Below are 115343 nucleotides of genomic sequence, written 5' to 3'. Positions count from 1 at the left end.
AACCCGTGCGGTTTGGTGCAAGTCTGCCGTTAACGCGAGTGGCGCGGTGATCCCCATGGTGATAGCGATAAACACCGCAATCATCTCTAATCGGCCATTTTCGCGTTTATTTTGCCAATGCAAATAACAAGCATACAACACAGCGCAAGAAGCGATTCCGATAAAGAAGAAGTATTGCACTGCCCACGGTAGCCAGAAAAATTCTTGTGGCTGAGCCATAATTTCAGAAATATATGTCACTTGACCGTCCATCAGAACACCTCCTGCCATAATGCGGGTTGCCCTTTGCCTTGTAGCGGCTCTACAAATGCATTATCCAAACCGATATAGAAAACTTGTGGTAATGTGCCACTTTCGGGTTTGAGCACTTTAATTTCCGCTTCATATTCAGTCAGCATTTTACGAATGGTGCTGTTCGGGTCTTTTAAGTCACCAATAATACGCGCACCGCCCACACAAGATTCAACGCATGCAGGTAATAAACCCACATCTAAACGATGTGCACAGAAAGTGCATTTATCTGCAGTTTGTGTGGAATGATTAATAAAGCGGGCATCATACGGGCAAGCCTGTACACAATAAGCACAGCCGACGCAACGTTCATTATCAACCACAACAATGCCGTCTTCCCGTTGGAAAGTGGCTTGAACAGGGCATACAGGAACACAAGGAGGTGAATCACAGTGGTTACATAAACGTGGCAGAAGTACGTTGGTAAAGCCTTCCTCACCTTTAACCGCCACTTGATATTGGTTAACGGTAGTTCTAAATTGGCCTTGTGGTGTTTGATTTTCAACCGAGCAACTTACAGTGCAAGATTGGCAGCCAATACAACGACGTAAGTCAATTAACATCCCATAACGTTTTTCAGGATTGCCTTCATGACGCGTTGGAGATAAGTTTAGGCCAGCCTCCGAGATTGGAATTAACGACGCACCCGCCGTCACTGCCCCAATTTGTTGTAGAAATTTTCGTTTACTCAGATCCATAATTGGCTCCAGTATTGACATTGCTAATGCGAAAATAAAAGTTATTAATCAATATGTTATTTGTTTTACAAGCATTATTGACAATCGATTCAGTCCAGTTAAGATAACCGCAGAAATTCTTATTTCTCTTTAAAACTGGTGTGTTATCTTGGTAAAGCTTGTAGTGCCATTGTAGGAAGAGAGGAGCCAGCGCCCTATTGTGGTTTACCACATACCCGAAGCTAAATTGATCTAACGCAACGAATAACCCAAATATGTTAAAAAAATCGCCTATATTGTTGTATCACATACTATTAACCATGTTTTTAACATGGTCATTCCCTGCGATTTCTGCGCAATGGACAATCGGCGTTTTGGCTTTGCGTGGCCCCAGTTCCACACAATCTCACTGGCAACCTTTAGTCGATACGTTAAATGATTCAATTCCAGGAGAACGCTTCACTCTCCAACCCTTAAATCTCGATGAAATGCGCGAAGCCATTTCCAACCAAAAAATTGATTTTTTACTGACCAACCCTGCACAATTTATTCAGCTCGATAGCCGCTATCACCTGCGGTGGCTGCTTTCTTTGCGTTCTGATGTCGAACCTAATAGCACCACCCGTAACGTGATTGGCAGCCTAATATTGGTGCGCAATAACAGTGATATTACTGAGCCTCAAAATTTGATTGGTAAAAAAGTGGGGGCAATTTCCCCTAATGCATTTGGTGGGTACCTATTAGGTTATAAAGTGCTGCGGGATTTAGGCTATGACGCTGAGAAAGATTTCCAGATGCAATTTTTAGGCTTCCCCGCAGATGCTTTGTTGTATGCGTTGCGTGATAACTCGCTGTCAGCCGCAATTGTGCCTGTGTGCTTACTGGAAAATATGCACAGCGAAGGGCTGATTGATAAAACCCAATTTCGGCCGCTTATTCAACATCCGAGTTCTCTGTCTTGCCTAACCAGCACAGAACTTTATCCCAATTGGTCATTTGCGGCCCTAAGCGAAGTACCAGATAACCTTGTCGACAAGGTCACTAAAACCTTACTTTCAACAGACAAAAGCACCATGCGCTGGGGAGCCCCCGCCTCCGTTACCCAAGTGGAAACCCTTTTACGGGATGTGAACCAACATCCACAGCAGCGGCAAATTTGGCAAGATATTGTCAGTTGGACAATTCAAAACCAAATTACCCTTGGCTTTGTTGCCCTATTTTTTGTCCTTCTTGGAGTGAACCACGTATGGATTGCATTTTTAGTTCGCCGCCGAAGTCGTCAATTAGAAGTGGCGCATAACCGACTGCGCCAGCAAGAGGCTGATTTACAAAAAGCTCAACGGTTGAATATTTTAGGGGAAATGGCTTCAGGATTTGCTCATGAACTCAATCAACCGTTATCGGCTATTCGGCATTATGCACAAGGATGTATTTTGCGGCTGAATAAAGAGTCGGAAAAGCATCCTTTAATTAATGCCTTAACAAAGATTGACGACCAAGCCCAACGTGGTGCGGATATCATCCGCAATTTACGTCTTTGGGCGGGCAAGCCAGGGCAAGACCCAGCACTAATTTTAAGTCAACAATCCGTTAAACAAGCCATTAACCATATTTGGCAACTTTTACGCGTTGACCAACATTACCCTAACGCTAAATTATTACTACCAGACACCCAAGACGTGTCGTTGGTACTACCAGAGACACTATTAGAGCAATTATTGTCCAACTTAGTCAGCAACAGCCTGCAAGCAGGAGCCAATATATTACACTTTGGTTTTCATTTTGCCCAAAACCGTTTTTTACTGGTCTTGCAAGATGACGCAGGGGGTATGCCTTTAGACCAACTTGAACAGGGGATAACCCCATTCGCAACCACCAAAAAAGAAGGCTTAGGGCTTGGCTTAGTGATTTGCCAACGTTTGATTCAAAGTCAAGGTGGGGATATCCGTATTGAAAATAACCTGAGTGATGATGGATTAAACGGCTTGCGAGTCACATTAATTTTTAATTATCCCGATAATTTGCACCACTAAGCACAGTATGCCACGCAATTGATAACATTCAGATTAATTATATGTGACAATGGCTTTATTGAGCTGACTAGCATCTATTTTAATAGTCACCCTCTACACGACGAGGTATGTATTTATGCCAGTTATCCATCTAGTGGATGATGACACCGATGTGACCGACGCCTGCCAGTTTTTACTTGAAACGCTGGGCTACACTGTTACCGTCTGGAATGATAGTGAACAATTTATTCAACATGCTGCCCTTCACCAAGAAGGGGTGGTTTTGCTTGATATGCGTATGCCAAAGTTAGATGGTCGGCAAGTCCACCAATATCTGCGCGATCAACACAGTACATTAGCTGTGATTTTTCTATCTGGGCATGGGGATATCCCGATGGCTGTTGAGCAAGTCAAACTTGGTGCCGTGGATTTCCTACAAAAACCGATTGATAGCCAACAACTGGCAAAAATACTTGAGCAAGCTCAACGGAAAACCACGCAATCCACCGAAAATTATCTAATTAAACAACGCTATGAAATGTTAACACCCCGTGAAAAAGAAATCTGTCGCTATGTGCTCCAAGGTTTAATTAACCGTGAAATTGCTGAAGCTACCTGTGTTTCAGTACGTACTGTTGAAGTACATCGTTCTCGCGTGATGGAAAAAATGGCGGTGAGAAACATCGCTGAATTAATGAGTACCATGCAGTCAGTGAACTTATTAAAAGAATAATTTGATATAATTAAATTCAATGAAGCCTAATTAATAAAAATTAACCATTACAGACTAAAAGCAATCGGATACTAATGATACCAACGCCTACTTTTCAAAAACACCTACTTCATCCTCGCTATTGGTTAACGTGGTTAGGTGTTACCGTACTTTATCTTCTTATTTTACTGCCTTACCCTGTTATTTATTGGATGGGGACTCGCCTAGGGTTATTATCCAAACGCTTTCTAAAAAAACGCGTACAAATTGCCGATCGTAATCTGCAACTGTGTTTTCCAGAGATGAGTATGCAAGATAGGCAACACTATATTGATAAAAATTTCGAATCTGTCGGTATGGGGTTATTTGAAACAGGTATGGCATGGTTTTGGCCTGATTGGCGCATTAAACGTTGGGTTAAGGTCGAAGGCCGTGAAAATATGTTATCTGCCCAAGAGACTGGCCGCGGGATTATCGTGCTTGGCGTACATTTTCTCACCTTAGAAATCGGCGGGCGTGCTTTTGGTATGCTAAACCCAGGTATTGGGGTATACCGTGCTAATGATAATAAACTGATTGACTGGCTACAAACCCGTGGGCGTTTACGTTCAAATAAATACATGCTCGACCGTAAAGATGTCAAAGGAATGGTACGTGCTCTGAAGGACGGGGAAATTCTCTGGTATGCCCCTGATCACGATTATGGCCCACGCAATAGTACCTTCGCACCATTGTTTGCAGTTGAAAAGGCAGCAACCACTAATGGCTCACAAATATTACTTCGCTTAGCCGATCCGCTGGTTGTCCCTTTTGTCCCACGACGTTTACCCAATGGCAAAGGATATGAGCTTCTCATTCAACCTGCAGTGGATAATTTCCCTGTAGAAGACAATGTAGCAACCGCAACGATGATGAACCAAGTCATCGAAAAAGAGATTTTACGTGCGCCCGAACAATATATGTGGCTACATCGCCGTTTTAAAACGCGCCCAGAAGGGGAACCTTCGTTATATGGGGAGTTGGATAAAATCCATCATTAGTGTTTAGCTGTAACTTAAAGAACTGAACAAAGCAAAGCGAGTATTCTAAGAGTAATCTTCTTAAAGTTCATGTTTCTAAGACTATTTTTCCCTAAATAGTCAGTGCTACAGCTAGGCGGCAAATGAAGATATCCTGAGGAGCATACACCAGTATGTGACTCGGGTAGCGAAATGAAGCCAACAACGCTGTAGCGCTGAATATGACAGGAAAAAAACATATTCCTGCTCCATTTTCCCTAAATAGTCAGTGCTACAGCTAGGCGGCAAATGAAGATATTCCGAGGAGCATACACCAGTATGTGACTCGGGTAGCGAAATGAAGCCAACAACGCTGTAGTGCTGAATATGACGGGAAATATGACAGGAAAAACAGAGTATTGGAAAAGAAACTTATACGTCGTCTGGTTCGGCTGCTTCTTAACAGGCGCCGCCTTTAGCTTGATCATGCCTTTTCTTCCCCTTTATATTGAAGAGCTCGGTGTCAAAGACCACGCTTCGTTGAATTTATGGACTGGCGCCGTTTTCAGTATTACTTTTCTGTTTTCCGCCATTGCTGCACCTTTCTGGGGGCGGCTATCTGACCGTAAAGGCCGTAAATTAATGCTGCTGCGCTCTGCGCTTGGCATGGCGATTGTGATGGTATTAATTGGCTTTGCACAAAATATCTGGCAATTATTGGCGCTCAGAGCCTTGCTCGGCCTGCTTGGTGGCTTTGTGCCCAATGCCAATGCGCTAATCGCCACACAAATTCCAGTGAAAAAAAGTGGCTGGGCAATGGGTGTTTTGGCCACAGGGGCTGTGAGTGGTGCGCTCATTGGCCCATTAATTGGTGGGTTCCTTGCTGACCAGTATGGTTTACGCCCCGTCTTTTTTATCACAGCAACCGTTCTATTTATCTGTTTTTTCGTCACCCTTTTTTATGTTCGCGAACGTTTCACCCCTGTTTCGCGCAAAGATGCCTTAACCAGTAAACAGGTTTTTGCCTCCCTACGGAATAAAAACTTGGTCATCAGCCTATTTTTCACCACCATGATTATTCAGGCTGCAATGGGTTCCATTAACCCTGTCATTACCCTTTATGTTCGAGAACTGTCAGACTCCCTTGAAAACCTAGCATTTGTTAGTGGAGTGATTGCATCTATTCCTGGCGTCGCCGCGTTAATCAGCGCTCCAATGCTAGGTAAATTAAGTGATCGAATTGGCCCTGAAAAAGTCCTATTGGCCGTTTTAGGTACCTCAATTTTTGTGCTATTCCCGATGGGGCTTGTCAGTAGCTATTGGGAGTTAGGTTTCCTACGTTTTTTATTAGGGGCACTTAATGCCGCCTTACTGCCAGCGGTTCAGACGCTAATTATTTATAATATTTCTCACCAAGTGACTGGCCGTATTTTCAGCTATAACCAAGCTTTGCGGGATGTGGGTAATGTGACGGGGCCGCTGATGGGGTCGTTTGTTGCAGCAACCTATGGTTTCAGAGCCGTCTTTTTCTTCACAGCTGCTTTAGTCCTTTTTAATCTTATCTATTCTTGGCTCATTATTCGACGCCAATCAGATGGCCTACGCGCCTCACCAACTGAGCAATAATTAGCCAGATAGTTTTTAACCAAAAACCTGATGTTTTATAAGCTTTATTGTTTTCTTAACGAAAAAATAATACTTTACATGATCAACTAACTGTTTAATAACAACTTAATCGATTCAAAATTCTTTCTTTTATTGTCAATAAAAATCCTGTATCTTCCCCTACCTTATCGTGAAAAATGAGAGTTATATCGACTTTTCACCTTAAAACCTCGTCTTTTACAATAAATTCATTCTGTTTATAGGCGATTCTATAATAATGTATGTTAAAAATATGTTTCCGAACTGAAAGTTAACATATCAAATAATAATCGACACTCAGGCGCTCGGCCTGGTGTTTTATATCATGCACAACCTCTCAAGAGATGATTTATGGGAGTTCACAGATGAATAATTCTGCGACTAAAACAAAAACTTTTTTCGGGCATCCATACCCGCTGAGTTCACTTTTCCTTACCGAAATGTGGGAAAGGTTCTCTTTCTACGGCGTTCGCCCGTTACTTATTCTGTTTATGAGTGCGGCACTCTTACAAGGCGGCATGGAGCTGCCAATTGAACAAGCTTCAGCTATCGTTGGTATCTTTGCGGGTGGTGTTTACATCACTTCGTTACCAGGCGGCTGGTTAGCTGATAACTGGTTAGGCCAACGCAGAGCGGTTTGGTATGGCTCATTGATCATTGCATTTGGTCACTTATCCATCGCAATGTCTGCATTCTTAACGAATACCTTCTTCTTTGTTGGTCTATTGCTGATCGTACTCGGAACGGGGCTGTTTAAAACCTGTATCACCGTGATGGTAGGTACCCTGTATAAGAAAGAAGATACGCGCCGTGATGGCGGTTTCTCCCTGTTTTATATGGGCATCAATATGGGGTCATTTATTGCACCATTAATCATTGGCCCATTGCATGAAAAATACGGTTGGCATTTAGGCTTTGGTCTCGGTGGTTTAGGGATGTTGGTGGCGCTGTTAATCTTCCGCTTCTATGCTATTCCGCAAATGCGTCGTTATGACAAAGAAGTCGGCTTAGATTCCACCTGGAACCGCCCGACAGTTCAACGTAAAAATGTTGGTAAATGGGTCACTTTTGCGATGGCATTGCTCGCGATATTGGTTATCTTAATCGATAACGGCACAATCCCATTCAACGCATCAATAATTGCGAGAAACTCTGCTTACGTGATTTCAACCTGTGTGGGCATCTACTTCCTGTTTATGTTCTTCTTTGCAGGTTTAAATAGCAGTGAACGCGCACGTTTATTGGCCTGTTTGATTTTACTGATTGCAGCCGCGTTCTTCTGGTCAGCCTTCGAGCAAAAACCGACGTCATTTAACATTTTCGCTCGTGACTATACCGATCGCCAAATGGGGAGCTTTGAAATCCCAACCATTTGGTTCCAATCCATTAATGCTCTGTTCATTATTTTGTTAGCGCCCGTATTTAGCTGGTTCTGGCCATCCCTTGCTAAACGCAATATGAACCCAAGCAGTATGACGAAATTTGTTATCGGTATTTTATTTGCCGCTGGCGGTTTCGCTATCATGATGGTTGCAGCAAACCAAGTATTAGCAACACAAAGTGGCGTTTCACCGTTCTGGTTAGTGGGTAGTATCTTATTACTGACTTTAGGTGAACTGTGCCTAAGCCCAATTGGTTTAGCAACAATGACCTTGTTAGCGCCACAAAAAATGCGTGGTCAGGTTATGGGATTGTGGTTCTGTGCCAGCGCATTAGGTAACTTAGCGGCAGGTATTATGGGCGGTAACATCCGTAAAGACCAACTTGATTCCATGCCTGAATTGTTCTCCCACGTATCTATCGCGTTGGTTATCTGTGCCGTCGTATTGGCCGCACTGATTATTCCAGTCAGAAAGATGCTTAAAAATGCGGATAAAAACGAAGCCAAAGCGTAGTTATCTTCATTAACTTGAACTGCTCAATGACATACCGTTGTTGGGCAGTTTTCTTTTCTCCCCGTCAATGACTTAGCTTATTATTTTTTTCTAATCAGATTATACTCACGGTCTTATCTACCATAAGCCGGAATGTTAAGTATGTCCCTTTCTCTACCTGTCTACTATGTTGATGCCTTTACAGATACCTTATTTCAAGGGAATCCCGCGGCCATTGTACTACTGAATGATTGGCTACCTGATCATATGCTCATTGCCATTGCCGCAGAAATTAATTTATCGGAAACGGCCTTTTTAGTCGGTCAGCATATCCGCTGGTTTACCCCAAAAATGGAAGTTGCCTTATGTGGTCATGCAACCTTAGCCACGGCTTATGTCCTTAACCATGTCTTACAACAACACGCTCAGCCAATCGTCTTTAAATCGCTTTCGGGAGAATTAGTGGTGACCTGCAGTGAACAAGGTATCACTCTTGATTTCCCTATTCTTGATTCAGTTCTCAGTTCGCCAATACAATTCCCTGAACTTGCTGATATTTTAGGCGTTGAAATTACTGAGCTTTGGCTCGCCAAAGACCGCTATCTGTGTTTTCTTTCAAATAGACAGCAAATCGAAAACTGCCTACCAGACATGCAACGCCTTGCACAACTTCCTCTACCTGGGTTAACAATTACAGCACAAAGTACTGAGGACGACTGTGACTTCGTATCACGCTATTTTGCCCCCGCTAAAGGAGTCAATGAAGACCCTGTCACTGGCACTTCACACTGTGCCATTGCCCCAATTTGGGCAGAACGATTACAAAAAACAGTCTTAGTCGGAAAACAACTCTCGAAAAGAGGCGGAATGATCCACTGCGAGGTCAATAACGGCAGAGTTAAGCTAACAGGAAATGCAGCCTTATTCCTAACAGGTAAAATTCAAATTAATCAATAAACTACAAAATCTAAATTCAAGAGCTCATACTTCAACCAATATCCACATTCTTCATAATGACTTTAAGTGATGTTCGGTATGTGATGAGTATGACTCTTCCCTCCCTTTTGTGTTCCTTATCTCAGATTAGACAATAATTTTTTTAACATTTAATTAAAAATTTTAAATCAACGTTAAATTAGTTTACAATCATAATTATAATTAAAAATATAATTGCAATTATAAGTATTACTTATTAACGCTTTGATTAACTGTTAAAAACTCATTCTATATAAGGAACTCTATAAATGGCTATTACTAGAAGAAAATTTCTTATTGGTGGCGCGGTTGTCACTGTAGCCGCTGGTGCTGGAATTTTAACGCCAATGCTAACGCGTGAAGGTCGCTTTGTACCTGGCAAGCCAAGACATGGCTTCGTTGCAGGGACAGAAGGTGCGCTGCCACAACAAGCTGACGTCGTTGTTATTGGTGCTGGAATTCTAGGGATTATGACTGCTATCGAATTGGTCGGTCGAGGCTTAGATGTTGTCATCGTTGAAAAAGGCAATATCGCGGGTGAGCAATCATCCCGTTTCTACGGCCAAGTTATCACCTATAAAATGCCAGAAGAAACCTTCTTACTTCACCATCTCGGTAAACACCGCTGGAGAGAGATGAATGCCAAAGTCGGTGCTGACACCAGCTACCGTACCCAAGGCCGTGTTGAAGTCCCTCTTGACGAAGAAGACTTAGTCAACGTGAGAGAGTGGATTGATACCACCAGCAAAAATGTCGGTTCTGACATCCCATTCAAAACCCGCATTATTGAAGGTGCAGAGTTAGATCAGCGCCTAAAAGGTGCGCAATCTAAATGGAGCATCGCTGGATTTGAAGAAGATTCAGGCAGTTTAGATGCTGAAATTGCGACCTTCGTGATGGCAGAGCACGCCAAAAAACTGGGCATCAAAATTTACACTAACTGCGCAGCAAGAGGGTTAGAAACTCAAGGTGGCGCAATTTCAGATGTCGTTACGGAAAAAGGGGCGATTAAAACCTCTCGCGTCGTCGTAGCTGGCGGTGTTTGGTCACGCTTATTTATGCAAAATTTAGGGGTAGACGTCCCAACTCTGCCAGCTTATCAATCCCAACAGTTAATTTCTGGTTCACCAACGGCACCAGGTGGTAACGTCGCATTACCAGGTAATATTTTCTTCCGTGAACAAGCTGATGGCACCTATGCAACTTCTCCACGTGTTATCGTCGCGCCAGTGGTGAAAGATTCCTTCGTTTACGGCTATAAATATATCCCATTATTATCAATGCCTGATTTCCCAGTGCACATTTCGTTAAATGAGCAACTGATTAACTCATTCACAGAGCCAACTAGCTGGAAACTGAATGAAGTTTCACCGTTTGAAAAACACAGAAATATGACAGCGTTACCAGACCTGCCAGAACTGAATGCATCATTTGAGAAACTAAAAACCGAATTCCCTGCGTTTAAAGACTCAAAACTGATTGATCAATGGAGCGGAGCAATGGCCATCGCACCAGATGAACACCCAATTATTTCCCAAGTCAATGAATACCCTGGTCTGGTTATCAATACCGCAACAGGTTGGGGTATGACAGAAAGCCCAGTTTCGTCTGAATTAACTGCCGACTTATTGTTAGGCAAAGAACCTGCACTGAATGTAAAACCATTTAGCCTGTACAGATTCAGCTAGTTTATTCGCGTCATCGCGATCACAAAAACCCTCCAACTTGGAGGGTTTTTTATTGCCTAATATTCCTCAATCCCTTAACATTCTCGACTTAAATCAAATGGAGTGATTATGAACAAATTATTATTAGGAATGATGATTTCGTTAGTGAGTTTCGGCGTAATGGCGGAGAAAAACTACACCCTAGAGCAAGTTGAAAATATGATTGCTTCGGGGAAAAAACCTCAAACTGCAATGCCTACTTTAGATGGCTCGATAGCAAAAGAGGATTTTGCAACCTGTAAATCTGGCTTACAAGAGTGGTTAGATGGCGTTGAAAATTACCCGATTACCATCGAAAAAGACGTTGATGGTAAAGATTTTTCCGCCACTATTTGGGCAGAATCTAAAGCCTTTTTGGTCTCTTGCGTAAAAAGTGGTGATAACGCAAAAGCTATTCGGATGAGTGCTGAATATTTAGATAACTAACTGGCTTATTTTATTCGTTTTCATTCACACCCTATCGGTGTGGATGAATACATTTTTATCATCACGATAGCAAAATGTGCTCTATTTCAAAAACCTTTCAGACTGGATCGATTCACTTCTCATTTATTGCTGTAATTATTTGTGATGAGTATTACACTTAGCCTTAACATTATTAATACACTAAGTAACAACTGTAAGGCCCAACCATGAGTTCCATCGTTGATGATGTCATCGCACAAAAAATCGAACAATCCATTTCCCGCGTTTCTAAAGTTGTATTTCCGACCACAACTAACCACCATAGCACCTTATTTGGCGGTACCGCTTTAGCATGGATGGATGAAGTCTCTTTTATCACGGCAACCCGCTTTAGCCGAAAACGTTTAGTCACTGTTTCCACAGAAAAGATCAATTTTACCCATCCCATTCCATCAGGCACAATTGTTGAATTAGTCGGAAAAGTCATTCGAGTCGGTAGAACCAGCTTAACGGTGAATGTATCCATCTTCTTGGAAGATATGTATTCTGAAGGCCGTGAAGAAGTTATCCATGGTCAGTTTAACTTTGTGGCCATTGATGACAATGGAAAACCAACACCTTTATTTGGTGAATAAAATTTAAAATAACTGAAATAATCACCTTTTTGGTGTAAATAAAGTGTGAACCTATTTTTATTCACACTTTATTTATCTCTCCAGCCTTTTCTTCTCTGAATTTTTCATTATTTCTATTTTTACTTCGTTAACCCAAAACATTAAATAAGACTATTTTTAGTTTAGATTATGAGATTTTTTGGCATAATTCACCAAAAAAGATTTTCAACAAAAAATTAATTTTCATACGCCATCTATAAAACGTCTATTAATATATAATTACTATACTTATAAACACTTAGAAACCCTTAGTTAAAAAATAAAAAAAATATTAATATCTTGTTACAACAGTCATATAGCGTCATATTCTAACATCAAAAAAAACACTCCTATAAGATGTAATCACGAATAGATATTGTAATTTACCTATTATGGACGTAGAGTATTTCAACACGCTAATTACCCTAAAAGGGTGTAACGCCTGACAAGAATATTTATTATTTAAACGCGATATCAGCACTATGGCATTACATATATGCTTGAAGTCGTTAGATGAGTTCAATAATTAATGTGCAAAAATACATTTTATTGCCTATAAATAATAGTAATAAACATCGATGACATAAGAAATAAAACCATGCTTAGAATTCTTTCACTTATTTTTATCTTTATTTTATCCATTAATCTCAGTGTTGCAGCCGTTCCTAAAGAAACCATCAAACGTATTGAGCAAGAAGCCCAAAAAGGCGATGTTAAAGCACAAGTGATGCTTGGAATTGGTTACTATCTGGGTAATGAACTGAAGCAAGACTATGGTAAAGCCAAAAAATGGCTGACGATGGCGTCAAATAAAGGTAACTCTGATGCTCAGCTATTTTTAGGCGATATGTACCTAAATGGTAATGGCGTAGAACAAAACCTTGAAACTGCGATGGAGTTATTCGAAAAATCAGCAAATAAAGGAAATGTCGAGGCTCAAAACTATATGGGGCAATTTTATTATCAAGGTATTGGTGTAAAACAAAACTATATTACCGCATTTGAGTGGTTTCAAAAATCTGCTGAGAAAAAATTCCCTCCCGCGCAATATCAGCTCGGAAAGATGCTTGAGAATGGTGAAGGTACCGAAATTAATGATAAATTAGCGGCAGATTACCTAGCACAAGCCTGTAAAGCTGGCATTAAAGAAGCTTGCCCTAAAAAATAATCTAGCCCCTTTCCGCTAGATTAAAACTCTCCTATTTTGACGAACATTACCATCATCGGTCATGTTCGTTTTTATTTTTTCTTTGCTAAAAATCTGATTGCGACTACTGGCTCACACCCCATCAACAACCAATCAGTTACTATTCTAGTATGAATAATCAATATCAAAATGTATAAGAATGTTCTAAACTTATAATATAAAAGAAAAAAGGAGAATTTATGTACAATACAATTTTAGTTCCGATCGATGTAACCGAAGATGCTCTGACCAATATGTTAGTTCCTCATGTCAATTCGCTGCAAAAATTGAACAATGCTAATGTTCATTTTCTTGCGGTCACGGCTCCAATTTCTAATTATCTACGCTATGGTGGCACCATTTTACCAGGCGATTTCCCAAATGATGAAAAACAAGCTGAGATTATTCTTGCTGAGTTACAAGAGAAAATTAAATTGTTCTCAATTCCTGCAGATAAAGTACATGCCAAAGCGAGTGTGGGTTCGGTTAAAGATGAAATTTTAGCCACTGCCGAAGATATTAATGCTGACATTATCTTACTGGGCTCACGTCGCCCGAGTATGACAACCTATTTATTAGGCTCAAATGCAGCATCCGTCGTACGTTACGCAAAAACAAGCGTATTGGTTGTTAGATAAGCCTTACTATCTAAAATTTTCAGTGATTTTATCTTGCATTACTAGTAATACGTTTAAGCTCAATGAATGTTACAAAAACATATAAAACCATACACTTTATAAGACTATTTCATAATTAATTGCGGTAAATTATAAACTCATAAACATTTTCGTGATTTTCACGCCCTGCTTTTATAGCAGGGTTTTTTTCGTCTTTTTGTCGGCTTTTTTCAGCCTAAATCGTTTAAACGGTACGCCATCAAAATCAACCAAGCCATCTTCAACAAATCCATAGCGCAATAATGCCGCTAACTTAAGTCTTGTTAAAGGTAAATGAATGGTTAGGGAATCAATATTCAGGGAACTAAAAGCTTCTTGGATCATTTGTACCGCAATTCGTTTGCCTTCCCCCCAAAATGCTGGATGCAAAACAAGAGCTAAATCTGCATCACCGTTTTCATTTTGCGGCCCACCCCACCCCGCAAACTGTCCATCGATAACAAATGCCCAAATGCCATAACCATACTGGCTCCAATGCTGCTCTTTTCCCTCCACCCAATGTCGACAAAATGCCTCATCAAACTGAGTATCGCCCAGCGGCATGTGCTTCAATACTAATGGGTGCGTATTTAGTGCAATAATGTCAGCGGTTGGAATTTGGGGTAGTCGTAAAAACTGAATAGGCATATTCGTCACTCGATAAAATAAGATGGCTGAATTGTAAGCAGCTAAACATAAATTTCAACATAAAAAAGCCCATTTAACATTACTGTTAATGGGCCTTAACGAGGAAGATTAAACGTTTATTGTTCCAACGCTTTTGCCATCACCTTTTGGAAATCTTCCCATGAACAATAGCCATTTTTATCAATCGGGCAATCTTTTAGCTCTAAAGTCACATGTTTTGGGGGGGTCTCAAGGGATAAATAGGCATTGTCCCTAAGTTGATCTGCAGTTTGATAAACATATTCGACTTTCATAAAGTCTTTTTTCGTTTGTTTGTCTGTCCAACGCTGGAAAACCAATTTACCGCCAATTGGCGTATGCTCGTACTGCTGTGCTAACTGATACGGTTTAAAATCCATCGCTGACATCAATGAAGCAATGTTAGAATCGTGACCCACTAAAAATATAAATTTGGCCGTTTCCCCTTTATCTACAGATACAAAGCCTTTATCAATATAATTAAGGATTGGATGAGCCACATTTTTGGCAATAATTTTTGGCGTAAATAAGGTTTCTTGATACGCATTTTTTAGCGTATTGAGTTTTTTCCATTTTTCAGGGGTATCCACGAGCCCCCAGGCGACTTGATCTGCGGGAAAACCTTCATAATATTGTAGGTCGATAGCATCCACTGCAGAATTCGCAATTTTCAATGGGCCGCTAACGCCAGGCTCTTTATCAGCTTCGATAATAAAGCTATTTTTTTGGCTATCTAGATTACACAATTTATCCGTTTTACATTTTTGAGAATCTTTAATATTTAACACTGTATCGAGTTCTTCGTAACCCGCTTTTAGTGATAAACCTTTTAGATAATCATCCATTGCCGCAAGGGCTTTTTGTTTAAACTCAGGAGAACCATTGGTAATAATCGGGTTAAATACAGGGTCCATCTTACCAATTTCAGGCTGATGGTGAATATTCACTTTACAGCCAGGAAATGCCCCTGCAGCAAAAAACTGTGCTGTTGCTATCGTTCTTTGTAAGCTATTGGTATACAGATATATATCTTCGTTACTGGTTGGGCATAATTCATCAGCGAGTAACTTATTTTGGTCAATCCACTCTCTAAAATAATGCCCCATATACACTTCAAGCGCCCCACCTTGTGTGGTGAGATAACCGCTTTTTGCATCCCAGTCTGGCCATTTTTTATCAGTCACTTCCGTGAGAATGCCCGTATTAACTATTGGTGTTCGTAAATTGTGGCGGCTAAGGACTAAAACTTGGTCTAAAACCATATCTGCTTGATTGTCGGTACTTGCCATGGTTGGTGCAATCGGTGCAAATAAGGCCGCAGATAAACATAGCGTTAACACTTTGTATTTCATTAAGATACCCCTACCAATATGGAAAAGTGAAAAGACGTTAAACCGCCCCAATAATCTAAACTTATCTCATAATGACAAAGCTGACTTTTTTTTCTGAGATTAATATCTCAAAACTAGCCTTAACTAAAATTAAAATCAGACATTGACATTACAAGTCTGCGATTTAAGATTGCAGCATTATTTTAGGGAGACAAGATAATGATAGTCCAAGCTGCCACGCGTGCACATGATGATGAAATAATTCGAATTTGGGAGGCTTCTGTTAGAGCCACTCACGATTTTTTACCTGAAGAAAAAATCAATGAACTCAAAGTAGCAATTAAACAGCTATATTTGCCAAACTTAGCCGTATTTGTCGCCTTTGATGATACAGGTAAAATGGTGGGCTTTCTCGGTTACGCTGAAAATCGCCTTGAAATGTTATTTATCTCGCCAGAAAACCGCGGGCAAGGAACAGGGAAGAAGCTCTTGCAATACGCCATTGAAAAATGGGGTATCACAGAGCTTGATGTGAATGAACAAAATCCACAAGCTGTTGGATTTTATGAACACATGGGGTTTGTACAGTATGACCGTTCAGAGTTAGATGGTGAAGGAAACCCTTTTCCACTCTTACATATGCGTTTAAAAGTAAGCAAATAGCTCATCTTATTAGTAATATTTTTGTTTACGATCAGAGGTTACCCGCTTATTTAAGGGTGATATTGAAAACTAATAACTACAAAATATGATTAGCTATTTTTTAATCCGTTAATAATAAGCTGCATCCCATCCATAAAACGCTCATCATAGTTATTCACAAATAACATGTCTTTGGCTTCCCATGTGTAAGGAAACTGTTCCCGATACAATAGATTAAATTCAGCTCCTTTATTAAGCAAATCACAATCCGCTGAAAAATTTGCGGCTTGCTGTTCAATACAACAACCAAGAACAAAATAAAAGACAGTCATTGTAGTTCTCGCGGCATTCTTTGCAGAAAGCCCTGATTGTACGAATATTTTAATTAATGCATTATTGATACGTAATACATTCTCAGAAACAACATAGGTTCCAGCAAAAACTCGTGCTCCATCTCTATGCTGTAATAATGCATTTCTCAATTGAGATGTGACTTCAATCAGGTTAGTTGACCAATCATCTTTATATTGAAAATCGACAGCAACTGTAGCAACAATATGATCAGCCATACCTTCGACTAAGACCTGCTTATTATTAAAATGCCAATATAATGAAGCCGCTTTGATATTGAGCGCATCAGCAAGTTTACGCATCGTTAACCCTTCAATACCTTCCCTTTCTAGCAGATTCAATGCAGTTTCTAGTACCTGTAATCGTGTAATTTTTGGTGTTCTCATAAAAAAAATCTCATTTAGTCCTTTATTACCTAACAATGTTAGTCTAACATACTTTACCAACCTAACACTGTTAGTTTATCAATATTTCCAATTTAGGCAAAGTGCTCAACGTGATAATTGAGTCGTATTGAGGTTAATAAAATGACGACAAATGAATCTAAGACTTTCTCACAAAAAGCTATCTCGTTAACGCCGTGGATTAGCATTTTATGTATCGGTATTTTAATTCTATTTACCACCCTAAATTGGGATCGGTGGTTAGGCTCTAAACGCTACCAAGAATCGAATAATGCCTACATCAAATCGGACTCTGCCATATTAAAATCGCGTATGACGGGTTATGTATCTCGCATTTTAGTAGATGATTATCAATTCGTTCACCGGGGCGATGTTATCGCTGAAATTAATAATCAAGAAGACCTTTTTAAGCAGCAAATAGCAAAAGCTAATTATCAAAAAGCGGAACAACAGTTACGCAATTTAGCGAGTGAAATTAAAGAGCAAGACCTCACTATTGATATGTTATTTCACCGCTATCAAGCTGCAAAAATTGAAGTTGAACAAATGAAGCGCAGTCCATTATTACGTAAAGCGTTAATTAATAGCGGTGCAATTACCCAACAAAATTACTTAGATGCAAATTCAGATCTGCAACGCTTAATTAAGTTAGAACTCGCGGCAAAAGCACAATGGGAGCAAGCTAAACAATCACGAGAAATATTAAATCAACAAGAAAAAATTCGTAGTGCGGAACGAGATATAACCTTAGCCAATCTAAAGCAGGCAGAAACCCAAATATCTTACGCGACAATCACTGCACCATTTGATGGCCAACTTAATAAGATAAAATTGAACATTGGTAGTTTTGTGACATCAGGTACTGAGATTGTCACTGTCACGCCCAATAAACAGCCTTATATCATCGCGAATTTAAAAGAAACACAGCTAAGGAATGTTTATTCTGGGCAAACCGTATCCATTACCGTCGATGCATATCCAGATACGATATTCCAAGGCGTCGTACGTGATATTGGTGCGCAAAGTAGCGGTGAATCAGCCTTAATCCCTGCGGATAATAGTAGTGGTAATTTCACTAAGGTATTACAACGTATTCCTGTTTATATTAGCTTTTTATCTGAACAAAATGATATCGGTCGATTACGCCCTGGTATGTCCGTTGTGGTGAACATTGATACACAAAGTCTCTCCCCAGAAGGTAAGTAAAATGTTTTTGAAATTATTCCAAGGGGCGAAAGAAACAAAACCGCTATTTGCGGTGATATCAGTTTTTCTTGGCGCAATATTGTCAACGCTCTTTATTCGCATGTTTTCTCTTTCATTAGCAGATATACGGGGTGTATTTGCTCTCGATAAGCTCGAAGGTACCTGGATAAACGTTTCATTAAATGCAGCCCAATTAATTAGTATGACATTAACACCTTGGTTTATGGTTATTTTAGGTGCAGAACGGCTCCTCATGTCGACCAGTGCTATTTTGTTGGGTTTATTTTTAACTTTCCCTCCTTTTAGTGGTGTGTATGGATTTGAAGCCTTATTAACCACACATTTTATTATTGGCCTGTGTTTAGGGGTTTATTTACCCATGACTATTTCTCTAGCCTTAAGAAATTTACAACCCAATGTTTGGCTAATTGTTATGGCGGCTTATAGTTTAAGAGTTTCTTTAGGTATGGATGCTGGTGTTGGTATATCGGGAACACTTATCGACACGATTAACTGGCAATGGTTATATTGGGGATGCGCTACTTTTACGTTATTAATATTTGTTTTTGCGTGGAAAGGAATGCCATTAAGTGAAGTTAATCATGCGCTTTTAATCCAAACAGACTGGGGAGGCATGGCACTTAAAAGTCTAAGCTTGGTTTTACTTTATGTTTCCGTCGTTCAAGGCGAAATATTGGGCTGGGAAGACTCTGGTTTTATTATTTCCTGTCTGATTGGCAGTATTATTTTATTGAGTATTTTTCTTCTTAGAGCAGTAGTTTTTGACCAATCTTTTGCTCCCCCCAATTGGTTAGCAAACCGAAATTTGTGTCTTTGTTTTACAATTTCCTGTTTGTATGGTTTTTTAATGCTTACAAACTCGCTATTTATCCCCTCATTTTTATCTTCTATTGGTGGTTTAAAGCCGCAACAAATTGGTGAAGTGACTAATATTGCTTTTATTGCCTATCTACTATTTAGCCCAATTGCCGTATGGCTTGCTAAATACATTGACGCTAGGCTATTAATGACAATAGGTGTCGCGTTAATAGGATATGGATGTATTTTAGGTATGCAAGTTGATTACCAATGGCGTATCGACGAGTTTATTCCTTTAATGATTATTCAATCAATTGGAGAATGCTTAGTTTTAATTGGTTTAATTTCTTCATTTGTTGTGAATATGCAGCCTAAATTTGCATTGCATCTGGGCGCTTATATTTCAATTGCAAGAGTTCTGATGCCTGCACTTTCTGGTGCTTTAATGAGCACCTATTTGCGAGTGTGTTTTGATGAAAACTTTGAAGTCAAAAGAGCGGCTATCCAAACTGGAGAACAAAAATTACTTCCAGAGGAATCAAGCCTAACGCTCTTCTCGTTAATCAATAGAGAGGCGCACGTCGGTTCATTTATTAATGGCTTTAATCTGGTCTTTGTCATTATTATTATTGTACTGATACTGATTTTATTTTTAAAACCCGCACCTAAAAACAACATAGTGCCCTCAATAAGTCATTAACCTCTGTATTCAATGGACTTAAATACCCATATAATGATAAATAGAGATATCAGTTACCAACCTAACCCAATGATATATCCTTATTTTATTTTATGAAGTAAAGGAAAAACACACTTAATCATGCATGGTATCAATAACATGAATATTCTCGAATTAGAAACCCCGCGATTACGCCTTCGCAAGTGGCAAGCGGAAGATAGCGCCGCGTTTTATGCACTCAACAGCGACCCTGACGTGATGCACTACTTTCCTGCCATATTAGACGAGCAGCAAAGCCAGCAGTTTTTAGATACCATCATCATGAAATTTAACCAGCAAGGTGGCTGGGGGCTATGGGCCGTCGAATTGAAAGAAACCAACACATTTATTGGCTTTCTTGGTTTAAATATTCCTGCCGCTAACCTTCCCTTTTCCCCTTGCGTTGAAATTGGTTGGCGTTTACTTCCTGATTATTGGCATCAAGGCTTTGCATCTGAAGGGGCGAAAGCCGTTATTCGGTTGGCTTTTACCCAGTTAAAACTTAAAGAGTTAGTTGCATTCACTGCGGTTCCCAACATTCCATCTGAATCGGTAATGAAACGCCTTGGCATGATAAAACAGCCTGATACCTTTTATCACCCAGCACTCCCTGATGGCCATTGGTTGCAAGAACATGTTCTGTATCGCATTAAAGCAAGCGATTACCATCATTAAAATACGACCAAAATAATCCTCACAAAAAAGCCATCACTCTGTGATGGCTTTAGATTAATTAGCTTATGCGTAAATTATTTTTTACTTTCCGCTTCTGCTTTAGCTTCTTTCGCTTCAACATCACGATACCAGCGTGGGTGGTGTTTCTTCGCCCAACGACGGCTCACTTTGCCTTCGATCATGCCTTTAATTGAACCTTTAACCCAGAATGCCATATACATATGGATTAAGATTGCGTGGATTAAAATAATTGCGGCCGCTGCATGAATAAGCAGGCTCCAGCGGATCATCCACATCGGGAACATATCGGCAAAGTAAGGACGCCAAATGATAATCCCAGTCACTAAGAGTACGAAAATCATACTCATAATACTCCAGAACATCATTTTTTGGCCTGCGTTATATTTGCCAACATCCGCAACTTCGTGCTCGTTACCCTTGAGGACTTCGACAATATTCTTGATCCAAGGTAAATCCTTTCTATCTGGAATATTGTGTTTCACAAAGCGCACAAACATGAACATCAGTACGACAAAAATCAACACACCAAAGAAGGGGTGAAGAATACGCCCCATTTGTGGTGTACCGAAAGTTTCCGTCAGCCATTTCAGCGTTGGGAAAAACAGTGCAATACCTGACAACGCAACCAAGAAGAAGCTGATGACCACTGTCCAGTGGCAAGCACGGTCAATAAATTTTGTCCGTACAATCATTTTGCTTTTTTTACTCATGGTTATCGTCCTCCTCTTCATCACTCACTTCTTTGTTCGGGCCAATTCCCACATAGTGGAAGATTAATCCCGCAAAGGTTGCAATAAATCCAATTGCAGAAAGTGGTTTCAGAACGCCTTTCCACAGATTAATTGGGGTATCAATTTGTGGATCTTCAGGCAGCCCGTGATAAAGCTGGGGTTTATCAGCATGATGCAGCACATAAACAACGTGTGTTCCACCAACGCCTTCAGGGTCATAAATACCCGCTTGAGCGTAACCACGATTCTTCAGTTTCGTGACGCGCTCTGCGCCGTATTCCAGCATTTCGGCTTTCGTACCAAAACGAATTGCACCTGTTGGGCAGGTTTTCACACAAGCAGGTTCTTGGCCAACACTGACTCTATCAACGCACAAAGTACATTTGTACACACGATTATCTTTCGGATTCAATCGTGGAATGTTGAATGGACAACCCGCGATACAATAGCCACAACCAATACAGTGCTCTGATTGGAAATCCACAATACCATTAGCGTACTGAATGATTGCGCCCGCAGATGGGCACGATTTCAAACAGCCTGGATCGGCACAGTGCATACAGCCATCTTTACGGATCAGCCACTCTAACTTGCCCATTTCCGTGGTTTCGCTAAAACGCATCACCGTCCACGATTTGGCACTTAAATCCGTAGGATTATCGTAAACCCCTACGCAGTGGCCCACTTCGTCACGAATATCATTCCACTCAGAACATGCCACCTGACAAGCTTTACAGCCAATACAGGATGACACATCAATAAGCTTACACACTTCCAGCTTATCATCACGCGCCTGCGGCGGAGGCGTAATGCTATTGGTCGCGGAACGTTTAATAATGTCTTGAGATTGCATGGACATGTTCCCTCCCTTACGCCTTCTCAATGTTAACTAAGAATGCCTTATACTCAGGAGTCTGAGAGTTAGCATCGCCCACAGATGGCGTTAACGTATTGGTAATGAAACCTTTTTGCGTTGCGCCTTCAAAGCCCCAGTGAATTGGCAGGCCAACCGTTTCAATCGGTTTGCCATCAACCATCAGAGTTTGCAATCGTGGTGTCACCACAGCGACCGCTTTGATAAAGCCACGTTTACTGCTGACTTTGACTTTATCACCCAATGCAATGCCCTTCGCTTTCGCTAAGGTTTCACTGATTTCCACAAATTGCTCTGGTTGAGCAATCGCGTTTAAGCGAGCGTGTTTTGTCCACGTATGGAAGTGCTCAGTCAAACGATATGTGGTTCCTACATAAGGGAAATCTTTGTGATCGCCAAGACGCTTCTTGTCTTCATCAAAAATTCGCGCAGCAGGGTTAGACACCACATTTGGATGCAATGGATTCGTACCTAATGGTGTTTCAAACGGCTCATAATGCTCAGGGAATGGCCCTTCTGCCATCTTATCGATAGCAAATAAACGTCCTAACCCTTCAGGTTGCATGATAAATGGACCTGTTCCCACTTCTGGTGCAGAAGCGTTAAAGTCAGGAATATCGTTACCTACCCATTTTTTACCGTTCCACTCAATAAGCACACGGTCTTTATTCCATGGTTTACCTTTGGTATCACAAGATGCACGGTTATAAATCACACGGCGGTTCAGAGGCCATGCCCATGCCCAACCTAGTGTATTACCGATACCTGATGGGTCGCTGTTATCACGATTCGCCATTTGGTTGCCCTTTTCAGTCCAGCAACCCGTGTAAATCCAACAAGACGAAGCGGTTGTACCATCATCGCGCAGCAATGCAAAAGAGCTGAGTAACTCGCCTTTTTTCGCCTGAAGATTGCCATCTGCATCATAGAGGTCAGCCAGTGCAATACCGTTGTTCTCTTTCGCCACTTCTTCTGATTCAGGGTGGAATTGCTGTTTGTAATTCCATTTCATCTGCATCAGAGGCTCTTGGCCTTGGCCGCCCTCTTTTTCATACATTTCACGGATTTTGTACAAAATACCCGTTAAGATTTGCCCATCATTACGCGCTTCACCTGGGCCATCCGCAGCCTGCCAGTGCCATTGTAACCAACGGCCTGAGTTAGCGATTGAACCATCTTCTTCCGCAAAACAGGTTGATGGTAAACGGAACACTTCAGTTTGGATTGAAGCGGTATCGACGTCATTCATCTCACCGTGGTTTTGCCAGAAATTTGCTGTTTCTGTGACCAGAGGGTCAACAACCACTAAATATTTCAGCTTACTTAGGCAGCTAACCACTTTATTTTTGTCTGGGAAAGACGCAACTGGATTAAAGCCTTGGCAGATGTAACCCGTCACTTCGTTACGGCTCATCATGTCAAAATACTTCATCACATCATAAGCTTGGTCCCATTTAGGTAACCAATCGAAGCCCCACTGGTTATCTGCTTGTGCAGAATCACCGTAGAAAGATTTCATCAAACTGACGAAGAATTTCGGGTAATTACTCCAGTAGTTCACCTGATTCGGTAATGTCGCTTTTGGCGTGTTCGCCGTCAGGTAATTATCGATAGTAAGATGTTTTTCTGAAGGTAACGTCAGGTAACCAGGCAAACTAGTGGATAACAGGCCTAAGTCTGTCAGACCTTGAATATTTGAGTGGCCACGCAATGCGTTCACACCACCACCAGCAACCCCCATATTACCAAGCAGTAACTGGATCATCGCCATGGTACGGATGTTTTGCGCACCCACAGTATGTTGGGTCCAACCTAACGCATACAGGAACGTACCCGCTTTTTCAGAGGCACTGGTCGTCGCGAGGATTTCACACACTTTTAAGAAATCGGCTTGTGAAGTACCACAAATTTTTTCAACCATCTCAGGCGTATAGCGTGAGACGTGCTTGCGAAGTAAATTCCAAACACAACGAGGGTCTTGCAATGTGTCATCGCGCAGAGCGTGACCATTTTCATCAAATTTGTAGTTCCAGCTGGTTTTGTCATAACTGCGTTTGTCAGCGTTATAGCCACTAAATAGGCCATCTTCAAAGTCAAAATCATCTCTGACAATTAACGCCGCATTGGTGTAGTTCTGAACGTATTCAGCATTGATTTTATTATTTTCAATTAGATACAGTAAAACGCCCGATAAAAAAGTAATATCGGTGCCTGAACGAATTGGCACATAATGGTCTGCGACTGATGCGGTACGCGTAAAACGCGGATCGATAACAATCAGTGTTGCATCATTATTATTTTTTGCTTCAATTGCCCAGCGGAACCCAACAGGATGCGCTTCCGCAGCGTTACCGCCCATTACGACGACGACATCCGCATTTTTAATATCAACCCAGTGGTTGGTCATCGCACCGCGACCAAATGTTGGAGCAAGACTTGCTACCGTTGGTCCGTGTCAGACACGCGCTTGGTTATCAACCGCTAGCATACCTAGCGATCGTGCGAATTTTTGGGTCAGCATTCCCGTTTCGTTACTTGCAGCAGATGCACATAACATCCCGGTGGATAACCAACGGTTTACTGTTGTTCCTTGTTCATTTTTTTCAATGAAGTTTGCATCGCGGTCATCTTTCATTAATCGCGCAATACGCGTGAAAGCATCATCCCAGCTAATACGTTCCCATTTATCAGAGCCTGGCGCTCTATATTCTGGGTAACGTAAACGATTTTCACTGTGAATGTAATCCAGCAGGCCTGCCCCTTTAGGACATAAAGCACCACGGTTTACAGGGTGGTCGGAGTCTCCTTCGACGTGGAAGATCGCGGATTTAGCATTCATGGCGCCATCGCCCATGCTATACATTAATAATCCACAACCGACAGAACAGTAAGTACAAGTATTACGCGTCTCTTTAGAACGTAGTAATTTATATTCACGTACATTAGCTATTGCCATTCCAGGCATAAAACCTAACGCAGCTACAGTTGTACCTGCCATCCCGCCAGCACAGATTTTAAAAAACTTTCTGCGACTAACGTTCATTGCTACCTCTTTATATTTTTTGTATAAATCGGTGAGAGAATAGCAGCCTAATATGATTAGATATTGCCTAAAATCAATTAAAGTGAAAATAAAAGTTTAATTAATATTAACTGAGTAGTTAAACAACAATTAAAATTACTACCAATAGAGTATTTATTGTTAAATTGATTTAGATCAATTGTTACATTTTGAAAAATCAGCAATTTTTGACACCTAAAAAATAACAATTTAAGATAAGAAAATAATAAAATTAACATTTAACCTAGGAGAAATAATTCTTTAATATCTAAAATATCACTCATTCTTACCCTTTAAATAATATAAGTACAAATACCTACCTACATTCTAAATACTAATTTTTTGTCAAAAAAAAACAATTGAAGAATAAAATCTTCTTATTATTTCTTTCTACCTACACATTTAGCTTTAGTTTATTTTAACTAATATTAATTGATAAAACGATACTACTGATGACAAGAGTCGAAAACAAAATAACTGAACAAGAAAATTATTGCTTGAGTAGTATGTTGTCAATCATCAAACAAAACATACATAACCGCATTATTTAACCTAGTATTTATTTATCCTTGCATTATTATACGGTGTATAATTAAATTTAGGGGTATCAAAATGATCACAGGGCATGTCTTCATAGCAACCAGTTTAGATGGCTATATTGCACGTAAAAATGGCGATATTGAGTGGCTTTTACAACAGGATCTGCCTGATGAAAATCATGGCTACGAAAGCTTTATCAACAACATCGACGCTATCATCATGGGCCGAGGAACATTCGAAACAATTTGTGACTTCACACCTTGGCCCTATGAAAAACCTATTGTGGTGCTTTCATCCAAGCTATCGGCACAACCCGTACCTGAACATTTAATCGGTAAAGTACGATTTTCAAACCAGAGTCCAGAGCAAGTCATGCTAATGTTAGAGACTGAAGGCTATAAGCATGTTTATATCGATGGCGGACAAGTTGTTCAGTCCTTTTTAAAACAAGGGCTAATTCACGACCTTATTATCACTAAAATTCCTATTTTATTAGGTGAAGGACATTCTTTATTTGGCCCTCTATCCCATGATATTTGCCTAAAACATTTAAATACTCAAAGCTTCCCTTCAGGGTTTATTCAATCTCATTATGAGATAGTCAAATGACAGAACGTAAACCTGGACGCCCGAGATCACAGCAACTCAACATCTCAACTGAAAATATTATTGCGAAAGCAATAGTGATATTAGATGAAAAAGGGATTGAGCAACTGTCCATGCGGTTAATAGCCAAGGAGATGGCCATCACACCGATGGCTATTTACCACTATTTTTCTGATAAAAATGCATTAATTAAAGCTATTGGTAACACGCTTTATCATGATGTTACTATTGCAGATATAAAAGGCACTTACCCCAAAATAGAAAACCTTTTGCTTAGATATCGCGAAAAAGTCATTCAATACCCGCAAATTACGTTAGCAATATTTAGCACACCTAAGTTATTTCCTGAGCAAGCCTCTCGCATAACCAAGGAGCTAATCCAGTTATTAACGGAGTTCGGATTATCAACACAACAAGCAATCCAATGGGGGCACATCTTAATTGACTATACTCACGGCGAAGCTTTAGCAACAGCAACCAATGATCAGCTTATTTATGACCAAGCTAAAGGAAATTATACTGATGCATTAAAAATGCTCTTAAACAATATCTAAAACAGAATGATTTTACTGAGCATAAGGGGCTAATTATTATGTTGAAAATAGTCAAATAAATAACATTTTGCTACTATAGCGGCTATCTTTTCTATCATCTTATTGGCTAATAAAATTATTATGAGAGCAACATCAGAAGAAGCCCGAGTATTTATTGAAGTGGTAGAACAAAAAAGTTTTAGTAAAGCAGCTGATAAACTGAATTTAGCAAATTCAGCGGTGAGTAGAATCGTCAAAAAACTGGAAGAAAAATTGGGTGTCAATTTGCTTAATCGTACCACAAGGCAAATTGACCTAACCGCCGAGGGCGAACTTTATTTTCAGCGTATGAAAGTTATCTTGCAAGAAATGCAAGCAGCAGAAAATGAATTACACGAAACGCAAGCTTCCCCAAAAGGCCTATTACGAATTGATGCTGCAACACCGATTGTATTGCATATATTAATCCCCTTTGTTTCTGTTTTTCGTCAACAATATCCCGATATTCATTTGTCGTTAGTGTCATCAGAAACCTTTGTTAATTTAATCGAACGGAAGGTCGATGTTGCAATACGAGCTGGGCAACTCACCGACTCCAGTTTACGCGCCCGTCCATTATTTAATAGTTACCGCAAGATAATCGCATCTCCAAATTACCTTGAACAACATGGTGAACCCAAATACCCTCAAGCGCTTTTGAACCATACATGTTTAACCTTTACGGAACCCGCATCATTAAATATGTGGCCAGTTAAAAATGTTGATGGGCAATTAATGGAAGTCACGGAAGGGATATCATCAAATAGTGGAGAAACGCTAAGGCAGCTTTGCTTAGCGGGAAATGGAATTGCGTGCTTGTCTGACTTTATGGTGAATAAGGATATTCAAAATGGCCAATTTGTCGAAGTATTAAAAGAAGACTTACAGCCTGTTCCTTTGCCATTCCATGCCGTTTATTACAGTGACCGCGTTGTCAGCCAGCGTATCCGCGTTTTTATTGATAGCTTAACTCAATATCTTGCAGAAATTCAGAAGCCATAATTTTTTATGGCTTCTGTGCATATAAGTAGTTAATTAGTCCCAGTTTGGAGCTAAGCCTTCAGGGCTAACTAAACGATCATGGCAATCTAATTTTGCAATAGCGGCTTTATCTTCACTATCTAACTGTAATTGGGTTGCTTGTAAATTGCTTAATAAATTCTCACGCTTTGTTGATGATGGAATAACTGAGTACCCTTCCCCAATCGCCCACGCTAAAATAACTTGAGCTGGCGTTGCACTGTGCTTCTGTGCAATTCGCACAATAGTCTCATCGTTTAATGCTTTACCATAAGCTAATGTCATATAAGAGGTAATATGGATATTGTGTTGTTTTGCCCATTCAACGACTTTTTTGTTTTGCAGATAAGGTGATAGTTCGATTTGATTTGTCGCAATATTTTCTACACCGACTGCCGCAATCGCTTTTTCCATTAACGGAATGGTAAAATTAGAAATACCGATTTCACGTGTTAACCCTTGTTTTTTTGCTTCCAACAAAGCTTGCATAAATTCTTCAACAGAAACAGCATCATTTGGAGACGGCCAATGCACCAGTGTTAAATCTACATAGTCTGTTTGTAAATCACTTAAACTTTTTTTCAAACTTGGAATGAGCTTATCTTTGCTTAAATTCTCAATCCAAATTTTTGTCGTAATATAAAGTTCATCACGCGAAATACCACTTTCGGCTATAGCTTGCCCAACCGCTGCTTCATTTTCATAAATTTGCGCAGTATCGATGGCACGATAACCGACATCTAATGCATTTTTAACTGAAGCAATTACCACATCATCTTTTAAACGGAATGTACCAACGCCGATCACAGGAATAGTCATTATGTTATCTCTCTTAAATTCGTTCACATTAAACTTTACTGATAATTATTTTTTCGCCATATTTATTGACTGCATACTAGTCAATGATTGTGGCGACAATTGAATATCACAGAGAATACGCTGTAATAACACTGACGAAAATAGCCATAATCTCAATAGACTTTTGCTAAAAAATCAATAATCCCTGCAGAAAATAGCTTTAACTATAAAAGTGGCCTTCCTTAAAATCTTTTACTTAAATTCATTTAACCTCACCATTAAATCAGATAATAAAACTAAAAAAACATAAAATATCGTTTAGTTAGCCTACTTTTCATCTTTATTTTAGTTTGTTAGCCTAAATGCAACTTAGTAATTAGCAAACAAGGTAGACAAATGAAAATTCTTCTTCTCAATGGTGGACAGACATTCGCTCACTCAGCAGGACAACTTAATCGTACTTTACATGATGTCGCCAAAACCTGTTTAAGTGAGTTAGGACATACTATCCAGGAAACTCATATTGAATCAGGTTACGATATCGAAAACGAAGTTAAAAAATTTCTTTGGGCAGATACAATCATTTACCAAATGCCTGGTTGGTGGATGATGATGCCGTGGATGGTAAAAAAATATATGGATGACGTTTATACCCTCGGCCACGGTCACTTATATGCAAACGATGGCCGTACTCGCCAAGATCCAAATAAGCAATACGGCACTGGTGGCCTGCTTCATGGTAGAAAATATATGCTTTCAGTGACTTGGAATGCTCCCGTCGATGCATTTGATGAATTTGATAACTTTTTTGATGGTCGTGGTGTCGATGGTGTTTATTTTGCATTTCATAAATCACAACAATTCCTCGGATTGAAAAAGTTCCCAACCTTTATGGTTAACGACGTGATCAAAGAACCCAATATTGAAAAATATATCAATGATTACAAAACGCATCTCACTGCGATTTTTAAATAGTTAATTTAAAAAAGGAATATATGCGTCACCCTTCAAGCTGCATGGGTGTTGAGTGCATTCAGATAGTCGAATCACATACAGGTGTATGCTCATCGGTCTATCTTCACTTTTCGCCTACATGCAACTCGAATGATTTAGCGTATACAACGTATTCCTTTTTTATTATTTGGAATAATATAAATTAATTTTATGCAATTTTACTTATTAATTTCACATCTAGCAGATCGATTTTATCTTCTATTTTCTTAATAATATCTTGTAAGTGTTGCGTAGCATTATGTTTATCTAGTGATTGTTGATCCTTCCATATCTCAAAGAAAATAAACGTATTGGGATTAGCATTATCTTGATGTAATTCATACAGAAGGCAACCTTCATCTCTATTGCTTGGCTCAACAAGAGATTTAGTTGCTAATTTTACAAACTCGACTTCATTATCTTTTGCAATTATCGTTGCAACAATTCTTATTTCCGACATAAACTCACCCTGTTATAAAAGTAGATAATTTTAACTCCTCTATTTATAACATAACTCAAAATTAGAATTCAGGTTTTATTATTCTATAATTCAGAAAACACATTTCTAATTTTAATAATATTGTTATATTGCAAAAAAAGCGTAATTTAAAAATATAATACAATTAATTTTATAATTACATTATATTTTGTTTATTTCACACTGATCGCTATACGCTAAATTTCATCCAACAATGATGCAATAAAGGCTAAGCGATGCTCATCACCTCCTTGGGTAACGCGATCACAGTTCATCCACTGTCCATTCTTAAGCCCTACCGCTGTCATACAGTGGAAAATAGCATCATGAACAGGATCACCTTCTTTGACTATAAAGTCAGTTGGCTCTTCAGATGTCGTCACAATGGTCGTTTTGTTGATATCTAACAGTGGTAAAAGCTTTTGTTGTTGTTCGTTATAGTACCAAGCAAAACCATTTAACATCACTTTATCAAAGAAACCTTTTAAAATAGCAGGCATTCCCATCCACCAAACAGGGAAAATAACAATTACCTCACAACTGGCTTTAAGTATCCTTTGATATTTTTCCACTAAAGGATCAATAAAGTTCCCTTTCGCATATAATGCAAGTTCAGCCTCTGTTAAAACAGGATTAAAGTTATCTATATGTAAATCAATAATCTGAAACTTTTTCTTTTTGGCCATTAACTCTTTTTCTATTGTCTCGAGTAAAAAATGACAAAAGCTACCGTCCCATGGGTGCGCATAAATAATTGTTACCATAAAATTCCATCCTTATAATAAAGTTTAAATAATACAGTAGGTCTCTCTTTTTTCGACTATTTCATTGTAACTTATTATAGATTAGTAATTATGATAAAACGCAAAAACTGTTGGAGTACTGTACAGAGAAAACTAACCAGCGTAGCATGATAAAATCATCATATAGAATGAGGCTGTAATGAAAAATCATATTCAATTGGATATTAAAGACAGAGAAACCTTATTATCTTACTTAGCAACTAAAATAAGTTTACCGATTGGTATTAAAAATTTTAATGGTTTTAGCTTCCAACACTCTCCTATTACAGCTTATGAAGCAGAGGTAGCGATTGAACATATTGAAAATGCTATTATTCCAGTAAAAAGGCAGCTTCCTGACGGTGAAACTTACCTATATACCCATAATATAAAATTAAGTTTATGGCTAGAAAAAACAAATACGCATGGTAGTTTTCTAACTACAGAAAAAATAGAGTCAGCATTTAATGAACTTGTGAATGTTATTAATGGTAGCCCTATACATTCAACAAATTTACCCCATGATAGTGAATTTAGTGCTTTCTTGTTAATTATAAGAGAGCTGACTCACCATTGGAATTTAAAAGGGATTACTTATAATTAATAATTATAGAGAAGAAGGATGAATAGTCATTTCCTTCTCTCTCTTCGATTTTAATATTGTAATACTTTATGAATTAAAAGTTCTTTTTTCTTATCATCGATAAAGCTTGCACTCAATGCATTCACATTACACTGAACAAAATCTGAAATACTCCAATCAAAGATATCATGCAACAATTGATATTCTTTATTCAGTGTGACATCTGCAACTGTCCGTGCATCAGTATTAATATTTAATTTGACGCCTAGCCTCTTTAACTTATTAACAGGGTGATGCTCAATACTATCAAATACATTGCATACCAAATTACAACTTGGACAAATCTCTAATAGTACATTTAGCTCCTTGATTTTTTTAATCGTATTTGGATTTTCAATACTTCTAACCCCATGACCAATACGAGAAACCTTTAATTTTTCCAAAGTCTCAATGACACTCTCATAGCCCAATGCTTCCCCCGCATGCGCGATAACATTACCACCATTTTCCCTCACATAATTAAATGCAAATTCATGGTTATCTAATGAATAACGCGCCTCATCTGCCGCTATATCTAAAGCCACAACGCCACAATATTGATATTCTACAACTAATTTTGCCGTTTCCAGGCTTTGAGAAGCCGTAAAATGTCTCAATGTACATAGAATTAAACCAGCTTCTATTCCATACTTTTTAGTTGCCAATTTCATAGCATCTAACGTGGTTTCGACAACCTCCCTAGCCATAAGACCTTGCTTAATATGTAATAAAGGAGCAAACCGAATTTCTACGTAAATGACATTATCCATTTTTAATTGCTCAAATAAGTCATCAACCGCCAGAGAAATAGCCGATTTTGTCTGTAAAATATTAAGTTGCGGTTCAATACAACGTAGAAAATCGCCAAGATCTTCACATTTTGTGGGCGCAATAAATTCTTGTTTGAACTCATTAAACGTTAGCGCTGGAAGCACCTGTTTCACATAAGAAAAGCGTAAGCACGTATCTAGGTGCACATGTAATTCCACCTTTGGCATAAGATTAATGGCAGTTTTTATGCTTTGGTTAAATACATTTGAAACTTCTAAAAGTGTTTTCATTATCATGCTCTGAAAGTTATTTTTAAATAAACTAACAGCCTCCACCTTACTTAAAAAAGGACAAATGTCCTTTTTTAAGTAAGGTGTTCTGAGTATAATTTAACCATTATTTGAAATATTAGCAGCCACTAAAATGATAACGATAAGCCCCACTATAAAACGTGCAGACTTTATTACTGAACATCAATTAAGTAAAATAATTTCTGATGAAACGCTCAAAACATCAAAGCTTATCCATATAAAGGCTAAAGAGTACTTAATCTTTCAAGATAGCCAAATTAGCCACCTGTATTTTCTTGTTAAAGGAAAATTACAAGTGGAACGCTATGAAACTAATGGAAATAAGGTTGTTTTTTCATTTGAAAATGCATTTTCTATTCTTGGTGATTTAGAGCTTTTCCAAAATGGTGATGAGCATGATAGGATCTATAATACAATTCAAGCTGTTACAGATGCAGACTTACTCGCAATTCCTTTATCTATAATTCGAAAAAAGGAAATTAATTCACCATTATTTTTGCAGTTTATCTGCCAGCAGCTCAGTAAAAAGCTCTATAACGCATCACAATTACATTCAAGTGCGTCCTATTCAGTAGAGTACAAATTAAGGCGCTACCTATCTTTTGTAGAAAAACAATATGGTGTTAATTTTAAATTAGAGAATAGAGAATCTTTAGCTGCTATGCTAGGGGTCTCTGTAAGGCAATTAAATCGAACACTATCTAAATTAATCAAAGACAAGATAATTGAACTAAAAGGTAAGCAAATAAAAATTTTAAATACTGCGCTACTCTTAAGTTCATATCAAAAGTAAAAAAAGCCACCAGAGGCAGCCTTAATCTAATACGGTAGCCATTACTTTTTAGTGGCTAGAATAACCGCTGAAGCTTTAATAATTGCCGTGACTTTACTGCCGACTGCTAGCGCCATTTCAACGGTACTATTATTCGTTACCACAGCTGACAATAATGTTCCCGCGTCCGTTTTTAAGTTAACGACAGAGTTTACACTACCTTTTTCAACAGATTCTACTTTGCCATAAAATTGGTTACGTGCTGAAAACTGGTACTCTTGTGCATCGGAAACAAGGACAACCCACGGCGCTTTAATGACCGCAACGGCTTGTTTACCTTTTTCTAACCCTAACTGTTTAGTACTGTTTTTAGTAATGATTGCGGCAATGCTTTCTCCGTTGCCCAAATCTAAAATGACTTCATCATTAATTGCCCCAACAACAACAGACTCAACAACACCGATAAGTTGATTTCTTGCAGAAATAGTCATATTACGCCCTTCTTGATTATTAATGACTCATTATTCGAATAGTAAGGCTTTAACACTAAATTTTCCCAACTGTGGTAACCAAAATACCGTAAATCATGACAACATTTCTATGATATTAATACATAATTATAAAAATCAGCTAAACAATTACTCCGAATCTGTGTTTTCCATATTAAAGTAGTTGTTGTATTTACGCTTAATCACTTCTTTTTAATAGTGGATGTTCTTTTTTGTAATCATGTTCATGATTATGACCTCGGGGCTTCAACACAACATATTCTTTTTTACAGTCCGTTAAAAACTGCAAGGAGTTTGTCTTGCCCGTTTGGCTATCAATTAAAAAAAGACTAATCGTGTTGTTTTTCGGAGAAACTATTTCAATAATGTGCCCATCATCATGATAATAATCACCTTTATTAATCATAACATTAAAATCTTTGATACTCTCAACTCTGCGATGCTCCTTACTTTTATTTAAAGGAAAGCCTGCATATTCACCGATTACAAAATCACGGATGTTAATCACATCATTAAAGAAGAATACTTTGGCGATGGGTGCAGCAGTTGGAAATGTAAAGCTACCATTCCTATCGTGTGATATTTGGTTAATCGATTGGTCAATATCACAGGTATAAACCAACGTTGAATTAGGCGCTTGACAGCCGACTAAAACCATAATAGCCATGAGCAAAAAACCTATTTTTTTCATTTCAATCCCTGAGTTTAATAAGAAGTAAAATTTAGTTTAGTATAAGCATTGTTAAATCAAAGCTGAAATTTTAAGCGTAAGGAAATGTTTTTATTTAAACTGGTACCTTTATATTCATAAAAAGTGGCACTTTTATCAAACCACAATTCACCTATATTAATGCTATTGCATTTTTTAAAGGTATCCTGTTTATGCACATAGAAAATGAATTTGGTCAGCCTATTGGTCGGCTAATTCCAAATTGGTCTGCGCGCCAATTACCTCAGCGAATTCAACTACAAGGCAGACACTGCCGGATTGCCCCCCTCAATACTTCACATGCTGAAAGTTTATATCAGTCATTTTCCCAATCACCAGATAAGCGTAGTTGGACTTGGTTATCTGATGAAGCGCCTCAAAATTTTGAACAATATAAAGATTGGGTTCATCACGCTTCACAAAAAAGTGATCCCTTATTTTTTACTATTTTTAATAAGCACAATGATGCAGCAATTGGTGTATTTTCATTAATGAGAATAGATGCCAATAATGGAGTTGTTGAAGTCGGCCATGTTCACTTTTCCACTTTACTCAGTGGGACAATCATGTCAACCGAAGCACACTGGTTATTGATGCAATATGTATTTAATACACTAGGTTACAGACGTTACGAATGGAAATGCAATAGCTTGAATAACCCTTCCCATCAAGCTGCATTACGTTTAGGTTTTCAATATGAGGGACGATTTCGTAATGCGCTAGTGACCAAAGGCCGAAATCGAGATACCGATTGGTTTTCGATTATTGACAGCGAATGGCCACAAGTAAACGAAGCACTACAAGCTTGGTTAGCTGATTCTAACCATCGCAATGGTAAACAAATAAAATCCCTTTCAACTATTCGAAAAAGTTTCTTGTTAGTGGAAGATTAACTTTGATAGCCCCAAATTGGGGCTATCTGCATAATGAAAATTAAGAAAAATTAGGCCCAATCACATCAATACGATCTGTACAAATTGCATCAACCCCCCACTGTAAAAGCTGAGAGGCTCGAGCTGGGTCATTCACAGTGTAAGCTAATATGCGTAACCCTGCTTGTTTAAGCATTTTGACACGTACTTCATCTAAAAGTTTATGGTTTAAATGAATAGAAATGCATGCCAACTGTGTTGTTAATTGTTGCCAATCATCACACCACTCATCGAGTAACAGCCCCCTCGGTAGTTCAGGAACCGTTTTTTGAGCAGCTTCTAAAGCCTCAACAGAAAATGACGATAATAATGGTGCCATTTGCCCAACCCATAGTTCCCGAGCAGCCAATGAAACCAAAGTACCTGTCTCAATTTCTAGGCCTGCTGTTGGCTTAATTTCGATATTCGCCATCATGCCGTATTGCTGGCAACGATCTGCAACTTGTTCAAGGGAAGGTAAGTGCTCACCTGCAAATTCTGAACTATACCAACTTCCTGCATCAATAGTGCGCAATTCATCCCAACTCAGTAACCCAGCAACACCAGCACCATCACTCGTTCTTTCTAGCGTATCATCGTGCAACAGGAAAATTTGCCCATCAATGGAGAGTTTTGCATCAAACTCAATCATTGTATGCCCAAAGCTCGCACCAACATCAATGGCGGCTAACGTATTCTCAGGCGCAAGTTTACCGCCACCTCGGTGTGCGACAACGTGCGGGTAAGGCCAATTACTCATAAACGGTATCCCTGTTGACTATCGAAAAAATGTAGGTGTGTATCTGGAAAATGAAGATACAGAACCGTCCCTACCTGTGGACGAAATTCATGACTAAGGCGCACAACCACTTTTTGTGAGGCAATACGCCCATGCACTAAATTATCTGCGCCGAGTATTTCAAGATTTTCGACCTCCAGCGGTATTCCTTCAGCTGTTTTCAAACCCCATTCTATATGCTCAGGTCGTATCCCTAACGTTATCGCACTCCCTGCCCACTGTAAATATTGGCGATTCAGCGGTATCGAACTCCCTGAACTAAATATAAAAAATGCACCGTCCTCGCTAATTTTACCCTCAAATAGGTTCATCGCTGGTGAGCCAATAAAACTGGCAACAAAACGACTCGCAGGTTTCTCATAGACCTCAACAGGGGTACCTATCTGCTCGACAATCCCTCTATTCATCACCATTACTCGCTGAGCCAATGTCATTGCCTCTACTTGGTCATGAGTTACATACAAACTGGTTGTTTTAAGCCTTTGGTGAAGATGTTGTAGTTCCAGTCGCATTTGTACACGTAATTTAGCATCTAGATTGGACAATGGCTCATCGAACAAAAATACAACGGGATCACGTACTATTGCCCGTCCCATCGCAACACGTTGGCGCTGCCCACCTGATAATTCACGCGGCCGACGTTGCAGTAACCCTTCTAGCTCTAATATACGGGCGGCTTCTTCAACTTTTTTACGAATTTGCTCTTTACCTAATCCTCTGATTTTTAACCCCCAAGCCATGTTTTCTTCAACACTCATATGTGGGTATAGCGCATAATTTTGAAAAACCATTGCAATGCCGCGCTCTTTAGGCTCTAAATTTGTCACTCGCTGCTGGTCAATCCAAATATCACCACTGGTCACTCGTTCAAGGCCTGCAACCATACGTAATAACGTTGATTTTCCACAACCTGATGGGCCAACCATAACAATAAACTCACCATCCGCAACATCGACTGTTAATGGCTTGATAACTTGGGTTTTACCATCCCAACTTTTGCTAACTGCTTGTAATTTTAACTCTGCCATGGCTTATTTCTCGCTATCAACCAAGCCACGCACAAATGCTCTTTGCATGACTAAAACAATAATTACAGGGGGGATTAATGTCAGCAGCATCGCTGCCATGACTTGATTCCATTGTGTTGTTCCTTCTCCCGAAGCAATCATGCCCTTAATCCCTGCAACCGCCGTCCCTAAATCTAGGTCAGTAATAATCAATAGTGGCCACAGATATTGATTCCAACCATAAATAAAGGTGATCACAAATAAAGCGGCGAGATTAGTTTTTGAAAGCGGCAATACAATATCGAAGAAAAAGCGCATCGGTGTTGCACCATCAATGCGAGCAGCTTCCATAAGTTCATCAGGCAACGTCATAAAAAACTGGCGAAATAAAAAAGTCGCTGTCGCAGAGGCCATGAGTGGCAATGTTAGACCTGAATAGCTATCAAACATATTCAAGTTAGAAATCACTTCGATCGTCGGAAAAATGCGTACCTCAACAGGAAGCATTAATGTGATAAAAATCATCCAAAAAAAGAGGTGACGAAATGGAAAACGAAACCAAACAATGGCAAAAGCAGATAACATTGAAACCGTAATTTTCCCAATCGTGATCACCAAAGCCATCAATGTACTATTCGCTAACATCACCCAAAAAGGCGCACTGTTGGCTGCTACGCCATTGTTCCAAATGTAGCTCAAATTTTCCCATAAATGGCTACCAGGGATCAGCGTAATCGGCGTTTCAAATACCGCTTGGTTATCTAAGGTTGCGGCGACAAAAGCCACATAAAGTGGAAATAAAATAACTATCGTACCTAAGATAAGCATGACATGGATAAAGATCGTTAACCCTCGGCGCTGTTCAATCATTGATAACGCACCTTACGTTCAATAAAACGGAATTGAATAATGGTTAAAATCACCACTAATAACATTAAAATGACAGATTGCGCTGCGGAAGAGGATAAATCTAACCCAGAGAAACCCTCTCGATATATCTTATAAATCAATGTCGTTGTTGCTTGAATTGGCCCGCCTCCTGTTGCCGCATCAATAACTGGAAATGTGTCAAAAAAGGCATATACCAAATTCACGACTAATAAAAAGAAACTGACTGGTGTAATCAACGGTAATGAAATGCGGAAAAAACGGCGGACAGGTCCAGCGCCATCAATAGCGGCAGCTTCCATCAAAGAACGTGGAATAGATTGTAAGGCGGCAAAGAAAAACAAAAAATTATAACTAATTTGCTTCCAAACAGAAGCGAGAACAACCAAAAACATCGCTTGCCCACTGTGCTGAGCATGGTTCCAATCATACCCTATTGATTCTAATGCATGGGTAATTAACCCTCTACCAGGGCTGAATAAAAACATCCATAAAACTGCGGCAATAGCAGGAGCTACCGCATAGGGTAATAACATCAATGTTTGGTAAAAACGGCTACCTCGAATGACATAATCCACCAAAGCGGCAAAAAACAATGAGACAAATAACCCACACCCGGCCACTAATCCACTAAATACCATGGTGGTATAAAATGAATCAAGATAATAGCTATCTTGAAATAATTGAATAAAGTTATCCAACCCAACAAATTCACTTGAGAACCCAAATGGATCAATATTTTGCAGTGAATACCATAATGCTTGAACAGCTGGCCAAATAAAAAAAATAATGGTAATCAATAACTGAGGTAGAACAAGGGCATAGGGTAGCCAACTTGATCGAAAAACAGGTCGAGAAGAAGACATAAAAACACTCGGTTAAGTTGCATAATTGCCTCTCTCCTTGAAGAAAGAGGCAATAGTGTCTGCCAGTTACTGCTGCGTTGATTTTTCAAAGCGGCGTAATAATTGATTACCGCGTTCAACCGCAGTATCTAAAGCCTGTTGAGGCGTTTTTTTCCCTGACCAAACCGATTCTAATTCTTCATCGACAATAGTACGAATTTGAGGCATATTCCCTAAACGCAAGCCTTTGGTGTAGGCTAAAGGCGGCTTGTTTAGCATCTGGCGAGTCGCAATATCTGCACCTGGGTTTTTATCATAATACCCCGATTCTCGGCTTAAATTATAAGCTGCCGTTGTTATCGGCAAATAACCCGTTTTCTGGTGCCATTGCGCAGCATTTTCAGGTTTTGCTAAGAACTGCATAAACGCTGCAACACCTTTATACGTTGCAGGGTCTTTTCCTGCCATCACCCATAAACTAGCCCCACCGATAATGGCATTTTGTGGCGCCCCTTCCACTTCGGCATCATAAGGCATCATACCAACACCAAAATCAAATTTGGCATGCTTGCGAATATTTGCAAGTGAACCTGAAGAGGCTGTAATAATGGCACAATCGCCGTTATAGAATTTTTCTGTGGATTCATCTTTACGGCCTAAGTAGCTGAAATCGCCTCTTTTATTCATTTCTTGCAACAAAGCGATATGCTTAACTTGTGTTGGCTGATTAAATTCTAAAACAGCATCTACCCCATCAAACCCATTATTTTTTGACGCAATAGGTTTACCATGCCATGCACTAAAGTTTTCAATTTGGATCCAACCTTGCCAACCACTTGCATAACCACATTTCATACCAGACTCACGCAGTTTTGCTGTATACGCAGCCATATCTTGCCATGTCTTTGGTGGTTCATCGGGGCTTAAGCCTGCTTTTTTGAAGGCGTCTTTGTTGTAGTACAAAACAGGTGTTGAGCTATTAAACGGTTGCGATAACAAATGCCCCGTTTTTGCATCACTGTAATAACCCGAAACGGTTGGAACAAATTGCGATTCATCAAATGCAATACCTGCATCTTGGAATACTTCATAAACAGGCTTAATCGCCTTAGATGCCATCATTGTTGCTGTGCCAACTTCATATACCTGTAAAATGGCAGGGGCATTACCAGAACGAAAAGCCGCAATACCCGCAGCAAGGCTTTGTTCATAGTTGCCTTTATATACAGGCATAATTTTATAATCTGAGTGTGTCTTATTAAATTCGGTGGCTAACGCATTAACCTCTTCACCCAGCTCCCCTTCCATGGAATGCCAAAAGGAAATTTCAGTGGCGGCAATGGATTGGCTGGCAAATAATAAACTGAATACTGTCGCTAGCGTTGAATGTTGTAACGGTGTCATTCTATTTATCTCGCTTTCTATTGAATTGCGCTGAGATTTGCATCAAATGTACGAAATCACGCAGTTTATGTTCGAGATAGAATGTACCAGTAGGAAATGACAGAAATATAACTCACGGATGACAGAACAGTGACAAAAATATCTCTAAAGTATGAGATATAAATGACAATCTATTGAAAAATAAAAGACAGTCATTATCTGCCCCTAACATGAGATGCTGTCACTTATTGTAAGCCACTATTTTTTATTAATTAGTAAAATTTCACGTCTGTTTTACTGGTTTTTGCTAATTTCACCGTTTTACCATTAGAGTCCAAGGTAAGAGTAAAATTACACTGGTAAGCAATATTGCGCTTATCATAATCACATTTTGAATCAACCAATAGAATTGTTTGCCCTAATGCTCGAATGTCCATAGTAAGATCAAATGGTTTCGTGAAATCTTTACCATAAGTTATTAACGTCTCTGAAATAACACTATTACCTTTATAGTATTTAATTTCTGTTGGTAGCTTATGTTCGTTGTAGTTGTTCTCACCAAATTTTTCTTTCGTGTCTGCAAGCACCGAACCTATAATAAATCCTTCTTTATTATGTAGATAGACTAATTTACCATTTGTATCTTGCCTTGAAATTATATTACAGTCTTTACCTATCGCAATTTCAACTGGCCCATTTGCATCCATTCCAATCAGCTTGTTCTTAACCCTTTTAATTGAAAGGTAATTATGAACACCACTTAGATATTCATCTTTTTTCTGATCTAGCCAAAAACTCTCGACACAACCATCAGGCCCTATTTTTAGTACAGACTTGTAATTAATCGTTTTATCTTCATTGTAAACCGTGCCGACAAGCTCTTTAACATTACCCCTTACAGGATTAAAATCATACAACTGAGCCATATTGAACACTACTGGGTTATATTGCTGTTCTTGAAAAGCCAAGGTTTCAAAAGAGGTAAAACAAACAATTACCTGCACCATTGGTAATACACATTTACGATTCATTTTTATTTTTTATACCCTTAAGGCTGGTATTCTAAGATAACTTAATACTGAGTAACTTTACTCTGTATTTATATTATCAGGTTTATAGCAAATGTCAGGTTTTGAGGTCAATAAACCAACGTACCACACATTCCTAACTTGTTGCTTACACGCTAAATTGGCAGAAAAGAACCTCACGATAAGTAACAAAGGCGTCAACCCTTCCTCTATAATAATAATATCAATTAGTTTACGATGTTTTCATACAATGCATCTCATTACCATAAATGAAAAACTGAAAGAGCCATCAAAGTCAAGATAAGAGGAATAGAATGATGTTACGTAATTTGGTACTTGGCTTATGCATCATTTTGCCAATCTCAGGATGGTCAAATCAAGCAGATATCACACAAAACAGCCCTGAAATTTTAAGTGATAACTGGGTTAAGTGCTTAACGAAATATACGGAACAACAAGCTTCAAGCACAAAAAACAGTGAAGATTTTATTGCTAAAAATGCCTATAAAACATGTAAAAAAAGTGGGGATGCGCTATTAGCGCTTGATATCAAGGAGAACATTGATTTAGCCTTAGAACACCCTGATGTGACTCAAGATCCTGTGGAATTAAATGCCCTCAAAAAACGTATCAAACTTGAGCAAGAGAAAATATGGGAAAACAGTTTTAACGAGCGTATGGCTCCGATGCTTAAATGCATTGTACTTTACACACGCAATGGCCAAAACGATTACTGTGATGAATTAATTTCTGTGGGTTTACCGCAATAGCTTAGTTGTATTCTTCATGGCGTTATTAAAATAATCTATTGGGACAGTCAATAACCAAGAGAAAAATTTAATTTATAGACATACTCCCCTAGAGAGCTACTTTTTCATCGGGGAGCGGCTATTGCACTCCTAGCCTTAAATATTCATTTAATAACCACGAATTCGATAACAATAACATTATCTAGCTCAGCGCAATGGAATTTACCAATAATCAAGTATTGCAGGGTTCAAAAATAATGAAAACAAAAAGTTAGCGATAACTCTTAGTAAAGTTAAGGTTCGTTGAAGCGCTTGATTTACTTGGGATTGGAAGACTTTGGAAGACGTTACTAGAAGTGAAGATGGCGGAGGAGGAGAGATTCGAACTCTCGGATGGTTTCCCATCGGCGGTTTTCAAGACCGCTGCCTTCAGCCGCTCGGCCACCCCTCCGCAATGACGTGCACTATAAACATCCTCTTCGTGGATGTAAACCCCTAACTTGTTCGTTCGCCTTAAAAATATACGCATTTCAGTCTGTTGGGTGAAAATATCAACATTTTAATTCGTTCGCTTGGGTTATGGGCTCATTTTTGCTAAATTTGTACTCTGTTTTTTTGGGATTAATAAAGTATGTTGCTGTTTAACAATCAAGAAATTGAAACGGACTCTCAAGGTTATTTGCTCGATAGCCAACAGTGGTCAGAGGAACTCATCCCTTTACTTGCGCAAGAAGAAGGCATTGAACTGACTCATGAGCACTTAGAAATCATTCGTTTTGTGCGTAACTTCTACTTAGAATTTAATACATCCCCAGCGATCCGCATGTTAGTTAAAGCCGTTTCGCAACAATTTGGGGAAGAAAAAGGCAATAGCCGCTATTTATACCGGCTCTTTCCAAAAGGGCCAGCCAAACAAGCGACTAAACTTGCTGGCTTGCCTAAGCCTGTGAAATGTATTTGATTTCTTACTAATAGCGGACATTAAAATCCGCTATTGGTGCCGTTTGCCAGCTTTCACTAAAAAAATGATCAATTTTAGCCCCTGGTGGCCCACCCGCTTTCAACCAGTCATCGACAAATTCAATATCTTGCTCTGAACCATAAATCGCAAGTTTTACACTGCCGTCTTCACGGTTGCTCACAAAACCTTTAAGCCCATTTTGATTGGCCCAATGATAGGTCTGATAACGAAAGCCAACCCCTTGAACTCGCCCATAAATATAAAAGTAACGGCCTGATGTTGTCATGTTCGCCTCCTTTTTAGAGCATAATAGTGTAGTTCTCTTTTTTAGCTGTTGTTTTTTACGCGTTGAACAGATAATCTGCTAGTGAGGCACTGCTTTTTCAACGTTGCATATAAAGACAGTGTATTGCGTTATTGCTAATTGTCCATACGTTAACTTGAAAACACGTAACACTGCCCACATATAGATTGAAGTACAAGCAAGGCTATTAGGAGGTCGCTATGATGATCACCAGTAAATATGGAATCGGGCAACAAGTCAGACACAAACTTCTCGGCTATTTAGGGGTCGTTGTTGATGTGGACGCTGAATATTCGCTCGAACAACCACATGATGATGATATTGCCTCAAACAGTACGCTACGCGATCTGCCTTGGTATCATGTTGTTATGGAAGATGACAATGGGGATGCTGTTCATACTTATTTGGCTGAAGCACAAATTACTTATGAATCTGCAGATGACCATCCTGAACAACCTTCGATGGATGAACTTGCAGAGTCAATAAGGTCTCAGTTGCAGGCACCGCGTCTGCGTAACTAATTTTTCTTCTCATTAATGAACGCAACCGTAAAGCAGCACTTAGCTGCTTTACTTTTTAACGATTAAGTAAAATCATTATTTCTCAAGTCCCAAAGCTGGAATGTCTTGTTTTGGGCATCTGTCCATCACAAACTTCACTCCCGCTTCTAACGCAATTTTTTGTGCCTCTTCGCTAATCACGCCTTTTTGTAGCCACAAAACATTTGCCTTAACAGCGACGGCTTCTTGCGCGATACCAACAGCAGCTTCTGCATTACGAAATACATCCACCATATCTATTGGTTCATTAATGTCACTTAACTTTCCATATACCAACTGGCCTAACAACGTTTGCCCTGCTAATTTTGGGCTGACTGGAATGACGTGATAACCTTGATGTAATAGGTATTCCATGACTTCATAACTGGGTCTATTAACTTTTTCACTCGCACCGACTAATGCTATGGTCTTCACACTTTTTAAAATTTCAGCAATTTCTTGATCTTTCATCAAAATATCTCCCAAAATCAGTAAACTATTCACTAGCATTATGATATATCTGGTACATCTTTGCCCAATCAATTTTAACGATATTTAAAGTCCATCTGACTTAAGGGAAAACCATGGAATCAACAACCCGTATCATAGGTGCCTCAAAAAATATTGCTTTGGTTGCCCATGACCACTGTAAGTCGTCTTTGCTGTCTTGGTCTACGAAAAATACACAACGCCTGCAAGCTCATAAATTGTATGCGACGGGAACAACCGGTAATTTGATTAACCAGCACACAGGCTTGCCAGTTACGAGTATGCTAAGTGGCCCAATGGGGGGAGACCAACAAATTGGTGCCATGATTGCAGAACAAAAAATCGACCTTTTGATTTTCTTTTGGGATCCACTCAATGCTGTCCCCCATGACCCTGATGTTAAAGCCTTACTGCGCTTAGCAACCGTGTGGAACATTCCTGTTGCCACCAATCCTGCAACCGCAGATTTTCTCATCACCTCACCATTTTTTGATGAGGCAATCGATATTGTCATCCCTGATTATCAAAGCTACCTAACCAAACGCACAAGCTAATACATCGATTGCCCTGTGCCAAACACGTTCAGCACAGGGCAATATCATTACGGTTTTTTCTGCCTTGGTACACCTAATTGCCTGAGCTCCTCAACAAACTCCGATGGGTTTTCAGGGTTATAGAGTAGCCAAACTTGCTGTTTTGCACGTGTTATTGCAACATACAGTAAACGCCGTTCTTCTGCATTCTCAAATGATTCAGGTTGTGGCAATAATGCTTCTTCAATAATTGACTCTCTTGCTGGTGCAGGAAATCCATCTTTTCCACTATTGAGCCCACAAATAATAACATGATCAGCTTGTTGCCCTTTTGATGAATGGATCGTCATAAATTGGATATTCAGCTTCGGCCAACGTGTTTGCGCTTTATTTAGGATCTCTGGTTTTAAATAATGATAACGCGCTAAAACCAATATTATTTCATCATCAAGCACATACCCGCTCATTTTATCTAACAAGCGCTCCAGCGCCTCTTCATGCAAAAGAACGACAGATTTTTTATTACCTTTAACCAAGCTATTCAAAGGCTTATCTAACTGGATAGGATTCTGTAAAATAAACTGGTTAGCAATGTCACCAATACGCTCATTAAACCGATAAGTGGTGTCCAGAGCACAAAGCTCCCCTTCACCAAAGTTATGTTCAAAAGATGTTGTCAAATCCAGCTCTGCGCCACTAAAACGATAGATAGCTTGCCAATCATCACCTACCGCAAACAAGGTTGTTTGCTTATTTTGTTGGCGTAAAGCTTGCAAAAGCTTAGCCCTTAACGGTGAAATATCTTGAAATTCATCGACTAAAATATGTTTCCATGGACTAATAAATCGCCCTTTTTCAAGGATATTAATCGCTTGATGGATCAGCCCAGAAAAATCAACCGCCCCCTCTTCTTTTAGCGCGTTCTTCCATGCTTTAAGTAACGGAGCCATCAACTTAATACGCTTATTAAATAACTCTCGTATCTCTTCTGGGGCATTATCCACCATCTCTTTTTGGCTACCGCCATGCATTCGCATCAAACTTAGCCAGCGTTCTAAACGTGCAACGACTCTCTGGGTTATCTTTTCGTTTTGCCAGAACTCGCCATCTGGAATATCCCACATCAGCTCGTCACTCAGCCACTCTCGCCAACCTTTAGCTTGCGCTTTTTTACTTGAACACTGCTCGCGCCACTCTTTTAAGAGTAACGCTTGGCGTTTTTTAGTGTTGCTTTCTAGTTCACTGACTACAGGGGATTTTTTACTGCCTTCTCGAATAATATGGAGAGCTAAAGCATGAAAGGTTTTTGCTTGAATCTCATCTTGTTGCAAACGTAATTGAATACGCTCATTCATTTCATCTGCGGCTTTACGACCAAACGCTAACAGTAAAATTTGCTCTGGCTTTGCCAATCCCCTTAGAACTAACCAACCCACACGAGCCACTAATACAGACGTTTTGCCGCTTCCTGCCCCCGCAAGCACAAGTACGTTATCTTCACCATTGATAACGGATAAAGACTGAGAATGATTGAGCGGTGATGATTCCACTTGCTGAAAGAAATCGTGGTAACGAGTCAAAATAGATTCACACCATTTCTCATTGATTTTCTTACGACACTGTTGGCTATGATTCAGCCACTGTAAGCATAATTGGTACTGTACCGAACAATTTTCGAACTGTGAAATTCGGGCAAGAGGTAATGGCAGCGACGAAAACTGTTGTTTAATATTATCTTTAATCACCGTTAATTGGCGTAAACTCAACCATGCATCTTGCTGTGATATTTGCTCAATTTTATTAACCAACTGAGTGAGAACCTCTGCACTCACTTGGCTCATCTCTCCACTCCATTGCTGCCATTTTTCATTTAAATAATGAAAAAAGCGCTGAGTTTGTTTCCATTCAGTACCATGCAAACGAATGACTTGCTCGTTTACAATTTCAAACTCTAACTCCCCCCAGACAATACCCCGCTTACAACGAAGATCGATAAGTTCATTAAAAGGGATAAGATATTGGTGATTTTCACCGCTAACTTCAATACCTGCGTTGAGTAAGCGAACCCGATTGTAGGGATGCTGAGCCAGACGCTGTCCAATCTGTGTTGATTTCAGTTCCATACGTCCTGCACCTAAGAATATCAATGACTAAAATACGTTGGCTTGATTCCAAACGGTTTTTTATTCCGAGTAAACACGCTATCCTATAAGGAATAGGGATTTTCTTACCTTTGAGGTACTTTGTGCTAACGCTGCTTACCAGTTATCGTCGTGTGCTCTATAACAGCCATATTCTATATTATATCCGAATCTTTATAGCCCTGACAGGCGCAACCTTATTACCATGGCTCTTAGGTCAAGAGCCAAAAATCACCATTCCGCTTACATTAGGTGTCGTTGCTGCTGCATTAACTGACTTAGATGATAGGCTAACTGGCAGAATAAAAAATCTAATTATTACCCTTTTTTGTTTTTTTATTGCCTCAGTTTCTATTGAGCTTTTATTTCCTTACCCTCTATTTTTCTTTTTTGGATTAGCATTTTCCACCTGTGGATTTATTTTATTGGGTGCGTTAGGGCAACGTTATGCCACCATTGCGTTCGGTGCATTATTAATTGCAATCTACACCATGTTAGGTGTCCCAATTTTCGATACATGGTACCAACAGCCAGCCCTTCTTCTAACAGGCGCAATTTGGTATAACCTTTTAACCTTAATCGGCCATATTTTATTTCCAGTTCGGCCATTGCAAGATGCCATTACGCAGTGTTACCAACAGTTATCTGCTTATTTAGATGCTAAAGCTAGCTTATTTGACCCCGACCTTGAAGATGATTATCAGCAGTCTGTTTATGATTTAGCGCTAGTTAACAGCAGCTTAGTTAATACCATGAACCAAACAAAAAGCGCATTACTTAGCCGCTTAAAGGGCGACCGAGGGCAAAAAGGGACGCGCAATACTCTGCATTATTATTTTGTTGCTCAAGATATTCATGAGCGTGCCAGCTCATCCCATATTCAATATCAACAGCTTAGCCGTACACTTCGCCATCATGATATTTTATTCCGTTTTCAACGATTATTAACTATGCAAGCCCGCGCTTGCCAACAAGTTGCTCAATCTGTGTTATGGCGTAAACCATACCAACACAATCCACGCTTCGAACGTACATTCGCTTACCTTGAAAATTCCTTGCAACTCCTCAAGGAGCAATCTCCTACACTCCATGAAATCAAGGCATTACATAATTTATTGAAGAACTTGAAAGGTATCGATGTTCAACTTAAAGGGCTGAGCCTTGAACAAAGTGCATGGCAACAAAATAATAAGCAAATTGAGCAATTATCCGATGAATCGCTCTCAGGTTTTAGCGATATTATTTCACGCATTAACCACCATTTAACGCCAAAATCCTCTCTATTTCGCCATGCGGTGCGAATGTCAATTTTACTTTGTACAGGTTATGCAATTATTCAATTGTTTGATATGGAAAGAGGCTATTGGATTTTGCTCACCAGTTTGTTTGTCTGCCAACCTAACTACAACGCTACTAAACGACGTTTAGCACTACGTATCATCGGCACGCTTGTGGGGATTATTATCGGCTTACCGCTCCTTAATTTAATCCCTTCAATAGAAGGGCAGCTTACTCTCATCGTGATTTCAGGGTTGTTATTCTTCATGTTCCGAAGCAGCCAATATGCCCAAGCCACGCTTTTTATTACTTTGTTGGTTTTATTCTGTTTTAACCTACTCGGTGAGGGCTTCGATGTCGCACTCCCTCGAATTATCGATACCTTAATTGGCTGCTTTATCGCATTACTTGCGGTAAGTTTTATTTGGCCTGATTGGAAATTTCGCCAACTACCACAGGTTGTACAAAAAACCATGGATAGCAATTGCCGCTATTTAGATGCGATTTTAGTACAATACTACCAAGGAAAAGACAACGGCTTAGAATACCGAGTGGCGCGGCGTGAAGCACATAATAATGATGCCGAATTTGCTTCCATTGTCTCCAATATGGCATCAGACCCTAAATCTTATCGAATAACTCAAGAGCAGGCATTTCGTTTATTATGCTTGAATCATACTTTATTAAGTTATATTTCTGCCCTTGGTGCTCACCGAGAGAAAATACAAAACGAAGAGAATTTAACCTTATTAAATGATGCCATTTATTATGTCGAATCTTCTCTACAAATTACCACGCTAGATCCATATATCGTTGATGAAAAATCAGAAAAGTTGCGTGATAGCCTCTTACACCGTATTGACAATATTTCAGCGAGTGATGATGAAAAAACATTGTTAATCATGGAGCAAATTAAGCTTTTGCTTGAGCTTATTCCTGAAATAAAACAAATGATACAGCAAATCAGTTCATCATAAATATTACAGATGAGCGGGTATTAAAATATAAAGCAAGCTCTTAATACCCGCTTGATTTCTGTTTTATACAGTACTATCGATTAAACGGCTTTAGTAAGCACCTTTATGATGACGCAATCACATTGACGTTAATTCAAAACTATTATACCAGGCAATCAGCTCTTGCTTAATTGTCTTCGGTAATACTGCACTGTGGCACCCTTCAATCGCGGCGGCTAAACCAATCAACAACGTAATACTTGGCTTATGCCTTCCATGTTGTTTTAACTTCATAAAACAGGCTTTTGCACCGACCATACGTAAATCGTCAGCATGTAAGATCCCTATCTTCCCCAAAGCCCTTTCAACAGACATATTCATATTCGGTAAATCTTTTATTCTACGCGTTGTAACCTGCTTTTGTTGCAGTTCCTCAACAGCAGAATGGTAAGCAATTTCAATAAACTGTAGAAGGCGCTTTTCGTCACACCACATTTGCTCTGATAGCTGGTAATAACGCATTTCCAATGGGATACCTTTTTTAGTATAGACAAGCCTATCAAGACCCGAGGCCTCAAAGTGGCTTCGCGCTAACAAACACCCTCTGAGATAAAAATGCCCATCCAGTAATAATCCCACAATTGCATCATCGACTAATAAACAGTATCCACCAAAGTGGTTTTTGCGCTTAAGCTCACCCAACCGGTTTAATAAACGGTACAAATAAAAAATTTTTTCTTCTGATAACAACATTACCTTAACTCCTTTTTGGGCCTGGTTAACTTTCATCCTTGAGAAAATTAATTTTATTATTTCTTTCATTACAACCAATTACGCATAACCAATTCTGAGAGTTTCAATAAAAAATGCCAAGTAGAATGCATAGAAAAACACCAAAGTTGCGAAGCGCTTTGAAAAAATAGTCTTGATATTGGATGGATATACAGTTACTGTATGTTCATACAGCATTGTTACGAGGTGAATTATGAGCATTTATTCTTGGAATAACACAACAGAACATTCTCTTAATAATTACACTCAATCTTTCCAAACTGCGGAGCCAACCAACGGCTCAATGCAGCAAGGTATGGTGAGTGAACTTGTCTACGATGAAAAACATCCTATAATGGATTTCATCTTGTTGCCTATGCTGCGTCAGTTTGGTGTTCAATCACGTTGGTTACTGTGGTTAAGCCCAAACAAAAAACTTAGTAAACACTGGTTAGAACAAGCGGGCATTCCTACACATAAGGTTATGCAGCTAAATCATATGGCACCAATAACCACCATTGATGCAATGGAAAAAGCATTAAAGAGTGGTAATTACAGTGTTGTTTTAGGATGGCTACCTGAATTAAATGAACAAGATTTTGTTCGCTTACAAGACGCAGCACAAGAAGGTCATTCTATCGGCTTTATTATGCGTCCACAAAAAACATATAATATGGTGAGTATGCAATCAGGACAGCTAAACAACCTAAAAATTCATTCAACTCACTATCACTAACCAAGATTAAGAATTTTCTTACTAAATTTAACCTTTAGAAATATTTATCCCTAAAGTGAAATGAAAAGCATTGAAGATCAATCAGATAGATAAAAAATAATCATAATAAGAAATATACATATCTCTCTGATTTATACACTAAAAAAATACTTTTTTTAACGTTTATTGCTCACTCTACTTGTATCTTTCTAAGTTCGTTGTAGACTTTAGCTTGTTAAGCTTATGGCATTATTTTTTACTTTTATTAATTTTTTGTAGATAATGTCTGCGAAACCTAGCAAGTAAATTGAACCAATGGCGAATAATAAGGCTCATTGAAGCCATGCCAATATTGGATGATAACGAGGCGTAAAAATGAAAAAAACAGCTATCGCAGTAGCAGTGGCAGTAGCCGCTTTTGCAACAGTTGCTCAAGCAGCTCCAAAAGATAACACTTGGTATACAGGTGCTAAATTAGGTTGGTCTCATTACGAAGACACTAAATTCAACTCACCAGAAACTGATTTACACGTAGGTAAAACTACCGATCGTGATACTTTAGGTGCTGGTGCATTTGCTGGTTACCAATACAACCAGTACATGGGCTTTGAATTAGGTTACGACTGGTTTGGTAAAATGAAATACAAAGGCGCTGGTAACAGCGGCGACCTGAAATCTATGGGTGTTTCATTAACTACTAAATTAAGCTATCCAATCATGGATGACTTAGACGTTTATACTCGTCTGGGTGGTATGGTTTACCGTACAGAAGCTAAAGCTAATCAAACCGAAGGCCGTTTCAAAGACACAGATACTGGCGTTGCTCCTGTATACGCATTGGGTCTTGAGTACGCAATCACTCCAGAGTGGGCTACTCGTTTAGACTACCAATGGGTTAGCAACTTAGGTGATAAAGACAATATCGGTACTCGTCCAGACAACGGCATGCTGAGTGTTGGTGTTGCTTACCGCTTTGGCCAAGAAGAAGCACCAGTAGTTGCTCCAGCTCCAGTTGTTGAGCCAGCAGCTCCAGTTGTTGAAAACAAACGTTTCACACTGCGTTCAGACGTTCTGTTTAACTTCAACAAAGCTTCTCTGAAACCAGAAGGTCAGCAAGCTCTGAACGAACTGTACAACGAGCTGAGCAGCATCGATCCAACTCAAGGTCGCGTACTGGTTGTTGGCTTCACAGACCGTATCGGTTCACAAAACTACAACCTGCCACTGTCACAAAAACGTGCTCAGTCAGTTGTTGATTACTTAGTATCTAAAGGCGTTCCAGCATCTGCAATCGCAGCAGAAGGTCGCGGTAAAGAAGATCCAGTAACTGGCAACAAATGTGACGCTGTTAAAGGCCGTGCTGCTCTGATCGAGTGCTTAGCGCCAGACCGTCGCGTTGAAATCGAAATTCAAGGTACAACTGAAGTTGTTACTCAACCAGGCGCTTAATTCTTAGCCCTAGTTTGAATTTTGAACTAAATACAAAGCCCCAATTGCGATTGGGGTTTTTTTTGGCTTAAAACTATGGGAACTTTAGCTTATTCAAAATCTATTTTAATAATAGCTAATCCAACTTTTTACTAATCCAGTTAAGATACCTAACGATCATCCATCATTGTATTATTCATCAGCACGATTTTTTGTAGTGCCTAGTATTGCTTGGAGATCCTGTTTCAATGTACTCATCTGATTTTCATATCTATCTTTATGTTCCGCATCTTCGATCAACTGGATGATAGTTTCTGACAATGTTTTATTACGTTTTACCGCTAAATTAGATAAACGCTGCCAAACTGAAAAATTCAAATCTATTGATTTTTTTCGTGTATGCGGGTGCTCTGCATTAAAATGGCGTTTACGCCTAGCTCGAATGCTTTGCTTCATCCGGTTATCAAGATCAGGATTCATATGCAGTGAAATCCATTTAAGCACTTCGCTAGGTCTATTCTCCGTTTTTAACAGCAATTCTATCGCTTCTTTTTCTGCGCTTCGTTCGATGTAACGGGTAATCGCTTCGCCAGCACGTGCTTTATTTACGAGATACTCCCATTTCCAGCCACATTCAAGATTTTCAAGCTGCTGATATTTCATAATTTTTCCTGAAGAAAACCGAACCTATCTTTATATTAGCAATATTATAAACAAAATGCTCAAGCAGAAATTCGATTTAGTTAAATATTCATTTTTTCAGCAAAGAAAGTAACCATTTCTTGTCTAAATAGTGTAGAATCCGCATCCACCTGTTAACAATTTTATCATCCTGCATGTCCACTTTTGAAAACATACTCGTCATCTATGGGGTTGGCGGCCTATGTGCAATGTTATTCACCCTATTTGTCACGAAAGATCCAAGCTGTATTATGCGTCTACTCAGTGCTCTATTAATTGGCTTCACTTGGCCAATGACACTCCCTGTTGTGCTCATGTTTTCGTTATTCTAATCGATATTTCAACAATTATTGCTGCAAGATTGCCTATCAAAGGCTAATATAACAGTCTTGCCCACTGGGTAATTTACTGACTTGAAAATCGTTTATAAAACAAACAATACGAATGGTCAATTGACCGAATAAACACAATCAAGTACATGCGCCCAGCTAACTGGCAGGCATTTTATTTATAACCCTATTAATAGCAGATAATCATAGTGATCAGTCAAGAACTAACATGGCAAGGCCTAATTCCTAATTTATCGTCATTTCAGACACATTTAGTCTCTTCAGAATCTCTGAATCCCGCAACATTTTCCGATGTTCAACCTCGGTTGTTTGATGGAATGCAGCGTTTCGTTAAGGAATTAGCGCATACCCGCTTTATGTTTATCAAATCTGATGAAAGTGAGGAGTATCTTCGCACTTATGCAAATGCAATTAACTCATTACTAGAAAACACATCAGTCATTGATGGGGATTATCAATTATCTGAAGATAAACATTCTTTCCAGTGGAAAGACGGCATCAAAAGCCGTTTTTCAACTCAGCAATCTATCGCTTACCGGCATTGGGTAGAACCAGAGCAATTATTGGGTTATGTTACTCCATCATTACAACTCGTCCCGGGCCTAGTTCACCAAGTTAATGGTGGCGTGCTTGTAATAGCAGCAAACGCACTAATTAGCCAACCACTTATGTGGAACCGCCTAAAAAACATGGTTAATCGACGCCAATTAGAATGGTTGCCCTACTCTGAAAATCAACCATTACCTATTGCTATAGAGCCTCACCCCCTTGATCTCAACGTCGTGGTTGTTGGGGATAGACTCGCATTGGAAGAACTTGAATATAGTGCACCTGAAATCTTCGATAGCGCTATTTATGGGGAATATGAACCTATCATGTTCTTCGAAGATGAAGAACAATTGTCCCTGTGGATGAGTTACATCAAATCCATTATAGAAACAAATTCATTACCTAATATTGCAGCTGATGGGTGGGTTCCTTTTATTCAGCAAGCAGCGCGTTATTGTGAAGATAAATTCAATCTACCACTAGATACCCCTTGGTTAACACGCAGCTTGATAGATGCATCCCATTACCCAATCAATGGGCAGCTTACGCAAGAGTCCTTTACCAAAGCAATTGAAAACCGCTTATGGCGACACAGTTTTCTAGCTGAACGTACGCAAGATGATATTTTACAAGAACAAATATTCGTCAAAACAGAAGGCGAAGTTATTGGCCAAATCAATGGATTATCTGTCTTGCAATATCCTGGGCATCCAGAAGCGATTGGCGAGCCATCTCGGATTACCTGTGTTGCTCACCTTGGTGATGGCGAATTCACGGATGTTGAGCGCAAAGCAGAACTTGGCGGTAATATTCATGCTAAAGGCATGATGATCATGCAAGCTTACTTAAACTATGAACTGAAACTGGAGCAACCACAACCATTTTCAGCATCAATTGTTTTTGAACAGTCATATGGTGAGGTTGATGGTGATAGTGCCTCTCTCGCTGAACTATGCGCGTTAATTAGCGCCTTAGCCTTACAGCCTATTGACCAGCAAATTGCAGTGACAGGTGCTGTTGACCAGTTTGGTTATGTCCAACCAATCGGTGGAGTCAATGAGAAAATTGAAGGTTTCTTCGATATCTGCGAAAAACGCGGCTTGACAGGTGAACAAGGTGTAATTATTCCCATGGCTAATGTGCGCCATTTATGCACCAAAGCAGAAGTGGTTGAAGCTGTAAAAGCGGGTCAATTCCATATTTGGCCTGTCGAACATGTTGCTCAAGCCATTACATTATTAACGAAACAACCTTACTTTGAACAGCAAGTGGAAGAAGATAACGTACACTTGTTAGCTTTAATTCAAGAACGTATTAACCAAGCCAACTCCCCTGATAAAGCCAGACTTCCTTGGTTCTTGAAGTGGATGAGTTAAGTAAAGATTGCGTAAAAAATAGCAGATCGGAGTTGTTCAGCGTACAAGTGTAAGCTATCCTGTACCTCTACACATAATAAAGGCTATCTGAAGAACATGGTTGATAAACGCGAGTCCTACACAAAAGATGATTTAATTGCTTCTGGAAAAGGCGAGTTATTTGGGGAAAATGGCCCTCCACTGCCATCAGGAAATATGTTGATGATGGATCGCATCGTCAAAATGACCGAAGATGGTGGCACCTTTGATAAAGGCTATGTCGAAGCTGAGCTTGATATTAATCCTGAACTTTGGTTTTTTGGCTGTCATTTTACTAATGACCCTGTTATGCCTGGTTGTTTAGGTCTTGATGCTATGTGGCAGTTAGTTGGTTTTTACCTCGGCTGGCTAGGTGGCGAAGGCAAAGGCCGTGCTTTAGGTGTGGGTGAAGTTAAATTCACTGGCCAAGTTCTGCCAACAGCAAAAAAAGTCACTTACCGTATCAGTTTCAAACGCGTGATTAACCGTAAGCTGATCATGGGCTTAGCTGATGGTGAAGTATTGGTTGATGGTAAATTAATTTATACCGCAACGGACTTAAAAGTCGGCCTATTCAAAGATACCAGCGCTTTCTAAGTCACTGAAATGCAAACCTCCGCAATTGCGGAGGTTCTTAAATTGAGTGATACCTTTAATTTAAAAACCCACAAATAATTCCAAAAGACAGGCAGGTTATTTAACCTAAAGGTTCAGATAATAGTGGAATTAAACAACGGCTACGGTTCGATCCTCCATCGCTTTACGCCAACCACCTAACCAGTGCGAACGAGCATCTACAGCCTGATATGGACACAATTCTTTAGAGCGCCCTGCTAAACCAGCTTGATAACCTCTTGATAAAGCTCTTTCTAAACGGTCTCGCTTCTGTCTTTTCATGCCTTACTTCCCTCATCATTTAAATGGAAAAGAAAACAGCACCTACTATTTCTTAATAGGTACCCTATAGAAATAGCGCCCACCGAACAGAAAATCAAGTAAAGATTTTCATATATTTGTCATAATTGGCATAAATGTGACTTGTATAGCCCATTTATAACAACCATTTGAATTTATTAAGGTTTATGAATATTTCTTTAATAATCATCATTTTAGAATAACTAAAAACGACTATTTTTAAACCTATCCTAAAAGCGTGTTTAAACAGAATTTCTAATGACAAAAAAATGCACCTCAGGTAATAGTAATCATTACGTATACCTAAAGTGCACTTAGAAAACGAATTAAAAGATGATTAATTAGTGTTTATTAATTTCATCAGCAATCCCTTTGGCAACTTGCTGCCAACCCGTAGCTAACGTACGGACTAATTCAGGATAACCATCTTCCTGCTGATCCAGTTGAACATCAAAATTACGACGGATCACATTTTTATCCTTTGAGTATGTCCAGAAACCTTGAATGAGCACCTTACCATCATAACGACCATTAAAAGCCGTGAGTGTAATATCTAAGGTATCTGGTGAGTTTTGTAGCGGCTGCAACGAAACTAGTTTTTCAGGTAACGCCGCTGACAATTCACTCACCATTGACTGCCCTAGTTGCTGCTCTAATGGGCTTGCCCATAAGTGTGTACTTGCATTGGTGTAGCTTACATCTGTCGTTTGATAAGTGATGCCGTTCGACGTCAATACATCCGATAACATAATGCGCTGCAACCATACTTGGCCTTTATTCATCACCGCCACAGATTGTGTTTCAGAAGCGTGTATTGGCAACTGGTAATACATTTTTTCTGGTGTACTACTACACGCAGCCAACAACAAAACAAATATCGATATCAGATATCTCATTATTTTTTAACTCCTTTCGGCTGTACATCCTTAGTTGGTTCGGCTTCAAAGACTAATGCATTACTCTTATTGTTTAACGTTCTTAACAGTGGCTGAACTTCTCTCAAGACTTGGTCTAAACGTTGCATATTATCCACCATCTTATTATAAGCAGGTGAGCCTGGTTGGAAGCCTTGCATTGCGCGGTTCATTTCTTGCAACGTTTTTTGTAAATCATGTGGTAAATTTTGGAACTCTTTACTTGCCATTACTTTATTCAGTTCAACTAACATTGCATTGGCTTCTTTTACCACTTTCTGACCTTCTGCTAACGTTTGTGTGGTTTGGTTCAACATAGGCTCAATTGGCATATTGTTGATTTTATCCAGCACAGCAATCACTTTTTGCTGAATCTGCGCTAAACCACCACTGGTCGTTGGAATAATTTTATACCCAGCAACCACCGTAGGGCCTTTATATGGCTCAGCATTAGGGACAAAGTCTAAATCAACAAATAGTGCCCCAGTCAGTAAATTACCCGATTTCAATGATGCTCTTAACCCGTCTTTCATTGCTAATTTTAATTCATTTTTTAAATTAAAATTCGCGCCTACATCTTTAGAAAAACGCTCTGGTTCGATATGAATAAGGACTGGAATTCTAAAATCATTATCCAGTGATTGATCTAAACCCGCGGTATAGAACGGAACCTGTGCAACAGTCCCTAAACGAATACCCCGGAATTCAACAGGTGCCCCAGGCTGCAATCCACGTACAGAATCAGAGAAAAAGAGAACAAAGTCTTGGTATTGGGTATACAGTGAATTTTGAATACTGCTTTGGTTATCAAACAGTTCAAACTCTGCATTTTCCTTAACACTGGCTCCAGGAACCCATCCCGCAGGGACATCAAAACTTACACCGCCAGTTAATAAAGTCGCAATTGACCCCATTTCGACATGTACACCTTGAGATGACATATCAAAGGCAATGCCACTGTCTTTCCAGAAACGCACGTTTGAACTGATCAGCTTGTCATAAGGCGCATTAATAAACAGTTGATAACGCATATCGCGCTTGTCCATATCAAAGTTACTGGTTTCGACAGAACCTACGCGGTAACCACGGAATAAGACAGGGTCGCCAGGGTTGAGCTGCCCCGCTTTATCACTGGCTAGAATAACACGGATACCTTTAGCATCAGGAGATGCTAGAGGAGGTGTATCTAACAAGGTGAATTCAAAGTGTTCTTTTGCTGCAAGACCAGGCTGAAGCTCAATATAAGCCCCTGAAAGTAACGTTCCTAGGCCTGTAACACCATCGCGACCAATTGCAGGTTTAACAATCCAAAATGCCGAGTCAGTACGAAGTAACTCTTTCATTTCATTATTTAAACGCGCTTTGATGATGACGCGACTAAAATTGTCATCTAGCGTCACACTTTCCACAACACCGATATCGACACTGCGGCTTTTAATTTTGGTCTTACCAGCTTCGATCCCTTCAGCATTGTAAGTGATCAATGTCACTTCTGGGCCTTGGTTACTAAAGTGATAAAATAAGATCCACGCCCCAAGTAAAACGGTGACAATTGGGATCACCCAGACAGGTGACCAACTTTTTAGCTTACTGACTTTGGCATTGGCCTGTGGTGTTTCTTGTGAGGTCACCCTATGGCTCCTTCTTGTTCAGCAGTATTCACTGCATGTTTCGCATCACAACGATCCCAAGTCAATCGAGGGTCAAATGTCATCGCCGCAAACATTGTTAAAATCACGACAACACCAAAGAAAATAATCCCCATCGCAGGAACGATGCTCATTAACTGCCCCATTTGGACTAAAGAGGCCAAAATCGTAATCACAAATACATCAATCATTGACCAGCGACCAACATATTCCACCAGCTCATAAATAAAATGCATACGATGTGGATCGCGGTTGCCATACCCTTTTGAATCGAGGCACAACCAAGCAATCCCAATCATTTTCAGCGTAGGAACCATAATACTGGCGACAAAGATAACCATAGCAACGGGGTATGAACCATCTCCCCACAGCAAAATAACCCCATCAATAATTGTGGAGTTTAAGCCACTGCCTAATGTGTTTGTCGTCATCATCGGCAGCACATTTGCAGGAATATATAACATAATGGATGTCACAAGCAGCGCTAGTGTCCATTGTAAACTTTGATGCTTACGAACACTGCCACGGGAGTGGCAACGTGAGCATTTAGATTGTTCCGCAGGTAAAATCGCGGTACAAACCAAACACAAGCGTATATTTTGGCTGATACCTGTTTGCCCCACTTTCAATGGATGTGCGAGCTTTGGTGCTGCTTCAATACGATTCCATAACCAGTGTCTATCTAAGCATTGGAAGGCTCTCACCTGTAACATACAATATATACAATAAGGCAAAAAACTTAGCCCAATGCCAATATCGCCGTAGGCAATCAATTTGACGAAACTGACTAAAACACCCGCCAAGAAAATTTCCGCCATACACCACGCTTTCATTTGGAATAAAATCCGCGTGATCACCACTTTAATCCCTTTAGGAATATGAACTTGTAGCCCTAAAAGGATAATGGTGACCATACAAAAAGCAGGTATGATTAAAGAGAAAAACAAGAAAAATAGCGCCAGACCGCTATAACGTGTCGTGGCGATAATTTCGATAATTTGAAAAAGCGAAATTTCGTTTTCAATACCCGCCGCGCTCATTTTCACAAAGGGAAATAAGCACGCAATGAATAGCATGACCAACGCGCTAAACGCATAGGCAGCTGGCTGCTTATACGGATATCGCCACTTTGAAACTAACGTCGTCTCACAGCGTGGACAGGTTGCTTTACTGCCTTGCTCCAGTTCAGGAACCGCAACCAGCATATCGCACTGAGGACAAAGCACATGTTCATGAGACTCATGGGTACACAAAGAGTATTCGCTCCTCTAATTTATCTTTTTTCTTAGCCGTTTTTCAGCAATTCAAGCTCTTGCCAGCGGTCAAAAGCCAGTTCCAGTTCGGCTTCTTTTGCTGCTAACTGGCTTAATGTCTGCTCTGTAACATCATGAGGTTGATTGAAAAAATCTGCATCACCAACTTTAACTTGCAGTGCTTCAATTTCCGTTTCCAGTTCTTCAAGCTTAGCAGGCAGTTGTTCCAGTTCACGTAATAAATTATAACTGAGTTTATTTGGGCGCTTTGCCACTTCTTTCGGCTTTGCTGTTTTTTCTTGCGCAGCTACTTTACTCGTTTGCTCGGATTTCAAACTCACGGTTTGTGCTCTTTGCTTTTGCGCGTCAAAATAGCCACCCACAAAACGGTTAATAACGCCATTGCCTTCAAAGATCCAGCATTCTGTTACGCTATTATCAACAAATTCACGATCATGGCTCACTAGCAGGACAGTTCCTTGGTAACCATCCACTAACTCCTCAAGTAACTCTAATGTTTCGACATCAAGGTCATTGGTCGGTTCATCAAGGATCAGTAAGTTACTTGGTTTTAAGAATAATCGAGCTAATAATAACCGATTACGCTCACCACCTGATAAGGCTCTGACAGGTGTCATTGCACGTTTTGGTGGGAACATAAAGTCTTGCAAGTAACCTAATACATGGCGTGGCTTGCCATTTACCATCACTTCTTGTTTGCCTTCAGCTAGGTTGTCCATGACAGTTTTATCAGGGTCTAATGCAGCTCGATGTTGGTCAAAATAAGCAACTTCTAGCTTTGTACCACAATGCACACGGCCGCTATCAGCTTGTAAATCGCCAAGCATTAAGCGTAATAGTGTGGTTTTACCACAACCATTTGGCCCAACTAATGCAATTTTGTCACCACGCATCACCTGCGCAGAAAAATCGTTTACGAGAACTTTATTATCGATTTGATAATTAACGTTTTCCATTTCAAAAACAATTTTACCTGAGCGAGCCGCTTCACCCACTTGCATTTTCGCCGTTCCCATCACTTCACGACGCTCTGAACGCTCAACTCTCAGTGCTTTTAAGGCACGAACACGCCCTTCGTTACGAGTACGACGCGCTTTAATACCTTGGCGGATCCACGCTTCCTCTTGAGCCAGTTTTTTATCGAATTCTGCATTTTGCATTTCTTCAACGCGCAATGCTTCTTCTTTACTGACTAAATAATCATCATATGTCCCTGGCCATGAGGCTAGTTGTCCACGGTCTAAATCGATAATACGGGTTGCCATATTACGAATAAATGAACGGTCATGGGAAATAAACACGATACTGCCTTGGAAATCTTTAAGGAAGTTTTCCAACCACAGAATGGTTTCGATATCTAAGTGGTTCGTTGGCTCATCTAAAAATAAAACACGTGGGTTGCTCACTAACGCACGCCCCAGCGCCGCTTTACGTAGCCATCCCCCAGAAAGAGAGGAAAGCTCCGCATCCGCAGGTAAGCCCAATTTTTTCAGCACATCGCTGATACGAGAATCCAATAACCATAAATTACGGTTATCAAGAACTTCTTGTAATTCAGCCATTTTATTTAAGTTTTTCTCACTAGGATCTTCTTCCACCACTTTAGCAATATGGTGGTAATCCTTCAGGTATTGCGCTTGCTCCGCAACACCTTCTGCAACGAAATCAAAAATGGTGCCTTCCACATTACGCGGAGGATCTTGCTGTAAACGTGCAACAACTAAGTCCTGTTCGTAAACCAGTTGGCCATCATCCAAAGGCTGTTCTTTCGTCAGCACACGCATCAGGGTTGATTTACCCGCACCATTTCGGCCAACCAAGCAAACGCGCTCGTTATCTTCAATATGAATTTCAGTATTATCAAGTAATGGCGCATCACTGAAGGAAAGGTATGCACCCGATAAATTAATTAAAGCCATTGATTCTATCCTTTACTCTGCGTGGCGAATTAGCCAGCAGTTATGAATTTGACGATTACGTGCAAAATCTTCAGAAAGCGTTTTCGCAGTGATTTCTTGTGCTTGTAGTCCTAGCTCTTTGATTGCTTCCATATCCATTTTGAAACCGCGTTTGTTGTTTGAGAACATCACAGTTCCGCCGCGGCGTAATAGTCGTTTTAAATGCGTAATCAGTTGCACATGGTCACGTTGCACATCAAATGTGCCATCCATGCGTTTTGAATTTGAGAATGTAGGTGGATCAATAAAGATCAGATCAAATTGTTCATTACTGTTTGCCAGCCAGCCCAAACAATCAGCTTGAATTAAGCGATGTTGACGCCCCGTTAACCCATTCGCTTGTAAGTTTTTCTCTGCCCATTCAAGGTAAGTACGGGACATGTCAACTGATGTCGTGCTTTTCGCACCACCCAAACCTGCATGCACGGTTGCCGTACCTGTATAACAGAATAAATTTAAGAAATCAGTACCTTTGCTCATTTCCCCTAACATACGACGCGCAATACGGTGGTCTAAAAATAGCCCTGTATCAAGGTAGTCAGTTAGGTTAACAAGCATTTTGGCATTGTATTCTTGCACCAAAAAGAAATCGTCTTTTTGTGCCAGTTTTTCGTATTGCTGTTTGCCTTTTTGGCGCTGACGCGTTTTTAACACCAATTGATTTGATGTTAATTCTAATACGTTCATCGTCGCCGTAATTACGTCAAATAGACGTTGGCGTGCCTTACGCTCATCGACGGTTTTTGGTGGTGCATATTCTTGGATGACCACTTTGTCGCCATAGATATCAACTGCAACATTATATTCAGGTAAGTCAGCATCGTAGACGCGATAGCTTTCAATACCCTGCTGTTTTGCCCACTTGGTTAATTTTTTCAAATTCTTACGCAAACGGTTAGCAAAATCAGGGGAAATTTCCGCAACGGTTTCAGAAGGCGTAGCCGCTAATTGGTAATTTTTTTGTACGCAATCTAATGGGCCGTTTTTCGCTTTGAATTCGCGCTCTGAACGTAATTGCAAACAGCTTAATAATTCAGGTGAAGCGCTGAAAATCGACAAACGCCAGCCTGGGAAACGTGCTTTCACAACGCGCCCTAATTGGCTGTGTAAGGCAATTAAGGCTGGCTCACTTTCTAAACGCTCACCATATGGCGGGTTACTGATAATGGTGCCCACAGCTTCTGTTTTAACGGGGTTTTCTAACGCAGCCGCATCACCTTGGTTGAAGGTAATGACATCTTGAAGGCCTGCCCGACGCGCATTCGCTCGCGCCATTTCCAACACACGTTTATCAATATCAAAGCCATAAAAACGTGAAGTATTCTCTTTTAAGCCTTGGCGAAAACGCACTTGTGCTTGCGTAGTTAGCTCACGCCATAATTCGGCATTAAATTTTGACCATGCATAAAATCCCCAATGGGTACGATGCAAACCCGGTGCTTTGTCTGTTGCCATCATCGCGGCTTCGATTAACAACGTCCCCGAACCACACATTGGGTCAACTAACGGCGTACCTTGCTGCCAACCAGAACGGTTAATGATCGCAGCGGCTAACGTTTCTTTTAATGGCGCTTGCCCTGCTAAATCACGGTAGCCACGAATATGCAACGAATCGCCGCTTAAATCTAACGCCACGCTGGCTTTTTCTTTATTCAGGTACACATTAATGCGAATATCTGCCTGTTGGCGTGCAACATCAGGGCGTTTTTCTAACTTACGAACAAAGCTGTCGACGATGGCATCTTTCACTTTTAAGGCGCCATATTGGCTATTACGAATTTCTTCGTTAGTCCCTGTAAAATGCACTACAAACGTATCATTTACAGAGAAAATTTCTGACCAGTCAATCGCTTGTACACCAAGGTATAAATCTAAGTCACTGTAGACATCAAAATCATTCAATGGCAATAAAATACGCGATGCCAGCCGACTCCACAGTAAGCTTTGGTACATGACCCGTTCATCGGCCTGAAAATAGACGCCCCCTTGGGTCACTTTGCACTGGCTAGCCCCGAGAGCTTCCAGTTCCGTTTTCAGTAGTTCTTCTAGGCCACGAGCTGTGCTGGCAAACAGAAAATTCATAGTATTTATTACCGATTTCGATGAAAAATTGTTGCGCATTATAGCTAATCTTATGCAGTTGTCATAAAGTTGCTGCGCACAATTATAAGGATTAAAAAATGATCACGCTTTCGCGCCTTTATACACACCCAGTAAAATCCATGAGAGGGGTGCGCTTATCTCATGCCTTCGCTGATATTAGCGGTTTGACTTTTGATCGTAATTTTATGATAACCACGCTGGAAGGTAAATTTATTACGGCGAGAAAATACCCGCAAATGTTACTGTTTACGCCGGTTATGCTCAATAATGGACTTCATCTTCGAGCCCCTAATGGTGAAAGTGCAACAGTATTGTATCAGGACTTTGATGAGAAACAGAGCCCTACCGAAGTTTGGGGTAATCATTTTCACGCACTCATTGCACCCGAAACAATAAACAGCTGGTTAAGCACCTTTTTTGATGAGCCCGTTCAATTACGTTGGCTGAGCCCACAGCTTTCTCGTCGCGTGAAAGAATACCAAGACGTGCCAATGTCATTTGCCGATGGCTACCCTTTTCTATTAATAAATGAAGCGTCAGTTCAAGAACTGCAACGCCGCTGCCCTGCCAGTATTAAACTTGAGCAATTTCGAGGCAACTTAATTATTACTGGCGCAAAACCGTTTGAAGAAGACACGTGGAAAACGATTCAAATTGGGGATGTCGTCTTTACTTTAGACAGGCCTTGCAGCCGCTGTATTCTCACGACCGTGAGCCCAGAAAAAGGCATTAAACATCCTAATAGCGAGCCATTAGCGACATTACAAACTTTCCGCTCAGATGAAAACGGTGATGTCGATTTTGGGCAAAATGTAATAATTCAAAACACAGGCGTCATTCGTGTTGGTGATACATTAACCGTATTAGAAACTAAGACCGCCAAACAATATTTAATTCAAGAAAGGGAAAATGACCTTTCCTCGCAAAATACTAAATCTCAAGTTAACAAAGTCAGCTTAATTTTCGACGGAACCGAATATGAAGGTGATAACCAAAATGTGATCCTTGAACAACTTGAATCACACGGTGTAAATATACCCTATTCATGTCGAGCGGGTATTTGTGGGCGGTGTAAAATTAAATTAGTGTCTGGTGAAGTAGCGCCATTAAAACAAAGTGCAATTAGGGAAAATGGTTATATATTAGCCTGCAGTTGTATCCCTAAAACAGCATTGAAATTAGCATTTAAGTGAAATTTAATTTTGGATATTTAACACCATCATCTATTTTTATTTATGATGGTGTTAACGTTCCAACAACCAAATTAATGATCATACTGAAAGAATAATTTTATTTATTCGTTTTTTGATGTGATCTATGATGATCAATCAAACTACATTTCCATATAACTGTCTTTTGGCTTTAGATGAATATTCAAGCATACGATCATTCATGATCTTAATTGGATCACAAAATCTTAAAACACGATCAGGTAATTCCAAAACTGGCTCTGCCAATAAACACAAACTTGCACAAGAACCTGCTTCCGCAATAATAAATGTGGAATAATGATGGCTATTTTCTAAACATACTTGAATAATTTGCCCTTGTTTTGGCGTACTAATCGCGTGAAATGAAGAAAAATACCAACTTTTTGGCATCTGTGGTTTTAGAAAACGATAAGCAACAAGACTATTAAGCACTAATTCAGCACGCTCTTCTTGTGTAATATTTAATCGTTTAGCTTGCTCATCAAATAAATAAAATTCCCCAGCATCCTCAATACTAAATGGCATTTCATTACGAGCAAATACCGTCAGCATTTTAGCTGGAAAACATGAACGAAATATCATGCCGTTGGCGAGATCTAACATCACCCTGTCATGGTCATGATCAAAATACCAACGCCAATGATCATCTGGTTTAATATTCATAAACGGATCCTTTAGCGATTTACCGGTAAATATATATAAGAACGATCATCAATACGATCTTTCCTAAATTTACTCTACAGCTAATTTTTATACGCTAAATAATTCACCTTGCAGACAACCGGATAATGTTATTATCAAATAACACATTCGCTGAAAATTGAAATAAAATTGATATAAAAATAGCCACTATTAGCAATATAGTTTAAAAGGGGGCATAAAGAAACCCCCTTGTTAAGTAAATTTACAATTTACTAGATATGATTGACAATATCTTTAATTAACCTTGGCCCATGATAAATAAAACCAGAATAAATTTGAATTAATGAAGCACCTGCTTCCATTTTTTCACGTGCGGCGGTTAATGAATCTATTCCACCCACACCAATAATCGGAAGTTTGCCATTTAATTCACGGGAAATAAGCTTAATCACTTGGGTACTTTTTAATTGAACAGGACGCCCGCTTAATCCCCCCATTTCATTGCAGTGATTCAAACCTTGGACAAGAGAGCGATCTAGCGTGGTATTAGTTGCGATAACACCATCAATATTATGTCGGACTAAGCTATCTGTGACTTGAATAATTTCTTCTTCGGATAAATCAGGTGCCACTTTAACAGCAACAGGGACATACTTATTGTGCAACGATTGCAGTTCTAATTGCTTTGCTTTTATTCCACTTAATAAATCATCGAGTGCTTCACCATATTGTAATGAACGCAAACCTGGTGTATTTGGTGACGAGATATTAATGGCAATATAACCTGCATGTGCATATACCTTATCCATACAAATAAGGTAATCATCTTTGCCTTGCTCAACAGGTGTATCTTTATTTTTACCAATATTAATACCAATGATCCCGCCATAATTGGATTTTTTCACATTCTCAACAAGGTTATCAACACCCTTATTATTAAACCCCATGCGGTTAATGATCCCTTCCGCTTCAACTAAGCGAAAAAGCCTTGGCTTATCATTTCCTGACTGAGGACGTGGCGTCACGGTACCAATTTCTACAAAACCAAAGCCCATCGCACCAAATGCGTCAATGCATTCACCGTCTTTATCCAAACCCGCGGCAAGCCCAAGTGGATTTTTAAACGAGAGTCCCATGCATTGGGTTGGTTTGGTAGCAACAGATTGGCGAATCAGACATTGAAAAGGGGAATGGTTTAAACGTTGAAGCTGGCGAAAAGTCATTTCATGCGCTTTTTCGGGGTCGAACTGGAATAGTGCCTTGCGGGCAAGGTGATATAACATATCCAATAACCTATATTCTGCTAGTGCGTTTCAATAAGAAAGACATCATGTCGCACGCACCCAATGCCACCAGCAATTAAGCTTTATGAACATAAGCTTTAGTGGACACTAAAGTGCAAACGATGTTTCGTCGGATAAAACGCGCTATAGATTACCCTATTTGAACGCTTATGTGCCATGAAAAAATCAATAAAAATGCGTTTAGTTGAATTTATCACTGCAAATTAGGTTTCATATAAGCTGGAGATGTCCTATTGTCATGCGGTTACTCGCTGAAAAAGAAAATCCCAGACAATATCTGGGATTTTCTTATATTTAACCGTGGGCTAATTAGCTTTCTAACGCCTTGGTAATTTTTTCAAATAAATCGCCCGATAAGTTATCGAGTTCTTTTAATTGCTCTAACACATTACGCATTTGAGCTTGGCGTTTTTCATCATAGCGTTTTAAACGAATAAGAGGTTCAATTAAGCGAGATGCAACTTGCGGGTTACGGGTATTCAAGTCCACTAGAATTTCATACAGGAACTGATAGCCACTACTGTCTTGTGCGTGGAAATTAACAGGGTTACCAGCCGTGAAAGCACCCACTAATGAACGAACACGGTTCGGGTTACTCATACTGAATGAACGGTGATTTAACAGCTTACGCACATTTGATAACGTACCTTTTGCTGGGTTTGAACCTTGCAATGTAAACCATTTATCCATCACCAAACCATCGTGGTGCCAACGTTCATCAAAATCAGCCATCAATTGTACGAGGCAAGGCAGTTGTGCTTCATTAGCTGCTGTCAGTGCCGCCAGTGAATCCGTCATGTTGTCCGCATTTTTATACTGATCTTCGACCAGCTGATTCGCCATCACGGCATCATCATTCACCGCTAAATATTGCAAACAAACATTACGCAACGACCGTTTTGCAATATCTTGATGATCGACACGGTAACCGTCAATATTAATCGAGCGATATACCGTCAGGAATTCATCAGACATCTCGTTGGCTAATCGGTAATGAATAAAGTTGATCACCTCATGGATAGCAACAGGATCGATAACCGTAAATAGCTCTGCAATTTCATTCTCTGATGGCAGCGTTAAGATCAACGCGGCAAGCGCAGGATCGATTGATTCACTCAATAAAACGGCACGGAAAGCATCAACTACCGACTCAGGTAAAACAAGTTCTTCACCTTTTTGATATTTAGCAACATTGATCTTTGCATAGTTATTGATCAGCTGCTGAGCGGCATCCCAACGTGAAAACTCGTTGCTGGCATGCTGCATCAAAAACGCTAATTGTTCATCGCTATAGTTATAATCTAACTTAACTGGCGCAGAAAATTCGCGTAATAAAGACGGCACTGGGCGAGTTGGGACTTCATCAAACACAAAAGATTGTGTTTCTTGAGTGATGTTGAGCACTGAGTTTACCACGCTCCCACCACGTTTTAATGGAATGACTGCCCCTTCCTCATCATATAACTCAATATCCAGAGGAATATGCAGAGCCAGTTTTTCTGTTTGATCTAACGTCGGAGGCGTCATTTGGCTAACATGCAATGTATACTGCTGTTTTTCAGGCGAATATTCATCACGTACTGTTAATACTGGTGTACCTGATTGGCTATACCAGCGGCGGAATAAAGACAAGTCGACATTTGACGCATCTTCCATTGCTTGGACAAAATCATCACACGTGGCTGCGCTGCCATCGTGACGATGAACATACAGCTGTATCCCTGCTTGGAACATTTCTTCACCAAGTAAGGTGTGGATCATCCGAATGACTTCAGAGCCTTTTTCGTACACTGTTAATGTATAGAAGTTATTCATTTCTATTACTTTTTCAGGGCGAATTGGGTGAGCCATTGGGCTTGCATCTTCCGCAAATTGCGCTGCGCGCATCACTTTAACATTATTAATTCGGTTAACTGATCGAGAACCTAAATCTGAGCTAAATTCTTGGTCACGGAAAACCGTTAAGCCTTCTTTTAAGCTTAATTGGAACCAATCACGACAAGTAATGCGATTGCCCGTCCAGTTATGGAAATATTCATGGCCAATCACGGATTCAATATTCAGATAATCTTTATCTGTTGCCGTATCGCTTTTAGCTAACACATATTTGGAGTTAAAGACGTTCAAGCCCTTATTTTCCATTGCCCCCATATTGAAGAAATCAACGGCGACAATCATATAAATATCAAGGTCATACTCTAAACCGAAACGCTCTTCATCCCATTTCATGGCATTTTTTAGCGACTGCATCGCCCATGGTGCTCGGTCTAAATTACCTTTATCGACAAATAATTCCAACGCCACTTCTCGGCCACTACGAGTGATAAAAATATCTTTTAATACGTCAAAATCACCCGCGACTAATGCAAATAAATAGCTTGGTTTCGGGAATGGGTCTTCCCATTTAACCCAATGGCGACCATTTTCTAACTCGCCTTCTGCAATACGGTTACCATTAGATAAAAGATAAGGATAACGCGTTTTGTCTGCAGTAATGGTTGTGGTGTAACGCGCTAATACATCTGGGCGGTCTTGATAAAAGGTAATATGGCGGAAACCTTCTGCTTCACATTGCGTACATAGAGCATCACCTGAAACATATAAACCTTCTAACGCGGTATTTTTTTCAGGGCTAATTTCATTCACAATACGCAGCATAAAAGATTCAGGTAATGATTTAATAATCAATTTACCTTCAGATTGTTGATAATCGGCCCACGCTTTTCCATCAATTTCGATACTTATTAATGATAAATCTTCGCCATGTAATTCCAAGGTTGAAGATTGTGGATTAATGCGTTTCACCTGACTCACTGCGGTTACTACGGTCTTAACAGGATCAAGGTTAAAATCGAGGTCAATCTCTGTAATCGTATAATCAGGGGCTTGATAATCCTGACGATATTTCGCTTGTCTTAACTGGGTCATAAGTAACCTTTTAATTCGTTATATTCGATATCGCACTACTTCGCTGCTTTATACAATACTATAAGACACCGTAATGTGAACGGATTTGAGAAACATTTTCATCAAAAGATGTTATCTGTTTTTTATCTGATGTTACTTTCTTATATTTAATAGTCGCTGTTTTGTTACAAAATCGTTTGTTTGTTGGTGCTATAGTACTATCAAATATTTCACGACATGTTAGTATCTTTTCGTGATTAATCGTTTTGTATCTAAAACATTAGTCGCTCTCGTTTCAAAATGGATTTCTCTGATGTAACGGCTTTACCTAGAAGCAAATGAGCGAATTAAGCTGAATATGCCCCGCCAATACAGACTGATAGAATAACGCTTCTATCTTTTGTTAAAGTGGGTATACTTTTGCAACTTTAACGATTTAGCAAATTGCTAAATATAAGTAGATAAGCTCCGCGAGGATGTCTGCGCGCCATGAATTTAGACGCTACACCGATTATTACATCACTGCTTGATACCGATGCTTACAAGCTTCATATGCAGCAGGCTGTTTTCCACCGATACTACCACGTACCGGTTGTTGCTGAGTTCCGCTGTCGTAGCAGCGAGCTCCTAGGCGCTTACGCCGATGAAATTAGGCAACAAGTTCAGTTGATGGAACATTTATCCCTGACTGACGATGAACTGACATTTCTACGCCGCTTACCTTTTTTCCAAGAAGATTACCTCACTTGGCTAAAAACGTTCCGCTTTAACCCTGAACAAGTCATAGTCACCTCTAATGACGATGGGCAGTTAGCTATTCGTATTAGTGGCCCTTGGCGTGAAGTGATCATGTGGGAAGTCCCGCTGCTTGCACTTGTTAGTGAAATTGTGCAGCGAGATAGACATCCTGAAATCACTCCCGATGACGCTGTTAGCCAACTCAGAAAACTGTTAACCGTTTTCTATGCGCAAGCTAATGAAGACCAGCTTGATTTGTCTGGCTTTAAATTAATGGATTTCGGCACTCGCCGCCGTTTTTCTTATGCAGTGCAATCCGCTATTGTTTCCATGCTGAAAAACGAATTTCCTTATCTTATCGGTACCAGTAACTACCAACTGGCCCATGAGCTCGATTTAATCCCAGTCGGTACACAAGCTCACGAGTGGTTCCAAGCGCACCAGCAAATTAGCCCCGAGCTAGCAAACAGCCAGCGTGAAGCCCTACAAAGCTGGTTAGACGAATATCCAGATCACCTTGGCATCGCGTTAACTGACTGTATCACCATGGATGCGTTTTTACGCGACTTTGATGTCGATTTTGCGAAGCGCTACCAAGGATTACGGCATGATTCGGGGGATCCGATCGAATGGGGTGAAAAAGCCATTGCTCACTATCAAAAACTGGGTATCGACCCAATGAGCAAAACACTGGTTTTCTCCGATAGCTTAGATTTACAAAAGGCACTTGATTTATATCGCTATTTCCATCAGCGTATTAATCTCGTTTTTGGCATTGGTACAAGGCTAACTTGCAATATTCCCCATGTAACGCCGCTGAATATTGTCATCAAACTTGTCGAGTGCAATGGAAAACCCGTCGCTAAATTATCAGATAGCCCGGGCAAAACGATTTGTGAAGACGATGAATTCGTGAATCAACTCCGAAAAGCCTTTGATCTGCCTAAAATGGAAAAAGCCTGTTAATCCGCTATTTTTCCTCATTCAGCACAAGAAGATACACTTTTCTTGTGCTGAGCTCAAAAACCCTCTTTTTCTTTTATTCACTTACTATTACTATAGTTTTTGAGCTCTAAAATAATCGTTCGATTCCACTGAAATTATTTATCGCGATTTTTTACTTGTTTCCTAACAAATGGCAAGTAACATAGAGCTTTGGCCCCTGAAATATGGGATTTCGTAAGTATATCCCTACTTAACTATTTTAACCGTCATACACGCCTTGTTTTGCGCCTCAATAAAGAAAGCTGCAATACAATGAATGAAATGGTTTTAATACAATTTGAATGGCATCCTAAATAATTCGAGTTGTAGGAAGGCGGCAAGCAAATTGAGCCCTAGGAGCATACACAAGTATGTGACTAGGGTCGGTTTGTGAAGCCAACGCATCTACGGCTCGAAGTATGACGGATTGAGATAGTCAAAGTAGATATTGTTAAATATGAAGAGAGTGAATTATATGATAGTAGCGCCTGTAGTCGACGTACTGCAAGGCCGTGTGGCGGTAGGCTCTGAAGTCACCGTTCAAGGCTGGGTACGTACAAGGAGAGATTCAAATGCTGGTTTTTCTTTCCTCGCCGTTTATGACGGCTCATGCTTTAACCCGTTACAGGCTATCATTAATAATAATTTACCGAATTATAATGACGAAGTCCTGCATCTCACCACGGGTTGTTCCGTTGAAGTCACGGGTACGGTAAAAGAGTCTCCAGGTCAAGGTCAATCATTTGAATTAGAAGCCACCACAGTCAAAGTGGTTGGTTGGGTTGAAGACCCTGACACTTACCCAATGGCAGCAAAACGCCATAGCGTTGAATTCTTACGTGATGCGGCACACTTACGCCCACGCACTAACTTAATTGGTGCTGTTGCACGTGTTCGTCATACCTTAGCGCAAGCTATTCATCGCTTCTTTGATGAGCAAGGCTACTTCTGGGTTTCAACACCAATCATTACCGCTTCTGATACCGAAGGCGCAGGTGAAATGTTCCGTGTCTCTACACTGGATTACAATAACTTGCCACGTAATGACAAAGGCGAAGTGGATTTCAGTGAAGACTTCTTTGGTCGCGAAGCGTTCTTAACCGTTTCAGGCCAGTTAAATGGTGAAGCCTACGCAACAGCACTGAGCAAAGTGTATACCTTCGGGCCAACATTCCGTGCTGAAAACTCCAACACCAGCCGTCACTTGGCGGAATTCTGGATGGTTGAACCGGAAGTTGCGTTTGCAAACTTAGATGATGTGGCTGGTCTTGCAGAAAAAATGCTGAAATTTGCATTTAAAGCAGCGCTGACCGAACGCCGTGATGATTTAGAGTTCTTTGCACAACGCGTTGATAAAGACGTTATCAACCGCTTAGAAAGTTTTGTTAACTCTGATTTCGCGCAAGTGGATTACACTGATGCGATCAAAATCCTTGAGACCTGTGGCCAGAAATTCGAAAACCCAGTTTACTGGGGTGTCGATATGTCTTCTGAACATGAGCGCTACCTTGCTGAGCAGCACTTTAAAGCGCCTGTCGTGGTGAAAAACTACCCGAAAGACATCAAAGCTTTCTATATGCGCCTCAATGAAGACGGTAAAACCGTTGCGGCAATGGATGTCCTTGCTCCGGGTATTGGTGAAATCATCGGTGGTTCACAACGTGAAGAGCGTTTGGACATGTTAGATGCTCGCCTTGAAGAAATGGGCATGAATAAAGAAGATTACTGGTGGTACCGTGATCTACGCCGTTACGGCACAGTGCCTCACTCAGGTTTCGGCCTTGGTTTTGAGCGCTTAGTTGCCTATGTAACTGGTGTCGGTAACGTACGTGAAGTAATCCCATTCCCACGTACCCCAAGAAACGCAGCATTTTAATTTCTGCTTTTTTGTATTTATTCACGAGCCAGCATGTTGGCTCGTGATAATTAAGCCCTGAGATGCTTTCACTTAATAACTATCTCATCTCGTTACATTTAATTTCAGTCATCTGATAAATAGATCACATTTTTTACGTTATTGCCTTATAATTTCCCGTTATATTGCACCTACATTGATATTGCTAAGAATAATCTGCTTTTTTGCTTCATTTTTGTTTTTTGCCAACCAGAAATCTTCAGTTAAATCTCTCTAAGTTGCTCAAAAAAAGCTCAAATCGTCTATCAAAAAAGTTCCCTTAATTTTGTAATATTTTTTAAACTGGTACGATGAGTGATTATTTTTTGTTCTATTTTTTACATTTAGAAACATCTAGTTACCATTTGTTTCAGAATCTTTGATTTTGTAGCACTTTGAGGGTAGATAAATTTATTTAGCAATGGAACACTGGTCGCCGACATAGACGACACTAATCTCTCATAAATAGTTCCAATTATTTTTGCGAATTATTTTTGGCAGTGGCAGGTGTCCGAATAACACCAATGAGGGTAATAATAATGATGAAACGCAATATTCTTGCAATGGTTATCCCAGCTCTGTTAGCTGCTGGTGCAGCAAACGCAGCTGAAGTATACAACAAAGACGGCAACAAGTTAGACGTTTACGGTAAAGTTGACGTTCGTCACTACTTTGCAGATGGCAAAGGCAGCGGCAAAACTAGCAGCGAAGATGGCGACGATTCTCGTGTTCGTTTAGGTCTGAAAGGTGATACTCAAATCACTGATCAACTGACTGGTTTTGGTCGTTTTGAGTGGGAAACTAAAACTAATAAAGCTGAAGACAGCAACGAAAACAAAAACCGTTTAGCATACGCTGGTTTAAAATTTGCTGATTTCGGTTCAATCGACTACGGCCGTAACTACGGCGTAATCTATGACACGAACGCATGGACCGACGTTATGCCTTTATGGGGCGGCGACACCATGGCTCAGTCTGACAACTTTATGACTAGCCGTAACCGTAACCTGTTAACTTACCGTAACAACAACGCGTTCGGTTATGTTGATGGCCTGAGCTTCGCTCTGCAATATCAAGGTAAAAACGGCGACGATAACAAATCAAGTTCCGGTAACCCACGTAAAGACAACGGTGACGGCTACGGTTTCTCTACCGCTTATGACTTAGGTTGGGGCGTGACTCTGGGTGGTGGTTACTCTAACTCTTCTCGTACTCCAGACCAACGCAACAAAACTACTGCTGGCGGCCAAAAAGCTCAGGCATGGAACGTTGGTGGTAAATTCGACGCTAACAATGTTTACTTAGCAGCGATGTATGGCCAAACTCTGAATACAACTCGTTACGGTTCTGGTAACCTAGTTGCTAACAAAACTGAAAACGTTGAGTTAGTTGCTCAGTACCTGTTTGACTTTGGTCTGAAACCATCTTTAGGTTATAACCAATCTAAAGGTAAAGACTTAGGTGGATACGGTAACAAAGATTTAGTTAAATATATCTCTGTAGGTTCTTACTACTACTTCAACAAAAACATGTCTGCAGTTGTTGACTACAAAATCAACCTGTTAAAAGACAATACATTCACAGACCAAGTTGGTATCAATACTGATAACGTAGTTGGTTTAGGTCTGATCTACCAATTCTAATTATCAGTTAACTGATAATTTAGAAAACGGTAACATGTTTTTGCAAGCAGCGCTTCGGCGCTGCTTTTTTATGTATGCATTATACCGACCTTTGTTATACCTACCTCAAAACCTGTTCACCTTCGTAGTTATCAATCCAAACCATCGATAAGGCAGGTAAATTCACCACCTTTATGGATATTTCTGGTTGGATAACATGCAATTACTACCTAGCTCACAAGATCTCGCCAATTTTTCGTAAAACGGTTGGCAAAAGCCCTTTCACACGTTAACCTGAGAACTCGACTCGTTCGACTAAACCCGTTTTCAGCTATACCCAGCATTAACCCGCTGTATGGGGCATCTGACAGGTAAGGTTGCCATAAAAACCCTTACTTTGCCTCACCACACAGGTTGGTGTTAGGTACCACAACCGAGCTTTGGAATCGACAACATGTTTGAGAAAATTACTTCTGCCCCCGCTGACCCTATTTTAGGTCTTGCTGATAGTTTCCGTGCTGATCCCCGCGATAATAAAATTAACTTAGGTATTGGCGTCTACAAAGACGAATCAGGAAAAACCCCTGTACTTGATACTGTCAAAAAAGCAGAAAAATTCCTGCTAGATAACGAAAACACCAAAAACTATCTTGCGATTAGCGGAATGCCAGAATTTGGCCGTGTAACACAAGAATTGTTATTCGGTGCGCAACATGAAATTGTCACCTCAAAACGTGCTCGTACAGCACAAGCACCAGGCGGTACAGGTGCCCTGCGTATTGCAGCTGATTTTATTGCGAAACAAACCAATGCAAAACGCGTTTGGATAAGCAACCCAACTTGGCCTAACCACAAAAATATTTTTGAAGCAGCAGGCTTAGAAGTTTTAACCTATAACTACTACGATGCAGCAAAACATGGCATGGATTTCGATGGCATGTTAAACAGCTTATCTTCTGCGGTTGCAGGCGATGTGATTGTTCTGCATGGCTGCTGCCATAACCCAACGGGTATTGACCCAACAGCGGAGCAATGGGCAAAGCTAGCCACACTGTGCGCAGACAAAGGCTTATTACCTGTTTTTGACTTTGCTTACCAAGGCTTTGCAAAAGGCTTAGACGAAGACGCTGAAGGCCTACGCATCTTCACCAAAAACAATCCAGAAATGATCGTTGCGAGTTCATTCTCGAAAAACTTCGGTTTATACAATGAACGTGTTGGTGCTTGTACGATTATTGCAAAAGACAGCGATAACGCAGAGCGTGCATTTAGCCAAGCAAAAGCCGTTATCCGTGCAAACTACTCTAACCCACCAGCACACGGCGCAGCAGTAGTCACCACTATCCTTTCTGATGATGCGTTAAAAGCCGAATGGATCCAAGAATTAACTGCAATGCGCGAACGTATCAAACGTATGCGCCAGCTGTTAGTCAAAACCTTGGAAGAAAAAGGTGCTAAACAGGATTTCAGCTTCATTATCAACCAAAATGGTATGTTCTCCTTTAGTGGCCTAACAAAAGAGCAAGTAGAGCGTCTACGTAGCGAATTTGGTATCTATGCAGTGAGTTCTGGGCGTATTAACGTGGCTGGTCTGACACTGGAAAACATGGTTCCGCTGTGTGATGCCATAGTGAAAGTGCTGTAAGAATTTACTTTGTGTTATATTAAAAACACCCCACTTCAACTTGGGGTGTTTTTTTTATGCTAAATTCTCCCCAATATACCATTGAAAATTATTTAGGAGGTGCTCCCACTGCTTGCCCACTACTAATTACGGTAAGCATCATTGTAAATCTCAAGGCCAAACGTTCATCACGTAATGCTTAATGCGCAATCAGAAATTGCATATTGAGTATTCGGCAATGGTTGTTCTTCATTTAAGTGATTAACTTTCATCATCTTCATCATTCTATAAAATTACCCATTAGCCGCTCTCGGATTGATAGAATATCCCCACTCGATTATTCGATAAATTATGGTACAAATTTGAAACCTATTAATGTGACTTAGCCGCCTCCTTCAGGATCCAGCATCGTCACATAACCTTCACCGCCAAAAAATATATTTTCCCCACCAAGCACTATTAACTTGTCATTATCACATCCTTACTTTGAACACTCTATTTATGCAGTTGGTAACTTGAATGCATTCCCCCTCAATTAACAAATTGATATATAACACGTTAATTTATAGCCGTGAAAACCGAACTTTTATTATGTAATAAAACAACATTTGTTTATTGAAAGTCTGCATGCTCTGCATACGACCTCAATAAAAACTTAACCAACTGAAAAATAACGAATAATATTGATTTTCTTTAATTTTATTATTGAAAAACTTCAGATTTACTTATCTTTTTCCGCCCAAATATTACAAAACATTTCTACTCCCAACCCGTTATTTATTTGATTTTACTGACTAATATGACTTATTTACACTATTTTGGAGTGTAATAAATTAACACTTTGCTGTTATCTTGATACACACTTTAGGTGTTTTGTGCAGATTACATGTTGTATCTTATACCCAAGCCAAGTTAGCAATTAAAACTAAAGTTAAGATTCAAATAAGATAAAGAATCCAGATGTTTTAATTAAGGCAACCTTAAATATTATTTAATCGAATTTAAATTTACTCGTAAAGAGGACTCACATATGACAATGTTAAACAAAATTTCTGCTGCCATCATCGTATCAAGCGTATTATTAAGCCCTGTTGCATTAGCTGAAAAACAAGGTGCTACCGTTACATTTGAAGCAACCATTCGCTCTGCAAGCTGCGTTGTGTCATCAACTACGGAAGGCTCGACAGTAAATTGGGGTGTATTTACATCTCAAGAATTAAAAGATAAATCATTAAACACTCAAATTGGGGAAATCAAGAATTTCCATTTAACTTTGACAGACTGTTCAGCGGCAAACCCAGAAGACTCAGCAGTTAACGTACACGCATCTGGAGCCACATCGCCTTTTAACCCAGGCTACTTTGCAAACTCGGCAGCAAAATCGTTAGCGGTAAAATTAGAAGCCGTTGATAAAGATGGCACAACAACTCAAGATATTAAGCCGAATTCAGAAGCATCAGTGATTGTTTCAAATGCATTGAATGAGGGTGGTTTTGCGAGTATCCCAATGAAAGCATCACTGATGCTGGTACAAGAAGCGACAGAAGGAGATAACTTGAAAGTTCCTGTCACTTTTACTGTATCTTATAATTAATTTTAATAGAAAATACACGCCTAAATACTTCACTAAGCTATCAAGAGAACTTGATAGCTTAGTTTGCTTGAGAATAATGAGTGTTTTATCTTATTAAGACAAAATACCCATTATACTGATATCGCTGATACTCATTATATGCTGTAATATTAGAGTTATACTCTCCATCATGGTAATTTGGCTTTAGTATAAAATCATGGGGAGAGCCATCAAGACTTTTAAATCAGGTAATTATGTTTAATCCTTAGCTAGGATTTATATTAGAGAATTACTATGAAATTACACACAGTCAAAATGCTATCTGCATTAAGTTTATTTTTAGCTCCTTTTTTCTTGAATGCAAAAGGGGTTAGCTTAGATGCAACACGAATTATTTACCCTCAAGATGCTAAGAGTGTTTCGATCACTGTAAGTAATACTGATGAGCAAGTAAATTATTTAACTCGCGCTTATATCACTGATGCTCAAAATAAACCCAGTAAAGCTTTTGAACTGACGCCTCCCGTATTCAAAGTAGCGTCAGGTTCGAAACAAGAAGTCAGAATATTTAGTAAAACCCCTGAATTACCAACAGATCGTGAGTCATTATTCTATTTTCATGCGACGATGATTGCGGGGCAAAAAGAAAAAACGGAAGGTGATGGATTAAATATTGGCTATGACCATGTTTTAAAATTATTTTACCGCCCAAGCAATTTGCCAATGGATTCCGCACAAGCGCGTGAAAAATTGAAATTCAAAATAGAAGGCAGCTCGCTTAAGGTAAATAATGATTCGCCATATTATGTCAATCTTGCACAAATAAAGATCAACAACCAGCGTCTCGATGTTAGTTTAGAAAAAGGAAATACCACGATAGCCCCATACTCTTCTCTAAGTTATCCGATTTCGTCCAATATGAAACAAGGCACAATTGTCTGGCGAGCTATTACGGATTTAGGTGGCACCGATGAATTCAGTGCAAAATTACAATAAAATGCTTAAAGTTATATTGTCAGTAATACTAATCAGCATTGGTCTTTCACCCGCTTTTGCATTGAGTGAACAAGACCAACAAGTAGATTTAATTGTTAAAGGGAAGGTTTCTAAGGGAACCTGCTCTTTTGCTTTTTCAAGTAAAGTTGTTGAATTTTCCAAACCTCTAGTTTCCACTGAAATTGGCTCTCTAGGTGATAAAAATACGCCAACAGAGCCATTCACCATATCATATAATTGCCAAGACTATACCGATGAAGTTATTCCTGACTTACAAGTAGAAATCAAATCTGATGGGAACTCAAATACGGTGAATGGTAAACTTTACCCTAAAGATAATGTGACAAATGCCGCTTTTTCACTTTATCAATGTGATTTTTCCAACACAAATTGTCAGCTAATTAATTTTCAAAATAGTGCTGATACTGTCAGTTTTCCCGTTCAAAATGGTGAGAATGATAAATATTTTGAAGCGAGAGTTGTTAAGTTGAACGAATTAGCGATTAACTCAGGAAAGTTAAACGCGAGTGTCGTGTTTACTTTTGTACAACCTTAAGAAGAGACTGTGATGAAATTTTTATTAAATATATTGACTTTACTCTTCTTAACTCTCATTACACCAACAAGTATCGCAGGGAACTCTGCTGATTTTGAGTTTGACGTCAAAGTAATCGCACAAATGTGTCGAATTTCAATTACAGGTACATCACATAATGAAGTTGATTTTGGTAATGTTACAGTTGCTGATATTTTAGCTAATAAAGTTCAGCCAATTGAAACTAAAATAGTGTTGAGTGATTGCACAACAAATCGATTTAAAGGTACTTATGTAAAAATATCACCAAAAAATTACCTTGATTCTATTACATTCATTGATGATACCAGCAAGGGATTCGGAATAAGTTTTTCTGAAAAAAATAATATTATGGGCTCATCTTCAACAACTGACTTCGTAGAAAGAGAAAGCCAAGTCTGGAAAAATATAGATGAAAATCAACTTAATAAGACATTGTATACCTATATCAGATGTAAAGCAGGCAGTAAGTGTGATCCTCAAGTGGGTGATTTTCAGTCAACGGTTACATTTTCATTTGTAGTTGATTAACGGGGTAATGATGCAAAATCTAATCACATGTATTTTAGTCATATGCCAATTTTTTATCGTTCATCATGTCGCTTATGCAGATGGCATCCGTCTAGAACAAACCCGTATTATTTTTGAAAGTGGCGCGAAAAATGAAGTCGCAACGGTTTCAAATGATGATAACTCCCCTTATCTAATTCAAATGGGGGTCACAACTCAAGTTGATGGCGGAAAAACAAATTTATTTGCTATCACTCCCCCATTATTTAGACTAAATGCAAACAGTAAATTCAGCGCACGCATTTTCTTAAAAGACAAAAACACGCTACCCAGTGACAGAGAGTCTATATTCTATTTAAACACGCGAGCAATCCCATCGACATCACCGAGTTCAGAAATTGCTCAAAATAATGCTAAATTAGTTTTTGTAACAAATATCGTTATAAAACTATTTTATCGGCCTGAAGGTATACAAGCGCCAACTGAACAGACATATAGTCAAGTAACACTGCAAGAAAAAGGTGGAGAATGGCTATTTGATAATCCAACAAAAAACTATATGACTTTGATAAATATAAAAATTAATAACAACGCTTATCAAAATAGTGTGTTAATCGCACCATTTAGTCAGACGAAAATTAATCGTTTCAGTGGTTATATTGAGAGGGCTTCTTGGCAAATGATTAATGACTTTGGTGGAACAACAACAACTTATCATTATTCTCAGCCGAATAACCAAGTTCACAGTAAATAAGGTGATGTATAATGAAAAGATGCAATATACAGAACTTCATTTTAAGTATTTTTATGCTTGCTGCCTGTTCTATTTTTCCATCAGCGGCTGAAACTCAAACAAATGGATTAAAATTTTCTCTCAAACGCTTGACCTACATTGAGGGGGACAAAAGTATTTCAGTTAGTTTGAGAAATACAGATAAGGTGCCTTTCTTAATTCAAGCAAATATGAAGTGGTTAAATGAAGAAACAGGGCTAAATATTTTAGACAAAAAAGTACCTTTTCCATTTGTTATCACTCCACCGTTATATAAGCTAGAGCCTGAAGAATACCACAGTTGGCGCGTTTTTTATGCAAAGCAGAATGATAAGTTAGCCGATGACCGAGAGAGTGTGTTTCTTGTACAGCTAAAAGCGATCCCATCAACAAATGAAGATCATCAATCAGTACAGTTTACGGTGATGCGAGCATTGTTATTCAAAATCTATTATCGACCTGAGAAATTAAAAGACATTCAGTTAGAGGATGTTGCAGAAAAATTAGCTTTTCGTAAGCAAGGAAATCAGCTGTTCGTTAAGAATAATATGCCAATTTATGCAACGTTTAACACACTCACAGTTGGTAATTATAGCCTAAAAGAAGAACAACTTTATGTTTCAGTCGCACCTTTTAGTGAACAAAAATATGAGATCCCAGCAGATGCTACTGGAATAGTGACATGGAACATACTAGATGAATATTTATTTCCGACTAAGACACATACAGCTTCATTAAATTAATTATTTTCTGAAGAAATAATAAAATATAAGAATGACAGGGCTTTCATCACTAACCGTGATGCACATAATATGAAAAAAATTTTTAATAAGACCTATTTATTATTTCTATTTGTCATGTTGCCATTTCATGGTAGCAGCGAAGATTATTTTGACCCTAGTTTACTTGATGAACAGTTAGGTATTGACCCAAATGAGATAGATTTAAGCCATTTCTCACAGAACGCTAGTATCCCAACGGGAACCTATACGATGATGGTTTATGTCAATCAGACACTAAAAGGTGAATATCCATTAAACTTTGTTCTGAATGAAAATAGTCAGGTTGTACCTGAAATGACCCCTGCTTTTTTAGCTGACATAGGTGTGAAAGTTAGCACTCAACCTAAATTACGCGATCTAGCACCTAATGCCATTATTACTGACTTAAGTGATTATATCCCCGATGCCTCAATCACTACTGATTTATCAAAAATCAGTGTCGCTATAAGTATACCTCAAATTGCAATGGATCAGAATGCCATTGGCTATATTGATCCATCGCTATTAGATAATGGTATTCCAGGCATTATAAGTAACTATATGTTTAGTGCTAATCATGCTGAGAATAACTCATCATTAGGCAGTAAAACAAAAACTGATAATTTATTTGTTAGTTTACTCATGGGAGCAAATGCAGGAGCATGGCGTTTACGTTCAACGATGACTCATGCCTATAATCATCAGTCAGGAAACGAATATAGTTCAACAACTAATGATAATAATTTTTCGAACACTTATGTCTCTCGAAATATATATTCGATGCGTTCAGATTTATTAATGGGTGAAAGCTCAACAAATGGCGATATTTTAAATTCAGTTCCATTTCGCGGCGTGAAATTATTTTCAAATGAGCAAATGTTGCCTGATAGTCTTCGCGGCTTTGCGCCAGATATCAATGGTATTGCACAGTCAAATGCGCAAATTACTATTCGCCAAAATGGTTATGTTGTTTATCAAACCTATGTCTCTCCTGGGCCATTTAGTATTAAAGATTTAGTTACGGGAGGAAATTCAGGGGCACTTGACATCACGATTAAAGAAGAAGACGGTACTGAACGCACCTATACCGTTGCTTTTTCAACCCTTCCCGTGATGCAACGTCCTGGTGGCTGGAAATATGAACTGACAGCTGGCAGATATGACGGTGGTATTACCATTGGTTCGAAAAAAGCAGATTTTGTGCAAGCGACAGGAAGCTATGGTTTGCCAAAAGATATTACTCTTTATGGTGGTTCAATAGTTGCTGATGATTACTGGTCTAGTGCAATGGGTATTGGCGCTTCATTGGGAACGGTAGGGGCAATATCAACAGATGTTACATTTGCTCAAGCGAAACTTGATGAAGGTAATGTAAATCGAGCTCAAGCATATCGAGTACGTTATTCAAAGAATATAGTCGCAACAAATACTTCAATAGATTTAAGTGGCACCAAATACTCATCCAAGGAGTATTTTTCCTTCGGTGATTTTAATAATTTCAATTATAGACTGAAAGAAGATGTCGCTCCGTGGCTTAATTCCCGTGAGAAAAATCAATATTCTGTCTCGATTTCACAGCCCCTTAATGATTATGGCAATGTTTATATATCAGCAAATCAATATGAATACTGGGACAAAACACAAAAAATGACTCAGTTATCAACAGGCTATAATAATAGTTTCAAAGGGATATCTTATAGTATTAATTACAGTATTGACCGAGTCAAAAACAAAGAGAGCTGGCCTGAAAACAGACAAGTTAGTGTCAATATTAGTGTTCCTTTTCGTGTTTTTTCTAACTCATCAACGTGGAACAATATTAATAGTACCTATTCGGTATATCACGATAATAGTGGTAAAACCAATCATCAGGCAGGTGTCAGTGGGAGCTTCTTAGACAATAAATTAACTTATGGAGTATCTCAGGGTTGGGGTAATCAGGGACAAAATAGCAATGGTTCCATTTATGCAAACTATTCAGGAAGCAAAGGCACCGCGTCAGCTGGCTATAATTACTCAAAAGACTATTATTCTGTTAACGCAGGCTATAATGGCAGTGTTGTAGCCTATTCAGATGGATTAATTTTCGGCAGAACAACCAGTAGTAGTATTGCTATTATCGAAGCTGAAGGTGCAGATGGAACAGAATTAACCGCTAGTAATGCGAAGATAAACTCTCAAGGTAAAGCAATATACCCATATTTGGCGGACTATTCAAAAAATACGGTAGGATTAAATGTAAATACTTTACCTGATGAGGTGACACTGCAGCAAACATCTAAAAATGTTTACCCAACCTCAGGGGCGATAATTAAAGTTAAGTTTGAGACAAAAATTGGATATCAAGCCTTGATTCATCTTACTCATAATGATCAAACAGTTCCATTTGGCGCTGTTGCGACACTAATGACAAATGATGCCTCAAATGAGAGCAATACAGGGTTAGTCGGTGATGATGGTGTTTTATATATGAGTGGATTACCAAATTCGGGAAAACTACAAATAAAATGGGGAACATCGAATCAACAGTTGTGCATTGCCAGCTTTGATGGATTAAAAGATATAGAATTATCAAGTAGTAATCCATTAAGAACGTTTTCAGTTGAATGTCAAAGTAACGTTGGAGGGGGTTTATAATGGCCAATAAAATATGGCGCTCGTTATTTATCATGGGTACATCATTACTCTTAAGCGTTCATTTAGCATCAGCTAAAGTAGTAGAAACAGTAAGTCTTGAGCTAAGTGGTCTCATAGATATGACAATGGCAGAGCGTTTTGAACATGAAGTAACGGGAGTTTTAGTAGGGAACACATATATAGAAGGTTCTCCAGTTTACAATCCGACCAAAACCACTTATTGGTTAGCAACAGTCCCACTAATTGCTTTAAGTAATGTAGATAATGCTTGTAAGTCGGATGGATTTGTCATTATGCCTTTTAGTTTTAGCCAATACGCACTACCATTAACAAATCTTACATCAAATTTAGTTCAAGCATATTATTTCCCTAAAATTGAATATGAAATGACAACCACGATAAATCAGGAGCCTCTGCGAAATTATTACAAAGGGACGTTTTTTTCAGCTCCAGCGGAAGGTTTATCTACCATGCCAAATTATTTGCCTAATGTGTGTTTTTACCCACAGAATAGTTACTTAAGTGTGCCAGGGGGAGGAAAAAAAACGCTCAGAATCTCCCTACAGCCTAACCAAACTATCTATGCCGCTCCAGATTTAGCCCCAGGAAAATTTTCATACAGTAATTCGACTTACCCTCTCTTTGTTGTGATGGGGGCTCGTTCTTCTTCCACATCATTTAAAGTCTTAGTGAATGGAAACTTTACAGTTTTACGTTATTGCGAGGTGAGTAATATCACGAATTCGAGAATTGAACATACTTTTGTAAATGAAATGGAAAGTATTCAAGACTCATCATTGACTGTTAAATGTAACGGCAGTCGTCAAGATACATTGCATGTAACTGCATTAGCTAAAGAAACCACCTATGATTCACAAGAACCAACAAAGTTATTACTACAGCCAGCCGACAATACAACTAAGTCTGACACTTTGCCATGGGTACTTGGTGCTATTTCTCAAATAGGTAAAAATAGTGTTTTAGGTTGTAAAGATGCTGGAAGAAGTGATTTGATTCATTTTGATGGACGAGAAATGGATTTAAATATTCAAGTTGAGCCGAATAAACCAATACCTCTTAATATTAAATGGGCCTTATGCCGTACTCCTGAAGTAAACCCAGGAAATTACCACGGAAAAACTGAGCTGAATTTTTTTGTTAAAAGCTAGCTTTACAATTAGTTAGCTTAGATAAATAAATTGATTTTTGATTCAATATTGAAGCCCCTATTTTAATTTAAGGGCTTCAATAAAAAAGTTTTATAAAAAACTACCAAACAGGCAATTCATCCTGTAAGAAAGGATTGGTTTGTCGCTCAAAGCCTAAATTTGACATAGGCCCGTGACCTGGAATGAACTGATAGTCATCACCTAACGGCAACACTTTGTTTTTAATTGATGCGATTAAGTCCTGATGATTTCCACGAGGGAAATCACTACGCCCTACACCGCCTTTAAATAACACATCACCCATTGAAATTAATTTATCGTCGTGATTGACGAAAATGATATGGCCTGGTGTATGCCCTGGGCAATGCAACACGTCAAAAGTAATGCCGCCACACGTGACTTTATTCCCTTCTTCTAACCAATAATCAGGAGTGAAATCTGGACATTCTCCGATATAAAACATCGCATTTTGTTCTGCAAGGTTTTCAATCCAGAAAGCATCTTCTTTCTGAGGCCCATAAATAGGCACAGAAAAATGTTTGGAGAGTATGGCTGAAGCACCAATATGATCAGAATGGCCGTGGGTAAGCAGAATTTTAGTCAGGGTTAATCCACGACTTTCGATAGCAGAAATCAATTTTTCTGCTTCACCACCAGGATCAACCACAACTGCGTCTAACGTATTTTCATCCCAAATAACCTGACAGTTTTGCATAAATGGCGTTACTGGGATAATAGTATATTTCATCGAACAATTACTCCGTAATCTGTGTCACCTATGCACAGATTACCACGTTCTTGCAGGTCCTGTATCGATATGTATAAAATTGCTTCTAGGGTAATAACCAACACCACCCGCACCCATTTTCAGTGCCGCTTTACGGATATTACTTAATTGTAAACCTTCAATGTGAAAATCCATCGCTTGTCCACGTGTATGATAGCTTTTTTTCGCGACACCTGAACTTTTACTGCGTAATTTATTATTCGTTTCTAAAGAGCGATAGCCAGAGATCAATTGAACGGGTTTATTGGTTCCCATCATCATTTGCAGTAAATAAATTTGATCAAACAATTTTGGATCGATCGTTTTGACTTTGTCACAACGATAATCACGGAAAAAATGATTTAAACGAGCAAGTTCAGATTTATTGTAACGACGACCATCAAAAAATTCTGTTTTCAAAAACTCGCCTGTATTAATGTTTTGAAAACGCAAAATACGAGGACGAGGCGTCGTCATTGCAGCAAAGACATGACTTGGTAATAAACTGAGGCCCACTGTTGCAGCGCCAATTCCCAGCCATTTTCTGCGGGTTTGATCAATAATATCCATAGGTGATAGCTCAGACTCTAATAATTTAAATAAATATTCGATGAATTTCAGACAACCTATTGAGTCTAGCAAATCACACCCAGTTTTAATGTATAATTATGTAAAGATATGCATAATTTAAGTCAAATTTATTGCCATATTCGTCAAAAATAGAGTCATATCACTAAATTATGCGTTTTAACCTTATTATTACGTTAAATCTGTTGTGATGGATTCCTGAACAGCACGACATCAATAATTTAGCTTAAATAATAATCATAACTTGTGCATCAGCAATGGAATTATTTGGAATTAAACAGAATCAGTGAAAAAAGAGGCATTTCCGCCTCTATTTTTCGTTAATTATCTAATTATTACAGCATGACTTTTTTCAATAATGGCAAATAAGTATCTACATTATCAATACCATTATCATATTGATAAATATCAGCACGGTATTGCGGTTGTTGGTCTTTATCAACCCAAGCTGTTTGGTAATAAAGATATACAGGAATTCTGTCTGGTATATTGACGTAACGTGTTGACCCTTCTTTCAATGCGCCATCAATACGTTTTTGTTCCCACCCTGCATCACCAAGTAAAATACTGGCCAGCTCACTCGCTTTATTGACACGTACACAACCTGAACTTATCGCACGTGCATTACGGTTAAATAAGCTATGATTTGGCGTATCATGCAAGTAAATGGCATCAGAACTTGGCATATTGAATTTATAGCGCCCTAATGAATTCGTTGGGCCTGGCGCTTGTCTAATACGGTATGGGAAATTTGCTGGAGTGATGTTATCCCAATCGATTGAGTAAGGGTTAATTTCATAAGAATCTGCCCCCCAACCTGAATAAACAGTATATCCTTTACGGCTAAAATAACTTGGATCTTGTTTTCCTCTTGGTGCAATATCTTTACGAGCCATACTTGTCGGCACACTCCAAGGTGGGTTGATTACCACATTATTTAATGCGCTGCTCATAATTGGCGTTTTGCGATCCGCACGACCCACAATCACTTTAGAATCTAGGATAACTTCATCATTTAAATAGAAATCTAACGAATAGCCTGGAATATTCACCAAAATCCCTGTTCCACTACTCACAGGAATAATACGCAAACGTTGAATATTCAACGCCATCAATCCTGCTTTTGTCGCTGGCTTCATATTCAGCCAAACTCGAGTCCCCTTTCCAATCACACCATCAGCTTCTAAGCCATATTGTAACTGAAATTTTTTAACAGCATCGACCAGTTCTTGATCATAAACTTTAGAGGCTGCGCTGGCTGGTTTTGCAGGTTCGACTGCCACAGCCTCAGTAGGTTGTTCGCTCGCTTGTTCTGCAACTTGCGCTAACGTTTCAGGCGCTTCAGTTTCAACCACATCTTCTGTCACGCTATCAGCTAACAAACCCTCACGCTGTAAAATTTTACGTAGTACAAGCACATCATCACTGGATTGCCCTGGTTTAAGTGTCTTCGTACTCGTTATTTCTAACTCATCTTCAGGTTGTGCCAGCAATTTAAGCATTTCTTTGCGCATTGGCTGATACATTGGATGGTTAGGTGCTTGTGCTTTAACCCACTCAGTTAGGCGTTGAGAATCAACAGCATCTAACCAAGGTTTTATTTGTGCAGCTGTAGGCGCAATGATTTTGTAAGGTCGATTCGTATACAACCAATATTGCCCACTGGATTCAATAGAAGAGAGATATTGGAGATAACCAAGCATCGCATCCGATAGAATCACATCACGACCAAGCTCACTTAGCTGGTTATTTTCCAATAAGGATAGCCATTGCGCAAACTGAGGTTGAACCCCAGAAAGTGAAAGTTCCGCTATTTGCTGTTGAAATTGACTAATCGCTGTTTCATCTTGCCATAAAAGTTTCATTTGCTTATCGGCATATAATTTAGCGAGTTGCGCTGCAAAAACGGGTTTCACATCAGCTGGAAGTGAAGCCGCTATTTTTGCCATACTCTCTGTTGGTGTAACCGTTAAGATCTCTTTTACTTCAACAACTTGAGGTTGTGGAGCTTCGGTTACACTTTGCTGCGTATTTTCATCACTGGAAAATGCAGGAAACTGGAATGCCATTAACCCACACATTACTGAAACTTGCAGAGCTTTCACTCTTCTCTTTGCCATACATCCACCTTAAGTTACTACATGGATAACAATAGTTTTTATTATAGTTGCAATTTAATTGTATTTAATTTTAACAACAATGTTATAGGAATAGACTAATTTTCTTTTTTTCAGATAGACATCCATAGATCATCATTAAATGATAAAAAGAATTATTTACATCTCTAACAGGCTAACTGACTATTTTACGCTTTAAACATAGATGAATTTTATTTTAATTAAAAGCTTTGCTGAGAGCTTTCTTTAAGAGCCGATTTCCATATAAAAACAATGGTTTTCACTAAGAGAAAATATGTTTGAAAAACCTTGTTTTATTCAAATTAATTAAACAATACTTTTACCAAGTGGCATACACTCAAGTTATTAATTCATAATCCCATATGATGGGGCTTAAGTTGACTGATGCCATAATAAATAACGCTCATTTCAATCTATTGATTTGAGCGTTATTATAAAAGTTATAGGGTTATTTTACCTTCACTGCTTTAAAAACTTTTCGCTAAGTAGGACTCAACATAAGCAGTAGGAGCCCAGCGCCTTTGTTCATGTACAGGCAAAGCCATATCTAGGTTATTCTCATGCTTTTCCCGACTGCTCACCAATACTTGAAGTAGTCTATCGACAACTAATTCGCTATGGTTTTTCCATAGTTCTTTATTATCTTTATAAAACTCTACGGATACACTAGCGCTATCTGAGTGTTCATGGTTACGATAATAGATAGTCACAACCCGTCCAGTATTTGAGGTCAATGTTGATACAACACTGCCATTCGACCGTTTAGTCTCAATTAACTTGCCACCATCAAAACCTACCAAAATGACTTTATTTTCTCCTTGCGTAGCATAAATAGCCAAATGTCCCTCTCCATAGCCATTTACAACATAAAGGTCGTCTCCTTCCATCCCTTTTAACACATCATCGCCAGATAATGAAATCAGGACATCATCACCACTACCAGCAATCAATGAGCTGCCACCTCTACCACCATACAGTACATTATTTCCGCCATCGGCTGAAAACCGCTTAAATCCCCCATCGCCAATAATAATGCGACCATCACCGCTTTTATCATTAACAGTATCATCACCTTCCAAGGTATTTACTAGCCAATTTCCCTTCGAATTCGTAGAATCAAGGAATAAATATTCACTTCTAGGTGTCGGTGATATGGGTTTTTGGATACCTTCCAGTATACCATGTAACTTTTCAACAGGGTTCCAAGTAGATAATTGCCCACTTTTGTATGTGTTCGATAGCGCTTTGGTTAATTCACCTATTAATGATTCTGAATTATATTCCATCAACTTTTGTAGTTTTGGTGTCAACTGTGGATAGATATGAATTTGAGGTGTATTCCTTTCTTCAGATTTGAATTTCACGATAACATATTTATCAAAATCAGAGTGATATCTACGATACACATTGCCATTCTCATCTGTTTCCTCTTGTGTTTCACCACTAAAGTTAACAAGGTGGATATGGTTATATCCTTCGGTATCATCAATAAAAGCCACCCCCTCATAACTACCATCAATTAAATAATGATCGTTTCCTTTCCCTCCCATTAGAATGTCATTTCCCTGACTAGAAAGTAGAAAGTCATGCCCCTCTCCTCCGCTAAGGCTATTTTCCCCTTCACCGCCTAAAAGAACATTATTTCCACCAAACACCTTTATCGTATCATCACCTCGCCCACCTAAAATAACACGACCCATCATACTTCTGTCAGTAATGATATCATCGCCATCCTCACCAACGATGACAGATTCATTAGAAAGATAACCGGCTGGCAAAGTAACAATATAATTATCATCAATGTGTTTGGTTACCTGCTCGATATTATCTATCGTACCGCCTTCTTGCTGTAGTTTTAGTTTGAATATATTACTGTACTTATCTTGTATAATGACCGAGTCACTCATACTTTCATCAAAATTCTCGAACCTGATGCTAAATGTCTCTTCATTTAACTTATCTTTGACCCGCAATATTTTTCCATCTAAAGTAAATGAATAAGCATTTTCGGTAGGTAATAACAAAACGATTTTATCTTCTTTGCTATAACGACCTTTTACCTCAGAAAAATCAAAAATAACTTCCCCATTTTTGTAAAGTGTTGGAATTATTTGGTAGACATCCTGACCTAAGCTAACTGTAATAAAAGCACCTTCACGGATCCCTTGTACTTGATTATTTTCATCCGTTCCTTGATATTGGAAATTTTTCGCTTTTCCAACAGTATAGAAATACCCCCAAGAAGGAGATAATGGCTTAGTAACACCACGAATGGTTATCTCTTTTGATTGTTCATTAATATAAACAATATCATTTCTGGAATGAGATAATTGATCATTATCTTGAAGATAAGTAATTCTGAACAAATCTTTCTTTACCGATTTATCCTCTTCATTTGAAATTTTTTTTAATTCACTGTTAAACGTAAAACCATCACGAGTAGTTATATTATAACTATGTTGTAAATTTCTACCATCTGCCGTTGTCGAATAAGTATTTCTTAATTCGATAGTGACCTCACTTTTTACATTAGTAAATGTACGGCCTAATTTTTTTTCAGGCTCTAATGACAACTTAATATATAAATTGTTATTTTCCATATAAACATCTGAGATTTCATCCAATAAATAATCTATATCCACTGAGCTAACTGATTGGCTACTTTCATTTATAGTGACGTATGCTTTTTTATCTCCCTTTATCTTAAGGTACTCAGGGTTTATATAGGGAGAATCTATAAAATTTTTATTCTTTCGATTATACCTTGTACGTGTCCGATAAAAATATGGGGCATGTTCTGTCCAATCAAAACGTCGAATATAATAACTGTCATCACCATCCCCCCCATGAGCTTCACCTTCTACAAGTATCAATCGGTCATTACCGCCATACCCATATGCTTTATCTTTTCCAGCTCCTACATCAATAATATTTTGTTGTTCATCACCATGAACTTCATCATTAGACTTATTGAATAAAATAATATTTTCAATATTTTCAATGTTTGCAACATTGATAGTATCTCCTGTTTTATCATTTTGATAAGTCACACGATGCTCATTTAAATTAATATGGACGCTATAATCAAGAATCGGCTTACTCATCATTAGCGTGTCTTGACCTAAAAGACCATCTAAATATTTAGTTGGTTCATTTCCAGCTGTTCTCAATGAGTTAATGTCACTATCATTCAAATAAAAGTAGTCTGTCTTATTTCCTCCTACAAGATATTTTTCTCCTGAAGAGATTTGAAATGCGTTCATTTTATTTTTCTTACCAATAACGACATCATCGCCAGTAGCAGTATCAATACTCATACCTTTTGAAAAAATACTATTGAAACTCAACGTAATTTCATCAATATTTCCGCTCTCAATAGTCATACCAGCAGGAGCATCATCAGAAACCTGCATTATATCTTTTTTAAAAGGGCTGTATCCCCCTTTTGTAATATACAGATTAATTTTATTTTTTTCTGATAGCTCAAATTGCTGCTCAAAAGGAATTTGATAATAGTTCTGCTCAATTCTATGCTTAGCATTATATCTATCTAATAATGGGTTATTATAGTCCAGATTAAAAGAGTAACGCTCACTTGTCGGTACTGAGCCAACTTGTTTTAGACCTTTCACTTCACTCAATTGCTTAACATATTTACAGGATGCTGCTTTATGAAATCTTTTCGCCCGAGCCAAGCCATTTGGCTGTAAATGATAATACTTTTGTAATATATCCGCTTCTCTCCAACTATAAGAAGGAGCTCCCCGCTTAAGGTATTTTTTCTCTGAAAATCCGCGTCCAAGATAAACATCACCAAGAGGCCCTCCAAAATAGTTATTATCTTCATCAACTAAATAAAATCTTTCTTCATTCTCAATAATAGGTTTTTCCATTACTTTTAAGTGATGACTAAAACCTAAATCCTCAAAAAGCTGTTCAAATGTATTTAAGGACTCTAGCCACTCATTATGCATGAATAAGACGATATAGTTCTTATTCATTATTTCTTGTTGAGTTCGAATCGTCGGGGATAAACCAAGTGCGCCTCTGATCCCCTCTTCTAATTCGCGATCCCAGCTAATATCTATTTGTTCTTTAATATTTTCAACCGCCCTTAACCCATTATAGATCCACCCGCCGATCATTAAAATTGCACCTATAACTAAACCAGCTACGGGGATTGTTGAAGAAGCTGCTAAAATACTAATAATAACAATGCCATTGACAATAAAACTAGCAATGGAAAGCGAGGCATTAACGATTAAGTCTTCTCGCTGCTTTGGATCAGAGACACTTTCTAATTTCGATAAATTATCGTAGGCTTGGTAGGCATCAAATCCCATCCCAACTAAATTAAAAACAATAAGTATTCCCATTGCCAAACGAGATCTTACCACCGAAGAACTGTTTCCAGCTATTTTCAATAGAATCGGTTGAACAATCATGTCACCATAATTGGCTAATGCTGAACCGCATGTGATGTATAACTGTTTTTTTAGCTCATCATATTCATCTTCTGTAATATCAGGGTTATTTAGCCTATCAATAATGCTATAAATGCTCACTAAAGTCTGCCCAATACCTACCCCGCCCATAACCTGACCAAGTCGATTACCGAATTTTTGAAAACGAGGTAACTTCACGCCATATCCTCTTAATTTTTCGATATGTTCTGGCGTAAACTTTATTCCATTAGCGTCTTTAAATTTTGCTAGATATTTTAATTGTTTTTTTAATATTGCAGTATCGCGAAAGTCTGCATCATACTCTACAATATCTGCTATATCGGTATCATTTAATTGCAGACTCAGTGCTTTGAGAAAGGCAAGATCTGAGTCGCTACCGCTCAATAAAGTTAATTCAGCTGCAAGGCTTTGCGCATTGAAACGAATTTTATTTGACCAACCTTCACTTCTAGTCTCTTTTACTATTATCGCTTTTCCATCAATTGTAGCCCCTAAATTTTGCAATTTAGCTAACGATATGTATTCACCTTTAATATCAATCCAACTATTTTTAGGTTCACTAAAATCTGTATGATTAATAATATCGTTTCGTTGCTGATTATAGAGGCTCATACGTTCTTTAATATCAGTAGAGAGAGGGTCAATAAACACAATCGTTCCTCTTGGCTCACCATTACTGTCAACTATAAAACCAGCATGCTTTGCCCGTGATACCCATTTCCCATTTTCAATAGAAATTTCCTCATTAAAATAGCATGTCAATACTTTTCTAAAATCACTCTTAGCTTGCCTTTTATTTTGTTGTTTAACCTGAATTTGAATACCGTTCGGATCAAATAAGCTATATTGATAAATACCATCTTCAAATTTATATGTTACGGTATAGGTGGTCGACTCTCCTTTTAATAAATATATTGCGCCTTTACGCAACTCTACATCAGATAGTTCTGCCGTTAAAATATTGGACAGATGTAGGTCTTCCACCAAAATACCCGTATCGCTCAATCCGCTATCAATATAGCTTGAATACTGTTCTAGTTTCTTTAGTAACACCTCTTCACTATTACTTAATAAGCCTTCGTGTTGCTGCTGCTTTAAAAATGCTTTTCTTTCCATCAAAATTCGAGCTGAATCAATATCACCTAATAATGATTCAAAGCCATAGGTAAGCCCTAATTTTTTGTCAAAATTTTCTGAATAGCCATGTTGCCTAATCATCCCATGGTTAATTAAATTAACTTCACTTCCATTGGAGTTATTTTTCGTACTATTTATTAACTGATTAAATTGCTGCTGCCTCTGCCTATTATTCTCTTGATATAATGACAAGGCTTTGTCCAATAACAGTCCTTTAAAAGGAGCGTCTTCTGAGTCAAAATTATAATGATTCAGTTGACTAAAATTTTTCAAATCAAGACTTAGTAGCATGAAGGCATTGCGATCAGTCGATAACGCGAGCACTTTTCCTTTATCAAACCCATTAATAGCAGGGAATAACACCCTCAATTGTTCAATAGAATCTTCGCTTAATTTATTGATATAAGATAGATCATTTTGAATAGAGACTAATATTCTATTAATATTACCTGCTTGCTCTTGTAGTGAGCCTAATGGCTTCGATTTAAATAGACTATTCCACTGCGTTAAGTCTTCGTTTTTTGCTTGATTTAAATATTCGTTTACTTTAGGGCTGACTAAAGGATCATAAATTGCAATTTTTAATTTTTTAATATCAAGTTGACCATTAGAATCCGTAAAGTAATTAGCTAAATAAGGATGCTCAGTAATATTTATATCTTTGATTACAGTATTTTCAAGTGCTATGTTCTCAAGCAACGTGCTCAAATATTCATGATTATTATTGGCTGTAAGCGTTGGCTGAGATATCGGTTTAGATACAGGTTGGAATGTTAATTTCGAGATTACTTGCAAGTCAAAACCAAACTCTTTAAGCTTCGTTGATAAGTCATTAGTAAACTGCTTGTGATCTCCAGCCGTAGTCACCATTGTTGTATCAATCCCTTGGAATAAAATTTGCTTAGGATTAATAAACGGGTATTCATCTCGTATATTTGCTAATAAAGGAGGTAATTTTTTATTTGTTTTGATAACCGTATCAGAGTCACCAATCAAAACCCATCTAACGGGCTTTTCCTTGCCCTGTAAATTAGAAACCGAACCATATTCTAAATTCCATTGTTTCATATCCCATTGTTCTAGGTTAGGATCTGCTTGAATAATCATGATGTTATCAGGTTCTGACCTTGCTAACCTCTGTGCCATATCTAACCCTTTAGATTCACCAGTCAAGCGTATTACTACAGTAATGAATGAACCATCCTGCCCCCGATTTCTTAAAGGGTTATTTCTTATATAATCCGCATCAACCATTTCCCATATTGGTATATCTAGATTACGCAATTTATCAGAGAAATAGGCATGAAAGTCATCAGGCAGCTCCCCTTTATATTTTGTCACCTCATCGATAAATTGTTTATAACCATCTGGATTATAAGCTACTTTTCTTAACAAATTAAAGTCTATATTATATGAGTCACTGTCCCTAAAACTAGAAAGTGGATCTGTCCCAGGGAGCATATCTACCCTCTCAGATATAAAATGATTTTCATTGTCTATTAACTGTTTAAAATCTATTTCACCGCGACGTAACTCATCAATGAAATAGACGGCTCCTAGTTTATTATTAATGTTAATTTCCAATATTTTTGGATCAAATTGATAGGTTTGCTTGAAGTTTTTAGTAGTTATTGAGTCAAATACCGTATCATCAGACACGATCAATTTATTCCCCATATAAATAACACTTACTTTTCGGCTATAGGCAATAATAGGCATCTTCATGCCTTTTTCAGCGAGGGCTCCTGTGACGCCAAATGCAAAGTTTTCACTCACTCCTCCTCGACCTAAATTGCAACCAATTAACACTAATTTATCCGGACTTTGACTGTTTAATATTTTTTTACGTAAATAACTCATTCCTTCCGCAAATTGTTCAGGTGTATTCTTTCCATATAAAGTTGGCTTACCGCCACCGATATAACCACCGTGACCAACAGTTATCCATCTGACCCTATCTAAATTAAGTTGGTTAATTTCACCATAAATTATTTTATATTGACGAGACTTTATGTCATATTGAATAATCATTGAGTTATCTGGGTGTTTGGAGAAAGCATACGCAGTCGCTTTACTTGATACCTCATCCCCTTCAATTTGAACAATAACATTATAACTATACTCAGTGGGCTTTCTTGCTCTGTCAGGATCAGCATCTTTAGCACGCTCTGCTTGGTATATTTCATATGGGTCAAGCCAGGAGGCAATTTTTTCGGTACTCGCTGATTGTTCTCCAGATAAGGTAAGCAATCGTTCTTCCTTCATATGATGAATATGTGTGTCAAAGAAATCTGTATCTAATTTAGCTATCACCTTGTTATTATCAATATACTGTTCAATTTTTTCATCTTCACTAATATTAAACCTATTATTAACACTATATACTTTATATTCATTTTTAGAAATGAATATATCCCCCTCTATTTTATTTAATAAATCTTTGCTAGATTTCAACTTATCGAACAAATCAGTAAATTCCATAACATCAGAAAAAATAGTAGTTAATTTCCCATTAGAGATAAATTCAACTTTCACTATATTTTTTTGTTCATTAAAGTCCGTATAAAGTAATTTTATGCCCGATTCATTATCTTCAATTATTTCTTTTCTTTCCATTAATAATTTTATTTCTAGATCCCTTAGCCTTTTAGCTTCTATTCCTTTAAATACACCTCTATCACTTTTCGTTGCAAACTTTTCAACTATAGAAATATAAACTTTGTGCTCACCATTCTCAAATGAACTAAAATTATAATTTTCTTTATTCATAGAGATAAAGTGCTCTATAAAGTCAACAAATACTTGATGTTCATCGGCCATATAAATGCCCGCATTAGGATCAAAGAATCTATATTTCCAATTTTTATTTTTATCATCATAATTGGCACTGATCGCCATTGAGTGTTGCTCCGATGAAAAATGACATAAAAAAGGCTCTTTACTATTACGAGTGTGCTCCATCAAACTAGAACTTAATTCACTTAACTTGATTTCATATAAACCTTGATTTCCATAATTGCTTATATTTAGCCTTGAGTTTGCAACTCCTCTTTTTTTATTATAATCTTCCAACTCTAAATAAAGATCTCTTTGAACATCGGTGATTATAACACCCACAAAAAAGGTTATATCAGATTGGCTATAATTTTCATTAATTGTTTTTAATTCAGAGTTAAATTTACTTCTTAACTTTATGAATAGTGGATCTGATTTAACTTCCTTTCCATCATTTGTTTCAAAAAATGATGGTCCTGCATGTAACGCCCCCCAATATTTTTTAGTTTTTATTTTGATTTCATTGTTCAAGTAATCATAATAATCACTATTTTCTATATTTTTATTTAATGCTAAAAGATGATTATATTCAAAAACGTCTTCTACATATTCAATGAAGTTCCTTTTTTTTGTAATAAGATCAACACCTAATAAATTTTCGACATAATCGCTATATAACGTACCTTTTTCATTGAAATTTTGGGTCGTTATGACATCTAGCATGTAATAATCTAATATCTCTTTCGCATGTATTTTTAGTGCATCTTGTTTTATTTTATTCAAGTGCACTGATTTATTTTCATTATTAGTTAGCAAATAATTTAAATGATTCAAAATTCTCAGGAATCTTTCACCATTATCTTTTGCAGCATATGTCAAAAATGAATTTGAAAAACCATAACAATATCCAGGCAATTTGGATAAATCCAAACCATACTCATTAAATACAGTCGAATAGATGCCCCTATTCTCATCACTTGTAAAATACTCAATAAATTGAGCTTGTGAGAAACCAACACCATCTACAATATTACCCATTATTAAAAATCTCCATATAATTAAAATGAACAAAGGTGTTTAAATAAAACAATTAGCAAAACAATATTACAATTAAAAATCATCTTAGTTAAATTATTTAACATTAAAAAAAATATTATAGGATAGAGTTCAGTTTTTATATTTAATATAAATAAATTACCAATTTAAAATGGATACTAATTATTTAATTATTTTTTAGTCAACTATATCGGTAATAAACTCAATTTAGCTTTATGTATCAAATTAATAATAATTAATTTTATGTGGTAGGATTTGTTTTGCATTTATGACCTAAATAGATATAGACCTTTATTCAGGTATAAAACGCCAAGATTTATTGACTTCATTCCTACTATTTCGAAACCATATCAGTAATTGCCAATAAATTCAGTACTTTGGTATATTATTAGAAAGATTAGATAACTTGGTACTTGTGATTTAATTCAACAGAGAAAAGGCGTTGTAAATAATCAATAATAGTTTTCATTAAATGTAATAAGGCCGATATTTAAAAATAAATATCGGCCTTCATTTCATTCAGATAACTAATTACTGTAATGCTGGTGTTACTGTATTAGGCGTCTCTTGCCCAAAACCTTTCAGACCAACAACATGCACATGCTCATTATTACCAAATACTTTACGAACCAGCTTATAGGTGGTGCCTTTTTCAGGACTGATATTTTCAGGTGCGGCAATGATTAACTGCATCTCTAATCTGTCACACAGCTCAAATAGCGTGGCAATCGACTTAGCATCCAACCGAGCCGCTTCATCCAAGAACAGCAAGCGACAAGGAATAATATCTTTTGCTCGTAAGCGACGCGATTCCTCTTCCCAGCTTTGAACAACCATCACTAGGATAGACATCCCTGTACCGATTGCTTCACCTGTCGATAATGCGCCACTTTCAGCTTTTAACCAACCATCTGAGCCACGATTAACCTCTACATCTAACTCTAAATAGTTACGATAATCTAACAGCTCTTCCCCGATAGTTTGTGGTAAACGCTGCCCAACATCCACTTGTGGATTCAAACGCTGATACAGTTTTGCCATGGCTTCAGAGAACGTTAAACGTTGACTAGTAAATAAGTCTTGATGCATTTCGCTTTCTTCCGATAGCACACTCAATAACAGTGCATGGCTTTCGCGAATATTGACGTTTAGACGTACCCCTTTAACCTGACCAAATGCCACAGCTTGTAACCCTTGGTTAAGCATACGGATGCGGTTTTGCTCACGTTGGATTGTTTTACGGATAATATTTGCCACACTTTTCGAGCTAATGGCCAGTTTTTGCTCACGTGCTGTTAATTCTTCCGTTAAACGTGCAAGCTCAATTTCCATTTGTTCAATCGCATCAATCGGGTCATCAGTACGAATGATATCTTGGCGAATACGCTCACGTAGGTGCTGATAAACGGCAATAAAGAACTGAATTTTACGTTCCGGGTGTTTTGGGTCTTCCGATAGACGTAAAACATCACGTAAATGCTCGTTATCTGACACTGCTAGACGTAGGGCCCCTAGCGCCTTATCCGACATTGAACGCAGGCTGTCACCGTCGGTGTATGCAAGTTCACGACGGTGTAAGCGGCGTTCAACACCGTTATCTTTCACCAAACGCATCACTGCACACCAACCCGCTTTCGCCGAAACGACTTGCTCACGCAGCTGGTAATAATCTTTTTCGAGTTTGCGTAGACGTTTTTGTAAGTTATCCATTTCAGCTTCACATAGTGTTAGCTGCTTTTCTAACTGATTAATACGACTACGATTTTCCATTACTCGTTGATGTAATTCATCGCGACGAATCCGTGCCCGTTCTTGCGCATCTGGGTCGGCTTTAACACCGATTTCCTGCATTTCAGCTTCTAGCTCTTTCAGCATTTCTTGCTTCGTTTCAAAAGAGCTACGTAATGAAGCAAAAACTTGGTGATATTGAGCAGATTGAGCTTGGTGCTGACGTAATTGCTCACGAGCACGTGTACGTTCTGTTTCCGCTTGTTCTAAACGTTGGCGTAATTTTTCGTTTAAGTCGGCATTTTCATTGACCATACCTGTCGAGTCACTGTAACTAAAGTGAGCACGGCGCTGGACAACTTCAACCACAGCAAAAGCTTGCTGTTTCGCATTTTGCTGTGTGTGTTTTGCAGTATCATAATCTTTGCGCAGTTGGTCGTGCTGCTCAGGGTCGCTGAGCAATACCGTCACAATAGGCTCTAATTTTTCTAACGCATGTCCATGTTTATTCAGGAAGTGTGCCGCTTCTTCTGCTTCAATCAGCTCTTCGCTAATTTCTTCCGCTCTATCCGCCAAGGTTTCATCGAGCAGCAACCCCATTTGAGGTAACAGGCGATTCAAAGAGGCTAAGCTTTCTTTACCTTGGGTAAACTGCTGACGTTGCTGCGAAGTTTGTTCTTCAAATTGGCTTAATGCACGTTCAAGTTCAGTACGCTTTTGATTTAATGTCCGAATTTCAGCTTCAGGATCATTTTCAAACGCCACTGAAATATGCTGGCCAATGAAGCGACTAAATGCTTGGTGTGCACGCTGAATTTTTTGCACATCAAAAGAGAGTGTCGCATAACGCTCTGCGAGTTCATCACGTTCTGCTGTGAGCGACTCTAAATGACTTTCACGCGCTGCACGACCAAACAGTGGCAATTCAGGGTAACGCGAATAACGCCATTGACGCTCAGATGAACGTACTAAAACGGCATTTTCAAACTCTTGTGCATCAAAAACGCTATCATCGAAAGAAGACGGGTCTCCCTCGATGAAATACACATCATCTGGGCAATCTTGCAGTGAATCCAGCTGGCTACGAACCACATCAAGGTCTTGTACCACGATACCGTGGCGAGCTGGGCCGTATAGCGCTGAGAAATAAGCGGCATCTTCAATGGTAATATCATCATAGATTTCAGATAGTAAAACACCATTGAAACGCTCTGCTAGCGCTAACATGCGGCTGTCTTCTGCACCACTTGGCTGGCTTAAACGCTCAATTTGTTTTTCAAGATCGCGGCGCTGGGCTGCAACTTCATCACGCTCAACAGTAATTTCGCGCTCTTGTTCGAGCAATTGCTGCATAAACTCAGTAACAGCGGTACTTGAATCGAATGTCTCGTTCGATTGTTCGTTCAGTTGTGTTAACGCTTCTCGAGCGACAATCCACGCAGGAGCCTTCGCTGAGAGCTGAGCAATACGCTGACGAATTTGTTCAAGCTCTTGGCGCATTTGCATGCGTCGTTCACCACTTTCATTTACACCAACACTTAATTCTTCTTGCTGAGCTTCAAGCTCTGCCATTAAGGCATCGAGCTCATCAGGCTCATAGCTCTGTCCTTGGCGTTTACAAAACTCAGCGAGTAACCTTTCTGCATTTTGCTGGCTACTTAAACGCTGTTGTAATTCAGAGAGTTGCATACGTAAAGGTTGAACACGCTCAGCCAAATGTTGCTGGGATGACCAATCACGCAATAGTGCACGCGCTTGTTGATAAGCATCACTGCGGCTCACCTCACCCACCATGTTCTTAACGAGTTGATAGGCTTGCTCAAATTGGCTGTGTGCAGCATCAGCTACACTCATTTTTTGTTCAAGTGCCAGCAAAGCTTCTGTAGCTTGCTGTTCCCGGGCCTCAAACGTGTCTAACCATTCATCTGCATTATCGATGGTTAATTCAGGTAATTGACACAGGTCACGTGCACGGTTCAGCGCATGCAGCGCTTGTTGATATTGAATGGCGCGGGTTTGCTGTACATCAAGTGCTTGCTGATAATCAGCTAGCTGATTTTTTAATTCATCAACCTCAACTTCCGCCGCTTCAGCACGTGCTTCAAATTCTTCTTGTGATTCTGTTGCTTGTGCAACAACTTCACTTTGTTCTTCAAGGCGATATGTCAGCTCTTCGATATCAGCTTGATAACGGTCAATTTTTTCTTGCTGGCGAAGGGCTGCTTGTACTAAGTTTAAGTGGTCACTTGCTGCTTGGTAGTCCGCCTCTAACTCTGTTGACGAGCCATTTTGCTCATTTAATTCACGCGCCATTTCAACACTGCGAACTTGCTCAACACGAAGTTGTTTACGGCTAGCATAGAGCTCATTACGTGCCGCCAATGCCGCATCAAGATGAATGCGTCGTTCATTTGAGTGACGCATATAATCCGCAGAAACATAGTCTGTGGCTTGGCTAATCAGATGTTTGAATAGATCACGGTCTGATTGAGTAACGCGGATAGCTTCAAGGGTTAAACGGTTTTCCCGTAGTGCGGCCTCCATGTCTTGGAACGCTTTACGGACTCCGCTGTTTTCTGGTAATAAATAGTCACGTAATGAACGCGTGATCGCACTTGAAATCCCGCCATACAGCGAGGCTTCAATAAGACGGTAGTATTTACTACGATCCCCTGCTGAACGCAGTCGTTTAGGTAATACACCTAATTCAAACAGAATCGAGTGGTAATCAGTTATCGAGTTGAATTGCTTGAATAAAATGCCATCTTGCTCTTCAAGTCTTTCTTTTAACTCATTTAATGGAATAACCTTGGCCTGACGCCCATCAATCACTTCCGTTAAAATTTCAGTCGGTACAGTGGCAAGTGGTACACCTTGCACCATAAATGGCTTAATATCGACTTTTTTATCACGCCCAGCAACTTGCTGTAAGCGCACTCCGACCATGACACGCTGGTGTTTCGAATTCAGCACATCCAAGATGGCATAACAGACACCTGGACGTAATTTACCGTGTAAGCCTTTATCACGGGAACCCGATGTCGCCCCCGCTTCTGTGGTATTACGAAAATGCAACAAGGTTAAATCAGGGATCATGGCAGTAATAAACGCCGCCATAGTTGTCGATTTACCTGCACCATTCCCCCCTGAGAGTGTGGTCACCAGCTCATCAAGGTCAAAAGTACGAGCAAAAAAACCGTTCCAGTTCACCAGCGTCAGTGAGCGAAATTTTCCGCGTTCAATCATTATTCTTCATCCTCATCACTTTCTGCTGGGTCTTGGCTATCTTCGACTTCGTCGTCATCACTGTCTTTGAGTGATAATTCGCCGTCTAAGGAAATAGCTTCACCATCACGGATCATACGTAATTGGGCATCTTGCGGATTATCCCCACTGCGCACATCAGCACCAAAACGGAAAACCGATTCGCTAATAATGAATTTACTCGAATCATTTTGCAAAAAATGCACCATGCCTAAACGGCGTAAACGGTTTAGTGAGGTTCTTAGTTTTTCCTGCAATTTTTGTTTATCAAGGTCAGACCCTGTCGAGCGCTGATTAACAAATTTCAATAATTTGCTTTCATCTGCCAGCGATAGCAGCTCCTCAAATAACTCTTGAGAGGTAAAAATACCTTGGTTACTTAAGCGCTCTGGGCTCAAATAGAGGTAACAAAGAATTTTCCCAACCATCATATCCAACTCAGACAACACGGAGCGTGGGATTAATGTGGTTGAGCGAGGACGCAGATAGAAAAAGCCTTCTGGCGCACGGATTAACTCAACGTTATAACGTGCATAAAATTGCTCTAACGCTTCCTGAAAATCCATCAAAAATGCGTGGTTATCAAGGTCATCAACGCTAATGTGACGACCTGAACGCAATTGGCTGTCTAGCTCTGGAAAAATAGGGTTAGCTAATGCTTGAGCCAGCTTAACTGGCATAAATTGTTCAATATTTGTCGATGACATGTGCCTGTACCTTGGCTCCGTGATCATTAATAGCTTGCCATTCTGCCGGTAATCCCGCCAAATCAGCCTCTGCGATACCTAATCTTACAGCTTGATCAATAATAATTCGCGCTACATCAAAATGACGTTTTTGCGGATACTGCTGCAAGTAATCATGTAATACACGACCAACATCTAATGGACGCTGCTCTGTTTTATAGAACGCGAGTTCTGCTTCCATTAGTTCTGCAAGCCTATCATTTAATTCGCTAAATTCTTCAAATTCCAGTTCTGGTGGTAACTCACCTGTGACTTCTTCATCATGCAAGGCAAGTTCTTCGTCTCGCATGTCGAATAATCGGTCAGCATTGGTGTAAGTGAGCGCCCAAGGGCTGTCGAGATAATGTTGAACAGATTGACGTAACCGCTGAGAAAATATGCGATTTTTATCCATATCAATCGCAGTACGGATAAATTTATGAACATGACGATCATAGCCAATCCAAAGATCAATGGATTGTTGCCCCCAGCTCACAATACGGTCTAATTTGTTTTGTAAATCAAAAACTAACCTATCAACCATATCTGAAAATGTAGGCGCATTCATGTTTGCTTCTTGAATGCGTAGCAGGTTAGCTTGTAGTTTATCCCCAGCGGCCTCTAACGTATCTTGCAATTCTCGCAGAGTTCCTGAGGTTTCCGACAGTAATTGTTCGCAGTTGGCAATCGCCGCTTGCCAGTCTTGATTTAGCAGCGCTGCAATATCTTCTTTTACTGAGTTTTGTTGCTCATCCATTATTCGCTGAGATAAATCAATGCTATCAAAGATTTCAGCTACAGAATATTTTAGCGGAGCAAAAACATAACGATGCCAATAAAATTCATCACCGCCCTCTTCGGCAGCTTCTGCCGCACGTTGCAATTCACCTGCAACGATAGAAAGCTGCATCGAAAGCCGTAACGTTGAAAATTCACGTTGGCGAATATAGTAATCACTAATACCAATGCCTAATGGGGTCAAACGATAAATTGCATTACCTTCGATAATATCACTCGCAAAGCGGTTAAATATTTTCTGGCGCACCATATCATTGATGGCATTATTTGCGCGTACCGCTAGGGACTCCGTCGTTTGTTCAAATCCTTTGCAAACCTCGCGGAAGGCATCGACCAATTCCACTTCACTCATCTCACCATTCACCCGCTCACTATTCAGTACAGCAACGGCAAGTAAAAATGCTAAACGTTCAGCGGGAAGTGAAATTGCAAAATCATTTTTTCGTGCCCAAGACACGAGCTCAGGGACGGTCTGGGAAAAATCACTCATAAATCGTCCTTTTGTATTTGTTTGCGTGCCATGACATGAATGTAGCGCCCCATGCTGATATACGGTTCTTCACGGCAATATTGTTGTTCAAGTGCCAACAACGCAGGAAAATCTTTTTGCTGTAACTGCCGACTTTGCAAATAATCATGGAAAACCCGGACACCGCTTTTCCCTAAGATATCCATCTTACACTCTACTAACCATTCATCAACTTGTTGAGGAAATAGCGGTTTTTGCGGTGACAACGAACGTTTACGGCGACGTTGTATATGCGGCGTTGCAAGATGAAAATTACCTAAAATTGCATTACGCATGACCAAGCCATTTGCATTATAGAACATGACAGAAAATACGCCTTCTGGTCTGATTATATCTGCCAGTTGTTCAATTGCATATTTTTGATCGCTAATCCACTCAAGAACCGCGTGAAAAAGCACGAGGTCAACAGGTTCATCAATATGCTGTGCGATGTCTTGTACTGCACAATGGACAAACTGCATGTTGCCCATAACTCCCTCTTCTTGAGCGAATTCACGAGCACGCTCCAACATCTCTTCGGATAAATCGCAAAGTATGATTTGATGACCCAATGCCGCTAATTTGCGCGAAAAATGACCTTCCCCACCACCCGCATCGAGAATTCGTAATACTTTTCCCTTAAACTGAGACTCTAATAGTTGAGTTAAGTCTTGCCAAACCACCGCTTCGCGTATTTTTCCTTTGGTCGTTCCGTAGATATTTTTTGCAAATTTATCGACAATATCATCAAAGTTGCGGTCTGCCATGTGCTATCCAGTTACCTATCATTCATCATTTACAGCATATTTATGGGTCAATTTGTCGCAAAAACATCCAAAAATCGTCAGTTTCATCCAGATCTTGATGAAAATTTATCTAATCATGAATATTATCACTGAGTATTGTGCTTAACACACAAGATGTTGGCGACAGCTGAAACGTAAATTATAACAGATAATAGTTATATTTTTGCATAGTAGTTTATTTTGCTCAGCGAATTTCATTTTGGCATTATTCACGTTAATTTTCGTTGTCTTATGTAGCAAATTTGCCAAACTCATACCGAATATTGGCAGTCGTTCGTCCCCTAAATATAGGCTTGATTATGTTATTTTTCTTAAAGAAGTACATTGGCTCACTTTTGATGCCATTGCCATTATTGCTCATCATTGGGGCTATCGGCCTGCTTTTACTGTGGTTTACTCGCTGGCAAAAATGGGGGAAAAGCTTAACAACTGTGAGCTTAGTGTTAATCGCGCTACTTGGTTTACAACCTATTTCAGATAGCTTGCTCGCCCCGATTGAGGGTAAATACAATAAACGCTATGAATTAATCACAGAAAACCCACCAAATGATATCAAATACATCGTAGTCTTAGGCGGTGGTTTTACCTATAACCCTGATTGGAGCCCAAGCGCCAATTTATTAAATAACAGCCTGCCAAGAGTCACCGAAGGCGTGCGTTTATACCTTAAACACCCTGGAAGTAAACTGATATTCACAGGTGGAAAAGCCAACAGCACGATGAGCAGTGCCGAGGTTGCAGCTAACGTTGCACAGTCATTGGGTGTTCCTGAGTCAGATACAATCCCACTCACTGAACCCAAAGATACACAAGAAGAGGCTTACGAGGTTGAGAAAATCATTGGTAAAGCGCCATTTTTACTCGTGACATCTGCTAACCATCTGCCAAGGGCTATTACAATGTTCACCGATAGAGGTATGCAGCCTTATCCAGCCCCTGCAAATCAATTAGCCATTAGCAGTGGTATTAATCCATGGGAAAAATATATTCCTTCGGCCTATTACTTCAGCCATAGCGAGCGAGCTTGGTACGAATTTATTGGCACGATTTGGTGGCATATAAAGCCTGACAATACTCAAGCCTTGGAAGAATCGCTCAGCACACCTGAGTTAGTTGTTTCCGAATAAAAACAAAAAGGCGTAACTCATTAAGGTTACGCCTTTTTTATCGCCTCATGCCATTGGTAAAAGCGAATAAATACCTATGATAAGAATTGTTTTCTCACCAACTCTAGGTCTTCTGGTGTATCAACACCTGCTCCTGGCGTCACTTTTGCAACGTCCACATGGATTTTTTCGCCATACCAAAGCACTCTAAGTTGCTCAAGCATTTCGATTTTCTCTAGTGGGCTCGCTTCCCAATGAATATAACGGCGAATAAAGCCTGCACGATATGCATAGATACCAATATGGCGTAAGAAAAAATCACCTATCGAGTCATGACTTTTCGCAAAATTGTCTCTATCCCAAGGGATCGTTGCACGGGAAAAGTACAATGCATACCCTTCATGATCTGTCACTACTTTCACAGCATTTGGGTTGAAAGCTTCATGTGCATCATGAATTGGAACAGCTAGTGTGCCCATATTCGCTTTACTGCCTTGAAGGTTATGAGCAACTTGGCTAATAATTTCAGGCGGAATTAAAGGCTCATCACCCTGTACATTCACAATGATTTCATCATCAGAAAAACCGTACGTATCAATAACCTCTGCCAATCTTTCCGTACCTGATTGGTGATCAGGGTTAGTCATACACGCTTCGCCCCCCGCAGCAATCACTGCATTCGCCACCTCTTGGTGGTCTGTGGCGACAATCACTCGGTTAGCACCTGATTTAATGGCTTGCTCCATCACTCGAACAACCATCGGTTTACCATGAATATCAGCTAACGGCTTACCAGGCAAACGAGTTGATGCATAACGAGCAGGAATAATAACCGTAAACATGGCGATTATTGTCCTTCATCTAATGAGACTTGGCGCGCTTCGTTTTCAAGTAAAACGGGGATGCCATCACGAATAGGATAGGCCAGATGATCAAACTTACAGATAAGTTCGAGGTGTTCTTTGTTGTAACTTAATTTGCCATGGCAAACAGGGCAGGCAATGATTTCAAGTAAACGGTGATCCATGTTTTCTCCCGAATGGATTTAACTCACTTAGAGTCAGGATATCACATGCAGATATCACCGTTAACTTTAATCTTTCTGATTAAGATCGCCTGCAAAGATGAGAGGATGAAAGCAGGAGAAATTGTGCTGTTTTTATTTAGTAAGCAATAACGTCAGCAGCCGTTATGCCATCGGAACTACGAGTTAAGGAAAACTCAACGTTTTGACCTTCAAACAATGATTTAATTTTTTTATTAGCAATTGATTTTGTTGTCACAAATACATCATCTCCACCATTAAAAGGTGAAATAAAACCGTAACCTTCTTTTGCGTCAAACCATTTAACTCGACCCATATGTAATTGAAAATTCATATTAAAACTCCTTTTGTTCTAAGAACAATACCTTTTTATTTTTGTATCATTACTCTTTCTTGCTTCCCATTTATATATTGCCGATCTATTAATACATTAAAGAGTAATTAAACTTTTACCAATTCATGCACTAAAATTATTGTGCATCTTTTATAACGCCCGTAAATGTAGATTTCAGGCACCACGCATCTACTGTGAAGTTAACAGTCTATTTTGACATTATGATGACAAAACTAAGTAACAACGATTTAACAGCGTTGATGTGCGAGGATATGAAGACTAACTAAAGAACGGAGCGTGAAATTAAGCTAGTATAAAATCCAATTATTACTGTATTGCATCTAGATACATAATAATTAGACCTATATCACAGTGGCGATATTATTATCATAGTGAAGTGTTAGTGGCAAGCATTTTTGTTATTTGTGATAAGTTTTTTTATTTCACTTAGGATTTTTTGCTCACCATTGGATGATAATTGCGCTTTTACAGGTAAAAACCACCAATTTGGCTGTGCAAATGAGCGGCATTTAACGGCATCTTTTTCAGTCATCAGTAAGCTTTGGGTAGGTTTAGCAAGAGCAGCAAGTTGCTTTTGCTCATAATCTTGGTGGTCAGCAAAAGCGTGGGTATTCATCAACGTAAGCCCTTTATGTTCTAAAGAAGCAAAAAAACGAGGTGGGTGCCCAATTCCAGCCATTGCAACGACTGATTGAAGCTGGGTAACAGGCTGATTTTCTGAAGTCACAATATTAACCGCAGTGTCACCTTCTAGGGTCATCAATACTTCACTCCCCTCAGGTTGCCCACCATTGACAATTAATGCATTCACGCTATTTAAACGCCCCGCTCGTTCTCTCATGGGCCCTGCAGGTAACCACCACCCATTACCGAAACGACGCTGACCATCAATCACAACAATTTCGTAATCACGTTGCAATGCATAATGCTGCAAACCATCATCAGTGATGACAACATCCAATTCGTGCATTGCCAGCAGTGCTTTGACTGCATCACTACGTCTAGGGGCTACAGCTACGGGGGCTTTAGTACGATGGTAAATTAGAACAGGCTCATCACCAGCAGCTGTTGTTGGCGTATTTTCATCAAGAACAAGTGGGTATCTCTCTGCTTTTCCACCATAACCGCGAGACACCACCCCCACTCGATAGCCTTCTTTTACCAGCGACTCAACCAACCAGATAACCACTGGCGTTTTGCCATTACCTCCAGCGGTGAGGTTTCCCACCACCACCACAGGTATTGGTGCTTTCCAAGAGCGACTTAGTCCGACTTTATAAGCTGCATAACGTACTATTGTTATCAATCCATAAAGAAAAGATAACGGCAACAGTAATACATACAACCATGATTTGCCGGACCAAATACGTTCTATCATTGTTTAAATTGAATACTATGTAATTGAGAATAAGCCCCATTTTGCGCTAGCAACGATGTATGTGTTCCACGCTCAATGATATGACCATCTTGTACAACCAAAATTTCATCTGCATTTTCGATTGTTGATAACCGGTGCGCTATTACCAATGATGTTCTATTTTTCTGTAACTCATCAAGTGCAGCTTGGATTGCACGTTCTGATTCAGTATCAAGTGCTGATGTCGCCTCATCAAGGATCAAAATTGGTGCATCACGTAATAAAGCACGTGCAATAGCAATACGCTGACGTTGTCCACCTGAAAGCATGACACCATTTTCACCAATGACTGTATCTAACCCTTTATCAAGCTTAGCAATAAAGTCCATGGCATAAGCCATTTCCGCCGCTTTTTCAATTTGTTCACGGCTATAACTACCATCAGTCGCATAAGCAATATTATTCGCTATCGTATCGTTAAAAAGATATACATGTTGCGATACAAGAGCTACTTGGCTACGCAATGATGACAGTGTGTAATCACGAATATCATGGCCATCAATTTGGATAGAACCTTTATCAATGTCATAAAAGCGCGTGATTAGGTTGGCAATTGTCGATTTACCAGAACCTGAACGTCCAACTAACGCAACGGATTTTCCTGCGGGCAAAGTAAAAGAAACATCATCTAATGCAGGATGCTCTTTTGTTGCATAAGTAAAAGTTACATTCTCAAATTTGATATCACCCTTCACATCCTTGAGAACTTTAGTCCCTTCATCTTTTTCTTGATCCGAATCTAAGATAGCAAACAACGTTTGGCAAGCCGCCATTCCACGCTGGAATTGCGCGTTGACGTTCGTTAATGATTTTAACGGGCGCATCAATGCAAACATAGATGAGAAAACAACGGCGATAGTACCAGAGGTGAGTTCATCGCGAATATCAGGAAAACTTGCCGCATACAAAACAAAGGCAAGGGCAAATGAGGCAATCAGCTGCACAATTGGGTCTGAAATTGCCGATGCGGTCACCATCTTCATATTTTGGCGGCGCATATTATTACTAACTTTATAAAAACGCTCAGTTTCAACTTTTTGACCACCAAAGATTAAAACTTCTTTGTGCCCTTTTAGCATTTGTTCCGCACTTGCAGTGACATGCCCCATGCCTGTTTGCATATTTTTACTGATCTTACGAAAACGCTTAGAAACAATTCGGATAGTAATGGACACGATAGGCGCGATAACAATCAAAATAAGTGATAATTGCCAGCTATAGTAAAACATCATCGTAAATAAGCCGATGATATAAGCACTCTCACGGATAATTGTAATTAATGCACCTGAAGATGAAGACGCAACTTGTTCTGAATCATAGGTAATTCGAGATAAAAGCGTTCCCGTGGATTGTTGGTCGAAAAAACTCACTGGCATTCCCATCATATGGCCAAAAAGTTTACGGCGCATATTCATCACAACTTTACCTGCAACCCAAGAAACACAATAAGTTGAGACGAAACTAGAACCACCACGGACAACCATTAAACCTAATACGGCGAGTGGAAGCCATTTTAATACATCGTTATCGGCTTTATCGAAACCTTCATCTAATAAAGGTTTTAATAACGAAATCATAAACGCATCGCCAGCAGCGTTTATAATAAGAGCAATTGCTGCAACAATTAAGCCCGCTTTAAAAGGCGCAATAATCGGCCATAAGCGGCGAAAAGTTTGTTTTGTCGAAAGGTCTTTATCATTCATACTTTTAATTACCAGACTTAATGTAAGCGCACTATTCTACTCGGGAAACAGCGGTAAGCCAAACCACAGATGATACCAACGCGGAGAAATTTCATCACGGTAGCTACGAATATTGACCTTTTCTTTGTTAAACCATAATGTTAACTGCCCTTTCTCTGCAGTATTTAACCACTGAATATTATTTTTTTTGTACCTTTGATAAACCTTTTCCGACGGAATTTTCCATGCGCTATACCTTGCCGATGAAACGAGAACCATTTCAGGTTGAACATTTCTTAACAATAAGTTAGTTGATGATGTTTGGCTTCCATGATGAGGCGCAAACAAAATAGAAGAATGGAGGTTATGTTTATAAGTTTCAACTAATTTTTCTTCTCCCTTCTTTTCAATATCTCCAGTCAATAAAATTTTATGGTATCCATCTGTAAACTGTATAACACACGAATCATTATTATGAGAAATAGCGGATAATGTTTCTGGCCACAAAACTTCAAACATCAACTTTCCCCATTGCCATTTTTGTCCTTTGACGCAAGGTAGATTCATCATCTTTTTAAACTTACTCGATTTTTTTTGCTTAGATTTAGCTAAATGAATTCCAAAACTACTTCGTAAATTCAACCACGGATATTCCTTAATTAAGTCACTGCCCCCTCCAGTATGATCCAAATGATTGTGGCTTAAAATAATTCCTATCGGAACTATATTTCTTTGTTTTAAAAAAGGAATTATTTGCCTTTTGGCATTGCTATGCCCTTTCCAAGAGTTTCCAGTATCATATAGGTAAGCTAAATTATTTTGCTCAATGATAACAGCTAAGCCATGCCCAATATCGAGTAATGTCATACTCCAATCATACTCTGGCTTTTTATCATTGCTCCGCTCTATTAAAATCAAAACAACAATGCAGCTAATAAGAGAAAAATACGTTTTATACCACCTAAATAGGCATATTAGCGCTATAGACCAGCAAATAAATAATAGGTAATAGGGGATATGAAAAAGATCTACCCAATAGCGACTAAAGAAAGGTAGCGGAAGCAATCCAAAATCAATAACTCTATCTATAAAGCCCAAAATTAAATTTTGTATTGTTATATTTGGTATTAAAAAAATAATTAATATTGCAGGTACTACTATCCAAGATATCAATGGAACAAACCATAAATTAGCAAGTATACTCATGACATTAATACCACTAAATACGATGACTTGCATTGGTATTAATAAAATTAACAATCCAACCTGTAAATGAACTAAACCTATGACTTTGCCAATCACTTTCGTTTGAATTAGATGTGCAGGTAATGGAAAAACAGTCAACCAATACAAAATAGCTAAAACAGCAAAACTCGATAACCAAAAGCTATCGGATAAAATAGCAAGTGGGTTAAATAGTAAAATGCCTGCAATACTCCAAAGCGCCCACTGCCAAGAAAAGAATAATGATGGACTGTTTCGAATATAAATCCATAAAAGCAGTGAAAACAATGCCCTAGTCGCTGGAATTGCAAAGCCAGAGATCCATGCATACAAAAATGCTAATACTAATCCCAATACAATAGGGAAAACCTGATTCATAAAACGAATGGGAAGCACATATTGTATGCCTCTAGCTATAAGAATTCCTAAATAGTAAGCCAGCCCAATATGCAAGCCTGAAATCGCCATTAAATGAGTTAAACCAGTCTGCTGTAATAAATACGAGTGTTTTTCAGACAATAATGTTCTTTCTCCAAACATTAATCCATAAATAATCCCTACATTTCTTAAGGCATTAATTGGCTCTATAAATTTATTGATTATTTTTTGCCTTATGGAGCATTCAGGATTCAATACCGTATTTTCTTTACTCTTTAGTGTACCAACAACCCGTTGCGCTAACTGATGCCGTTGTTGATCGAAACTACTTTCATTCAAAGAGTTATGTAAAGGCTTTAGTTTGCTATTAATTCTCCATGATTGCCCTGCACATATAATTTTTTTACTTTTCCATATTGCATAAAGCGGTGGGTAAATTATTTTATTATTAACCTTATCAATTTTAACTTTTATTTTTTGTTCTTTATTTTTAGTTGATAAACTGGTGACTGTTATGTCCAGATAATGATATCTTTCAGATAAAAAATTTATATTATTCTTTATATTATTACCATGCCAGTTTCCCCATAGAAAAAAAACCATTACTAACAAAACGAATTTTAAGGTTTTATTCATGAAACGTATAAATAATAAAATAACAGAAGAAAATAAAATAAAAATTGAATTATCAACATTTAAAATATTAGGTATAAATAACAAGGGTAATATTCCACCGATAACAGCGAATGATACCAATGTTAAGGATAATTTTGATCCTTTATATTTCAACATCCTATTATTATTTTGAACATTTTTCATTGTGATTTTATTTTTATCTATTTTTCAACCTTGTACCTAACTTACCCTTTACTAGTTTAACTTTTAATTTATAAATACAGTGTTAGAACGCATTTCCCAAAAACATTTAGTAAAGAGTATTAATTACAAAATTTTTGCGAAGCGCTTCGCAGTCATATGTAGTTAAATACTGTTTTTGTTTTCATTCGATTATTTTCGCTTATTCTAAAAATAGTGTTGGTGTTGGTGTTGGTGTTGGTGTTGGTGTTGGTGTTGGTGTTGGTGTTGGTGTTGGTGTTGGTGTTGGTGTTGGTGTTGGTGTTGGTGTTGGTGTTGGTGTTGGTGTTGGTGTTGGTGTTGG

94 protein-coding genes and 1 tRNA gene (1 of these 95 running past the window's edge) are annotated in these 115343 nt (G+C 39.1%); 46 read left to right on the top strand and 49 right to left on the bottom strand.

The genetic code is table 11. From position 1 onward, the window contains the following. Nucleotides 1-270 carry the 5' portion of a tetrathionate reductase subunit TtrC gene (ttrC, locus tag KDJ85_RS00475; protein ID WP_225817955.1) on the bottom strand. The gene continues 777 nt to the left of window position 1, outside the view, so the window shows 270 of its 1047 coding nt (coding positions 1-270); its start codon is at nt 268-270; its stop codon lies beyond the left edge, outside the window. Then, nucleotides 252-989, bottom strand: coding sequence for a tetrathionate reductase subunit TtrB (gene ttrB, locus KDJ85_RS00470; RefSeq protein WP_225817953.1), 738 nt, complete (start codon nt 987-989; stop codon nt 252-254). Before ttrB ends, ttrC begins: the two co-directional genes overlap by 19 nt. Nucleotides 990-1243: 254 nt before the next feature. Here ttrB and ttrS point away from each other — a divergent pair, with 254 nt between their 5' ends. The 11 genes from ttrS (at nt 1244) to KDJ85_RS00415 (ending at nt 13792) form a co-directional block, all read left to right on the top strand. Then, on the top strand, nt 1244-3001 hold the full coding sequence (gene ttrS / locus KDJ85_RS00465) for a tetrathionate respiration histidine kinase TtrS (RefSeq protein WP_263974607.1): 1758 nt from the start codon (nt 1244-1246) through the stop codon (nt 2999-3001). A 115-nt stretch (nt 3002-3116) separates the two neighbouring features. Continuing rightward, nucleotides 3117-3713, top strand: coding sequence for a tetrathionate respiration response regulator TtrR (ttrR, locus tag KDJ85_RS00460; protein ID WP_225817951.1), 597 nt, complete (start codon nt 3117-3119; stop codon nt 3711-3713). Nucleotides 3714-3787: 74 nt separating this feature from the next. Next, complete coding sequence (locus tag KDJ85_RS00455; RefSeq protein WP_225817949.1) at nt 3788-4732, top strand: Kdo(2)-lipid IV(A) acyltransferase; 945 nt, start codon at nt 3788-3790, stop codon at nt 4730-4732. A 357-nt stretch (nt 4733-5089) separates the two neighbouring features. Continuing rightward, on the top strand, nt 5090-6316 hold the full coding sequence (gene mdtG / locus KDJ85_RS00450; protein WP_225817948.1) for a multidrug efflux MFS transporter MdtG: 1227 nt from the start codon (nt 5090-5092) through the stop codon (nt 6314-6316). Between the two features lie 383 nt (nt 6317-6699). Next, nucleotides 6700-8229 (top strand): peptide MFS transporter, encoded by a 1530-nt coding sequence (locus KDJ85_RS00445; protein WP_225817947.1) that lies wholly within the window; start codon nt 6700-6702, stop codon nt 8227-8229. A gap of 141 nt (nt 8230-8370) precedes the next feature. After that, on the top strand, nt 8371-9165 hold the full coding sequence (locus KDJ85_RS00440) for a PhzF family phenazine biosynthesis protein (RefSeq protein ID WP_225817945.1): 795 nt from the start codon (nt 8371-8373) through the stop codon (nt 9163-9165). Between the two features lie 287 nt (nt 9166-9452). Next, on the top strand, nt 9453-10871 hold the full coding sequence (locus tag KDJ85_RS00435; protein WP_206086715.1) for an NAD(P)/FAD-dependent oxidoreductase: 1419 nt from the start codon (nt 9453-9455) through the stop codon (nt 10869-10871). Nucleotides 10872-10979: 108 nt separating this feature from the next. Beyond that, nucleotides 10980-11336: a hypothetical protein gene (locus KDJ85_RS00430; protein ID WP_225817943.1), complete on the top strand. Its 357-nt coding sequence runs from the start codon at nt 10980-10982 to the stop codon at nt 11334-11336. Between the two features lie 206 nt (nt 11337-11542). Next, the gene (locus tag KDJ85_RS00425) at nt 11543-11950 is read left to right on the top strand and encodes an acyl-CoA thioesterase (protein ID WP_206086713.1); all 408 of its coding nucleotides are present in this window, start codon (nt 11543-11545) and stop codon (nt 11948-11950) included. Nucleotides 11951-12566: 616 nt separating this feature from the next. Beyond that, a complete protein-coding gene (locus KDJ85_RS00420; RefSeq protein WP_225817942.1) occupies nt 12567-13136 on the top strand; it encodes a tetratricopeptide repeat protein in 570 nt (189 codons plus the stop codon). A gap of 218 nt (nt 13137-13354) precedes the next feature. After that, nucleotides 13355-13792, top strand: coding sequence for a universal stress protein (locus KDJ85_RS00415; RefSeq protein ID WP_225817940.1), 438 nt, complete (start codon nt 13355-13357; stop codon nt 13790-13792). A 171-nt stretch (nt 13793-13963) separates the two neighbouring features. Here the strand turns inward: KDJ85_RS00415 and KDJ85_RS00410 are convergent, their stop codons facing one another. Both KDJ85_RS00410 and agp read right to left on the bottom strand, forming a co-directional pair. Further along, nucleotides 13964-14458, bottom strand: a complete 495-nt coding sequence (locus KDJ85_RS00410; protein ID WP_225817938.1) for a GNAT family N-acetyltransferase — start codon at nt 14456-14458, stop codon at nt 13964-13966. A 116-nt stretch (nt 14459-14574) separates the two neighbouring features. Further along, nucleotides 14575-15828: a bifunctional glucose-1-phosphatase/inositol phosphatase gene (gene agp, locus KDJ85_RS00405; protein ID WP_225817936.1), complete on the bottom strand. Its 1254-nt coding sequence runs from the start codon at nt 15826-15828 to the stop codon at nt 14575-14577. 198 nt (nt 15829-16026) lie between these two features. On the opposite strand from agp, the gene KDJ85_RS00400 reads away from it, so the two are divergent. Next, nucleotides 16027-16470, top strand: a complete 444-nt coding sequence (locus KDJ85_RS00400; protein ID WP_225817934.1) for an acetyltransferase — start codon at nt 16027-16029, stop codon at nt 16468-16470. 89 nt (nt 16471-16559) lie between these two features. Here the strand turns inward: KDJ85_RS00400 and KDJ85_RS00395 are convergent, their stop codons facing one another. Next, nucleotides 16560-17186: a TetR/AcrR family transcriptional regulator gene (locus KDJ85_RS00395; protein WP_225817932.1), complete on the bottom strand. Its 627-nt coding sequence runs from the start codon at nt 17184-17186 to the stop codon at nt 16560-16562. A 141-nt stretch (nt 17187-17327) separates the two neighbouring features. Here KDJ85_RS00395 and KDJ85_RS00390 point away from each other — a divergent pair, with 141 nt between their 5' ends. The 3 genes from KDJ85_RS00390 to KDJ85_RS00380 all read left to right on the top strand — a co-directional run bounded on the left by KDJ85_RS00390 (nt 17328) and on the right by KDJ85_RS00380 (nt 20622). Continuing rightward, nucleotides 17328-18410, top strand: a complete 1083-nt coding sequence (locus KDJ85_RS00390) for an HlyD family secretion protein (protein ID WP_225817931.1) — start codon at nt 17328-17330, stop codon at nt 18408-18410. Nucleotide 18411: 1 nt separating this feature from the next. Further along, nucleotides 18412-19929, top strand: a complete 1518-nt coding sequence (locus KDJ85_RS00385; protein WP_225817929.1) for an MFS transporter — start codon at nt 18412-18414, stop codon at nt 19927-19929. A 138-nt stretch (nt 19930-20067) separates the two neighbouring features. Beyond that, nucleotides 20068-20622 (top strand): GNAT family N-acetyltransferase, encoded by a 555-nt coding sequence (locus KDJ85_RS00380; RefSeq protein WP_225817927.1) that lies wholly within the window; start codon nt 20068-20070, stop codon nt 20620-20622. Nucleotides 20623-20696: 74 nt separating this feature from the next. Here KDJ85_RS00380 and fdnI read toward each other — a convergent pair whose 3' ends face one another. Genes fdnI through fdnG form a run of 3 tightly spaced genes read right to left on the bottom strand, consistent with a single transcriptional unit; the run spans nt 20697 to nt 25291 of the window. Then, the gene (gene fdnI / locus KDJ85_RS00375) at nt 20697-21353 is read right to left on the bottom strand and encodes a formate dehydrogenase-N subunit gamma (RefSeq protein WP_225817926.1); all 657 of its coding nucleotides are present in this window, start codon (nt 21351-21353) and stop codon (nt 20697-20699) included. After that, nucleotides 21346-22233 carry a formate dehydrogenase subunit beta gene (fdxH, locus tag KDJ85_RS00370; RefSeq protein WP_225817924.1) on the bottom strand — a complete coding sequence of 296 codons (888 nt, stop codon included), beginning with the start codon at nt 22231-22233 and terminating at the stop codon, nt 21346-21348. Before fdxH ends, fdnI begins: the two co-directional genes overlap by 8 nt. A 10-nt stretch (nt 22234-22243) precedes the next feature. Then, nucleotides 22244-25291 (bottom strand): formate dehydrogenase-N subunit alpha, encoded by a 3048-nt coding sequence (gene fdnG / locus KDJ85_RS00365; protein WP_225817922.1) that lies wholly within the window; start codon nt 25289-25291, stop codon nt 22244-22246. 630 nt (nt 25292-25921) lie between these two features. Here fdnG and KDJ85_RS00360 point away from each other — a divergent pair. From KDJ85_RS00360 to yafC, 3 genes are all read left to right on the top strand, one after another. Beyond that, the gene (locus KDJ85_RS00360; protein ID WP_225817921.1) at nt 25922-26458 is read left to right on the top strand and encodes a dihydrofolate reductase family protein; all 537 of its coding nucleotides are present in this window, start codon (nt 25922-25924) and stop codon (nt 26456-26458) included. Continuing rightward, a complete protein-coding gene (locus KDJ85_RS00355) occupies nt 26455-27009 on the top strand; it encodes a TetR/AcrR family transcriptional regulator (protein ID WP_225817919.1) in 555 nt (184 codons plus the stop codon). The genes KDJ85_RS00360 and KDJ85_RS00355 overlap by 4 nt, the downstream gene beginning before the upstream one ends. A 120-nt stretch (nt 27010-27129) precedes the next feature. Then, nucleotides 27130-28029 carry a DNA-binding transcriptional regulator YafC gene (yafC, locus tag KDJ85_RS00350; protein ID WP_225817918.1) on the top strand — a complete coding sequence of 300 codons (900 nt, stop codon included), beginning with the start codon at nt 27130-27132 and terminating at the stop codon, nt 28027-28029. A gap of 33 nt (nt 28030-28062) precedes the next feature. Here yafC and dkgB read toward each other — a convergent pair whose 3' ends face one another. Further along, nucleotides 28063-28866, bottom strand: a complete 804-nt coding sequence (dkgB, locus tag KDJ85_RS00345; protein ID WP_225817916.1) for a 2,5-didehydrogluconate reductase DkgB — start codon at nt 28864-28866, stop codon at nt 28063-28065. A gap of 375 nt (nt 28867-29241) precedes the next feature. Here dkgB and KDJ85_RS00340 point away from each other — a divergent pair, with 375 nt between their 5' ends. Then, a complete protein-coding gene (locus KDJ85_RS00340; protein WP_206086698.1) occupies nt 29242-29820 on the top strand; it encodes an NAD(P)H-dependent oxidoreductase in 579 nt (192 codons plus the stop codon). 187 nt (nt 29821-30007) lie between these two features. On the opposite strand, the gene KDJ85_RS00335 is transcribed toward KDJ85_RS00340, so the two are convergent. Continuing rightward, nucleotides 30008-30298, bottom strand: coding sequence for a putative quinol monooxygenase (locus KDJ85_RS00335; protein WP_225817914.1), 291 nt, complete (start codon nt 30296-30298; stop codon nt 30008-30010). A 215-nt stretch (nt 30299-30513) separates the two neighbouring features. Further along, nucleotides 30514-31080 (bottom strand): NAD(P)H-dependent oxidoreductase, encoded by a 567-nt coding sequence (locus tag KDJ85_RS00330; protein ID WP_225817913.1) that lies wholly within the window; start codon nt 31078-31080, stop codon nt 30514-30516. Nucleotides 31081-31258: 178 nt separating this feature from the next. Between KDJ85_RS00330 and KDJ85_RS00325 the strand changes: the two genes are divergently transcribed. Further along, on the top strand, nt 31259-31702 hold the full coding sequence (locus KDJ85_RS00325; RefSeq protein WP_225817911.1) for a hypothetical protein: 444 nt from the start codon (nt 31259-31261) through the stop codon (nt 31700-31702). Nucleotides 31703-31752: 50 nt separating this feature from the next. On the opposite strand, the gene add is transcribed toward KDJ85_RS00325, so the two are convergent. Next, on the bottom strand, nt 31753-32781 hold the full coding sequence (gene add / locus KDJ85_RS00320) for an adenosine deaminase (RefSeq protein ID WP_225817910.1): 1029 nt from the start codon (nt 32779-32781) through the stop codon (nt 31753-31755). A 133-nt stretch (nt 32782-32914) separates the two neighbouring features. On the opposite strand from add, the gene KDJ85_RS00315 reads away from it, so the two are divergent. Beyond that, nucleotides 32915-33595: a Crp/Fnr family transcriptional regulator gene (locus KDJ85_RS00315; RefSeq protein WP_225817909.1), complete on the top strand. Its 681-nt coding sequence runs from the start codon at nt 32915-32917 to the stop codon at nt 33593-33595. A gap of 41 nt (nt 33596-33636) precedes the next feature. Here the strand turns inward: KDJ85_RS00315 and KDJ85_RS00310 are convergent, their stop codons facing one another. Together KDJ85_RS00310 and KDJ85_RS00305 are read right to left on the bottom strand one after the other, a co-directional pair. Further along, complete coding sequence (locus tag KDJ85_RS00310; RefSeq protein WP_225817907.1) at nt 33637-34065, bottom strand: TOBE domain-containing protein; 429 nt, start codon at nt 34063-34065, stop codon at nt 33637-33639. A gap of 196 nt (nt 34066-34261) precedes the next feature. After that, nucleotides 34262-34774, bottom strand: a complete 513-nt coding sequence (locus KDJ85_RS00305; protein ID WP_225817905.1) for a hypothetical protein — start codon at nt 34772-34774, stop codon at nt 34262-34264. Between the two features lie 191 nt (nt 34775-34965). Between KDJ85_RS00305 and KDJ85_RS00300 the strand changes: the two genes are divergently transcribed. After that, nucleotides 34966-35685 (top strand): GNAT family N-acetyltransferase, encoded by a 720-nt coding sequence (locus KDJ85_RS00300; RefSeq protein ID WP_225817903.1) that lies wholly within the window; start codon nt 34966-34968, stop codon nt 35683-35685. Nucleotides 35686-35725: 40 nt separating this feature from the next. Here KDJ85_RS00300 and ugpQ read toward each other — a convergent pair whose 3' ends face one another. From ugpQ to KDJ85_RS00270, 6 genes are all read right to left on the bottom strand, one after another. Then, complete coding sequence (ugpQ, locus tag KDJ85_RS00295; RefSeq protein WP_225817900.1) at nt 35726-36463, bottom strand: glycerophosphodiester phosphodiesterase; 738 nt, start codon at nt 36461-36463, stop codon at nt 35726-35728. Then, nucleotides 36460-37530: a sn-glycerol-3-phosphate import ATP-binding protein UgpC gene (locus KDJ85_RS00290; RefSeq protein ID WP_225817898.1), complete on the bottom strand. Its 1071-nt coding sequence runs from the start codon at nt 37528-37530 to the stop codon at nt 36460-36462. Before KDJ85_RS00290 ends, ugpQ begins: the two co-directional genes overlap by 4 nt. Nucleotides 37531-37533: 3 nt before the next feature. Continuing rightward, nucleotides 37534-38379 carry a sn-glycerol-3-phosphate ABC transporter permease UgpE gene (gene ugpE, locus KDJ85_RS00285; RefSeq protein ID WP_225817896.1) on the bottom strand — a complete coding sequence of 282 codons (846 nt, stop codon included), beginning with the start codon at nt 38377-38379 and terminating at the stop codon, nt 37534-37536. Next, complete coding sequence (gene ugpA / locus KDJ85_RS00280; RefSeq protein WP_225817894.1) at nt 38376-39263, bottom strand: sn-glycerol-3-phosphate ABC transporter permease UgpA; 888 nt, start codon at nt 39261-39263, stop codon at nt 38376-38378. Before ugpA ends, ugpE begins: the two co-directional genes overlap by 4 nt. Before the next feature lie 66 nt (nt 39264-39329). Further along, complete coding sequence (gene ugpB, locus KDJ85_RS00275) at nt 39330-40646, bottom strand: sn-glycerol-3-phosphate ABC transporter substrate-binding protein UgpB (protein ID WP_225817892.1); 1317 nt, start codon at nt 40644-40646, stop codon at nt 39330-39332. A 251-nt stretch (nt 40647-40897) separates the two neighbouring features. Then, entirely contained in the window at nt 40898-41656 is a 759-nt protein-coding gene (locus KDJ85_RS00270) for a YnfC family lipoprotein (RefSeq protein ID WP_225817890.1), read from the bottom strand. Nucleotides 41657-41967: 311 nt separating this feature from the next. On the opposite strand from KDJ85_RS00270, the gene KDJ85_RS00265 reads away from it, so the two are divergent. Then, nucleotides 41968-42423, top strand: coding sequence for a hypothetical protein (locus KDJ85_RS00265; protein WP_225817888.1), 456 nt, complete (start codon nt 41968-41970; stop codon nt 42421-42423). Between the two features lie 342 nt (nt 42424-42765). On the opposite strand, the gene KDJ85_RS00260 is transcribed toward KDJ85_RS00265, so the two are convergent. Further along, nucleotides 42766-42853 (bottom strand) — tRNA-Ser (locus KDJ85_RS00260). 180 nt (nt 42854-43033) lie between these two features. Between KDJ85_RS00260 and tusE the strand changes: the two genes are divergently transcribed. Next, nucleotides 43034-43363 carry a sulfurtransferase TusE gene (gene tusE / locus KDJ85_RS00255; protein WP_225817886.1) on the top strand — a complete coding sequence of 110 codons (330 nt, stop codon included), beginning with the start codon at nt 43034-43036 and terminating at the stop codon, nt 43361-43363. A 7-nt stretch (nt 43364-43370) separates the two neighbouring features. On the opposite strand, the gene KDJ85_RS00250 is transcribed toward tusE, so the two are convergent. Beyond that, entirely contained in the window at nt 43371-43649 is a 279-nt protein-coding gene (locus KDJ85_RS00250) for an acylphosphatase (RefSeq protein WP_206086682.1), read from the bottom strand. A gap of 218 nt (nt 43650-43867) precedes the next feature. On the opposite strand from KDJ85_RS00250, the gene hspQ reads away from it, so the two are divergent. Further along, the gene (gene hspQ / locus KDJ85_RS00245) at nt 43868-44188 is read left to right on the top strand and encodes a heat shock protein HspQ (protein ID WP_206086681.1); all 321 of its coding nucleotides are present in this window, start codon (nt 43868-43870) and stop codon (nt 44186-44188) included. Between the two features lie 75 nt (nt 44189-44263). On the opposite strand, the gene KDJ85_RS00240 is transcribed toward hspQ, so the two are convergent. Further along, the gene (locus tag KDJ85_RS00240) at nt 44264-44677 is read right to left on the bottom strand and encodes a CoA-binding protein (RefSeq protein ID WP_225817884.1); all 414 of its coding nucleotides are present in this window, start codon (nt 44675-44677) and stop codon (nt 44264-44266) included. A 113-nt stretch (nt 44678-44790) separates the two neighbouring features. On the opposite strand from KDJ85_RS00240, the gene KDJ85_RS00235 reads away from it, so the two are divergent. Continuing rightward, on the top strand, nt 44791-45249 hold the full coding sequence (locus KDJ85_RS00235) for a methylglyoxal synthase (protein ID WP_225817882.1): 459 nt from the start codon (nt 44791-44793) through the stop codon (nt 45247-45249). Between the two features lie 47 nt (nt 45250-45296). Here the strand turns inward: KDJ85_RS00235 and helD are convergent, their stop codons facing one another. Beyond that, nucleotides 45297-47351 (bottom strand): DNA helicase IV, encoded by a 2055-nt coding sequence (gene helD / locus KDJ85_RS00230; RefSeq protein ID WP_225817880.1) that lies wholly within the window; start codon nt 47349-47351, stop codon nt 45297-45299. Between the two features lie 122 nt (nt 47352-47473). Here helD and yccS point away from each other — a divergent pair, with 122 nt between their 5' ends. Beyond that, nucleotides 47474-49624 carry a YccS family putative transporter gene (gene yccS, locus KDJ85_RS00225; RefSeq protein WP_225817879.1) on the top strand — a complete coding sequence of 717 codons (2151 nt, stop codon included), beginning with the start codon at nt 47474-47476 and terminating at the stop codon, nt 49622-49624. Nucleotides 49625-49741: 117 nt separating this feature from the next. Here yccS and KDJ85_RS00220 read toward each other — a convergent pair whose 3' ends face one another. Further along, complete coding sequence (locus KDJ85_RS00220) at nt 49742-50356, bottom strand: TfoX/Sxy family DNA transformation protein (RefSeq protein WP_225817877.1); 615 nt, start codon at nt 50354-50356, stop codon at nt 49742-49744. A gap of 232 nt (nt 50357-50588) precedes the next feature. Between KDJ85_RS00220 and sulA the strand changes: the two genes are divergently transcribed. Together sulA and ompA are read left to right on the top strand one after the other, a co-directional pair. Further along, nucleotides 50589-51110, top strand: a complete 522-nt coding sequence (gene sulA / locus KDJ85_RS00215) for an SOS-induced cell division inhibitor SulA (protein WP_206086675.1) — start codon at nt 50589-50591, stop codon at nt 51108-51110. Nucleotides 51111-51464: 354 nt separating this feature from the next. After that, nucleotides 51465-52538 (top strand): porin OmpA, encoded by a 1074-nt coding sequence (gene ompA / locus KDJ85_RS00210; protein WP_225817875.1) that lies wholly within the window; start codon nt 51465-51467, stop codon nt 52536-52538. Nucleotides 52539-52709: 171 nt separating this feature from the next. Here ompA and matP read toward each other — a convergent pair whose 3' ends face one another. After that, complete coding sequence (gene matP, locus KDJ85_RS00205) at nt 52710-53180, bottom strand: macrodomain Ter protein MatP (protein WP_225817873.1); 471 nt, start codon at nt 53178-53180, stop codon at nt 52710-52712. 173 nt (nt 53181-53353) lie between these two features. Between matP and KDJ85_RS00200 the strand changes: the two genes are divergently transcribed. The 3 genes from KDJ85_RS00200 (at nt 53354) to fabA (ending at nt 56088) form a co-directional block, all read left to right on the top strand. Next, nucleotides 53354-53530 carry a GhoT/OrtT family toxin gene (locus KDJ85_RS00200; RefSeq protein ID WP_225817871.1) on the top strand — a complete coding sequence of 59 codons (177 nt, stop codon included), beginning with the start codon at nt 53354-53356 and terminating at the stop codon, nt 53528-53530. Nucleotides 53531-53736: 206 nt separating this feature from the next. Beyond that, nucleotides 53737-55473 (top strand): AAA family ATPase, encoded by a 1737-nt coding sequence (locus KDJ85_RS00195; RefSeq protein WP_225817869.1) that lies wholly within the window; start codon nt 53737-53739, stop codon nt 55471-55473. A gap of 96 nt (nt 55474-55569) precedes the next feature. Then, entirely contained in the window at nt 55570-56088 is a 519-nt protein-coding gene (gene fabA, locus KDJ85_RS00190; RefSeq protein WP_047756798.1) for a bifunctional 3-hydroxydecanoyl-ACP dehydratase/trans-2-decenoyl-ACP isomerase, read from the top strand. A gap of 129 nt (nt 56089-56217) precedes the next feature. Here the strand turns inward: fabA and rmf are convergent, their stop codons facing one another. From rmf to rlmKL, 6 genes are all read right to left on the bottom strand, one after another. Continuing rightward, on the bottom strand, nt 56218-56388 hold the full coding sequence (gene rmf / locus KDJ85_RS00185; protein ID WP_004909639.1) for a ribosome modulation factor: 171 nt from the start codon (nt 56386-56388) through the stop codon (nt 56218-56220). A 359-nt stretch (nt 56389-56747) separates the two neighbouring features. Beyond that, complete coding sequence (gene pqiC / locus KDJ85_RS00180; protein ID WP_225817868.1) at nt 56748-57302, bottom strand: membrane integrity-associated transporter subunit PqiC; 555 nt, start codon at nt 57300-57302, stop codon at nt 56748-56750. Further along, nucleotides 57302-58951: an intermembrane transport protein PqiB gene (gene pqiB, locus KDJ85_RS00175; protein WP_225817865.1), complete on the bottom strand. Its 1650-nt coding sequence runs from the start codon at nt 58949-58951 to the stop codon at nt 57302-57304. Before pqiB ends, pqiC begins: the two co-directional genes overlap by 1 nt. Beyond that, nucleotides 58948-60222, bottom strand: a complete 1275-nt coding sequence (gene pqiA, locus KDJ85_RS00170; RefSeq protein ID WP_225817863.1) for a membrane integrity-associated transporter subunit PqiA — start codon at nt 60220-60222, stop codon at nt 58948-58950. The genes pqiB and pqiA overlap by 4 nt, the downstream gene beginning before the upstream one ends. A 32-nt stretch (nt 60223-60254) precedes the next feature. After that, complete coding sequence (locus KDJ85_RS00165) at nt 60255-62162, bottom strand: ABC transporter ATP-binding protein (RefSeq protein WP_225817862.1); 1908 nt, start codon at nt 62160-62162, stop codon at nt 60255-60257. A gap of 12 nt (nt 62163-62174) precedes the next feature. Next, nucleotides 62175-64283, bottom strand: a complete 2109-nt coding sequence (gene rlmKL, locus KDJ85_RS00160; RefSeq protein ID WP_225817860.1) for a bifunctional 23S rRNA (guanine(2069)-N(7))-methyltransferase RlmK/23S rRNA (guanine(2445)-N(2))-methyltransferase RlmL — start codon at nt 64281-64283, stop codon at nt 62175-62177. A gap of 98 nt (nt 64284-64381) precedes the next feature. Between rlmKL and KDJ85_RS00155 the strand changes: the two genes are divergently transcribed. Further along, nucleotides 64382-65497: a YcbX family protein gene (locus KDJ85_RS00155; protein ID WP_225817858.1), complete on the top strand. Its 1116-nt coding sequence runs from the start codon at nt 64382-64384 to the stop codon at nt 65495-65497. 135 nt (nt 65498-65632) lie between these two features. On the opposite strand, the gene KDJ85_RS00150 is transcribed toward KDJ85_RS00155, so the two are convergent. From KDJ85_RS00150 to pepN, 3 genes are all read right to left on the bottom strand, one after another. Then, a complete protein-coding gene (locus KDJ85_RS00150; protein ID WP_225817857.1) occupies nt 65633-66178 on the bottom strand; it encodes a cell division protein ZapC in 546 nt (181 codons plus the stop codon). Between the two features lie 251 nt (nt 66179-66429). Further along, nucleotides 66430-67440 carry a quinone-dependent dihydroorotate dehydrogenase gene (pyrD, locus tag KDJ85_RS00145; RefSeq protein ID WP_225817855.1) on the bottom strand — a complete coding sequence of 337 codons (1011 nt, stop codon included), beginning with the start codon at nt 67438-67440 and terminating at the stop codon, nt 66430-66432. A gap of 330 nt (nt 67441-67770) precedes the next feature. Further along, nucleotides 67771-70389: an aminopeptidase N gene (pepN, locus tag KDJ85_RS00140; RefSeq protein WP_225817854.1), complete on the bottom strand. Its 2619-nt coding sequence runs from the start codon at nt 70387-70389 to the stop codon at nt 67771-67773. A gap of 468 nt (nt 70390-70857) precedes the next feature. Here pepN and pncB point away from each other — a divergent pair, with 468 nt between their 5' ends. The 12 genes from pncB to KDJ85_RS00080 all read left to right on the top strand — a co-directional run bounded on the left by pncB (nt 70858) and on the right by KDJ85_RS00080 (nt 86222). Continuing rightward, a complete protein-coding gene (pncB, locus tag KDJ85_RS00135) occupies nt 70858-72072 on the top strand; it encodes a nicotinate phosphoribosyltransferase (RefSeq protein WP_225817852.1) in 1215 nt (404 codons plus the stop codon). Between the two features lie 493 nt (nt 72073-72565). Next, nucleotides 72566-73966: an asparagine--tRNA ligase gene (asnS, locus tag KDJ85_RS00130; protein ID WP_225817851.1), complete on the top strand. Its 1401-nt coding sequence runs from the start codon at nt 72566-72568 to the stop codon at nt 73964-73966. A gap of 560 nt (nt 73967-74526) precedes the next feature. Next, a complete protein-coding gene (locus KDJ85_RS00125) occupies nt 74527-75627 on the top strand; it encodes a porin (RefSeq protein WP_225818344.1) in 1101 nt (366 codons plus the stop codon). A 433-nt stretch (nt 75628-76060) separates the two neighbouring features. Then, a complete protein-coding gene (locus tag KDJ85_RS00120) occupies nt 76061-77251 on the top strand; it encodes an amino acid aminotransferase (protein WP_225817850.1) in 1191 nt (396 codons plus the stop codon). 1009 nt (nt 77252-78260) lie between these two features. Continuing rightward, nucleotides 78261-78824 carry a fimbrial protein gene (locus tag KDJ85_RS00115; RefSeq protein ID WP_225817848.1) on the top strand — a complete coding sequence of 188 codons (564 nt, stop codon included), beginning with the start codon at nt 78261-78263 and terminating at the stop codon, nt 78822-78824. A 273-nt stretch (nt 78825-79097) separates the two neighbouring features. Next, the gene (locus tag KDJ85_RS00110; RefSeq protein WP_225817846.1) at nt 79098-79799 is read left to right on the top strand and encodes a fimbrial biogenesis chaperone; all 702 of its coding nucleotides are present in this window, start codon (nt 79098-79100) and stop codon (nt 79797-79799) included. Further along, entirely contained in the window at nt 79774-80355 is a 582-nt protein-coding gene (locus tag KDJ85_RS00105) for a fimbrial protein (RefSeq protein ID WP_225817844.1), read from the top strand. The genes KDJ85_RS00110 and KDJ85_RS00105 overlap by 26 nt, the downstream gene beginning before the upstream one ends. 12 nt (nt 80356-80367) lie before the next feature. Next, entirely contained in the window at nt 80368-80904 is a 537-nt protein-coding gene (locus tag KDJ85_RS00100) for a fimbrial protein (RefSeq protein WP_225817842.1), read from the top strand. 10 nt (nt 80905-80914) lie between these two features. After that, nucleotides 80915-81637: a fimbrial biogenesis chaperone gene (locus tag KDJ85_RS00095; RefSeq protein ID WP_225817841.1), complete on the top strand. Its 723-nt coding sequence runs from the start codon at nt 80915-80917 to the stop codon at nt 81635-81637. A gap of 11 nt (nt 81638-81648) precedes the next feature. Beyond that, nucleotides 81649-82398, top strand: coding sequence for a fimbrial biogenesis chaperone (locus KDJ85_RS00090; protein WP_225817839.1), 750 nt, complete (start codon nt 81649-81651; stop codon nt 82396-82398). Between the two features lie 69 nt (nt 82399-82467). Continuing rightward, nucleotides 82468-85053, top strand: a complete 2586-nt coding sequence (locus KDJ85_RS00085) for a fimbria/pilus outer membrane usher protein (protein ID WP_225817837.1) — start codon at nt 82468-82470, stop codon at nt 85051-85053. Then, the gene (locus tag KDJ85_RS00080; protein WP_225817836.1) at nt 85053-86222 is read left to right on the top strand and encodes a hypothetical protein; all 1170 of its coding nucleotides are present in this window, start codon (nt 85053-85055) and stop codon (nt 86220-86222) included. Before KDJ85_RS00085 ends, KDJ85_RS00080 begins: the two co-directional genes overlap by 1 nt. 100 nt (nt 86223-86322) lie before the next feature. On the opposite strand, the gene KDJ85_RS00075 is transcribed toward KDJ85_RS00080, so the two are convergent. From KDJ85_RS00075 to cmoM, 8 genes are all read right to left on the bottom strand, one after another. Then, nucleotides 86323-86970, bottom strand: a complete 648-nt coding sequence (locus KDJ85_RS00075) for an MBL fold metallo-hydrolase (protein WP_225817834.1) — start codon at nt 86968-86970, stop codon at nt 86323-86325. 39 nt (nt 86971-87009) lie between these two features. Next, complete coding sequence (mepK, locus tag KDJ85_RS00070) at nt 87010-87558, bottom strand: peptidoglycan L,D-endopeptidase MepK (RefSeq protein ID WP_206086655.1); 549 nt, start codon at nt 87556-87558, stop codon at nt 87010-87012. Nucleotides 87559-87911: 353 nt separating this feature from the next. Next, the gene (ldtD, locus tag KDJ85_RS00065) at nt 87912-89696 is read right to left on the bottom strand and encodes a L,D-transpeptidase (RefSeq protein ID WP_225817833.1); all 1785 of its coding nucleotides are present in this window, start codon (nt 89694-89696) and stop codon (nt 87912-87914) included. A gap of 485 nt (nt 89697-90181) precedes the next feature. Then, the gene (locus tag KDJ85_RS00060) at nt 90182-99130 is read right to left on the bottom strand and encodes a C80 family cysteine peptidase (protein ID WP_225817831.1); all 8949 of its coding nucleotides are present in this window, start codon (nt 99128-99130) and stop codon (nt 90182-90184) included. A gap of 549 nt (nt 99131-99679) precedes the next feature. Then, nucleotides 99680-104122 carry a chromosome partition protein MukB gene (gene mukB, locus KDJ85_RS00055; protein ID WP_225817829.1) on the bottom strand — a complete coding sequence of 1481 codons (4443 nt, stop codon included), beginning with the start codon at nt 104120-104122 and terminating at the stop codon, nt 99680-99682. Further along, entirely contained in the window at nt 104122-104847 is a 726-nt protein-coding gene (gene mukE / locus KDJ85_RS00050; protein ID WP_047756751.1) for a chromosome partition protein MukE, read from the bottom strand. The genes mukB and mukE overlap by 1 nt, the downstream gene beginning before the upstream one ends. Continuing rightward, nucleotides 104828-106153: a chromosome partition protein MukF gene (gene mukF / locus KDJ85_RS00045; protein WP_225817827.1), complete on the bottom strand. Its 1326-nt coding sequence runs from the start codon at nt 106151-106153 to the stop codon at nt 104828-104830. The genes mukE and mukF overlap by 20 nt, the downstream gene beginning before the upstream one ends. After that, entirely contained in the window at nt 106150-106938 is a 789-nt protein-coding gene (gene cmoM / locus KDJ85_RS00040) for a tRNA uridine 5-oxyacetic acid(34) methyltransferase CmoM (protein WP_225817825.1), read from the bottom strand. The genes mukF and cmoM overlap by 4 nt, the downstream gene beginning before the upstream one ends. 338 nt (nt 106939-107276) lie before the next feature. Between cmoM and elyC the strand changes: the two genes are divergently transcribed. Continuing rightward, a complete protein-coding gene (gene elyC / locus KDJ85_RS00035) occupies nt 107277-108104 on the top strand; it encodes an envelope biogenesis factor ElyC (RefSeq protein WP_225817823.1) in 828 nt (275 codons plus the stop codon). 74 nt (nt 108105-108178) lie between these two features. Here elyC and kdsB read toward each other — a convergent pair whose 3' ends face one another. The 6 genes from kdsB to KDJ85_RS00005 all read right to left on the bottom strand — a co-directional run bounded on the left by kdsB (nt 108179) and on the right by KDJ85_RS00005 (nt 115003). After that, nucleotides 108179-108925, bottom strand: coding sequence for a 3-deoxy-manno-octulosonate cytidylyltransferase (kdsB, locus tag KDJ85_RS00030; RefSeq protein ID WP_225817821.1), 747 nt, complete (start codon nt 108923-108925; stop codon nt 108179-108181). Nucleotides 108926-108930: 5 nt separating this feature from the next. Continuing rightward, on the bottom strand, nt 108931-109110 hold the full coding sequence (locus KDJ85_RS00025; protein WP_206086646.1) for a Trm112 family protein: 180 nt from the start codon (nt 109108-109110) through the stop codon (nt 108931-108933). 136 nt (nt 109111-109246) lie between these two features. Beyond that, nucleotides 109247-109462, bottom strand: coding sequence for a cold-shock protein (locus KDJ85_RS00020; protein WP_206086645.1), 216 nt, complete (start codon nt 109460-109462; stop codon nt 109247-109249). Nucleotides 109463-109862: 400 nt separating this feature from the next. Further along, entirely contained in the window at nt 109863-110861 is a 999-nt protein-coding gene (gene lpxK, locus KDJ85_RS00015) for a tetraacyldisaccharide 4'-kinase (RefSeq protein WP_225817819.1), read from the bottom strand. Beyond that, nucleotides 110858-112603 (bottom strand): lipid A ABC transporter ATP-binding protein/permease MsbA, encoded by a 1746-nt coding sequence (msbA, locus tag KDJ85_RS00010; protein WP_225817817.1) that lies wholly within the window; start codon nt 112601-112603, stop codon nt 110858-110860. Before msbA ends, lpxK begins: the two co-directional genes overlap by 4 nt. A 36-nt stretch (nt 112604-112639) precedes the next feature. Next, entirely contained in the window at nt 112640-115003 is a 2364-nt protein-coding gene (locus tag KDJ85_RS00005; RefSeq protein WP_225817816.1) for a DNA internalization-related competence protein ComEC/Rec2, read from the bottom strand. Nucleotides 115004-115343 lie beyond the last annotated feature (340 nt).

Source organism: Providencia vermicola (assembly GCF_020381325.1).
Lineage (GTDB): Bacteria > Pseudomonadota > Gammaproteobacteria > Enterobacterales > Enterobacteriaceae > Providencia > Providencia vermicola.
This window is presented reverse-complemented; position numbering and strand designations above follow the sequence as displayed.

Bases quoted from the DNA above. Each gene is read 5' to 3' on its own strand.
- ttrB (WP_225817953.1), bottom strand. From the start codon at position 989: ATGGATCTGAGTAAACGAAAATTTCTACAACAAATTGGGGCAGTGACG.
- ttrS (WP_263974607.1), top strand. From the start codon at position 1,244: ATGTTAAAAAAATCGCCTATATTGTTGTATCACATACTATTAACCATG.
- ttrR (WP_225817951.1), top strand. From the start codon at position 3,117: ATGCCAGTTATCCATCTAGTGGATGATGACACCGATGTGACCGACGCC.
- KDJ85_RS00455 (WP_225817949.1), top strand. From the start codon at position 3,788: ATGATACCAACGCCTACTTTTCAAAAACACCTACTTCATCCTCGCTAT.
- mdtG (WP_225817948.1), top strand. From the start codon at position 5,090: ATGACAGGAAAAACAGAGTATTGGAAAAGAAACTTATACGTCGTCTGG.
- KDJ85_RS00445 (WP_225817947.1), top strand. From the start codon at position 6,700: ATGAATAATTCTGCGACTAAAACAAAAACTTTTTTCGGGCATCCATAC.
- KDJ85_RS00440 (WP_225817945.1), top strand. From the start codon at position 8,371: ATGTCCCTTTCTCTACCTGTCTACTATGTTGATGCCTTTACAGATACC.
- KDJ85_RS00435 (WP_206086715.1), top strand. From the start codon at position 9,453: ATGGCTATTACTAGAAGAAAATTTCTTATTGGTGGCGCGGTTGTCACT.
- KDJ85_RS00430 (WP_225817943.1), top strand. From the start codon at position 10,980: ATGAACAAATTATTATTAGGAATGATGATTTCGTTAGTGAGTTTCGGC.
- KDJ85_RS00425 (WP_206086713.1), top strand. From the start codon at position 11,543: ATGAGTTCCATCGTTGATGATGTCATCGCACAAAAAATCGAACAATCC.
- KDJ85_RS00420 (WP_225817942.1), top strand. From the start codon at position 12,567: ATGCTTAGAATTCTTTCACTTATTTTTATCTTTATTTTATCCATTAAT.
- KDJ85_RS00415 (WP_225817940.1), top strand. From the start codon at position 13,355: ATGTACAATACAATTTTAGTTCCGATCGATGTAACCGAAGATGCTCTG.
- KDJ85_RS00410 (WP_225817938.1), bottom strand. From the start codon at position 14,458: ATGCCTATTCAGTTTTTACGACTACCCCAAATTCCAACCGCTGACATT.
- agp (WP_225817936.1), bottom strand. From the start codon at position 15,828: ATGAAATACAAAGTGTTAACGCTATGTTTATCTGCGGCCTTATTTGCA.
- KDJ85_RS00400 (WP_225817934.1), top strand. From the start codon at position 16,027: ATGATAGTCCAAGCTGCCACGCGTGCACATGATGATGAAATAATTCGA.
- KDJ85_RS00395 (WP_225817932.1), bottom strand. From the start codon at position 17,186: ATGAGAACACCAAAAATTACACGATTACAGGTACTAGAAACTGCATTG.
- KDJ85_RS00390 (WP_225817931.1), top strand. From the start codon at position 17,328: ATGACGACAAATGAATCTAAGACTTTCTCACAAAAAGCTATCTCGTTA.
- KDJ85_RS00385 (WP_225817929.1), top strand. From the start codon at position 18,412: ATGTTTTTGAAATTATTCCAAGGGGCGAAAGAAACAAAACCGCTATTT.
- KDJ85_RS00380 (WP_225817927.1), top strand. From the start codon at position 20,068: ATGAATATTCTCGAATTAGAAACCCCGCGATTACGCCTTCGCAAGTGG.
- fdnI (WP_225817926.1), bottom strand. From the start codon at position 21,353: ATGAGTAAAAAAAGCAAAATGATTGTACGGACAAAATTTATTGACCGT.
- fdxH (WP_225817924.1), bottom strand. From the start codon at position 22,233: ATGTCCATGCAATCTCAAGACATTATTAAACGTTCCGCGACCAATAGC.
- KDJ85_RS00360 (WP_225817921.1), top strand. From the start codon at position 25,922: ATGATCACAGGGCATGTCTTCATAGCAACCAGTTTAGATGGCTATATT.
- KDJ85_RS00355 (WP_225817919.1), top strand. From the start codon at position 26,455: ATGACAGAACGTAAACCTGGACGCCCGAGATCACAGCAACTCAACATC.
- yafC (WP_225817918.1), top strand. From the start codon at position 27,130: ATGAGAGCAACATCAGAAGAAGCCCGAGTATTTATTGAAGTGGTAGAA.
- dkgB (WP_225817916.1), bottom strand. From the start codon at position 28,866: ATGACTATTCCTGTGATCGGCGTTGGTACATTCCGTTTAAAAGATGAT.
- KDJ85_RS00340 (WP_206086698.1), top strand. From the start codon at position 29,242: ATGAAAATTCTTCTTCTCAATGGTGGACAGACATTCGCTCACTCAGCA.
- KDJ85_RS00335 (WP_225817914.1), bottom strand. From the start codon at position 30,298: ATGTCGGAAATAAGAATTGTTGCAACGATAATTGCAAAAGATAATGAA.
- KDJ85_RS00330 (WP_225817913.1), bottom strand. From the start codon at position 31,080: ATGGTAACAATTATTTATGCGCACCCATGGGACGGTAGCTTTTGTCAT.
- KDJ85_RS00325 (WP_225817911.1), top strand. From the start codon at position 31,259: ATGAAAAATCATATTCAATTGGATATTAAAGACAGAGAAACCTTATTA.
- add (WP_225817910.1), bottom strand. From the start codon at position 32,781: ATGAAAACACTTTTAGAAGTTTCAAATGTATTTAACCAAAGCATAAAA.
- KDJ85_RS00315 (WP_225817909.1), top strand. From the start codon at position 32,915: ATGATAACGATAAGCCCCACTATAAAACGTGCAGACTTTATTACTGAA.
- KDJ85_RS00310 (WP_225817907.1), bottom strand. From the start codon at position 34,065: ATGACTATTTCTGCAAGAAATCAACTTATCGGTGTTGTTGAGTCTGTT.
- KDJ85_RS00305 (WP_225817905.1), bottom strand. From the start codon at position 34,774: ATGAAAAAAATAGGTTTTTTGCTCATGGCTATTATGGTTTTAGTCGGC.
- KDJ85_RS00300 (WP_225817903.1), top strand. From the start codon at position 34,966: ATGCACATAGAAAATGAATTTGGTCAGCCTATTGGTCGGCTAATTCCA.
- ugpQ (WP_225817900.1), bottom strand. From the start codon at position 36,463: ATGAGTAATTGGCCTTACCCGCACGTTGTCGCACACCGAGGTGGCGGT.
- KDJ85_RS00290 (WP_225817898.1), bottom strand. From the start codon at position 37,530: ATGGCAGAGTTAAAATTACAAGCAGTTAGCAAAAGTTGGGATGGTAAA.
- ugpE (WP_225817896.1), bottom strand. From the start codon at position 38,379: ATGATTGAACAGCGCCGAGGGTTAACGATCTTTATCCATGTCATGCTT.
- ugpA (WP_225817894.1), bottom strand. From the start codon at position 39,263: ATGTCTTCTTCTCGACCTGTTTTTCGATCAAGTTGGCTACCCTATGCC.
- ugpB (WP_225817892.1), bottom strand. From the start codon at position 40,646: ATGACACCGTTACAACATTCAACGCTAGCGACAGTATTCAGTTTATTA.
- KDJ85_RS00270 (WP_225817890.1), bottom strand. From the start codon at position 41,656: ATGAATCGTAAATGTGTATTACCAATGGTGCAGGTAATTGTTTGTTTT.
- KDJ85_RS00265 (WP_225817888.1), top strand. From the start codon at position 41,968: ATGATGTTACGTAATTTGGTACTTGGCTTATGCATCATTTTGCCAATC.
- tusE (WP_225817886.1), top strand. From the start codon at position 43,034: ATGTTGCTGTTTAACAATCAAGAAATTGAAACGGACTCTCAAGGTTAT.
- KDJ85_RS00250 (WP_206086682.1), bottom strand. From the start codon at position 43,649: ATGACAACATCAGGCCGTTACTTTTATATTTATGGGCGAGTTCAAGGG.
- hspQ (WP_206086681.1), top strand. From the start codon at position 43,868: ATGATGATCACCAGTAAATATGGAATCGGGCAACAAGTCAGACACAAA.
- KDJ85_RS00240 (WP_225817884.1), bottom strand. From the start codon at position 44,677: ATGAAAGATCAAGAAATTGCTGAAATTTTAAAAAGTGTGAAGACCATA.
- KDJ85_RS00235 (WP_225817882.1), top strand. From the start codon at position 44,791: ATGGAATCAACAACCCGTATCATAGGTGCCTCAAAAAATATTGCTTTG.
- helD (WP_225817880.1), bottom strand. From the start codon at position 47,351: ATGGAACTGAAATCAACACAGATTGGACAGCGTCTGGCTCAGCATCCC.
- KDJ85_RS00220 (WP_225817877.1), bottom strand. From the start codon at position 50,356: ATGTTGTTATCAGAAGAAAAAATTTTTTATTTGTACCGTTTATTAAAC.
- sulA (WP_206086675.1), top strand. From the start codon at position 50,589: ATGAGCATTTATTCTTGGAATAACACAACAGAACATTCTCTTAATAAT.
- ompA (WP_225817875.1), top strand. From the start codon at position 51,465: ATGAAAAAAACAGCTATCGCAGTAGCAGTGGCAGTAGCCGCTTTTGCA.
- matP (WP_225817873.1), bottom strand. From the start codon at position 53,180: ATGAAATATCAGCAGCTTGAAAATCTTGAATGTGGCTGGAAATGGGAG.
- KDJ85_RS00200 (WP_225817871.1), top strand. From the start codon at position 53,354: ATGTCCACTTTTGAAAACATACTCGTCATCTATGGGGTTGGCGGCCTA.
- fabA (WP_047756798.1), top strand. From the start codon at position 55,570: ATGGTTGATAAACGCGAGTCCTACACAAAAGATGATTTAATTGCTTCT.
- rmf (WP_004909639.1), bottom strand. From the start codon at position 56,388: ATGAAAAGACAGAAGCGAGACCGTTTAGAAAGAGCTTTATCAAGAGGT.
- pqiC (WP_225817868.1), bottom strand. From the start codon at position 57,302: ATGAGATATCTGATATCGATATTTGTTTTGTTGTTGGCTGCGTGTAGT.
- KDJ85_RS00165 (WP_225817862.1), bottom strand. From the start codon at position 62,162: ATGGCTTTAATTAATTTATCGGGTGCATACCTTTCCTTCAGTGATGCG.
- rlmKL (WP_225817860.1), bottom strand. From the start codon at position 64,283: ATGAATTTTCTGTTTGCCAGCACAGCTCGTGGCCTAGAAGAACTACTG.
- KDJ85_RS00155 (WP_225817858.1), top strand. From the start codon at position 64,382: ATGATCACGCTTTCGCGCCTTTATACACACCCAGTAAAATCCATGAGA.
- KDJ85_RS00150 (WP_225817857.1), bottom strand. From the start codon at position 66,178: ATGAATATTAAACCAGATGATCATTGGCGTTGGTATTTTGATCATGAC.
- pyrD (WP_225817855.1), bottom strand. From the start codon at position 67,440: ATGTTATATCACCTTGCCCGCAAGGCACTATTCCAGTTCGACCCCGAA.
- pepN (WP_225817854.1), bottom strand. From the start codon at position 70,389: ATGACCCAGTTAAGACAAGCGAAATATCGTCAGGATTATCAAGCCCCT.
- pncB (WP_225817852.1), top strand. From the start codon at position 70,858: ATGAATTTAGACGCTACACCGATTATTACATCACTGCTTGATACCGAT.
- asnS (WP_225817851.1), top strand. From the start codon at position 72,566: ATGATAGTAGCGCCTGTAGTCGACGTACTGCAAGGCCGTGTGGCGGTA.
- KDJ85_RS00125 (WP_225818344.1), top strand. From the start codon at position 74,527: ATGAAACGCAATATTCTTGCAATGGTTATCCCAGCTCTGTTAGCTGCT.
- KDJ85_RS00120 (WP_225817850.1), top strand. From the start codon at position 76,061: ATGTTTGAGAAAATTACTTCTGCCCCCGCTGACCCTATTTTAGGTCTT.
- KDJ85_RS00115 (WP_225817848.1), top strand. From the start codon at position 78,261: ATGACAATGTTAAACAAAATTTCTGCTGCCATCATCGTATCAAGCGTA.
- KDJ85_RS00110 (WP_225817846.1), top strand. From the start codon at position 79,098: ATGAAATTACACACAGTCAAAATGCTATCTGCATTAAGTTTATTTTTA.
- KDJ85_RS00105 (WP_225817844.1), top strand. From the start codon at position 79,774: ATGAATTCAGTGCAAAATTACAATAAAATGCTTAAAGTTATATTGTCA.
- KDJ85_RS00100 (WP_225817842.1), top strand. From the start codon at position 80,368: ATGAAATTTTTATTAAATATATTGACTTTACTCTTCTTAACTCTCATT.
- KDJ85_RS00095 (WP_225817841.1), top strand. From the start codon at position 80,915: ATGCAAAATCTAATCACATGTATTTTAGTCATATGCCAATTTTTTATC.
- KDJ85_RS00090 (WP_225817839.1), top strand. From the start codon at position 81,649: ATGAAAAGATGCAATATACAGAACTTCATTTTAAGTATTTTTATGCTT.
- KDJ85_RS00085 (WP_225817837.1), top strand. From the start codon at position 82,468: ATGAAAAAAATTTTTAATAAGACCTATTTATTATTTCTATTTGTCATG.
- KDJ85_RS00080 (WP_225817836.1), top strand. From the start codon at position 85,053: ATGGCCAATAAAATATGGCGCTCGTTATTTATCATGGGTACATCATTA.
- KDJ85_RS00075 (WP_225817834.1), bottom strand. From the start codon at position 86,970: ATGAAATATACTATTATCCCAGTAACGCCATTTATGCAAAACTGTCAG.
- mepK (WP_206086655.1), bottom strand. From the start codon at position 87,558: ATGGATATTATTGATCAAACCCGCAGAAAATGGCTGGGAATTGGCGCT.
- ldtD (WP_225817833.1), bottom strand. From the start codon at position 89,696: ATGGCAAAGAGAAGAGTGAAAGCTCTGCAAGTTTCAGTAATGTGTGGG.
- KDJ85_RS00060 (WP_225817831.1), bottom strand. From the start codon at position 99,130: ATGGGTAATATTGTAGATGGTGTTGGTTTCTCACAAGCTCAATTTATT.
- mukB (WP_225817829.1), bottom strand. From the start codon at position 104,122: ATGATTGAACGCGGAAAATTTCGCTCACTGACGCTGGTGAACTGGAAC.
- mukE (WP_047756751.1), bottom strand. From the start codon at position 104,847: ATGTCATCGACAAATATTGAACAATTTATGCCAGTTAAGCTGGCTCAA.
- mukF (WP_225817827.1), bottom strand. From the start codon at position 106,153: ATGAGTGATTTTTCCCAGACCGTCCCTGAGCTCGTGTCTTGGGCACGA.
- cmoM (WP_225817825.1), bottom strand. From the start codon at position 106,938: ATGGCAGACCGCAACTTTGATGATATTGTCGATAAATTTGCAAAAAAT.
- elyC (WP_225817823.1), top strand. From the start codon at position 107,277: ATGTTATTTTTCTTAAAGAAGTACATTGGCTCACTTTTGATGCCATTG.
- kdsB (WP_225817821.1), bottom strand. From the start codon at position 108,925: ATGTTTACGGTTATTATTCCTGCTCGTTATGCATCAACTCGTTTGCCT.
- KDJ85_RS00025 (WP_206086646.1), bottom strand. From the start codon at position 109,110: ATGGATCACCGTTTACTTGAAATCATTGCCTGCCCTGTTTGCCATGGC.
- KDJ85_RS00020 (WP_206086645.1), bottom strand. From the start codon at position 109,462: ATGAATTTTCAATTACATATGGGTCGAGTTAAATGGTTTGACGCAAAA.
- lpxK (WP_225817819.1), bottom strand. From the start codon at position 110,861: ATGATAGAACGTATTTGGTCCGGCAAATCATGGTTGTATGTATTACTG.
- msbA (WP_225817817.1), bottom strand. From the start codon at position 112,603: ATGAATGATAAAGACCTTTCGACAAAACAAACTTTTCGCCGCTTATGG.
- KDJ85_RS00005 (WP_225817816.1), bottom strand. From the start codon at position 115,003: ATGAAAAATGTTCAAAATAATAATAGGATGTTGAAATATAAAGGATCA.